At 63.5% G+C, this 111845-nt stretch carries 117 protein-coding genes and 5 pseudogenes (2 of these 122 cut by a window edge); 46 read left to right on the top strand and 76 right to left on the bottom strand.

Annotated elements, in window-relative coordinates:
• Window positions 1-4065: the 5' portion of a Ulp1 family isopeptidase gene (locus HAP48_RS28420; RefSeq protein ID WP_224496650.1), read on the bottom strand. It extends 945 nt beyond the left edge of the window; only the first 4065 of its 5010 coding nucleotides appear in the window; its start codon is at window positions 4063-4065; its stop codon lies beyond the left edge, outside the window.
• Between the two features lie 258 nt (window positions 4066-4323).
• Here HAP48_RS28420 and HAP48_RS28415 point away from each other — a divergent pair.
• Window positions 4324-4503, top strand: a pseudogene (locus tag HAP48_RS28415) (transposase); the annotation flags it as partial.
• Window positions 4504-4673: 170 nt separating this feature from the next.
• On the opposite strand, the pseudogene HAP48_RS28410 reads toward HAP48_RS28415, so the two are convergent.
• Window positions 4674-5234: pseudogene (locus tag HAP48_RS28410) on the bottom strand (transposase); the annotation flags it as partial.
• 452 nt (window positions 5235-5686) lie between these two features.
• Here HAP48_RS28410 and HAP48_RS28405 point away from each other — a divergent pair.
• Together HAP48_RS28405 and HAP48_RS28400 are read left to right on the top strand one after the other, a co-directional pair.
• A complete protein-coding gene (locus tag HAP48_RS28405; RefSeq protein ID WP_175612232.1) occupies window positions 5687-7051 on the top strand; it encodes an HlyD family secretion protein in 1365 nt (454 codons plus the stop codon).
• Window positions 7048-8994: a glycosyltransferase gene (locus HAP48_RS28400; RefSeq protein WP_166202950.1), complete on the top strand. Its 1947-nt coding sequence runs from the start codon at window positions 7048-7050 to the stop codon at window positions 8992-8994. Before HAP48_RS28405 ends, HAP48_RS28400 begins: the two co-directional genes overlap by 4 nt.
• A gap of 468 nt (window positions 8995-9462) precedes the next feature.
• Here HAP48_RS28400 and HAP48_RS28395 read toward each other — a convergent pair whose 3' ends face one another.
• Window positions 9463-9606 (bottom strand): hypothetical protein, encoded by a 144-nt coding sequence (locus HAP48_RS28395; RefSeq protein WP_224497165.1) that lies wholly within the window; start codon window positions 9604-9606, stop codon window positions 9463-9465.
• On the opposite strand from HAP48_RS28395, the pseudogene HAP48_RS28390 reads away from it, so the two are divergent.
• A pseudogene (locus tag HAP48_RS28390) lies at window positions 9605-10021 on the top strand (transposase); the annotation flags it as partial. The gene HAP48_RS28395 and the pseudogene HAP48_RS28390 overlap by 2 nt on opposite strands.
• On the opposite strand, the gene HAP48_RS28385 reads toward HAP48_RS28390, so the two are convergent.
• The 37 genes from HAP48_RS28385 to HAP48_RS28205 all read right to left on the bottom strand — a co-directional run bounded on the left by HAP48_RS28385 (window position 10020) and on the right by HAP48_RS28205 (window position 40293).
• Window positions 10020-10277 carry a hypothetical protein gene (locus HAP48_RS28385; RefSeq protein WP_224497164.1) on the bottom strand — a complete coding sequence of 86 codons (258 nt, stop codon included), beginning with the start codon at window positions 10275-10277 and terminating at the stop codon, window positions 10020-10022. The pseudogene HAP48_RS28390 and the gene HAP48_RS28385 overlap by 2 nt on opposite strands.
• Window positions 10274-10678, bottom strand: a complete 405-nt coding sequence (locus HAP48_RS28380; protein WP_029085690.1) for a helix-turn-helix domain-containing protein — start codon at window positions 10676-10678, stop codon at window positions 10274-10276. Before HAP48_RS28380 ends, HAP48_RS28385 begins: the two co-directional genes overlap by 4 nt.
• Window positions 10679-11044 carry a hypothetical protein gene (locus HAP48_RS28375; RefSeq protein ID WP_156929198.1) on the bottom strand — a complete coding sequence of 122 codons (366 nt, stop codon included), beginning with the start codon at window positions 11042-11044 and terminating at the stop codon, window positions 10679-10681.
• The gene (locus tag HAP48_RS28370) at window positions 11037-11690 is read right to left on the bottom strand and encodes a hypothetical protein (RefSeq protein ID WP_176399240.1); all 654 of its coding nucleotides are present in this window, start codon (window positions 11688-11690) and stop codon (window positions 11037-11039) included. The genes HAP48_RS28375 and HAP48_RS28370 overlap by 8 nt, the downstream gene beginning before the upstream one ends.
• Before the next feature lie 348 nt (window positions 11691-12038).
• The gene (locus tag HAP48_RS50195; protein WP_166202946.1) at window positions 12039-13937 is read right to left on the bottom strand and encodes a collagen-like domain-containing protein; all 1899 of its coding nucleotides are present in this window, start codon (window positions 13935-13937) and stop codon (window positions 12039-12041) included.
• On the bottom strand, window positions 13934-14278 hold the full coding sequence (locus HAP48_RS28360) for a hypothetical protein (protein WP_166202944.1): 345 nt from the start codon (window positions 14276-14278) through the stop codon (window positions 13934-13936). Before HAP48_RS28360 ends, HAP48_RS50195 begins: the two co-directional genes overlap by 4 nt.
• A 3-nt stretch (window positions 14279-14281) precedes the next feature.
• The gene (locus HAP48_RS28355; protein ID WP_166202942.1) at window positions 14282-14866 is read right to left on the bottom strand and encodes a DUF4376 domain-containing protein; all 585 of its coding nucleotides are present in this window, start codon (window positions 14864-14866) and stop codon (window positions 14282-14284) included.
• A gap of 12 nt (window positions 14867-14878) precedes the next feature.
• The gene (locus tag HAP48_RS28350) at window positions 14879-16174 is read right to left on the bottom strand and encodes a hypothetical protein (protein ID WP_029085685.1); all 1296 of its coding nucleotides are present in this window, start codon (window positions 16172-16174) and stop codon (window positions 14879-14881) included.
• A gap of 15 nt (window positions 16175-16189) precedes the next feature.
• Complete coding sequence (locus HAP48_RS28345; protein WP_166208386.1) at window positions 16190-16957, bottom strand: YmfQ family protein; 768 nt, start codon at window positions 16955-16957, stop codon at window positions 16190-16192.
• Window positions 16957-18069 (bottom strand): baseplate J/gp47 family protein, encoded by a 1113-nt coding sequence (locus HAP48_RS28340; RefSeq protein WP_176399239.1) that lies wholly within the window; start codon window positions 18067-18069, stop codon window positions 16957-16959. Before HAP48_RS28340 ends, HAP48_RS28345 begins: the two co-directional genes overlap by 1 nt.
• A gap of 3 nt (window positions 18070-18072) precedes the next feature.
• Complete coding sequence (locus tag HAP48_RS28335) at window positions 18073-18591, bottom strand: phage GP46 family protein (RefSeq protein WP_051346913.1); 519 nt, start codon at window positions 18589-18591, stop codon at window positions 18073-18075.
• A gap of 3 nt (window positions 18592-18594) precedes the next feature.
• A complete protein-coding gene (locus tag HAP48_RS28330) occupies window positions 18595-19359 on the bottom strand; it encodes a phage baseplate assembly protein domain-containing protein (RefSeq protein WP_029085683.1) in 765 nt (254 codons plus the stop codon).
• A gap of 11 nt (window positions 19360-19370) precedes the next feature.
• Window positions 19371-20441 carry a phage baseplate assembly protein gene (locus HAP48_RS28325; RefSeq protein ID WP_166208390.1) on the bottom strand — a complete coding sequence of 357 codons (1071 nt, stop codon included), beginning with the start codon at window positions 20439-20441 and terminating at the stop codon, window positions 19371-19373.
• Window positions 20442-20446: 5 nt separating this feature from the next.
• Window positions 20447-21115 (bottom strand): hypothetical protein, encoded by a 669-nt coding sequence (locus HAP48_RS28320; RefSeq protein WP_029085681.1) that lies wholly within the window; start codon window positions 21113-21115, stop codon window positions 20447-20449.
• On the bottom strand, window positions 21112-21663 hold the full coding sequence (locus HAP48_RS28315) for a DNA circularization N-terminal domain-containing protein (protein ID WP_166208392.1): 552 nt from the start codon (window positions 21661-21663) through the stop codon (window positions 21112-21114). The genes HAP48_RS28320 and HAP48_RS28315 overlap by 4 nt, the downstream gene beginning before the upstream one ends.
• On the bottom strand, window positions 21660-24059 hold the full coding sequence (locus HAP48_RS28310) for an N-acetylmuramoyl-L-alanine amidase (protein ID WP_166208394.1): 2400 nt from the start codon (window positions 24057-24059) through the stop codon (window positions 21660-21662). The genes HAP48_RS28315 and HAP48_RS28310 overlap by 4 nt, the downstream gene beginning before the upstream one ends.
• Before the next feature lie 163 nt (window positions 24060-24222).
• Window positions 24223-24657: a phage tail assembly protein gene (locus HAP48_RS28305; RefSeq protein ID WP_029085679.1), complete on the bottom strand. Its 435-nt coding sequence runs from the start codon at window positions 24655-24657 to the stop codon at window positions 24223-24225.
• Window positions 24654-25019 (bottom strand): phage tail tube protein, encoded by a 366-nt coding sequence (locus HAP48_RS28300; RefSeq protein ID WP_166208396.1) that lies wholly within the window; start codon window positions 25017-25019, stop codon window positions 24654-24656. The genes HAP48_RS28305 and HAP48_RS28300 overlap by 4 nt, the downstream gene beginning before the upstream one ends.
• A 32-nt stretch (window positions 25020-25051) precedes the next feature.
• Window positions 25052-26620 (bottom strand): phage tail sheath C-terminal domain-containing protein, encoded by a 1569-nt coding sequence (locus HAP48_RS28295; RefSeq protein ID WP_166208398.1) that lies wholly within the window; start codon window positions 26618-26620, stop codon window positions 25052-25054.
• Between the two features lie 25 nt (window positions 26621-26645).
• The gene (locus HAP48_RS28290; protein ID WP_166208400.1) at window positions 26646-26963 is read right to left on the bottom strand and encodes a hypothetical protein; all 318 of its coding nucleotides are present in this window, start codon (window positions 26961-26963) and stop codon (window positions 26646-26648) included.
• Window positions 26960-27604, bottom strand: coding sequence for a hypothetical protein (locus HAP48_RS28285; protein ID WP_029085677.1), 645 nt, complete (start codon window positions 27602-27604; stop codon window positions 26960-26962). The genes HAP48_RS28290 and HAP48_RS28285 overlap by 4 nt, the downstream gene beginning before the upstream one ends.
• A 1-nt stretch (window position 27605) precedes the next feature.
• Window positions 27606-27962, bottom strand: a complete 357-nt coding sequence (locus tag HAP48_RS28280; RefSeq protein WP_029085676.1) for a head-tail joining protein — start codon at window positions 27960-27962, stop codon at window positions 27606-27608.
• The gene (locus tag HAP48_RS28275) at window positions 27953-28321 is read right to left on the bottom strand and encodes a hypothetical protein (RefSeq protein ID WP_029085675.1); all 369 of its coding nucleotides are present in this window, start codon (window positions 28319-28321) and stop codon (window positions 27953-27955) included. Before HAP48_RS28275 ends, HAP48_RS28280 begins: the two co-directional genes overlap by 10 nt.
• Window positions 28314-28958 (bottom strand): phage head-tail connector protein, encoded by a 645-nt coding sequence (locus tag HAP48_RS28270; RefSeq protein ID WP_029085674.1) that lies wholly within the window; start codon window positions 28956-28958, stop codon window positions 28314-28316. The genes HAP48_RS28275 and HAP48_RS28270 overlap by 8 nt, the downstream gene beginning before the upstream one ends.
• Window positions 28958-30427: a collagen-like domain-containing protein gene (locus HAP48_RS28265; RefSeq protein WP_205751527.1), complete on the bottom strand. Its 1470-nt coding sequence runs from the start codon at window positions 30425-30427 to the stop codon at window positions 28958-28960. Before HAP48_RS28265 ends, HAP48_RS28270 begins: the two co-directional genes overlap by 1 nt.
• Window positions 30354-31685 carry a phage portal protein gene (locus HAP48_RS28260; RefSeq protein ID WP_166208402.1) on the bottom strand — a complete coding sequence of 444 codons (1332 nt, stop codon included), beginning with the start codon at window positions 31683-31685 and terminating at the stop codon, window positions 30354-30356. The genes HAP48_RS28265 and HAP48_RS28260 overlap by 74 nt, the downstream gene beginning before the upstream one ends.
• A 119-nt stretch (window positions 31686-31804) precedes the next feature.
• Entirely contained in the window at window positions 31805-32152 is a 348-nt protein-coding gene (locus HAP48_RS28255; RefSeq protein ID WP_166208404.1) for a hypothetical protein, read from the bottom strand.
• A gap of 32 nt (window positions 32153-32184) precedes the next feature.
• A complete protein-coding gene (locus tag HAP48_RS28250; protein ID WP_166208406.1) occupies window positions 32185-34284 on the bottom strand; it encodes a phage major capsid protein in 2100 nt (699 codons plus the stop codon).
• Between the two features lie 63 nt (window positions 34285-34347).
• Window positions 34348-34692, bottom strand: a complete 345-nt coding sequence (locus HAP48_RS28245) for a hypothetical protein (protein WP_166208408.1) — start codon at window positions 34690-34692, stop codon at window positions 34348-34350.
• Window positions 34693-34705: 13 nt separating this feature from the next.
• Complete coding sequence (locus HAP48_RS28240) at window positions 34706-35017, bottom strand: HNH endonuclease (RefSeq protein WP_165125125.1); 312 nt, start codon at window positions 35015-35017, stop codon at window positions 34706-34708.
• Window positions 35014-36513, bottom strand: coding sequence for a terminase large subunit (locus HAP48_RS28235; RefSeq protein ID WP_224496649.1), 1500 nt, complete (start codon window positions 36511-36513; stop codon window positions 35014-35016). The genes HAP48_RS28240 and HAP48_RS28235 overlap by 4 nt, the downstream gene beginning before the upstream one ends.
• Window positions 36514-36565: 52 nt before the next feature.
• Window positions 36566-37057: a phage terminase small subunit P27 family gene (locus tag HAP48_RS28230; RefSeq protein WP_165125129.1), complete on the bottom strand. Its 492-nt coding sequence runs from the start codon at window positions 37055-37057 to the stop codon at window positions 36566-36568.
• Window positions 36978-37805 (bottom strand): Mom family adenine methylcarbamoylation protein, encoded by an 828-nt coding sequence (locus tag HAP48_RS28225; RefSeq protein WP_175612286.1) that lies wholly within the window; start codon window positions 37803-37805, stop codon window positions 36978-36980. Before HAP48_RS28225 ends, HAP48_RS28230 begins: the two co-directional genes overlap by 80 nt.
• Complete coding sequence (locus HAP48_RS28220; protein WP_224496648.1) at window positions 37802-38557, bottom strand: ParB/Srx family N-terminal domain-containing protein; 756 nt, start codon at window positions 38555-38557, stop codon at window positions 37802-37804. The genes HAP48_RS28225 and HAP48_RS28220 overlap by 4 nt, the downstream gene beginning before the upstream one ends.
• Before the next feature lie 465 nt (window positions 38558-39022).
• The gene (locus HAP48_RS28215) at window positions 39023-39262 is read right to left on the bottom strand and encodes a hypothetical protein (protein ID WP_165125136.1); all 240 of its coding nucleotides are present in this window, start codon (window positions 39260-39262) and stop codon (window positions 39023-39025) included.
• A gap of 76 nt (window positions 39263-39338) precedes the next feature.
• The gene (locus HAP48_RS28210; protein ID WP_166208412.1) at window positions 39339-39572 is read right to left on the bottom strand and encodes a hypothetical protein; all 234 of its coding nucleotides are present in this window, start codon (window positions 39570-39572) and stop codon (window positions 39339-39341) included.
• A 115-nt stretch (window positions 39573-39687) separates the two neighbouring features.
• Complete coding sequence (locus HAP48_RS28205; protein WP_166208414.1) at window positions 39688-40293, bottom strand: hypothetical protein; 606 nt, start codon at window positions 40291-40293, stop codon at window positions 39688-39690.
• Window positions 40294-40442: 149 nt separating this feature from the next.
• Here HAP48_RS28205 and HAP48_RS28200 point away from each other — a divergent pair, with 149 nt between their 5' ends.
• Together HAP48_RS28200 and HAP48_RS28195 are read left to right on the top strand one after the other, a co-directional pair.
• A complete protein-coding gene (locus HAP48_RS28200; RefSeq protein WP_166208416.1) occupies window positions 40443-41042 on the top strand; it encodes a hypothetical protein in 600 nt (199 codons plus the stop codon).
• Window positions 41020-41394: a helix-turn-helix domain-containing protein gene (locus HAP48_RS28195; protein ID WP_166208418.1), complete on the top strand. Its 375-nt coding sequence runs from the start codon at window positions 41020-41022 to the stop codon at window positions 41392-41394. Before HAP48_RS28200 ends, HAP48_RS28195 begins: the two co-directional genes overlap by 23 nt.
• Here HAP48_RS28195 and HAP48_RS28190 read toward each other — a convergent pair.
• From HAP48_RS28190 to HAP48_RS28130, 13 genes are all read right to left on the bottom strand, one after another.
• A complete protein-coding gene (locus tag HAP48_RS28190; RefSeq protein ID WP_166208420.1) occupies window positions 41382-41597 on the bottom strand; it encodes a hypothetical protein in 216 nt (71 codons plus the stop codon). The two genes, HAP48_RS28195 and HAP48_RS28190, sit on opposite strands and share 13 nt — an antisense overlap.
• A gap of 12 nt (window positions 41598-41609) precedes the next feature.
• Window positions 41610-42110 carry a hypothetical protein gene (locus HAP48_RS28185; RefSeq protein ID WP_166208422.1) on the bottom strand — a complete coding sequence of 167 codons (501 nt, stop codon included), beginning with the start codon at window positions 42108-42110 and terminating at the stop codon, window positions 41610-41612.
• A gap of 188 nt (window positions 42111-42298) precedes the next feature.
• Window positions 42299-43540: an AAA family ATPase gene (locus HAP48_RS28180; protein ID WP_166208424.1), complete on the bottom strand. Its 1242-nt coding sequence runs from the start codon at window positions 43538-43540 to the stop codon at window positions 42299-42301.
• On the bottom strand, window positions 43527-44153 hold the full coding sequence (locus HAP48_RS28175) for a DUF7146 domain-containing protein (protein ID WP_166208426.1): 627 nt from the start codon (window positions 44151-44153) through the stop codon (window positions 43527-43529). The genes HAP48_RS28180 and HAP48_RS28175 overlap by 14 nt, the downstream gene beginning before the upstream one ends.
• 265 nt (window positions 44154-44418) lie before the next feature.
• Window positions 44419-44685, bottom strand: coding sequence for a hypothetical protein (locus HAP48_RS28170; RefSeq protein WP_234622333.1), 267 nt, complete (start codon window positions 44683-44685; stop codon window positions 44419-44421).
• Between the two features lie 259 nt (window positions 44686-44944).
• On the bottom strand, window positions 44945-45220 hold the full coding sequence (locus tag HAP48_RS28165) for a hypothetical protein (protein ID WP_234622332.1): 276 nt from the start codon (window positions 45218-45220) through the stop codon (window positions 44945-44947).
• Window positions 45217-45399: a hypothetical protein gene (locus HAP48_RS28160; RefSeq protein ID WP_165125159.1), complete on the bottom strand. Its 183-nt coding sequence runs from the start codon at window positions 45397-45399 to the stop codon at window positions 45217-45219. Before HAP48_RS28160 ends, HAP48_RS28165 begins: the two co-directional genes overlap by 4 nt.
• A 56-nt stretch (window positions 45400-45455) precedes the next feature.
• Window positions 45456-45707, bottom strand: coding sequence for a TSCPD domain-containing protein (locus HAP48_RS28155; protein WP_165125162.1), 252 nt, complete (start codon window positions 45705-45707; stop codon window positions 45456-45458).
• Window positions 45676-46170 carry a hypothetical protein gene (locus HAP48_RS28150; RefSeq protein ID WP_224496647.1) on the bottom strand — a complete coding sequence of 165 codons (495 nt, stop codon included), beginning with the start codon at window positions 46168-46170 and terminating at the stop codon, window positions 45676-45678. The genes HAP48_RS28155 and HAP48_RS28150 overlap by 32 nt, the downstream gene beginning before the upstream one ends.
• Window positions 46160-46762, bottom strand: a complete 603-nt coding sequence (locus tag HAP48_RS28145; RefSeq protein WP_165125164.1) for a hypothetical protein — start codon at window positions 46760-46762, stop codon at window positions 46160-46162. The genes HAP48_RS28150 and HAP48_RS28145 overlap by 11 nt, the downstream gene beginning before the upstream one ends.
• Window positions 46759-47340 (bottom strand): class I SAM-dependent methyltransferase, encoded by a 582-nt coding sequence (locus tag HAP48_RS28140; RefSeq protein ID WP_165125165.1) that lies wholly within the window; start codon window positions 47338-47340, stop codon window positions 46759-46761. The genes HAP48_RS28145 and HAP48_RS28140 overlap by 4 nt, the downstream gene beginning before the upstream one ends.
• Entirely contained in the window at window positions 47340-47789 is a 450-nt protein-coding gene (locus tag HAP48_RS28135) for a VRR-NUC domain-containing protein (protein WP_166208428.1), read from the bottom strand. The genes HAP48_RS28140 and HAP48_RS28135 overlap by 1 nt, the downstream gene beginning before the upstream one ends.
• A 21-nt stretch (window positions 47790-47810) precedes the next feature.
• A complete protein-coding gene (locus HAP48_RS28130; protein WP_166208430.1) occupies window positions 47811-48062 on the bottom strand; it encodes a helix-turn-helix domain-containing protein in 252 nt (83 codons plus the stop codon).
• 379 nt (window positions 48063-48441) lie between these two features.
• Between HAP48_RS28130 and HAP48_RS28125 the strand changes: the two genes are divergently transcribed.
• The 15 genes and pseudogenes from HAP48_RS28125 to HAP48_RS28055 form a co-directional block, all read left to right on the top strand.
• Window positions 48442-49227 carry a YqaJ viral recombinase family protein gene (locus HAP48_RS28125; protein ID WP_166208432.1) on the top strand — a complete coding sequence of 262 codons (786 nt, stop codon included), beginning with the start codon at window positions 48442-48444 and terminating at the stop codon, window positions 49225-49227.
• A complete protein-coding gene (locus tag HAP48_RS28120; protein WP_166208434.1) occupies window positions 49224-50060 on the top strand; it encodes an ERF family protein in 837 nt (278 codons plus the stop codon). Before HAP48_RS28125 ends, HAP48_RS28120 begins: the two co-directional genes overlap by 4 nt.
• A complete protein-coding gene (locus HAP48_RS28115) occupies window positions 50057-50491 on the top strand; it encodes a hypothetical protein (protein ID WP_165125174.1) in 435 nt (144 codons plus the stop codon). Before HAP48_RS28120 ends, HAP48_RS28115 begins: the two co-directional genes overlap by 4 nt.
• A 171-nt stretch (window positions 50492-50662) precedes the next feature.
• Window positions 50663-51010, top strand: coding sequence for a hypothetical protein (locus HAP48_RS28110; RefSeq protein ID WP_166208436.1), 348 nt, complete (start codon window positions 50663-50665; stop codon window positions 51008-51010).
• Entirely contained in the window at window positions 51007-51219 is a 213-nt protein-coding gene (locus tag HAP48_RS28105) for a hypothetical protein (RefSeq protein WP_165125179.1), read from the top strand. Before HAP48_RS28110 ends, HAP48_RS28105 begins: the two co-directional genes overlap by 4 nt.
• 12 nt (window positions 51220-51231) lie before the next feature.
• Window positions 51232-51393 (top strand): ribbon-helix-helix protein, CopG family, encoded by a 162-nt coding sequence (locus HAP48_RS28100; protein ID WP_166208438.1) that lies wholly within the window; start codon window positions 51232-51234, stop codon window positions 51391-51393.
• Window positions 51390-51980 carry a hypothetical protein gene (locus HAP48_RS28095; RefSeq protein WP_165125185.1) on the top strand — a complete coding sequence of 197 codons (591 nt, stop codon included), beginning with the start codon at window positions 51390-51392 and terminating at the stop codon, window positions 51978-51980. Before HAP48_RS28100 ends, HAP48_RS28095 begins: the two co-directional genes overlap by 4 nt.
• 39 nt (window positions 51981-52019) lie before the next feature.
• Entirely contained in the window at window positions 52020-52421 is a 402-nt protein-coding gene (locus HAP48_RS28090; RefSeq protein ID WP_166208440.1) for a hypothetical protein, read from the top strand.
• A 52-nt stretch (window positions 52422-52473) separates the two neighbouring features.
• A complete protein-coding gene (locus HAP48_RS28085; protein ID WP_165125191.1) occupies window positions 52474-53307 on the top strand; it encodes a hypothetical protein in 834 nt (277 codons plus the stop codon).
• Window positions 53304-53633 (top strand): DNA-directed RNA polymerase subunit alpha C-terminal domain-containing protein, encoded by a 330-nt coding sequence (locus tag HAP48_RS28080; protein WP_166208443.1) that lies wholly within the window; start codon window positions 53304-53306, stop codon window positions 53631-53633. Before HAP48_RS28085 ends, HAP48_RS28080 begins: the two co-directional genes overlap by 4 nt.
• Window positions 53630-54280 carry a hypothetical protein gene (locus tag HAP48_RS28075; protein ID WP_224496646.1) on the top strand — a complete coding sequence of 217 codons (651 nt, stop codon included), beginning with the start codon at window positions 53630-53632 and terminating at the stop codon, window positions 54278-54280. The genes HAP48_RS28080 and HAP48_RS28075 overlap by 4 nt, the downstream gene beginning before the upstream one ends.
• 88 nt (window positions 54281-54368) lie before the next feature.
• Window positions 54369-54614, top strand: a complete 246-nt coding sequence (locus HAP48_RS28070; RefSeq protein WP_224497086.1) for a helix-turn-helix transcriptional regulator — start codon at window positions 54369-54371, stop codon at window positions 54612-54614.
• 1593 nt (window positions 54615-56207) lie between these two features.
• Complete coding sequence (locus HAP48_RS28065) at window positions 56208-58040, top strand: alpha,alpha-trehalose-phosphate synthase (UDP-forming) (protein ID WP_224496645.1); 1833 nt, start codon at window positions 56208-56210, stop codon at window positions 58038-58040.
• A 201-nt stretch (window positions 58041-58241) separates the two neighbouring features.
• Window positions 58242-58565 (top strand): annotated as a pseudogene (locus tag HAP48_RS50535) (transposase); the annotation flags it as partial.
• Between the two features lie 679 nt (window positions 58566-59244).
• A pseudogene (locus tag HAP48_RS28055) lies at window positions 59245-59835 on the top strand (SbmA/BacA-like family transporter); the annotation flags it as partial.
• A gap of 815 nt (window positions 59836-60650) precedes the next feature.
• Here HAP48_RS28055 and HAP48_RS28050 read toward each other — a convergent pair.
• The 5 genes from HAP48_RS28050 to HAP48_RS28025 form a co-directional block, all read right to left on the bottom strand.
• Window positions 60651-62138, bottom strand: a complete 1488-nt coding sequence (locus HAP48_RS28050; protein ID WP_166208449.1) for an amidase family protein — start codon at window positions 62136-62138, stop codon at window positions 60651-60653.
• The gene (locus HAP48_RS28045) at window positions 62116-62910 is read right to left on the bottom strand and encodes a FadR/GntR family transcriptional regulator (RefSeq protein ID WP_166208452.1); all 795 of its coding nucleotides are present in this window, start codon (window positions 62908-62910) and stop codon (window positions 62116-62118) included. The genes HAP48_RS28050 and HAP48_RS28045 overlap by 23 nt, the downstream gene beginning before the upstream one ends.
• A gap of 402 nt (window positions 62911-63312) precedes the next feature.
• A complete protein-coding gene (locus HAP48_RS28035; protein WP_166208455.1) occupies window positions 63313-64239 on the bottom strand; it encodes a hypothetical protein in 927 nt (308 codons plus the stop codon).
• Between the two features lie 165 nt (window positions 64240-64404).
• Window positions 64405-65526, bottom strand: a complete 1122-nt coding sequence (locus tag HAP48_RS28030; protein ID WP_166208458.1) for an amino acid ABC transporter permease — start codon at window positions 65524-65526, stop codon at window positions 64405-64407.
• A gap of 1 nt (window position 65527) precedes the next feature.
• A complete protein-coding gene (locus tag HAP48_RS28025; RefSeq protein ID WP_166208461.1) occupies window positions 65528-66715 on the bottom strand; it encodes an amino acid ABC transporter permease in 1188 nt (395 codons plus the stop codon).
• Window positions 66716-66823: 108 nt separating this feature from the next.
• Between HAP48_RS28025 and HAP48_RS28020 the strand changes: the two genes are divergently transcribed.
• The 4 genes from HAP48_RS28020 (at window position 66824) to HAP48_RS28005 (ending at window position 70982) form a co-directional block, all read left to right on the top strand.
• Entirely contained in the window at window positions 66824-67699 is an 876-nt protein-coding gene (locus HAP48_RS28020; RefSeq protein ID WP_166208464.1) for an SIS domain-containing protein, read from the top strand.
• Between the two features lie 17 nt (window positions 67700-67716).
• Window positions 67717-69072, top strand: coding sequence for an aspartate aminotransferase family protein (locus tag HAP48_RS28015; protein ID WP_166215926.1), 1356 nt, complete (start codon window positions 67717-67719; stop codon window positions 69070-69072).
• Window positions 69073-69156: 84 nt separating this feature from the next.
• The gene (locus HAP48_RS28010; RefSeq protein ID WP_166208467.1) at window positions 69157-70167 is read left to right on the top strand and encodes an amino acid ABC transporter substrate-binding protein; all 1011 of its coding nucleotides are present in this window, start codon (window positions 69157-69159) and stop codon (window positions 70165-70167) included.
• Between the two features lie 179 nt (window positions 70168-70346).
• Entirely contained in the window at window positions 70347-70982 is a 636-nt protein-coding gene (locus HAP48_RS28005; RefSeq protein WP_166208470.1) for an aspartate/glutamate racemase family protein, read from the top strand.
• 118 nt (window positions 70983-71100) lie between these two features.
• On the opposite strand, the gene HAP48_RS28000 is transcribed toward HAP48_RS28005, so the two are convergent.
• On the bottom strand, window positions 71101-71505 hold the full coding sequence (locus HAP48_RS28000) for a DUF1330 domain-containing protein (RefSeq protein WP_210292685.1): 405 nt from the start codon (window positions 71503-71505) through the stop codon (window positions 71101-71103).
• A 123-nt stretch (window positions 71506-71628) separates the two neighbouring features.
• Here HAP48_RS28000 and HAP48_RS27995 point away from each other — a divergent pair, with 123 nt between their 5' ends.
• Window positions 71629-72627: a LysR family transcriptional regulator gene (locus HAP48_RS27995; RefSeq protein WP_166208473.1), complete on the top strand. Its 999-nt coding sequence runs from the start codon at window positions 71629-71631 to the stop codon at window positions 72625-72627.
• Window positions 72628-72709: 82 nt separating this feature from the next.
• Here HAP48_RS27995 and HAP48_RS27990 read toward each other — a convergent pair whose 3' ends face one another.
• Window positions 72710-74044: an MFS transporter gene (locus HAP48_RS27990; RefSeq protein WP_166208476.1), complete on the bottom strand. Its 1335-nt coding sequence runs from the start codon at window positions 74042-74044 to the stop codon at window positions 72710-72712.
• 307 nt (window positions 74045-74351) lie between these two features.
• Between HAP48_RS27990 and HAP48_RS27985 the strand changes: the two genes are divergently transcribed.
• Window positions 74352-75551, top strand: a complete 1200-nt coding sequence (locus HAP48_RS27985) for a multidrug effflux MFS transporter (protein WP_210292937.1) — start codon at window positions 74352-74354, stop codon at window positions 75549-75551.
• Between the two features lie 90 nt (window positions 75552-75641).
• Here the strand turns inward: HAP48_RS27985 and HAP48_RS27980 are convergent, their stop codons facing one another.
• Window positions 75642-76067 carry a DUF983 domain-containing protein gene (locus HAP48_RS27980; RefSeq protein ID WP_234622331.1) on the bottom strand — a complete coding sequence of 142 codons (426 nt, stop codon included), beginning with the start codon at window positions 76065-76067 and terminating at the stop codon, window positions 75642-75644.
• A gap of 81 nt (window positions 76068-76148) precedes the next feature.
• Between HAP48_RS27980 and HAP48_RS27975 the strand changes: the two genes are divergently transcribed.
• Both HAP48_RS27975 and HAP48_RS27970 read left to right on the top strand, forming a co-directional pair.
• The gene (locus HAP48_RS27975) at window positions 76149-77525 is read left to right on the top strand and encodes an aminotransferase-like domain-containing protein (protein WP_166208484.1); all 1377 of its coding nucleotides are present in this window, start codon (window positions 76149-76151) and stop codon (window positions 77523-77525) included.
• Window positions 77526-77690: 165 nt separating this feature from the next.
• Window positions 77691-78947, top strand: a complete 1257-nt coding sequence (locus tag HAP48_RS27970; RefSeq protein WP_166208487.1) for a serine hydrolase domain-containing protein — start codon at window positions 77691-77693, stop codon at window positions 78945-78947.
• A gap of 157 nt (window positions 78948-79104) precedes the next feature.
• Here the strand turns inward: HAP48_RS27970 and HAP48_RS27965 are convergent, their stop codons facing one another.
• Window positions 79105-79308 (bottom strand): hypothetical protein, encoded by a 204-nt coding sequence (locus HAP48_RS27965; RefSeq protein ID WP_166208490.1) that lies wholly within the window; start codon window positions 79306-79308, stop codon window positions 79105-79107.
• Between the two features lie 194 nt (window positions 79309-79502).
• Here HAP48_RS27965 and HAP48_RS27960 point away from each other — a divergent pair, with 194 nt between their 5' ends.
• Window positions 79503-80507: an NHL repeat-containing protein gene (locus HAP48_RS27960; RefSeq protein WP_166208494.1), complete on the top strand. Its 1005-nt coding sequence runs from the start codon at window positions 79503-79505 to the stop codon at window positions 80505-80507.
• Between the two features lie 134 nt (window positions 80508-80641).
• Here HAP48_RS27960 and HAP48_RS27955 read toward each other — a convergent pair whose 3' ends face one another.
• Window positions 80642-81874 carry a rhodanese-like domain-containing protein gene (locus HAP48_RS27955; protein ID WP_166208497.1) on the bottom strand — a complete coding sequence of 411 codons (1233 nt, stop codon included), beginning with the start codon at window positions 81872-81874 and terminating at the stop codon, window positions 80642-80644.
• Between the two features lie 295 nt (window positions 81875-82169).
• Here HAP48_RS27955 and glgC point away from each other — a divergent pair, with 295 nt between their 5' ends.
• Together glgC and glgA are read left to right on the top strand one after the other, a co-directional pair.
• Complete coding sequence (gene glgC / locus HAP48_RS27950; protein WP_029081462.1) at window positions 82170-83432, top strand: glucose-1-phosphate adenylyltransferase; 1263 nt, start codon at window positions 82170-82172, stop codon at window positions 83430-83432.
• Window positions 83429-84883: a glycogen synthase GlgA gene (glgA, locus tag HAP48_RS27945; protein WP_166208500.1), complete on the top strand. Its 1455-nt coding sequence runs from the start codon at window positions 83429-83431 to the stop codon at window positions 84881-84883. Before glgC ends, glgA begins: the two co-directional genes overlap by 4 nt.
• A gap of 86 nt (window positions 84884-84969) precedes the next feature.
• Here glgA and HAP48_RS27940 read toward each other — a convergent pair whose 3' ends face one another.
• From HAP48_RS27940 to HAP48_RS27925, 4 genes are all read right to left on the bottom strand, one after another.
• Window positions 84970-85302 carry a hypothetical protein gene (locus tag HAP48_RS27940; protein WP_166208503.1) on the bottom strand — a complete coding sequence of 111 codons (333 nt, stop codon included), beginning with the start codon at window positions 85300-85302 and terminating at the stop codon, window positions 84970-84972.
• Between the two features lie 131 nt (window positions 85303-85433).
• On the bottom strand, window positions 85434-86477 hold the full coding sequence (locus tag HAP48_RS27935; RefSeq protein ID WP_166208506.1) for a serine hydrolase: 1044 nt from the start codon (window positions 86475-86477) through the stop codon (window positions 85434-85436).
• 636 nt (window positions 86478-87113) lie between these two features.
• Window positions 87114-87602 carry a DUF417 family protein gene (locus HAP48_RS27930; protein WP_166208509.1) on the bottom strand — a complete coding sequence of 163 codons (489 nt, stop codon included), beginning with the start codon at window positions 87600-87602 and terminating at the stop codon, window positions 87114-87116.
• Window positions 87603-87764: 162 nt separating this feature from the next.
• Window positions 87765-88400 (bottom strand): TetR/AcrR family transcriptional regulator, encoded by a 636-nt coding sequence (locus tag HAP48_RS27925; RefSeq protein WP_166208512.1) that lies wholly within the window; start codon window positions 88398-88400, stop codon window positions 87765-87767.
• 249 nt (window positions 88401-88649) lie between these two features.
• On the opposite strand from HAP48_RS27925, the gene HAP48_RS27920 reads away from it, so the two are divergent.
• The 10 genes from HAP48_RS27920 to HAP48_RS27875 all read left to right on the top strand — a co-directional run bounded on the left by HAP48_RS27920 (window position 88650) and on the right by HAP48_RS27875 (window position 99001).
• Window positions 88650-89960: a phytoene desaturase family protein gene (locus HAP48_RS27920; protein ID WP_224496643.1), complete on the top strand. Its 1311-nt coding sequence runs from the start codon at window positions 88650-88652 to the stop codon at window positions 89958-89960.
• 5 nt (window positions 89961-89965) lie between these two features.
• A complete protein-coding gene (locus HAP48_RS27915) occupies window positions 89966-90820 on the top strand; it encodes an ABC transporter ATP-binding protein (protein ID WP_166208518.1) in 855 nt (284 codons plus the stop codon).
• Window positions 90817-91608: an ABC transporter ATP-binding protein gene (locus tag HAP48_RS27910; protein ID WP_166208521.1), complete on the top strand. Its 792-nt coding sequence runs from the start codon at window positions 90817-90819 to the stop codon at window positions 91606-91608. The genes HAP48_RS27915 and HAP48_RS27910 overlap by 4 nt, the downstream gene beginning before the upstream one ends.
• A complete protein-coding gene (locus HAP48_RS27905) occupies window positions 91608-93542 on the top strand; it encodes an AMP-dependent synthetase/ligase (RefSeq protein WP_166208525.1) in 1935 nt (644 codons plus the stop codon). Before HAP48_RS27910 ends, HAP48_RS27905 begins: the two co-directional genes overlap by 1 nt.
• Window positions 93543-94415 carry a branched-chain amino acid ABC transporter permease gene (locus tag HAP48_RS27900; RefSeq protein ID WP_166208528.1) on the top strand — a complete coding sequence of 291 codons (873 nt, stop codon included), beginning with the start codon at window positions 93543-93545 and terminating at the stop codon, window positions 94413-94415.
• Entirely contained in the window at window positions 94415-95461 is a 1047-nt protein-coding gene (locus tag HAP48_RS27895; protein ID WP_166208531.1) for a branched-chain amino acid ABC transporter permease, read from the top strand. Before HAP48_RS27900 ends, HAP48_RS27895 begins: the two co-directional genes overlap by 1 nt.
• A 32-nt stretch (window positions 95462-95493) precedes the next feature.
• Window positions 95494-96654, top strand: coding sequence for an ABC transporter substrate-binding protein (locus HAP48_RS27890; RefSeq protein ID WP_166208534.1), 1161 nt, complete (start codon window positions 95494-95496; stop codon window positions 96652-96654).
• Between the two features lie 4 nt (window positions 96655-96658).
• Window positions 96659-97402 carry an NAD(P)H-dependent oxidoreductase gene (locus tag HAP48_RS27885; protein ID WP_166208537.1) on the top strand — a complete coding sequence of 248 codons (744 nt, stop codon included), beginning with the start codon at window positions 96659-96661 and terminating at the stop codon, window positions 97400-97402.
• Window positions 97403-97712: 310 nt separating this feature from the next.
• Window positions 97713-98147, top strand: coding sequence for a hypothetical protein (locus HAP48_RS27880; RefSeq protein ID WP_166208540.1), 435 nt, complete (start codon window positions 97713-97715; stop codon window positions 98145-98147).
• Between the two features lie 35 nt (window positions 98148-98182).
• On the top strand, window positions 98183-99001 hold the full coding sequence (locus tag HAP48_RS27875) for a Crp/Fnr family transcriptional regulator (RefSeq protein ID WP_035976929.1): 819 nt from the start codon (window positions 98183-98185) through the stop codon (window positions 98999-99001).
• Window positions 99002-99079: 78 nt separating this feature from the next.
• Here the strand turns inward: HAP48_RS27875 and HAP48_RS27870 are convergent, their stop codons facing one another.
• The 9 genes from HAP48_RS27870 to HAP48_RS27830 all read right to left on the bottom strand — a co-directional run bounded on the left by HAP48_RS27870 (window position 99080) and on the right by HAP48_RS27830 (window position 108050).
• Entirely contained in the window at window positions 99080-100273 is a 1194-nt protein-coding gene (locus HAP48_RS27870) for an acyl-CoA dehydrogenase family protein (protein ID WP_210292684.1), read from the bottom strand.
• Entirely contained in the window at window positions 100270-101205 is a 936-nt protein-coding gene (locus tag HAP48_RS27865) for an alpha/beta hydrolase (RefSeq protein ID WP_166208543.1), read from the bottom strand. Before HAP48_RS27865 ends, HAP48_RS27870 begins: the two co-directional genes overlap by 4 nt.
• A 1-nt stretch (window position 101206) precedes the next feature.
• Window positions 101207-101956, bottom strand: coding sequence for an SDR family NAD(P)-dependent oxidoreductase (locus HAP48_RS27860; RefSeq protein ID WP_166208546.1), 750 nt, complete (start codon window positions 101954-101956; stop codon window positions 101207-101209).
• A gap of 1 nt (window position 101957) precedes the next feature.
• The gene (locus HAP48_RS27855) at window positions 101958-102752 is read right to left on the bottom strand and encodes an enoyl-CoA hydratase/isomerase family protein (protein WP_166208549.1); all 795 of its coding nucleotides are present in this window, start codon (window positions 102750-102752) and stop codon (window positions 101958-101960) included.
• Between the two features lie 225 nt (window positions 102753-102977).
• Window positions 102978-103475 (bottom strand): aromatic-ring-hydroxylating dioxygenase subunit beta, encoded by a 498-nt coding sequence (locus tag HAP48_RS27850; RefSeq protein ID WP_166208552.1) that lies wholly within the window; start codon window positions 103473-103475, stop codon window positions 102978-102980.
• Window positions 103475-104734, bottom strand: coding sequence for an aromatic ring-hydroxylating oxygenase subunit alpha (locus HAP48_RS27845; protein WP_166208555.1), 1260 nt, complete (start codon window positions 104732-104734; stop codon window positions 103475-103477). Before HAP48_RS27845 ends, HAP48_RS27850 begins: the two co-directional genes overlap by 1 nt.
• Window positions 104735-104920: 186 nt before the next feature.
• On the bottom strand, window positions 104921-105430 hold the full coding sequence (locus HAP48_RS27840; RefSeq protein ID WP_166208559.1) for a hypothetical protein: 510 nt from the start codon (window positions 105428-105430) through the stop codon (window positions 104921-104923).
• On the bottom strand, window positions 105427-106527 hold the full coding sequence (locus tag HAP48_RS27835) for a phosphotransferase family protein (RefSeq protein ID WP_166208562.1): 1101 nt from the start codon (window positions 106525-106527) through the stop codon (window positions 105427-105429). Before HAP48_RS27835 ends, HAP48_RS27840 begins: the two co-directional genes overlap by 4 nt.
• A complete protein-coding gene (locus tag HAP48_RS27830; protein WP_166208565.1) occupies window positions 106497-108050 on the bottom strand; it encodes an acyl-CoA synthetase in 1554 nt (517 codons plus the stop codon). The genes HAP48_RS27835 and HAP48_RS27830 overlap by 31 nt, the downstream gene beginning before the upstream one ends.
• A 202-nt stretch (window positions 108051-108252) precedes the next feature.
• Here HAP48_RS27830 and HAP48_RS27825 point away from each other — a divergent pair, with 202 nt between their 5' ends.
• The 4 genes from HAP48_RS27825 to HAP48_RS27810 all read left to right on the top strand — a co-directional run.
• Window positions 108253-109476, top strand: a complete 1224-nt coding sequence (locus tag HAP48_RS27825; RefSeq protein WP_166208568.1) for an ABC transporter substrate-binding protein — start codon at window positions 108253-108255, stop codon at window positions 109474-109476.
• 54 nt (window positions 109477-109530) lie between these two features.
• A complete protein-coding gene (locus HAP48_RS27820) occupies window positions 109531-110646 on the top strand; it encodes an Rv3169 family protein (RefSeq protein WP_166208571.1) in 1116 nt (371 codons plus the stop codon).
• A complete protein-coding gene (locus HAP48_RS27815; RefSeq protein WP_166208574.1) occupies window positions 110646-111572 on the top strand; it encodes an acyl-CoA thioesterase in 927 nt (308 codons plus the stop codon). The genes HAP48_RS27820 and HAP48_RS27815 overlap by 1 nt, the downstream gene beginning before the upstream one ends.
• Before the next feature lie 211 nt (window positions 111573-111783).
• Window positions 111784-111845, top strand: partial view of a hypothetical protein gene (locus HAP48_RS27810; RefSeq protein ID WP_166208577.1) — the beginning only. The gene runs 172 nt beyond the window's last position; the window shows 62 of its 234 coding nt (coding positions 1-62); the start codon lies at window positions 111784-111786; the stop codon falls past the right edge of the window.

Here is a 111845-nt window from a genome sequence, read left to right as displayed (position 1 = left end):
CGGAGCCCTGCTGGTTGATGGTGAGGCCGGCTCTTGCATCTGCCGCCGCGCCAGCTCCTCGCGCAACCACGCCAAAGCTTCATCATCCGAGAAGGCTGGCGCCGGAGAAAGCCCCTGCGGCGAGCCGGGCTGTCGAACGCCCTGGTGATGACCCGGTACTGGCCCGGCAAACGGCGGCGGAAAGTCAGGCGCCGGGCTCCAAGCATTGTCACGCAACTCGAACGGTGCGGGCGGATTCGGATGAACCGCTGCCTCAAGACCGCCTTCGATGTCTGAAGGAGCCCTGGCAGAGTGCGCTGACGCTGCTTCCAGGGTCGGCCACATACTCCAATCAAAGTTGAGCGGCATCTGCGGCGACCAGGTTGAGGTGGACCTGGCAGGTTCCTGCTCTCGAGCTTGGACTATCTCCTGCGCCTGCTCAGGGGGAACCCCGGACCACGGTGGGCCGTCTTCCACCATCAAACGCAGATCCTGATCGTAACCTCCCTGCGGCGCGCTGTGCGCAGGGGCGCCTCCGACGTACGTCGCGACCGCATGCGGCGCCGTGGCATCTTCGTGCCCGCTCGCCTGCATCATCGGCTGCGCCTGCCATGGCGATGCACCCTGTTGATGGGTGGGGGCCACCGACGTCAGCAGGCGACCGCCTGAATTGGCGATCTCGCTCAGCTGCCGCTCGCCGGCAAGGCCGTGCAGATTGTCTAGGGTCCTCGGCCTCTTCGCTGGCCGCAACTCAGCTGTGTCATGCTCATCGTTGATGAGGACCTCCTCGCTTGGCAGGAGGTTGCTCCTGGCAAGTGCAGCCATCGGCTCGTCCAGGAACGGCTGGCGGTGGTCGTAGCCCCAGTTCAAGGGACGAATGGTCTCTCCGGGATCCGATGACTGGTCATGGCGCGCGGCTGGCTCGAGAGATGACGACGGGCCGGGTTCGTCCATCAGCCCCAAAAGCAAATCCTGATCGTAGCCTTCTGCAGGAAGCCGCTCCTTTGGCCAACTGCCCGCGTCCTGCGACGCGCTGTGCTGCGCAGCGGCGCCGCCGACGGGCATCGGCTCCATCAGTGCCGCGTCTTCGGGATCAGGAACGGGGGAAATATGGCGCTCGAACTCCATCGCTTTAGCGCCGGCCTGCGATTTTCGGAGATCGGCCAGCGCGGCACCGATACGCCGATTACCCCCGGCGTCCTTCCTATAGCGCTTAACATCTTCATCCAACGTGTTGCCGGAAAGCCGACCAGCAATGCCCTTCTTGTTGTTTTCACGCAGGTAGTCACTGAAACTGCGTAGAGCAACTGCATACGTCTTGCTGGTCCCTGTCGCTGCTTCGTTTTTGTACTCTTCGATGAGAGCCACGTCCTGGGGGGGAGGATTTAGCTCAGCGCGGCCTGTGATCGGCCCGACTCCGCCCGTCGACTGGAAGGTCCGGAGATGGTCTATTGCCGGACGGAGTCTCCTGTTATGACCCTTTTCGATGGCCTCGCGCGCATCATCGGTCAGCGACTGGTCGTCGAGCCGAGCAGCAATCGGATCTTTGTTATTTGCGAAGAGCCAGCGGCCAAAGCTGCGAAGAGAACTTACATAGGCGTAGGCGGTTTGGTTGGCGGCGTTGCCATTGCGGAGGGCCTCCTCAAGCCCCGAAATAAGGCGAGCGTCCTCGGAATAAAGAGGCTCCATGCTCCGCCCTATCAAAACCCCAGCTGACTGAGCCGGCTGCAGCGCCGAGGCGGCCGGCATTGCTCCACCACCTCCATTTGAATTGGCGATCTCGCTCAGCTGCCGCTCGCCGGCAAGGCCGTGCAGATTGTCTAGGGTCCTCGGCCTCTTCGCTGGCCGCAACTCAGCTGTGTCATGCTCATCGTTGATGAGGACCTCCTCGCTTGGCAGGAGGTTGCTCCTGGCAAGTGCAGCCATCGGCTTGTCCAGGAACGGCTGGCGGTCGTAGCCCCAGTTCAAGGGACGAATGGTCTCTCCGGGATGATCCGATGACTGGTCATGGCGCGCGGCTGGCTCGAGAGATGACGACGGGCCGGGTTCGTCCATCAGCTCCCAAAGCAAATCCTGATCGTAGCCTTCCGGGAGGACCAATGGCCGACTGCCCGCGTCCTGCGACGCGCTGTGCTGCGCAGCGGCGTCGCCGACGCGCCACGGCTCCATCAGTACCGCGTCTTCGAGATCAGGAACGGGGGAAATATGGCGCTCGAACTCCATCGCTTTAGCGCCGGCCTGCGATTTTCGGAGATCAGCCAGTGCGGCACCGATATTCCGATTACCCCCGGCGTCCCTATAGCGCTTAACATCTTCATTCAACGTGTTGCCGGAAAGCCGAGCAGCAATGCCCTTCTTGTTGTTTTCACGCAGGTAGTCACTGAAACTGCGAAGAAAACCTGCATAAATCTTGCTGGTCCTTGTCGCTGCTTCGTTTTTGTACTCTTTGATGAGAGCCACGTCCTGGGGGTGAGGATTTAGGTCAGCGCGGCCTGTGATCGGCGCGACTCCGCCCGTCGACTGGACGGTCCGGAGATGGCCTATTGCCGGACGGAGGTTCCTGTGATGACCCTTTTCGATGGCCTCGCGCGCATCATCGGTCAGCGACTGGTCGTCGAGCCGAGCAGCAATCGGATCTTTGTTATTTGCGAAGAGCCAGCGGCTGAAGCTGCGAAGAGAATATACATAGCCGTAGGCGGTTTGGTTGGCGGCGTTGCCATTGCGGAGGGCCTCCTCAAGCCCCGAAATAAGGCGAGCGTCCTCGGAATAAAGAGGCTCCATGCTCCGCCCTATCAAAACCCCAGCTGACTGAGCCGGCTGCAGCGCCGAGGCGGCCGGCATTGCTCCACCACCTCCATTTGAATTGGCGATCTCGCTCAGCTGCCGCTCGCCGGCAAGGCCGTGCAGATTGTCTAGGGTCCTCGGCCTCTTCGCTGGCCGCAACTCAGCTGTGTCATGCTCATCGTTGATGAGGACCTCCTCGCTTGGCAGGAGGTTGCTCCTGGCAAGTGCAGCCATCGGCTCGTCCAGGAACTGCTGGCGGTCGTAGCCCCAGTTCAAGGGACGAATGGTCTCTCCGGGATGATCCGATGACTGGTCATGGCGCGCGGCTGGCTCGAGAGATGACGACGGGCCGGGTTCGTCCATCAGCTCCCAAAGCAAATCCTGATCGTAGCCTTCCGGGAGGACCAATGGCCGACTGCCCGCGTCCTGCGACGCGCTGTGCTGCGCAGCGGCGTCGCCGACGCGCCACGGCTCCATCAGTACCGCGTCTTCGAGATCAGGAACGGGGGAAATATGGCGCTCGAACTCCATCGCTTTAGCGCCGGCCTGCGATTTTCGGAGATCGGCCAGCGCGGCACCGATACGCCGATTACCCCCGGCGTCCTTCCTATAGCGCTTAACATCTTCATCCAACGTGTTGCCGGAAAGCCGAGCAGCAATGCCCTTCTTGTTGTTTTCACGCAGGTAGTCACTGAAACTGCGAAGAAAACCTGCATAAATCTTGCTGGTCCTTGTCGCTGCTTCGTTTTTGTACTCTTTGATGAGAGCCACGTCCTGAGGGTGAGGATTTAGCTCAGCGCGGCCTGTGATCGGCGCGACTTCGCCCGTCGACTGGACGGTCCGGAGATGGTCTATTGCCGGACGGAGTCTCCTGTTATGACCCTTTTCGATGGCCTCGCGCGCATCATCGGTCAGCGACTGGTCGTCGAGCCGAGCAGCAATCGGATCTTTGTTATTTTCGAAGAGCCAGCGGCCGAAGCTGCGAAGAGAACCTACATAGCTGGAGGCGGTTTTGTAGGCGGCGTTGCCATTGCGGAGGAGGACCTCCTCAAGCCCCGAAATAAGGCGAGCGTCCTCGGAATAAAGAGGCTGCTTGCTCCGCCCTATCAAAACCCCAGCTGACTGAGCCGGCTGCAGCGCAGCGGCGGCGGGCATTGCTCCACCACCTCCACTTGAATTGGCGATCTCGCTCAGTTGCCGCTCAAAGGTCGCCGCATCTGCGGACGGCGCCGCGGGTGAACTCTCTTGCGGGCCCGTGCTGTCCGATTGTTCACGCACCCACTTGATCGAGGGGAAATCCATCCCTTCTCCCTTTCAAAATATGAACCGAGCCTTCGATCTGACATGCTGGGAATCGGCAACAAACCACCCTTTACAGCCCTCGACAGGCACGCACCGTGAGCATCGGCAGCCGATGTGCTTCCAGTGCGACCAACCCTGTTAAATGGGGAAGCTGTCGAGAAACTGATGACGACAACGTGCCTCGAGCATGGTGCATGACCTGCGCGCTTCGCCGTCAACAGCCGATAGACCGAAGATTCAGAGACAAAATACTGCTTCTCAATTCCCAAAGTCCGGGAATTGGCCACTGCCGAGTTCGCGACGCTGCGTCTTCGGCTCTTGAAACTCGCTGCCCGTGTCGTCGAGACCACGAGCCGCATTCGCCTTGCGTTTGCCGCGGCATGTCCCGAAGCCGACCTGATCCGCGGCTTGCCAGGCGCGCTGCTGCCGCTCGGTCCTGGACCGGCGGGGCGTCCGCCCCCCGTTCGCCCAACCCTACACCTCAAGCGCGTTGCAAAGTACGGGTCGTCAGGCGGTGAAAAGCCGAAGGCAATCCCGCGCGCCTCGTCAGAGCAGATGTGCGGCCACATCAATCGGACTAAAAAAAGCACTCTCACGAATAGGACGGGCTAGCCCTGAAGGAGATCGAGCTTAGCGCGCCCGTACATCTGCCGTTTGACCAGCTTGAGTTTGGTGATCTGAGCTTCCACTTGGCCATTGGACCATGGTTGCGTGATAGCCGCGTGCACCGCGCCCTTATCTTTGGCGATGCCATTCGCGAACGAGCCAATGAGGCTCCGCTAGGATTCATCTATCCAAGGTTCGAGCTCGATCTCGCCCCTCTTTCTGATCATCGCGTGGAAGCGGCCAACGAGAGCGTGGGCATCGGCCAGCATAGGAACGCTTTGTTCAATAGCGGCAACCGTTACGGTCTCGGCCTTGCTTAGGTGGTCGCGCTTCGTCGTCAACAACTGCGCTATCGTCCTGGCGGCGGGGACCTTCTGCAATTGTTGACGGCTGATAGTCTCGGCGCGTCGCCGTCGCGTGGCCCATTCCGCCACCACGCGCAGCGATCCCTTAAAGCCTTGCCCTCTCAAACGGCGCCAGAGTTCGGCACCGTTGCGACAGCCGCCTGACCACTGCGCGTCCAGGAACGGCAGGTGCCCATCCAGGGTGCTTTGACGTAATCGAGAACGGCCGCTGCAAGTGGCATCGAGCGCGGCACGCTCACAGGTGTGAGGGAGACGACAAGCGCTCTGCCTGTTTGTGAATCGACGCTGAACATTGCCCCCGCACGCGCGAAGTCAATCAAGCACTTGGGACGCCGATCGGCGTCCGGACCCCACGCCGATTCACAGTGTCTTCCGTCAGCGTCGAGCCTTGCAACCGCTTTACGAGAGCGCGCGGTTTCGTCGCACCCTAAGTAGAAACTGACTGTTGCAAACGTCTAGGTTGTTTGCAACCCTCGGCTTGGGCCCCAGAAACCCAAGATAGCATCAGTGGCCATCAATGGGCCAGCGTATAACGGCCCCGTTCGGTGGGACGGTGCGCCTATGTCGAAGGGGCACCCCAAAAGCACATTGGCCGTTCAGGATTACGGTTTCTGAACCCCGCGCGCACTGACAGTTCAGGTCCGGTCATCATGAATCAGGAACAGCAGAAGCCCGTTCCCGAAGATCATACGTCCGTCAGCAAGGACGAGGAATCGGGCGCACGGGGGTTGCAGCGCGATTTGCAGGACCGCTTGCAGCCGGCGGACGACGAGCCGGTCAGCGAGCCTGTCAATGATAGCGCCCCCCATCCCGAAGCGCCTGCAGGCTCGGGCCGGTGGGTTCGGCGCCTGCTCAAGGTCGGCATTGGCCTCGCCCTCGTCGCGATCTTCGGATGGCTGCCGCTGAAAGCCGTGCTGCAGACCTCGAGCGTCGAGGCCGTGGTCAATGCCAGGATCGTAACCCTGCGCTCGCCGATCGACGGCACCGTGAGTGCGAAGCCGCAGAGCTCCACGCAGCTCAGTGTGGTCCACGAAGGCGATACGATCCTTCATGTCGTCAACGCGCGCGGCGATCGGGTGCGGCTCGACGATCTCCGGCGGCAGATGTCCCGGATGGAGAATGAGCGCCCGAGTCTCGCCGCAAAGCTTGCGGCCGCCGAGACGTCGCAACAGGACCTCGCGCGCCAGGCGGCCCAGTTCCGCGACGGCCGCATCCTCCAGCTCGAGGCGCGGATCGCCGAAATCCAGACCGCGATCGAGGCCGCGGCCGCGCGACGGGAAGAAGCGACGGCGGCGGTTGAACGCGCCTCGTCGCTGGTCAAATCGGGCAGCGTCTCGACGGTCGAAATGGCCCGGCTGACGCGCGAGCAGGCGATCGCCCATCAGACCGAGATAGGCGCGCAGCGCCGGCTCGACGCCGCCAAGGTCGAACTCACCGCGGCAAGGAACGGCACCTATCTTGGCGACAGCTACAATGACCGGCCGAGTTCCGTGCAACGCGAAGAGGAGATGCGCCAGCGCGTCAGCGATCTGCGCGCCGATCTGGTGCATTCCGATGCGGAGATCGACTGGCTCACCCACGAGATTGCCTCGGAGCAATTGCACTACATCAACCGGGCGGAAGCCGACATCAAGGCGCCGGTCGCCGGACGCATCTGGGAGATGATGACGTCGCCGGGCGAGGACGTCAGGGCCGGGCAGCCCCTGCTCAAGCTGCTCGATTGCACCGGCGCAGTGGTCACCGCCAATGTCACCGAAGGCGTCTATAACCGCCTCAGGCTTGGTGAGCGGGCGAGCTTTGAGCCGAACGACGGCAGCGCTTCGATCAAGGGTGAGATCGCCAACCTCACCGGTGCATCGGGGGCGCCCGCGAACCTTGCGATCAATCCGGATGCGCTGAACAAGGAACCGTACCGGGTGACGGTCTCGATGCCGGAGCTCGACACCACGGGCAAGGATTGCGTGGTCGGCCGAACCGGGCGGGTGGTGTTCAACACGGACGCGGCAAAGTCATGATGGCGGCATTCGCGCCCGGGCTGGTCGCCTTAGGCGCCTGCCTTGCGATCCTGCCGCTGCTCCGGCGCGAGCAGACGCTGGGGCGCGTCATGATGACCGGCATATCGTTCCTGCTGCTGTTGCACTACTTCGTCTGGCGGGTGACCCAGAGCCTGCCGCCGTTGGGGCTCACCGCCGACGCGGTGGTCGGCTATCCCTTCGTGGCGGCCGAGGCGGCCTCGATGATCGCGGTGTGCCTGTCGCTGCTGTTCCTCAGCCGCACCATCGACCGCTCGCCCGCCGTCAATGCCATCCTGCGTCAATCCAAGGCGTTGACGGATGCGCCGCGCGTCGACGTCTTCATCTGCACCTACAATGAAGAGAAGGCGATCCTCGAGCGCACCATCATCGGCGCCACCGGGCTGAACTATCCCGATTATCGCGTCTGGGTGCTCGACGACGGACGGCGGCTCTGGCTGCGCCGGCTCGCCCAGGAGCTCGGCTGCAACTATCTGACCCGTCCGGACAACCGCCATGCCAAGGCCGGCAACATCAATCATGCGCTCCAGCACGTTTCCGGGCTGCCGGACCGGCCGGAGTTCGTCTCGATCCTCGATGCGGATTTTGTCCCGATGCCGGACTTCCTAACGCGGGCGATGAGCCTGATGCAGGACGGCACCGTCGGCGTCGTGCAGACGCCGCAGCACTTCATCAATCCGGATCCGATCCAGACCAATCTCGCCGCAACCGACGTCTGGCCCGACGAACAGCGTTTCTTCTTCGACATCCTGATGCCGGCCAAGGACGCCTGGGGCACGGCATTTTGCTGCGGAACCTCATCGCTGATCCGCTTTTCCGGCCTGATGCAGATCGGCGGCTTTCCGACCGATTCGGTGACGGAGGATTATCTCGTCACGCTGCGCCTGAAGGAAAGGGGATTGCGCACGGTCTATCTCAACGAGCGCCTGACCATCGGTCTCGCGCCGGAAGGATTGAAGGAATACATCACCCAGCGCGGGCGCTGGTGTCTCGGCTTCATGCAGATCTTCAGGGGCCGCAGCGGGCCGTTCTCGCGGCAATCGAAGCTCGCCTTCATGGACCGGCTGTCGCTGGTCGACGCCTTCATGAGCTGGGCGGCGCTCTATGGCACCAAGGTTTTCGGCCTCGTCGTGCCGTGGCTCTATCTGCTGTTCGGCATCAAGGCGGTTCACGCCGATCTGTTCGAGCTTCTGAAGTACTTCATGCCGTTCTATGTCTGGCACGCCTTCACCATGGCTTGGATCTCGCGCGGTCGCTCGCTCGCGATCATGACCGACGTGTCGCAATGCATCGCAGCCCCCGCGGTCCTGAAGGCGGTCGTGATCGGCCTCGCCAAGCCGCAAGGCCACAAGTTCAAGGTGACGGCCAAGGGCGGTGACCGCGATCGCCGCTTCATCGAGTGGCCGCTGCTGCGGCTCTATGGCAGCGCCTTGCTCATCACGCTGCTGGCGATCGCCTACGCATTCATCCTCCACGTGCGCGGCGACAGCATCGCCTATGGGGGGCTGGCGCTGGCCTGGAGCCTCTATAATTGCGTCGTGCTCGCGATCGTGTGCTTCATTTGCATCGAGCAGCCGCGGCGTCGCAAGGCCGAGCGCTTCGAGCGTGACGAGCCGATCCTGATTCACGGAGGTACGGAGCCGCGGCTGGTCCGGATGGTCGACATTTCGATCTCGGGCGCGCGCTTCATCGATCCCGCCCCTCCCGCAATCGGCGCCTCGATCAAGTGCAATGTCTACGGACAGAACGTGGCCGCGCTCGTGGTCCGCCGCACCCGCGATGGCTTCGGCGTCCGCTTCGAGGACGCGGTTGCGACGCGGATCAATGTCGTGCGCGCATTCTATGCCGGCGAATATGTCCGCGCCTTCCGCAGTGTCCGCGCAGCGCCGGTCGGCAAGGCCCTGCTGATGCGGCTGTTCGGCTAGAGCGGTATGAATGAGGTGGGCCTGCAGCAGTCCCATCCGTCGTCATTCCCCGATGCGCAATTGCGCATCGAGGGCTCGCGAAAGCGAGAGCCCGGAATCCATTTTACCGCAAACTGTGCGGCCCGATGGAATCCGGGTTCGCGCTTGTGTGAATCGACGCTGAACATTGACCCCGCACGCGCGAAGTCAATCAAGCACTTGGGACGCCGATCGGCGTCCGGACCCCACGCCGATTCACATCCGACGGCACAAGCGCTACCGTCGTGCCGTTGGCGAGTTCAAAAGGGGGGCTTGACAATAAACTGCAATTAAAGGGCCGAATGACAAATGGCGGCCAACTCCTCTCAGTTCGCGTTCTATGGGCCTGTACGGCTTCGTACCCGATTCCGTGACAGCCGAGGCAAGACTCTATCGAGCTGAGCCATAGACCAGCATCTTACGCATCCCGACCTCTGCTATTTTCTATGGTCATCGAAGTGTGACCATCGATCGCGCACGGTTCGACGACGAGTGCTCGATGTTCACGCCAATGGCGCGAAACCAAATCGCAAACGCGAAGATCGCTAACAAGGCGACGGCCGCGATCGCTTCAGGGGGCGACATCCGCTTCATGGCGAGGGCCTCCGCGCGGGCAGAAAGACAGATCGATCCCGATAAGTTTACATGCCTCACCGACGGTTGCCGCCTACCGAAAAGGGTAGGCCACGCGGATGCGCAGATGTCTGCACATCCGGGCGGCCCACGTCATGAAATCAAAAAGGGGTTTGTACCGCTACTTCACCTTGCCGCCATCTCGCGCCGACGTCTGCGCAGACGCGATATCGTCTTCAAGGATAACCTGCGCACCCACAAGATCGACGGCGTTCGCCAGGCGATCGAAGCGGTCGGCGCCAAAGTGCGCTATTTGCCGGCCTACTCGCCGGACCTCAATCCGATCGAAATGGCATTCTCAAAGCTGAAGACGGCGCTGCGCAAGCGGGCCGCTCGCACCGTGACAACGCTGATGAAGTTGATCGGCAAGCTCATCAGGGCTGGATCATCCGGTGCAGCGTCCATGCTTCGCCGATGTAGACGTAGCGGACCACATCGCGCAGATCGAAGAAGACGCGCATCATCGCCGCCGCCATATCCTTGCCGAGAAAAGTCGGGTGCGGCTCGATCAGCGTCTCGCCATCGGATGTGATCGCGTGCCACATCGGCGCGATCTCGGCGCGCTTGGCGAAGTGGGCCTCGCAAAATTGCGAGGCCCGGTCGAACATTATACGCAACTCTTTTTCGCTCATGCTTCGACTCCGTAGGCGGTGCCAAGCGTGCGCGCCAAGGCGATCACGGCGCGGCGGTGCGTCTGATCGAGCCGCAGCATCGCCTCGTTGATCTCGACGCCATCCTTGGTTGCCAAGAAGCCCGCGAGCTTCGTCACCGTCGGCGGCTTTTTGCTGCCGACCAGATCGCCCATGAAGAACGACACGTCGCTTTCGAGCACGGTGGCGATCTGCTGCAGGCGTCCCGTGCTGACGCGGTTGACGCCCTTCTCGTATTTCTGGACCTGCTGAAAACTGACGCCCAGCTTATCGGCCAGCTCGGATTGGCTGATATGCAATTCCAGTCTGCGTTGCCGCAGCCGGTTGCCGATGATCTTGTCGATCCCGGTGACCGTGCGCGGGTGGGTTTTGCGTGCTGGCATCTACTTTCTCCTTGAGTGACCGTTGGTACGCTTCTTCGGTTTGGATTGCGCTTTGCGCTCTTGCCGCGCCAGCCAATCGGCGGCCACCTTGCGCTCGGACTCGACGTCGATCTCCTTTTTCTTGACGAACTCTTCCTCGTAACCGAGCGAGGTGATCACGGCGGCGATGGTCGCATGCTGCGGCGATCTCGTCGTGCCGTTGAACCAATTGTCGAGCGTCGAAGTCGAGACGCCCGAGATTTCGTGAACGATCTTCAGCTTCTTGATCAAACCCTCGTCCTGTATCAGCGTGCGCATCTTGTCGATGACCGGATTTTTGTCGATGTAGGAGTACGTCCGGTAAGTTCGCATAAACCCCCTAGCCATTGTGCGCTGCTCCCATCATCTCGATCTTATGTCCTTTCGCCGTCAGCTCGTAGCCGCTGCCGTTCTTCTTGATCAGACCGCCGCGCTTGGCGCGGTCCAGCACACCTGCAACACTCTTCGGCGACATGCCCTTCGCCGCCATGTGCTTGCGCAGATCGGCAGGCGACACCGGGCCTGCTTCAAGCGCAGCACGCAGCAAGATGTTGCCTGAGCCGGGAGAGGCGCGGCCCACAGGCCCATGCTTCACATCAGGAGCTGGCAGCGCAGGCACTGCGCCGCCGAGCTGAGCCCGCGCCTGGGCGGTGAGTTGGTGCACGCCCTTATTCGCACCAGCTTCAGCAAGGCCTTTCTTGCGCAGCTGATGCACAGCCCCGTAAGCGCGCGTCTTGTTTCCGCCGAGTGCGGCGCTGATCTCGCTGATGTGCGTCGGCCCCAACAACAACAGCTTGACGGTGAGCTCCTCAGCGCTCTCGCCGTTGCGAGCCTTCGCAGCTGCTTCCTCTAGCTGCTTCCGTCCAGCTCCTTGACCGCCGTGGCCGAGGTCGAGATGCAGGTCTACTATTCCGGGCATGTCATTTAGTTTGCGCAGCACGGGGCCGAGCGCGATCTCTTCTACTTCGAGTCTGATAGGAAACGTTTTAGGCATCGCTTTGATCACCTTTGCGTTGATCAGGTTTCAGGTCGGCGATGTGAGATTGGGGCAGAAGGGTAAAGGCAGCTTGAGATGCCGCACGAGTTTTTCCTCGCCTTTGTCGCACACACTTTTTGCCAAAGGGCGTCTCATGCTGCCCCAGCGAGAACGAGACCGACCCCCAAGGAGCTGTTAAAATAAGTGACACCGTGTCGGTTGTATAGCGGAGCAAAATATCTTCGGTCGTGGGCGAGTACAAACTGCCACCAATGCGTGATTTCAAAAACGAGCCCCCGCAGAAGCGGGGCCAAGGTTAGGGAGAATATGCGGTTTGTGACAGGCGTCATCCCGGTGCCGCAGCTCTCATGAGCTTGCTGCTTTCAGCGCGTCGATCTCCGCGCGCAACTCATCGTTCTGCGTCGATAGCCGCTGCACCGCCGACCACAGTGTCGTCAGCATGTAGCGGTCGTTGATCGCCTTGATCGACATCTCCTCTTCGCCGAGCGCTTCGGCTTCCTTGCTGTCCAGCTCCGGGATGTCGATGTGCTTGAGCGCCGCGCGCATCACACGGTCCACAACCGGGACGCCGATGTCGCGAACGGCAATCGGCACGAGCAGTTGGACATCCTGTGCATTCCAGCCGTACAGCGTTTCGTTGGCGACATCAGCGCGCCCGAAAAACATCTCGCGCGCCGCTGGGTTCGCTGGCGTGAATTCATTCACCGGCAGCGCATTGACGATGGCGAGCGCGGCAGCGGGATCAGTCTGTCTGGTGACGCTCTTGACGCGGGCATCCGATGTTTGCCAAGCGCCTGCGGCAAGGAAGGCGCCAGTGTTGCCGTAGAACGAATAAGTGGTGCCGGACAGGTTCTCGCCGCTCATGCCGTACAGGCTGGTGCCGTTCGCCCATCCGACGACCCCGGCGAAGCCCGGCCCATTGGCTCGACAGTCGGCGGCATAGCTTGCGGTTGCGCCGATGACGCTCAACGCTGTTATATTGGTGGCGTTCGGTTGGTTGATCGACAGCCCACCGGAACTTGCAAAAACCGCCCTGACGATGCCAGAGAAGCAGATGTTGATCGGGATCGTGCCAGCGCTCAGATTGATGTTGTAGCCGCTCGCATCGACGCCAAGCGTTCCGTAGGTCACGCCGCCTGTGCGGTAAAGCGTGATGGCACCGAAACCATTGTCGCCGGTCATGGCAATCGACTTCGGCTGCCACTGGCCCTGCTGCGTCAGCGTCGCGGTCGTATTCAGCGTCATCAGACCGCCAGCGGCGACCGAAGCGGGTGACGCAAAGAAATTCAGATTGCCTGTCGGTGGATCATCAATGATCGCGACACCATAACCGGCGCTCTGCGCTAACCATTGCGAGCCATCGGCGCTCACGAAGACATTGAACCCCAAGCTGGCATCAATCGACATTGAATAGCTGCCGACAGACGCGGGGTAGGCCGGTGCAGGTCGCACTGAGCCGACGCGCAGCGCGCCGGTCATTCGGTCGCCCGCCTTGATGACACGCGAGGTGTCGGATGGGTGAACGTGATCCTCGCGCGAGAAGTTACCCGAGACGCCGACAGCGCCGACGCTGGCCATGATCGGCGTAGCGGTGCCTGGACTGCCTGCACCGGGCACGCCTTGAACGCCCTGCGGGCCTTGCGGACCAACCAGCGACGTGCCTGACGGCCACGCGCCGCCAGCCTTCGGCCCATAGATGAAGTTGGTTGCGGTGTTGATGTAGAAGTTGCCGTTGACGCCGATCCCGGCAGTCGGCGCAACGGTGCCGTACAGCACGGTGTTGCCATCGACGCCCGGATTGCCCTGCGGCCCTTGCACGCCCTGCGCGCCTTGCGGGCCGGTATTGCCGATCACGCCTTGCGGGCCGGTATTGCCCTGCACGCCCTGCGGCCCCGGCGGCCCCGGCACTGTCGAGGCTGCGCCGGTCGGGCCGACAGGGCCTTCCGGGCCGACAGGGCCTTGGATGCCTTGCGCGCCCTGCGGCCCCTGCGGGCCTGTCAGGAGCACAGGCGCAGGCCAGATGCCGCCTTCCTTCGGCCCGTAGAATTGATGGGTCTCCTCGTTGTAGTAGAAGTCGCCATCGACGCCGAGCGAGCTGGTGGGATCGCTGGTGCCGCTCAGCACCGAATTGCCGCGCGCTCCAGGCGGGCCCTGATCGGGTGAGATGATGATCGCAACATCGTCCTGAATGATCTCGACCTCGCCGGTCACATCCAGCGTCTGCGTGATCGAAAAGTCGTTCATCGCGATGGTCCGGGGTTGACGGTGAGCACGCCAGACCAGAGCTGCTGCTTGACGCCGTTCAGCGTCATCACCAGCGACTGGTCATAGGGGCCGATGGTCATCTCCAGCAGCCGCTCGCGCGTGATCAGCACGGTGAAGCTGCCGCCCGGTCCATCGGCGATGTCGATCTCTCCGGTGTCGGTCGAGAGCGTTAGGAAGGCGGTCGCATCCTGCGCATGCCTGCGCGCCTTCATCACGAACGCTGCGCCGGTCAGGTCGATGGGATCACCGCTGAGCGTGCGATAGAGGAAGCTGCGGAAGAAGTCCGCATCGTTCGCAACGGTGATGTTGACCGTGGCCATCGCTCAGAATCCCTGATAGGCCGCGTCGATTGCCGCCAGCGTTGTGATGCTGCCGCCCGAGATGCCCGCGCTGGTCTGCTCAAAGGCCATGTAACACTGGTTGGTGTGCTCGGCGACCTTGGCCGACATCTGGATCATGGTCGGGGCATCGACATCGTAGAACAGCCCATCCGAGCCGAACCACTTCGTGGTGTAGGTGCTGTCGGCCAGAGCCAAGGCACGACCATCGGAGATCCGGCCGCGCGAGCGATCATCGGTCTTGACCGGGATGCCCGCCGCCGTCATGCCGCCGTTGACCTTGTTGAGGCGCGCGGTGCCGTTGTAGTTCTGCAGTTGCGCCTTGCTGTACTGGCCTGCCGCAGGCTGCGAGAAGTTCGCGCCGTCCCATAGATACAGCGGCAGGAAGTCGCTGACATAGTGGTAGATGTCGGCTTCATCCGGCACCGAAGGCGCGTCAGCCATGCCGTTGCTCGTGAGCCACGCCGCATAATCGCTGTCGCTGGTCGGCACATAGATGTTGCGCGCCGACGAAAGCACGTTGGCTGCATCGCCCGCGACGTGCCAATACCAATCTTTCGGGTTGAACATCGAAGCGCTCCCTTAATTGTACTGGCCGCCGCTTGTGAGGACGCCCGGTTGGTTGCCGGGGAAGTAGCTCGCGCCAGACCCCTGCGTGTTGATGACGCCGTTGAGGGCGGCGAAATACTTCTGGCCGGTGACGAAGCCTGCGCCGGGGAAGGTCGGTGCGCCTGGCACCGGCACCGCAATCGATCCGTTCGAACTGGCGACGGCAATCGCCGCCGTGACGTTCATTGAACCGGCGAAGTTGAACACTGAACCCTGCTGCAGGCCGATGAAGCCACTGAAGAAGGCCGCGAAGAGTTCCTGACAGGAGCTGCCCGTGTTGAAGGTGTGGCTGCCGGGATAGAGATAGCCGCCATACGCTTCGAAAATATAACCGGCAGTCGCGCCCTGCGATGCCGTGTTGATCGTGGCGATCGAGCCGCCGCTTGATGCGGCGAAATTGCACGGCGGGCCTTGGCCGGTGCCGGTCTGGGTGCAGAGATCGCGCACCACCATGTTGTTGGCGCTGGTGCAGAGGAAGGTGTGCTGGTTGTTGGCTCCCATCACGAAGGTCTGGGTTGGACCGGCACCCTTGACGATGATCGACGGGCCAATCACGTTCGGCGTCACGCACGGCTCATTGAAGGTGCCAGCCGACAGATTGATGGTCATCGTGTAGACCGAAGGCCCGTACTTGAACGTCTCCTGCATCGCGCGAACGATGGTCCTGAACGGGCCGTGCGGCGCGGCGACAACCGCCTGCGAGCCATCGTACAGCGCGTCGTCGCCGGTCACTGGGTTGACGTAAAGATTGGTGTTGGCGGCGAGGATCGGCACGAAGGCCGCAGGCGCGAACGATGCGCCGTACAGCTCGAAATTTCCGTGCGGTCCATTGTAGACAAGCAGCGCCCAGTAGCCACCCGGAAGATCACCGGCCTGCAGCGCAGGGCCGCCGCGCCGCACGATGTTCTTGCCGCTCAACCCGTTGATCGAAAGCACCGCAGGGCCGGTGTTGGTGATCGCGACCCGCACCCAGACGAACATGCCGTCGATGTACGCGGTCAGCGCCGGGGTCAGGGCAATCGAAAGAATGTTCACCGCGCCGCTGTCGATGCCTCTGATCACGCCAGCGGATTGCACCGACTTCGATGTCTGGTGCAGGTCCGCATTGTCAGGCACCAGCCCCGCATCGGTGAAGAAGTTGACCAGCTCGCGCTGCGGATACTCAATCGAAGCCGCTGGCGGGATCGAGCCCATCTGCCCGGTGGAGGGATCGCCGTTGATGTACGGGCCGTTCGGATCGCTCACGCCATATGGTGCGTTGTACTTCATTTGCTTTCCCCGCCGCTATGGCGTCCCAGCCATCGGATCGCCCGGATCGCTGAGACCGGAATAGTCGAAGATGATCTGCGTGTGCGCTGGCTTCCAACGGTTGAGCAGGCACTCAAGGTCATCGGCCAACTTGATGCGCAGATGAGGATCGGCGCCGCACTGGCTCGATGCGCAGCGAAACCAGACGAGGCCCGCCTGATGCACATGCACCGTCCAATAGAAGCGGTTGGTGTCGGGGCCGAGCCCGTAGTATGACCATTCCGACAGCTCGCCGAGCGCGACGTTCTCGCCGTCCGGATTTTTGATCGGCTGGCCCCACTCGTTGTACATCGGGTTGGAGCCGTCGCCGTGAACGCGATTGTCCCCGACGCGGTCGAGGCCGACCACGAAGGTCCGGTATTCGGTGATCGTGACCGAGTAGCCGATCTGCGCGGCGATGCCGATGAAGAACTCGCGCGACTGCGCGCCCTGCATCGTCATGCGCATGATCAGCGCCTGCTGTCGCTCCGCGATGCTTTGCGGGCTTTGATAGCAGGGATCGGGCAGGCCCCAGTTGCGCTCCCAGTCCGGCAGCAGCTCGATGGTCTGGCGCGGATCGCTCTCGCGCTCCAGCAGATCGGCGGCCCGGCCATCCACGAAGCCCCAGTAATCGCACAGGCCGGTGATCCCGCGCACCGTAGTGCTGTCAGGCGCGTGCCTCGGCCATGCTTGGCCCTGCGGCAGTAGCGCGAGATAGGCCTCGGTGTAGTCGCTGCCGCTGCGCCGGATGTGACGGTCGCTCATCAGACGTAACTGATGGTGCCGAGCACCGCCATGCTGCCGACCGATGCCATCACGTAATCGCTGGTGGAGATCAGCCGGAAGGACTGCACATGCGGGGCGTTCATGATGGCGAAACTGACCCACGCCGCGAAGATGGTTTGTCCAGGCGCGGCCTGCAGGAACAGCATGTCGCGAATGCTGGCCTCGATCTCGGCCTTGGCTTCATCGGTGTCAGGCACCAGCTCGGCGACGTTGACATCGATGAACTGCTTGATCGGCGCGAGCACGTAGCAATCCTTGACCGTGACCGGGCGCATCTTGTCGATGTAGTCGGCGGCCCGCTGGATGTCGTCGGGCTGCGGCCAGCCATCGTCATCGGGATAGAGATCGTCCATCAGGAAGCGCACGGTGATGGTGCCGACGCCTTGCTCTGGCGCGGCCCATGCGCGCGTCACGCCGGGGACCGCAAGCGCCCATTGCTCATAGTCGGCGATGCTGCCGCCCATCGGCGGGTTCTGGATGCGGTGCAGGATGCGGGATCGCAGCTGCGCATCGGTCTCGATGTCGGTGCCGCCGCTGACGTGGATGGTCGAGGCCGAGCCGACGCCATTGACGGGCGGCACGATGATCAGCGAGGAGCCATCGGGAATATTGCCGAGCGTGCCGGGATCGAGCGCGCGGATATTGGCGACGACAGGCGCGGCGACCGAGACGGTGATGTCCTCCATCGTCTCGAAAGTCACGCTCTGGTTCGGCGAGCCGGTATTGGCAGGCATGCCGAATCCGCTCTGCAGTTGCGTGAAGGCTGGCAGCACGGTGCCGTTGATGGTGCCGATGATGTTGGCGGTGCCGGTCGCCAGCGCGGGCATCTTGCGGCCCGTCGATCCATCGGAATTGACCAGCCAGATATCGCCGTGGCGGTCGAGCCACTCGGTCTCGGCGGTGTCAGGCAGCAGCTGCAGCGCGAGCCAGTCGATATACTGCAGGGTCAGATGGCAGAGCGCGCCCTGATTGTCCGACAGCACGCGCAGCACGCTGTTGCCAATATTGGCATCAGCTCCAGGCAGCGATGCATTCACGGCATCGCGCACCAGCGAGCGGACTTCTCGCAGTGTTGGTGTTGACCAAGGCATCCGCTACGGCCCCATCGCGTCCCAGAGCACCTCGTAACGCAGATCAATCGGCTGCGCGGGTCCTCGATAAACTCTCAGCAGTGCGTCGATGCGTTGCGTGTCCACGCGGTTCACCCAGACATCGAAGCTGGAGCAAACCTTGCGATCCACGAATGGCTGCATGGCGACGCGAATGTAGTTCTCGACCATCATCACGGTGGAGCCCTCGCGCGCCGATGCCGGGTTGATCTTGGCGCGGCGCAGCAGCCACAGCTTCGAGCCGATGGGCCAGCCGTTCCAGATCAGCTCGGCGTCGAGATCGCCCCACCAGCCGCAGCGATCGTTGCTGTCAGGATCGGGCAGCACATCATCAGGCGCGGCCAGCGCGTTGGTGCCGAGCGCAACGCAGACCGCTGTCGCCAACGCCTGCGAGTCGTCCAGCGTGCCATCGGGCAGCAGCAGCCAGTCCAGCGTGACGGAATATTTCGGAAAGATATTGTTCTGGACCAGCCGGATGTCGGGGACATTCGCGGCGCTGCTCATCGCTCACCCGACCTTGGCGTAGACGTTGACCGAGAGTCCTGCGTCGGTGCCGACGCGCCCGAAAGTGGCTTCGCCTTTCTTGGCCCCGAGGTAGACCTCGCCGCCGACGACATGCACATAGATTTTTCCGTCATCGAGCATCAGGTGCGCTTCCTTGCCCGCGAGGCGCGTGGCTCCAGCGGTGACATCGACAAAGCGGCTGGCCTTCTGGTTGTCCTTCTTGAGCGATTCCTGCCCGCGCTTTTGCTGGCCGCCCTGCGATCCGCCAGCGCTGCCATCGAGCGCCTGCACGCCCGCGCCACCGCTGCTCTGGCTGGAATTGCCTTCGCTGTCCTGATCGACCAGCGCCATGCGCACGGTCTTGTTCTGCGGCGCGCTCCAGAATCCACCATCCTGCGTCATGTGGAATTGCTGCTTGTCGCCGCGCCCGCGAAACATCGCGGTGTCGCCTTTGTCCAGCTTGTAGAGCCGATGCCGCCGATCATCCATCGGGCCCGATGCCGGGAAGGATCGGTTGCCGCCCATGAATCCGATGAAGGTCTCGGCGCTCGCGGTGATCTTGCCGTCCTGCCCCTTCTCGGCATCAAACACCACGCTGGTGAAACCATAATTCTGCGCGGCCTCGATCTCGGAGCGGGTCTCGTTGGCCATAAAGTTGCCGCCCATCTCCTGCATCAGCTTGGTGTCGTCCACCTTATCGACGACGCTGCGCGCCCCGCCTGCGGTATAGGCGCGGATCGAAGTATTAAGCGGCGTGGCCCGGTGCATAGTCTGCTCCTCTAGCCGGGGTTGAAGTTCGCGCGATCTCGCAGCAGCTCGGGGTTCACCAGATCGAGCGTGGTCAGCGTCCCGGTATTGTTGTCCTGGGTGAATGTGCAGTTCTGCATTTTCATATTGTTGTTCAGCATCGCCATCGGCGAGTAGACGAAGACATCATCGCCTGCGCGCCAGAGGCTGGAGCCATCGCGCAGCCAGCCTTGCACCACGATGGTTGCCTGAATCGTGGTGCCTTCATGCCAGACGCTTTCGTTCTTCGCGCGGGCCTGTATCTCGGCCTGCGTCTTCACCGGCTGCTCGGCGGCAGTGATCAGCTTGCTGAACACCGGGGATGAGCCGCCGACCTTGCCGGTCAGCTCGCTGGCGGCAGTGCCTGAATTGTCGTCGCTGGCTGGTGCCTGCCCATCGACCCGATATTCGGTATAGGTATGCTCGTGCGTGATCACGCACTGGCATGATTTGATGTTCTGGCCTTCCACCAGCTGGGCCACGACAGCCCCGGAATGATCGCCGATCAGCAGGAAGTTGCCCTGACTATCCGAGCCCATCACCACGCCGCGAGGTCGCGCGATGCGTTCAAGGAAGTCCCAGACCAGCTCGCCCTTTTCGTTCTGCAGCTTGTCGAACGGCGTCATGTCGGGCAAGCCGATCACTTTCAGCCCGACGCCATAGGAGGAGATCACCTCCTGCGCCACCTGCACGATGTTCTTCTTGTCGAAGTTGCCGGTCTTGGTATCAACGCTTGAGCGCGCCGCCCAGGCGGTGGCGCTCTTGCCGATCAGCATCACGCCGTGCGCGTGCGCGTCATAGGCGACCTGTCGCGTCTCGATGTAGCCGCTGACCGCGCGCTGCCCAGCCAGATCGATGGTGCATTGATCACCCGGCTTGAACTGCAGCTTTGCGATCAGCGGGAAGGGCCCGCCCTTCTTGTTGATGATCGGGTCGCGCTCGGCTGCAGTGAAGCGGAAATAGGTGAAGCTGTCGGCCCAGCGGTGCTGCACCCAGACCGATTCCCAGTCTTCGAACTTCTGGCCGTTGACTTCAAGAACGGCGACTTCTTGCGGTTTCGGCATGATGATCAGGCCGACAGCGCTTGGCCGCTCGGCTGGCAGAAAGCCGGATGCACGACCTTGTTCTCGGCGCGCAGCTCATCGCTGCGCGAGGCGTCGGCATAGAGTTTGTAAGCCATCACCAGACTCGGCAGCGGCTCGTAAAATCTGAAGTTGACCACGCGCGGCAGCGGTCGCGCGGTCGCTGCCAGATGCTGAGTGACGGCACCATGCAGCGCCACCAGCATCTGGAAAGTCATCTGGTCCATATCGTCGGCGGCGATCTCCTCGGCGTCCTGGAACGGCTGCTGCAGCTGCTGCTTGATCGCGGTGACATCCTGTCGGCTGACAAAGGTCATGCTGGCGATGATGCGGCACTGCGCGGCGAGGCAAAGCCGGATGCCCGCGTCCATCACCAGCGCGCCGCCCAGCGTTACCGGGGCCTCGCCCTCGATCTGCTGGCGGACATACTCCAGCTGCTGCGCCTTCGCGCCAGCCTGCCGCGCCAGCTCGAAGCATTCATCGAGCGGCGGGCCCAGCGCGTCATCGATGCAAAGTTTGTAAGCGTTTGCCCGCGTGTCGCTGATGGCGGTGCGGGCTTCTGATCCGGCGCGGCCCTGCGATGGCACGGTGCCAAGCAGATTGGTCAGCATCCGGTCAACTATCGGTGCGGCTTCATTGGCGTCGAGCCGCTTCATCGGTTGAGCCCAATCGCTGGCGGCAGCGGCAGAGCTGACAGCGAGCGCAGCACCTGAGATCGCAGCGCCTCGCTGGTCTGCACAATCGCGGTGGCAGTGGCGGCGGCTGGCGCAAAGGTCTGCGGATCGAGCCCGTACTCCATGAACGTCATGTCGATCACGCAATAGCCGCCGAAGCGCTCCTCTTCGGTCAGGCGATAGCGCGGGCAGATCACCAGCTGCGAGGCCTGCGTCGGCAGCTGCAGCGTGCCTGGACCTTCGGCCTCCAACTGCCTGACCAGCTGATCGCGCGGCTGGCGGTAGTCGCGCTGATAGAGCGAGTCGCCGCTGTCGTAGGGAAACACGATGCAGTAGCCGCGCACGTTGAACTCGCGCGCAGCTCGGCCCATGTCCTCGGCATAGGGCAGGTCCTTTTTCGGGAACTGATGCTGCACGATCCTGCGCCCGCTCTCGCGCCCGTTGGCCTCGCAATGGAAGCGAGCGCCATTGAACGAGGCGGGCATCAGGCTTTGCCGCCACAGCGCGGGCAGATCGAAAATGTTGCTCATATCGGCGGGCTCTCCATTCCCGGCCCTCGGCGCGCGGGCTCCATCTGCGTCTGGCGATTGATCTCGACATTCTTGAACAGGCCGCCGCCTTCAGCGCCGACGCTGGTGCCCTTCGGCGCGTTGACATCGACACTGATCTTGCCGGTGCCTTCGACCTTGGTGGATGCGGCCTGCGTCTTGTCGATCTGCTGGCGATCCCGAACCGCCAGCGCGGCGCGCTTCGCGGTCAAGCCTTCGTCGGCTTCCTTGTGGCCCGGATTGACTTCGCCATGTCCGAAGATCGGCGTGTTCGGATATCGCAACGCCATAAACTTCGCATAGGCCTGCGCCTGCTGCGGCGTGACATCCTTGTCGTCCTTGGCGATGATCTCCATGCCGACGACATTGCGGTTCGAGAGGCCTGCACCCTTGCCCCAGCCGGTTCTCATGTGCGACGCGCCGGGGCTGCCGGTCTGGACGATGTTGCCTTCGCGATCCATCACATACTGAACGCCGAGGCCGCGCTGGCGCAGCGTGTTCTGCACGCCCGCAACGCTGCCGCGCCCGCCAGTATGATGGGTGATGAAGGCTGCAGGATCACCGCCGCCGACTGCGCTCACTCTCGGCGGCAGATCGCCCGCTGGTGTGTCGCCAGCGCCAGCGCCGCTACCTGGGCCAGCGGTCTGCCCGTTCGGTGCTGGACCTCCCGGCAATCCCTCGCGCGGCCCGACGCCGACGCGTGCTGCACCGTGGTACGGACGCCAGCCGGTCTTCCCCACATTCGACAGCGCGTAGTCGATGGTCGCTTTCTCGTTCGCCGGATCGAGCGGATCGAGGCCGGTCTTTTTCTGAAACTCGTTGCCGAGCCCGCCGCCTGTATAGAGCTGGAATGCACCGCCGGACTTGCCGCGATCACCGAGGAAGGTCCGCAGGCCTTCCGACTTCGCCACGCGAACCGCTGTATCGGGATCGACGCCATACTTCTTTGCGGTCTCGCGGATATAGGGCTCCATCCCGCGCGGATCGTCGCCCTTGCCGAGCGAGATCGGTCCCTTGGTGTTCGGCGTGCCGCCACCGCCGCCGCCATGCGCTGGTGTCGATCCTGCGCCTGCGCCCGAGCCTGCACCGACATCGCTGCCATAGGGCGCGCTCCGGCCGAGGTCGGCATAGCCGCCGCCGCCGAAGGGGCGGCCCATGCCGCCGCCACCGCGCGGCCCAAAGGGCCCGCCGCCGCCCGGACTGTAGGCTGCAGGGATGATGCCGCCGCCGCCAGCGCCGCCACCGAATCCGGTCGGCTGGTAGCCGCCGCCGCGCAGCAGCTCGGTCAGCTGCTTGGTGGCCTCGGTGTTCTTCTCCAGCTCCTGCGGGACGCGATCTTTCCATCGATCCTCGAATGACCTTCCGCCACCGCCGCCGCCGATGCCGAACTTGTCGAACTTTTCCTGAATGCTCTCCTTGGCCTTGTCGGGCCGCAGCAGGTGCTCCTCCTGCACTTGTGTGATCTTCTTGGTGAGGGAATCGAGCGCGCCCTCGGCCAGCTTCAGCGCGGTGATCAGGTACGGGATGAAGGGCTGCTTCATCGACTCGACCAGATCGTCGTACTTCTTGGTGACCTGTCCCCACTGGTTGGCCAGCGCCACCGCGTTGGCCTGTCGCGCATCGGCGAGTTTCTGCTCCTCGGCGCTCAGCTTGGTGAGCGCGCCAGCCGCAGCCAGCTGCGCGTTGTAGCCCTGCAGCTGCCAGAAATTGTTGCGGCGGTTGGCGGCTTCCTGCTCGCTGGCTCCCGCCCTGATGGCGTTGCGATAGACCTGCTCGCCCCCCTCGCGGATGATGTTGAGCTGGGTGGTGATGTCCTTCGCATGCGTCAGGCGGTCGAGATAGGCCTGCATGTTGGCGACCGACTGCGCATCGGGCCCTGCGTTCTTCAGCAGCTCCAGCCGCAGCTGACTGCCTTGGCGCTGCAGGTCCGCGATCTTCGCCGACACCGCGCTCACCGAATTGGCGGCGGTCTCGCCCGAGATGCCGAAGGCCTTCAGCTGCTCGATGACATCCTTGTATTGCGAGGGGCTCACGCCGATCTGTTTCGCCTGCTGGTTCAGCGTCCTGATCTTCTCGGCATATTCGACCAGCGCCTTGCTCTGCCGCATGATCTCGAAGCCGAACAGCGCGAGCCCCGCGGCGCCAGCGGCCAGCCCGCCGCGTAGCATGCCGAGCCCCTTGAAGGTCTCGCCGATCTCGTTGCCGAGGCCCTTAATCGTTTGCTGCAGCTCGCCGGTTTCGCGCTTGAACTTTTCGAGATGCTGCTGACCAGCGCCGCTGCCGAGCAGCTTGACCTCTTCATTGAGTTTCGTCAGCCCAGCCGAAGCGTTGTCGGCCAGCGTAACTGTTAGGCGCAGCTCTTCCTGTTCAGTGGCCATCAGTCATCATCATCTGCTGCTGCCTGCTGCGCGCGGTCAATCTGCGCGGTGCGATGCAGGTGCAACCAGACATCGCTCAGCGGCATCGACAAAAACACTTCAGGGCTGACGTGATACCAGCGTGCCAGGCGGTAGCAGTCGAGGATGATCTCCTCCTCGCTGCCTACCAGGCCGCTGGATCGGGAAGAAAAAAACGCCGCAGCCGGTAGGCGCAGCTGTTCCAGTCGCGCGGGTCCATCTCCTCGATGAACGGCGGCAGCACTCCCGACAGCGCTGCGATCATGTAGGACATCTTGCGCTCGTCGATCAGCACATCACCGTCTTGATTGACGCGGATCGGATTGCCATAGCGGTTGATGTCACCAGCTCGCGGCTCGCGCAGCGAGATTTCCCTGACATCCTCACCGCGATTGTTGCGGATCGGCTTATAGATCAGTTTGACGATGATGGGCCACTCATCCTGCTCCAGCGGCCCCACTTCATCCGGGGACGGCTCGATCTCGGGCGGCGGCACCGCCCGCTTGGTGCCGCTCGGCGGGATGATCTCGGGCTCGGGCTTGTCGTCCACGAAGCCCTCATGTCTCGGCTTGACGTTCACAGGGCCATCTCCTCACACGTCAGGCCTTCCCAGCGCACGCGGACCTGACCATCTCGGGTGTTGTTCTCGAAGCCGCCCTTGCAGGTCGCGCTGGTGAGCACGTACTGCATGCGGTTGGCAAGCTGCGCGACCACCGTGACATCGGTCTCGGCGAGCAGCGTCTCCAGCGACAGGCCGGGGACGGTTGACAGATCGCCCTCGATGTACCGCACGCGCGGCAGCTCCTGATAGCCATGCACGCCGTCCTGTCCCGCGATCATGGTGCGCTCGACGGGCGACGGGCTGACCGTGAAGTTGCCGCGCAGCGCCAGCTGATCGCCATCGACGGTCAGGAAGGCGATGCCCGCGATTCTTTGTGCCATTGTTCAGTCTCCTCTGGAGTTGCGGGGTGAGATCAGGAAGCGCCCGACGCGGCGTTGAACGGCGGCGACGGCTGGCCGATGATCTGGCTGTCGATGCCTCGGTCGTACTGCAGCCTGAACTGCGCCAGCACCGCGAAGATGCGCAGCTGGTTGATCAGGTCAGGCGGATACAGGACGTTGACGCGGTTCGGATCGTTGGGGTCGCGCTCAACGATCAGGTGCTGCTTGAAGGCCGCGAGGTTCTCGACAAGGCCGACATACATATCCTGCTGATACTCGGAGACCAGCTCGGCCTTGATGATGCCGGGAGTGACGATGGCCTGACCTGCGCCGAACTTGGTGCCGTCATCAGCCAGCTTGTGGCGCGGGAATTTCGACGTGATGGCGTGCTTCTGATTGCGCAGCAGCTTCGCCAGTGTCGCGAGCGTCGTCACCAGCTCATAGGCATCATCGGGCTGGCCGTAGAGGTTGGTCTGATACGTGGTCTGCTCTCGCGCGATCATCGGCTGGTTGTCGGCACCGATCTTTGCGATGGCGAGGCCATTGGATGCCAGCGAGTTCAGCTCAACGAAGTCGAACCGCTCGTGGATCGGCGCGGCCTTGATCTGGTTCAGCGTCAGCGCCTGCAGCGGACGCGCCGGATCGTTGATCAGGGCTCGCTGCGCCTTCGCAGCATAGGCCGCCGCCCACTCGAATGAAGGCGAGGGCGAAGCGACTTCCAGCGCCATCACCGACTCGACGCCGCTGTTGTACTGGTCGCCGAACAGCACGAGATCGGCATAGGTGCCGCGCTTGGCCGAGAAGACATGGCCGAACAACTCGCGCTGCCAGCCCCAGCGGCCCTGATCGGTGAAACCATATTCCTGATCCCACGCGAACAGCGAGTTGCTGTCGGTGTACGGCATTGCGACATATTCGAACGGCTCTTCGCCGAGGTTGATGATCGCGTTGTCGAAGTCAGGCGCTCCGGTGCCGCCAGTCAGGAATGCGGTCGAAGGCAGATCGATGCCGAGCCCGATGGGAGTCTGCTCGCCGCCTCGGCTGCCGTAGTAGTTCAGCGAGACGCTGATGTCGTTGGCGTTGACGCTCTTGAACACCGAGGTGATGGTGACCGCGCCAGTGACGGATGCAGCAGTGACAGGAAGCGCCACGTCCGCATTGATCGCAGCGGCGATGGCGTCGGCGATCTCGGGGATGGTGTCAGTGGTCGAGACCTGCACCGGAACATGCTCGCCCGCGATGTACAGATGGATGGTGCCAGCAGCAGTCGGCACGGTGGTGATCGTGACGTCGCCAGTGGCAGCTGCCGCGCCGACCGGCTCGGCGACCGGCAAGCCCCAGACCTCGTTAGCGAAGTTGTTGGCGAAGAACGCCTTGAACATTCGCGCCAGCTCAGAGCCTTCACCGAAAGCCTGATCGGCCTGCGCCTGGCTGCCAATCGGAATCGCGATGTCCTCGGTGGCATTGCCTGCGGCGACTTTCATGCCGACCAGCAGCGCCCGCAGATTGATGGTCGGCAGGCCTGCCATCGACGGATCGACTTCGACCCAGTAGAGCGGCACCTTGATATTGGCGGGGATGTTGGCAAAGCTAATCGGCATAGCGTCCTCCTATGATCGCGCCTGGTTACGCAGCGTCGTTGCCGCCCTCGGGGCGTGCGCCGTGCTGCGGTCTGCGGCGCTCTTGCGGTTTCGATTGCTCTTGCTCGGCGGGCTCGTCGCGCGTGATCGAGCCCTCGGCCAGCCTGCGCTTGGTGAAGCGATCATTCGGCCAGACCTTGCCGCCCTCTGCAGGGAAGCCGCCGCCCTTGGGATGCTTCAGCACCGCGCGGTATTCTTCCTTGGCCGGTGAGACGCGGATGCCGGGAGCGACGGTTTCGGCGATCATCTGCACGCGCTCGTTCTGGCGCTTTCCGCGAAGCGCGACCTTGCTCATAACCCTCATTGCTTTGTCTCCCTCTTCATGGCCTTGCGAAGTTGATCGAACTGGTACTGGACGTGAATCTGCTGGCGCTGATCCATGTCGGCCTGCGAGTCACCGGGCTTGATGCCGGTGACCACATCGATGGTGTTGAGATCGTCGGTGATGATCGGCGGCCAGCCGCTGCGGAAGAAAATTGAAACGTCGTATTGCAGCTCGGCGACCGGCGTTTCGTTATTGAGGCCAGCGGCTCCGAAGACATGGCGGCGCACGCCGCGTGGCAGGCTCTCGATCATGGTGTTGTCAGGCAGGCTGCTGAGCACCACGTTCATCAGCTTCTGATCCGGCCAAAGCCGGTTCATGATCCTCCACCAAGCCGCATCGATCTGCGCCTCGGCGGCAACCTGATCGTTATTCGCGACCACCACCGAGAAGCCGATGCGCAGCGTATGGCTGAAGCGGATATGTCCCGCGTTGCCATCACCATCCGGCAGCATCTGCTCCTCGATGATGTAGACGCCCAGGTACGGCAGCAACTGATGCTGCACGCTCAGCATCTTGGTCTTGCGCGCGGTGTAGCTGGCGAAGAACGGATCGGTGCTCACCGCATCGAACAGCCCGTCGCGAATCACCAGCGAGTAGGACTGCGTGTCGGTGAGGCCCATGTCACATGATCGTTTCGAACTTTCGGATGGTCAGCATGGTCTGGCCGCCGCCATCGCTCGATGCATCGGTGATCTGGTATTCGCCGCGCGGCACGTTGTTGCAGTCCTTGGGGATCACCAGATGATCGTCCTGCTGCGGCAGCACGCTGAACTCGCTCTCGCGGATATCGAGGATCGTGCGCTGGTCGGAATAGAGTTGCCCATCGAGGCCAGCGACATCGAGGCTGTAGGTATTGAGGATGCCGCGCCGCGTGTAGTCAGGCTGCCCCGGCTGCGACTTGATCGGCTTGAACACGACAGGCACCGCCCAGAAGTCGAAGATCGGCCCCTGCAGCAGCACATCGAGATTCACGGCCATTTGGTTGCCCCAGCGAGCAGCCTTTTCATTCGCTCAACGAGCTGATCGAACAGCGAGGCCCGCAGGATCGGGCGATTGCTGCGCACCACCGGGCCCGCCTGCTTGGGCCGATGCTGCTGCGGTGCCTGATGCCGCCGCTGCCTGACATCAGTGCGCGAGCGCGGCCAGATCGAGGTGGCTGCGACAGTCTGGTCGCTGCCTGCATCGACCTGCATATTCGGATACTGGCGCTTCATGTCCTCGCGCTGCCAGTTCTCCAGCTCCTGCGGCATGCTGGTGTGCAGCTCGGTGATCTGCGCGCTGTACTTGTTCAGCTTGGCCAGCAGCTGATCGACGCCCTCGATCCTGACCTCAAACATAGAAGCGCATATATTTGTAGAGCAGCGCGTTGACGGTCTCGGCGGCATCGCCGAGCATCCCCATCACGCCGCTGGTCAGGGCCTTGTTGGTATCCATGAACTGCACGCGCGACTCGCGGTGCGTGATCGATTTGATCCCGGCGACAGCTGCACGGACCCGCTGCATGCGCGCCGCCTGGATCAGCAGCGCGGTCGCCTGCTTCAGCGCGGGTGGGGCTTCGTCGGGCAGATTGTAGCCGCCGCTATAGGTGACGGTGATCGGCTCCGACCACGCGCCATCGATCCGCATCGTGCCGGATCGGTTCTCGATCTCATAAGCGGTCGGATCGACCAGCGCACCGCGCGGCGATTCCACGGTCGTCACATCGCCATCGGCGACCGGGTAATGCGTGAGGAAAAGCCGGGGACAATCGAATGGCATCGAGTCGCCGCGCCATGTCTCGGCGACCTTCTCGAAGCCGAAGACCCGATTGCACATCGTCGCGACCACATCGCTGTAGTGCTCGATGTCCTGCTGCAGCGCGGCGTCCTCGCTGGTGTCGCTGGGATTGATGTTCAGCATTAGCTTCAGCTCGTCGAGCGTCAGCAGATCGTAGCTCTCGGCCTCGGTGATCACCTTGACCCAGATGTCGGCCATCAGCTCGCCTCGTCCTGGAATTGCACGAACAGCTCGCGCAACTGCAGCGGTGCGGCCTCGCTGGTGTCCGACAGGATCGGCGTTGCGGTGTAGGCCTCGCGGTCGATTGTCCAGCCGATGATCGAGGGCGCAGGCAGGCCGCGCTCGCCGCGCGCTCCCGCTTCGCCACGCGCACCGGGCGGGCCCTGCTTGCCGGGGCGGCCAGCGCTGGCGATCAGCTGCCAGCCTTCGCCGGGGCACGGCCCCGGATCATCGCTGCGTGCGATGAAGCTGGAGCCGCCAAGGGCTACGATGTTGAGGAACGAATAGTTCTCTCCCTCGCGGTAGGTGCCGAGAATTTTCGGCATCACTGCATCGCGTCCCTTGGCGGCGATCAGCTGCCAGTCCTCGTGCGGCGGCGCTTTCGCGGTGTCGCATCGAGCCTGATAGGTCGAGCCCTGATGCAGGACGAGATCGCCATCGTAATGGACCGAACCGTCTTCATAGGCTCGCGCCGTCTTCAACTGCCCCGGTGCGCCCTTCTCACCGGGCGGGCCCGCTTCGCCGCGCTCGCCGGTTTCGCCTTTTTCACCGGGGACACCCTGATCGCCTGCAGGGCCCGACTGGCCTTGCTCGCCCGCTTCGCCTTTTTCGCCGCGCTCGCCGGTTTCGCCCTTTTCACCGGGGACACCCTGATCGCCTGCAGGGCCCGACTGGCCTTGCTCGCCCGCTTCGCCTTTTTCGCCGCGCTCGCCGGTTTCGCCCTTTTCACCGGGGACACCCTGATCGCCTGCAGGGCCCGACTGGCCTTGCTCGCCCGCTTCGCCTTTTTCGCCGCGCTCGCCGGTTTCGCCCTTTTCACCGGGGACACCCTGATCGCCTGCAGGGCCCGGCTGGCCTTGCTCGCCCGCTTCGCCTTTTTCGCCGCGCTCGCCGGTTTCGCCCTTTTCACCGGGGACACCCTGATCGCCTGCAGGGCCCGACTGGCCTTGCTCGCCCGCTTCGCCTTTTTCGCCTTGCTTGCCATCTTGGCCTCGCTCTCCGTTGTCGCCCCGCTCCCCTTGCGGGCCCTGCTCGCCGCGCTCTCCGCGCTCGCCCATGGGCCCGATCTCTCCGCGCTCGCCAGTATCCCCGCGCTCGCCACGCTCGCCCTGAAGGCCCTGCAGGCCCTGCAGGCCCGGATCACCATCGCGGCCATCTGCGCCGTCCTTCAGCTCGGCCAGCCGGTCGCTGACCTGCTGCTGCAGGGCGGTGAGCTGCTCGCGCGCATAGGTCATCACCAGCTGGCGCAGCTCGATCACTTCGCCGCGCAGCTTCAGGATCGCGGCCTCGCTCTGCGCCTCGATCAGCTGGCGCTCGCGCTGCCATTGCTCGCGCTGCTTGTCGAGCACATCGGCCAGTGCCTCGCGCCACGCCTCAAGAAGAAAGTCGGCGGCGTCCGATCCGGTCGGCACTGGCAATGAGGCTTCGGACTTTCCGTTGGATTGCATCGCGGTCGCCCTTTTCTGGAGGCGGTGGCTTGGCATCGTCATTCGCGGCAGCAGCAGCAGCGGGCGGTGCGGCTGGTGGAGCTGGAGCTGCCGGAATCTTGTCAACGGCACTGAGCGGAACGACTTGCTGCTGCACGCGCGGCTCGTCGCCAAATTTGACGGCATCGAGGCCCTCGGTCTGACGGGCTTCATTGGGCGCATAGATGCCGCCCTGAACACCACGCGCCAGCGCTTCGATGCGGTCTTTCAACGCCGAGCGCAGCAGCGCCGCCGTATCGAACTCGACATACTCGTCGGGCTGGCCTTTGAGACCGAACAGCAGCCCGATGGATTCCTCGATGTGGTTGAGCGCGAAGCCGAGGCCGGACGCGATCCAGCTCTGCATCAGCAGCTCGGTCGATGAAAGGTTGTTGCCGCCGATGCCGAGCACCTGCAGCGGAATGCGGAAGGCGAGCGCGATGTGCTCATTCGACAGCTTCAGCATGTCGGCAGTCGCAGCATCCTTGCCGCCCTGCGCCCATGGCTGCACCTTCAGGCCTGCGGTCAGGATCGGCGTGCCGCCCTGATGCAGCCCTCGCGCCTGCTCGTTCCAGCGGTCGCGCAGCGCCTGGACCTGATCCTTGTCGAGCACCAGATCGGTCGAGAGCACCGCCGAGGGCCGCGCCTCGTTCATGTAGAACCTGAGTTGCTGCTGCGCGATGGCCGCGCCCATGCCGACATCGCTATAGGCCGCGACAATCGGCGACTCGCCGACCAGCGGAGTCGGGAAGCGCTGGCGCTGGGTGTGCAGCCGGATGTGCAGCACGTCGCGCGCTGGCACGATCAGCGCCTCTTCGCCGAGCCGCCTGCTGATGATGTCATTGCCGCCGAGCTGATAGAAAATATCGCCGGTCGTCGCCAGCCGTGGATAGGACAGGCGCGGGTTCATCAGATGCAGCTCGTTGATCTCATAGCGGTCATTGCGCAGCGCCAGCGCATAGGCATTGCCGTCGAGATAGAGCGAGCGCGTGCCGTTCAGCAGGAAGTCGCTGATCGATTGATAGTCGTTGGGATGGCGCAGGATACGGGACAGGGCCGAATTGGTGATCCGGTCCCGCCCGTTTTTCGCATTGAGCCGCCAATGATCGCCGGGGCACATCGCGACCGTTTGCGCATAGGCCGAGACGCAGGCCTCGACCATTGCCGATTGCGACGACAGCGACAGAACATCATAGCCGTTCTGCCACCAGTTGATGGAGTTGCCGACATCGGCTGGCAACCATCCTCCGGTGACAGGAAGAAACCACGGCCCCGCATGCGCTTCGCCTTCGGCTTTGGACACAAGCGCAGTGCTGCGTCCTGCCTTGATTCGCACGCGAGGCTTGGCGGCGGTCTCGGTCATTCGTGCTTCGCACCCGCCGTGTCATGTTTCCCGGCAGGTGCCGGGGCCGCTGTCCGCGTCGAGTAGTCGCCGCGCTGAGCAGGTTGCGGCGACGGCTTGGTCACGCGGGTCTGGTGATGCGGCGACGGCTGACCGGGCGGCGGCGCATTCGGATCGGGCGGCGATCCATCCGGCTCGTGCTCGTCGAGATGCTCGCCCTCTGCCGCGAGGTCATTCTCCTCCTGCGTCGGCGTCGGCTTTGCATTGGCCATCGCCTCGCGTTGCTCGGCCTGCTTCTTTTCGCGGGCCGCCTTCTCGTCAGCGAGCCGCTTCTTGGTGGCTTCGACCTTGTCGGTGTCGGTCATGTCTGAGGTCTCCTTTCGAGAGAGTGGACCGCTTACCAAGTGACGCCGCTGACGACAGCGACGACGCCGGGGCGGCGGATGGTCCAGTTGATCGGCAGGATCAGCCGCAGCGCGAGGCTGTCGGTCTGCCAGAGCGACTTGACCGGGGTTGCAGGGGTGCCAGGCGCAGCGCCACTGACGATGTCGGCGGGCGCGGTGTCTTCCAAGTGCAGCGTGGCTTGATCGCTGATCTCGAAGCGCGGGGCTTCGCCACCGACCGCAACGAAGTCTGCGGCATCGATCACGACCACCTCACCGAGCGGCACGGTGCCGGAATCGATGATCGGCCAGCCGCCGAGCTGGCCTCGGCTGACTTCCTCGCGGAACGGGAAGGCACCGACGCCCGGAGCCGCCGTCAGCGAGATGCTGTTGACCTGCTGCGGGTTCATCAGCCAAGCCGGATTGCGCACGTTGCCCTTGGTGCCAGTGAGCAAGGCACCAGTGAGCTGCTTGATGTCGCCGACCAGCGCACCGAAGCCGCCGCCTGCAGTAGGCGTCAGCGGGGTGATGCCGTTCAGGATACCGGGCGGCCGGATCAACGTCGCCGGGTTGGTGTCGAGCAGGATGCTATCGAGCGAGATCGCGGTGTCCTGCGAGATCGCATCGCGCAGCAGGCCTTCGATGGCGGGCACGGAGTGCTCATCGATCTCCTTGGTCCAAGTGGTGATGACCGCCATCTTCTTGGGCGTCAGGGTCTGCGACGTGAATGCGCCCTGACGAACCGGGATCGGCATGCCTTCGCCGACGAACGAGCCAGCGATGGTCGGCGTCAGCGAGCGGGTCGGAATGATGATCCTGCCGTTGCGGCCGAACTCCAGCGAGAGCCCGAGCGAGGACAGACGCGGGAAGACCGACTTCGGCATCAGCGTCTGCATGAAGTCGGTAACGATCTGCTGCAGCAGCTCGGCGGCCCAGCCGGTGACCGTGGTCATGGCAGGAGCCGTTGCCGCGCGGGTTGCCCAATCGAGCACGGCGCGCGTCTGCTCGTCGTCGCCGTAAATTTCGCGCATCATGGCATCGACAGGCTTGCGATGGATGTGAGCGAACAGCTGCACGGTGCCAGCGCGCACCAGCAGCTCAATCGGCTCGACCTTCTTTTTCGGAAGGTTGAACGGCCTCGCGGGCTGATGCGTCGTCGCCGCCGTTGCGCCGCGCGACAGTACGACAGTGCGGCCATCGTCGGACTGTTGGCCGAGGCTCTTCTCGGTACCGCGCAGGGCTTCGAGCGTTTTCTCTTCCCGCTCGATCTTCTCATTGAGGTCAGTGGCGATCTTCAGCTGATCGTCGCTGACATTGGTCTCGTCGGTCTTTTCCCAATGTGCAGCAAGCTGATCGCGCAGCGCGTTGACGCGCTGTTCGGCAGCGATAATCCTTTGAGCAAACGACATTGTCGTGCCCTTTCTACCAGTCGATGAATTGTCGGCTTGCCCGCCAGTGATCCCGCGCCGCTTGATGCCGTCCGTTGCGCCTTTCCCGGCGAAGACGAGATCGATTGTTGCGGGGGAAAGTTTCAGAGCCTTGGCGACCGCGAGCGCATTCGGATTCGCGGGCACCGAGACGACGCTGGTCTCGACCAGCTCGCTCTTGGTGAAGAAAACTCCGTAGTCGGATTCGGCGCGCGGCTTGCTCTCCTTCGGCCTGAAGCCGACCGAGACGGCGCGCAGGATGTCGGCCTCGATCAGCCGTCTGATCTCATCGATGCGATCCGAGGTGCCATCCGGGGCCAGCTCCAGAGTGCCGCGCAGCTGCTTGTCCACGACGCGGACATTTTTCCACTTGCCAATCGGGAAGCTGCTTTGATGGCCGAACAGCGCAATCGGATTTCTCTTGAAGTTCGACAGGTCCCAGCCGTCCGACATGATGACATCGTCCATGCGGTCGGGCGTCTCATCAGAGAGCACGAACTCGAGACCGTTGACCTTGGCGGCGGTGGTCTTGAAGCGGATGCCCTCGGCGGCGCGGTTGTCCCAGATGATCTGACAGACATCCTCGTCGCCGATCCCGTCCGAGCAGCGATCCATGAAGTCCTCATAGGACTCGTCGTCGTCGGGCTTGATGTCCTGCCGCGTCAGGTTCTGGTTGCGCTTCAGCATGACTCGGCCCTCCCGCAGGCTGCAGGTTGGTTGGATCGATGGGGTGCGAAGGATGAGGAGCGGCTAGGCCGCTGTTTCGACCGCGATGGCGAACTTGGTCTCGGTCTTCTGATCGATTGGATGGGCGCGCGTGCCCGAGCGCAGCTTCAGCCAAGCGATGGCGCGGGCCCAGTTCTCGTGGATGATGATGGTGCTGTTCGGCCTTGCGACGATGGTGATCTCCTCGCCGTTGGCACCGTAGAGATCGTTGTAAAGATTGCCGTCGCTGGAGGCCTGCAGCGTCAGATTCGCAGGCGTGAACTCCTGCGGCACGGTGATGCGGACGATCTCGCCAGCGGAGCAATCCACGCCATCGGAAAGCGCTTCGCCTTCGGCAATGGTCGGGCCGTCGATGACTTGCAGCGGCATAGCGGTCTCCTTTTCAGCGGTGGCGATTGGCGGGATGGTTCGGATCGGTCGGCCAGCCATCGGCATCGACTGCGATGTCGAAGCCGCGCGCCTCGATCTGCTGCTTGGTCGAGCTATGGCAGGGCGAGCAGAGACTCTGCAGCTCGCCCAGGCAGAACAGATTCCAGCTTCCGCGATGCGGCTTGACGTGATCGACATGCGTGGCCGCCGTGACGATGCCGTCTGCCGCGCAGAACTTGCACAGCGGATGCGCGAGCAGCTGCTGCCTGCGGCGGCGCTGCCAGAAAGCGGTGTCGTAGAAATGTTTCCAGCTCTCGCGGCTCATCCGATCAGCGCCTCGATATCGACTGGCTTGATGTTGCGATCTCTCGCGCGCAGCCCGAGCAGCATCGAGAGCGCTACCGCGCCGTCGATCCGAAACCGCGCCTTGTCCTTGTCCAGCTTGCGATTGCCAGCGGGATCGCTGGTGGCGACCGCGTTTGCCATGTTCCAGTTCAGCACCGGATTGTTCGGATGGATCAGCTGGCGCTCGATCACGGCCAGCTCCAACGCATCGATAGCGGGGCCCATATCCCTGTAGCCTTGGCCCCAAGGCACCAGCCGCAGGCCGTCGCCGCCTTTTTCGCAGTCCTCGTAAGCCTGCAGCCCGATGCGGTCGAACTCGCGCAGGATGTAATCCATGTGCCAGCGATCATAGGCCATGCCCTTGATGCGATAGCGCTGCGACATCTCAGCGATGAAGAGCGCGACCGCTTCGGGGTTGATCGTCTTGCCGGGGCTGTCATGCAGGCGGCCAGCTTCGGCCCACTCGCGGTAGCGATGCGAGCCCGAGCCGAAGTCGCGGCTTGAATGTTCGATCAGCTTGTCGCGCGGCTTCCAGAAATGTGGCTCGATGCGGCAGGGATCGCTAACCGAGCCGATCATCAGCGCGGTGAGATCGACGGTGCTCGACAGATCGAGCGAGAGATAGACTTCCTCGCCATCCTGCAGCTTGCTCTCGCCCGCGCAGGCCTTCCATTCGGCGCGGCTGATCAGCGAGGCGTGCGGCGAGACGCGCTGATTCAGGAAAAGGTTGCGAACCTTCGGCTCCTCGGCGGGCATTCTGATCGCCTTGCGGATCGATGTCGCAAGGTCCTCATAGTCGCGGAATTTGGCGAGTGCCGGATTCGCCTTGTGCCATTGCTTCTCGTCGCCCAGCTCGCACTCCTCATCGGCGGCGTAGAGATGGCAGACGATGGCCGGATCGACGCCCGAGATTCCATCGTCGATCAACTTCGACATGATGTGCTCGGGATCGTTGCTCTGCGTCGAGATCACGATGAACAGCGGCTCATCGCGAGCGCCGAAGGAAGTATCGAGCACGTCATAGAGGTCGCGGTTCTTCGCCTGGGCCAGCTCGTCATAGATCACGAGGCTCGGCAGATAGCCGTGCTTGGTGCCAGCCTCGGCAGAGATCGCGCGATAGACCGAGCCGGTGCGCCGCGCGATCATGGTCTTGGTCGAGGGCACCAGCTCGATCATCTGGCCCAGCTCGGGATCGAGATCGACCATCTGGCGCGCAAATTTGTAGACGATGGCGGCCTGATCCCGATCATTCGCGGCGGAATAAATTTCGCCGTGGACGATAGCCTCGGGGCCGACCAGATGCGCGAGCACGATGGCCGCGATCAGCGCGGTCTTGCCATTCTTGCGCGCCATCGAGAGGATCGCGCGCCGCACTACGCGCCGCAGCTTCAGCTGGGGTTCATAGACGGCGCGGATGAACAGCTTCTGGAACGGCTCCAGCTTGAAGGGCTCGCCTTGGCCCTTGCCCGAGGGCACGGTAAGTTTCTCGATAAACTTGATGACCGCCGTTGCGCGAGCCCTGTCGCGCCTAGCCTGCGATGAGTCCTGCAAATTTGCTCTGCGAATTGGTAGCCTGCGAGCCCGCGCTGATGCGGCTGCGCGCCGCTGGCGTCAGGCCGAACTCGGCGGCGAAGCGCACCACATCGCCCGCATGCTTGCGCACGATGGAGACCAGCGGATTGACGGCGGCATCGCCGTACTTGGTCTTGATGATCATGCCGTTCATCAGCGGATCATTGCTCTGCATCCGCGCCAGCGATTCCGAGGCCATCCGCCATTGCCCGAAAGCGTGGCAGTAGCAGGCGAGCGCGGGGACATCGACTTTCGTCAGCAGGCCGAGCCGATGCAGCTCGGTCGCGGTGATCCACCACTCATCGGCGGCATAGCCGGTGATGAAGGTCGGCGGCTCGGGGACATCCGGCAGCTGCTCGGGCTGCGGCTCATCGTGCAGCTTGCGCTGGCCTGGATTCCCGCGCAGCAGCTTCAGATGCGTCGGTAGCGGTCGCTTGCCGGGTTTCATTTTCCATTCCTCTCTGTCGCTGGAGCGTGGGGATCGGTGCTGCGCCGTCGCTGTGCCGGTTGGAGCCAGCCATCGCCTGCTTCCCACGCACGCCGCGATACATGGTTGCGCCGCGCGCCTCGATTGCGCTGTAGGGCAGCGGCTCGCCGACGAGGCGAGCGCGAGCCGCCGGATTGAGAAAATAGATGTAGCGCAGCGTGTGGCCTTCGAGCGTCGGGCCGGTGCCGCGCCATCGCCCGCCCGTCGCCGCCAGATGCTGCAGCTTATTGCGCCCGGTGATCTGGCTCATCTTGTGAATGATGCTGCCGTCCTCGGCGATGTGCAGGTCCTTGTTGATCTTGATCGCGGTGAGCAGGACGCCCGCCGCGCGATAGATCGTGCCGTCGCCGCATTGGCAGGCATCGGCGAAAGAGATGATCCATTCGATATGCGGGTAGTTCTTCCTGATCATGCGCAGCGCGATGCCGAGCGCGCGGCTTTCCGAATTGCGCGGCAGCGCATCGGTGAAGGCCAGCCTGTTCAATTCGAGGAAGCCGTTCCAGCCGGTGTCGCGGACCAGATGCACGATGTTCGACTTCTGCAGGCTGGGGCCGAATTGCATCGCGCCCTCCAGCATGCCGTGCAGGAAGACGCCAAGCGATAGCGTCGAGTTGCGGACTACCTTGCCGCTGTAATGCACGCGCCGGATCAGCGCATCTGCATCGCGCTTGGCGATGGGGCGGACCTCGATCTCCTTCGCGCTGGTCATTGCGCTAGGTACGCGCGGCAAATTTCCGCCAGCGCGTTGCCGTTCTGGTTCTTGTTTTCCGAGGCCTCGCTCGGCGGCCCCAGCGCCTGCGATGCGCGCTCAATCGCCGTGCTCACGGTCTGGGCCTGCTTCTCGTGCAGGATGAAGGTCATCTGCTGGAAGGGCGAGCGCTCGCCATCGGCAAGCACAGGCATGCCGCCCAGCGCCTCGACGCCCGCGCCCATCTCGCGCAGCTCGGTCTCGGAAAAGCCGGTCAGGCTATCGAGGCCCAGCCGCGCAAGGTCGTTCAGCTCGATGCGCAGCAGCGCGCGATCCCACTGGCCGTTCTCGGTCAGCTTGTTGTCGGCGATCAGATAGGCGCGCTTTTGCTCGTCCGACCAGCCGCGAGCTACCATCGTCGGCACCTGATCGATGCCCATCTGCTCGGCAGCCAGCACTCTCCCGTGGCCAGCGATGATCGTCCCGGCTTCATCGATCAGCACCGGGATGGTCCAGCCCCACTCGCTGATCGAGGCCGCGATCTGCTCGATCTGCTCCTCGGAATGCAGACGGGCGTTGCGGGCGTTCGGCACCAGCTCGCTAATCGGGCGGCGCGATACCTGATCCGCAGGCCAGTTCCGGGCTATTTCGGACCCTCCGAAATGGCTGTTTTTGCCGGGAAAAACGCCCTTTTTGCTCGACTGCTTCATTCCGGCTCCCATGGTCAAGCCACTGAAAATGCTGCGTTTTTGGCGTTGAGAAGGATCTTCCACCCGGCAACGGGGTACCGATGAAAAGGGCCGTTTTGATCAGTAAGTTAGCCGGGATCGCTTCCTGCTAACTGCGTCAGGCTCGGAGCGGTATTTTCGGAACAAGCCTTTGATCATATTGCAGATTGTGCAGGCGGAGAACTTTCGTCCTTGAGCGTTTTCTGAATGTGCAGGCGCTAAATTTGGAGCGCCGCCAGCGCTCGGACCCGTCTCGCCAACGGTTAGCGATCCTCCCCCCGGCCCGTGGCATATTATTCCCCCATGTTTTCAATTGGTTAGATCGCATTCGGGGCACGAACGACTGCGAATGCATGGTCAAATTCGGACTACCGGAAGGCCCCGACCGGGCCGAAACGGCCTGATCTGGCTCTCCTTGCGCCCCGTTCACTCGCAATAGAACTAACTTCCACGCAAATAGCGTCGCTGTATCAATGGCGTGTGGCGCCCTTAGCGGCACCCGATGGGGCTTCAGCGCGGGGCCGCCAGCTTGCTGCGGACCTCCTCGCAGCTCTCTGACACGCTGACGAACTTGCCATCGGTAAGGCCGATCATGCAGCGGACTTCGCTGGTGAAGAACTTGCTCTGCTGATCGCCTTCGCGAGCGCCGCGCAGGCTGGTCACCTGATCCGGGTTGATCTCGACCGGATACCCATCAGGGCCATGGAACGAGACGAGGCGCAGCGCGGCAACGACAACAAGCTGGATCATCTCGGTTCAGCAGCCCTTGCAAATGTCCGGTGGTGGCGGCTCAGCTGGCGGCAGCGCATCGAACCGCGACTGCTTCCTATCGGTAGGCCCAAAAGTGCGGCAGGCAATCGCCCAGGCCCAGCACGCCAGCGAGCCACGTCACGATGGCGATGATGCACAGCAGGCCAACGATGATCTGCGCCCATTTGTAGACCATCGGATCGATGCTCCAGCCGAGGAAGCCGGTGATCAGCCAGCGCATCGCATAGGCGACCACGAAGATGATCGCGAGATAGAGCAGCAGGCCCAGAAACGAGATCAGGATCGACATGCCGCGCCTCCACAAAAAAACCGGCCTCAGTGTGAAGCCGGTGAAAGCAATGTTGTGTAGCGTCTGGACACAGGGGCGAGTCACACTTCGAGCCGCACCTGCGCGCGTGAAGAGATCACTCTGGAACTGGAAAATCAATTCCCGGCAGCGGCGGGAAGATGTGATGTGGACCTGTCTGGACCTCATTGGTCAAAATCTGTCGAAAAATATTTTGTCGCAGGCGGGCTCGGGCCTCGGCATAGGACATGCCGCGCCCTTGCTGCTTGGCTTCCAGCCGCCACGCGCGATAGGCCGAATTGAACCACGCCAGCTCGCCTGCGGCTTGCGCCTGCGCGATCCGCTGCTCGATGTATGCGACCGCCGTGCGCGCCCGCGCGAGCACGGTGTCGTGCTCGGTAAGCGCAATGCCCATATGCGCGGCGACGTTCTCGACCTTGCGCTGCGCGGTCCTGGCGGTGGCTACCAGCAGGCCATCGTCGCCTCGCGAAAGGCTGGCGTTGACCTCGCGGCAGATCAGCCTCGCGTCGGTTTTATCCTTCACCCAGTACGCGCAGGTGATCTGCAATGCGAGCCATCTGCGGCGCAAGGCCAGCAGGCTGTGCAGCAGATCGCGCGAGCATGAGACGAAAGCACCTGCAGGCAGCGCGGCAACATAGATCGCGACCACACCGTAGATCGCCAGATATTCCCGCACAGCTCCTCTCGGCAGCATCAGTGCCATCGGGTGCCTCGATCTTATGCGGTTTGTGACAGAACAGCGCAGATCAAAAATATTTCATCGGGAAAAAACGGCAATGTGCACAATGTGACACCGATCACGTTCACGCATCTGAGAAATCGCCCCAATCCGCTCATCTAAGAAATTCTGTGATGACGACGCTTGAGTTCGGGGTGGAATTGTTGAGTTCGGGTGGAATTGTCAGGGTTCAGCAGCAACTTGAGTTTGCCGACTTCGAAGTGCTGCGCAACGCCGTGCAAGATGCGCCAACACCAATGGACATCGTGCAGCTTGGGCAAGGCGAGATGGCGGGGACGCTGGCTCACCTGTCGGTTGGCTCGGTCGGCATCTCGACTGGCTCCTTCACGCGCGGCGTGCGCCAGCGCGGCGTTCTCAGCACGAACCGATGGACTTTCGGCATGCTGCTCGGCAGCTCGGCCTTGCTGCAGCATTTCGAGGCGACACCGGGCGATCTCATTGTGATCGCGCCCGACCAGGAACTCTATTCGCGCTTCATCAACGGCAACCATTATGCAACGACGCTCGTCGCGCCGGACGAGCTGTTCGCGTTTCTCGCCACCCAACCCGGTGCGCAGATCACTGGCCAACATCGTGGTCGGCTGGTGCCACGCCGCGACATCCACCAGCTCCAGAATGTTGCGCTTGAAAAAATCGGCGGCGTCAACCGACAGCTTCGGCCCATGTTCAGTGAGCGCAGTGACCGCGCCCGTGCGCGACACCGTCCGCTATAGGGATGCGCGGGTGCTCGCGGCAGCAAAGCTGGTGCGGGAGGTGGACCGCTACATGATTGATGCAGGCTGCAGACCCATCCACATTTCCGAACTTTGCGCGCACTTCAGCGTGGGCCGTCGAACGCTGCATCGAGCTTTCAACGAGGTGGTTGGCATCTCGCCGATTGCTTTCATGCGCCGCAAGCGGCTCGGTGACGTGCACACTGTGCTGCTGACGGGCGGGTCTGACGCGACGATCAAGGATGTTGCAATCGAGCATGGCTTTATCGAACTCGGCAGATTTGCTGGCGCTTATCGACGGTTGTTCGGCGAGTTGCCATCGCAGACCTTGCGGCGTGCTCAACATCGCTGATACGCCCGCTTCATTTCGTAGACGACCGACACCCGCCAGCCCTTGAGCTGGCAATGCTCGCGGACCCTGCTGCGCGTCCACCTGCCGCGCTTCATGAAGTGCAGGATCGGCGCAGCCTCGACCACGATGTCATCCCAGAGCACGAGGCCAGCGACGAACTGCCTCGGCTTCGGTGCTCTGATCTGGGCGAGGACTTCGACCATGCGCGGCCCCCCTCAGAACACCGACACGCGGCAGCTGCGCAGGCCTCGCGCGATGATGTCGCAGCCCTGATCGTGGCGCTCGCGCCATGTGTCGGCATAGCCGCCGCGCTTGGCTGCGATCCATCCGCTGTCGCGGTCCAGCGAGTGCGCCAGCGCCACCGCGTTGACAGCGCGCAGGAGATGCGCCAGCGGCGCGAGGTACTCGGCGGGCCAGCAGATCGCGGCTTCCATGCGCTGCACCTCGCGGCTTGAAGGTAGCAGCCGGATTCGGTTCTGCAGCGCCTGCGTCCGCTCCAGCTCGCCCTGCGCCTGCTGCGCCAGCAGGTCGTCCCACTCGTAGCAGTAGGCTGGCCACGCCGCCGATCCGCCGCCGCCCATCGGCAGCATCGCCAAGGTCCGCATCGCGTCGCACAGTCGGCGGCCGACATGCGGGCCGTTCCATCGCGGCGGAACCTCGTCCAGCAGCTCGGGCTGGAACTCATCTTCGTTGATCCTGATCGCTGCTTGCGGCATCTCGTCCTCCTCGGTTCCATCCGCTCCAGTCGCCGCTCCAGTCGCCGGGGCGCACTTGGGGCTCCACTGCTCCAGTCGCGTAGCTAGTCAGCTCACCCCTTTAGGGGTGAGTGACTGGAGCACTGGAGCAAGTGCGCTGCTCCAGTGGTTGCTCCAGTCGTGCTCCAGTCGCATTGACTGGAGCAAAGTCACGGTTCCACATCAGAAACCTCCACGAATTTTCGGCTGCGCCGCTGCTCGTCCAGGCGCTCGACTACCGTCAGGGAACCGGACGAAACCCAGACCTTGAGCAGGCCGATGATCTTGGCCCGGTCGGTCTTGTCGGCGGTGCTGAGATCGAGCGCCTTTGCGACAGCGACGCCGACCCAATCGGTCGAGCGCGGGTTCTCGCGCCACGTCCCGCCACGGATCGCGATGGCGACCTGATCGAAGTCGCTGCCGGTCACGCCGGTGAGCGGATCGGGCCATTCCCAATGCGTGACGACGCCGACGCTGTCGCCGCCTGCGGGGCCGTTCTCCAGCCAGACGCTTGCGAGCCTGAACCAGTCCGAAGCGACCACGGGCGGCGCAAGATTCGCCTTGTCGTTGAAAGCGCGGAAGAACAGCCGATGATTCTCGACGCCAGCCTTCGCGCCGTCCTCCTCGCTCATCTGGTTGAGCGCCCGCGCCACGCGCGCCGCATCGGTGAGCGCCTTGGCTCCCCGGCTCGAATCGGTCGTCACCTCGGTGCCTGCTGGAGCCTTGCGGGTATGATGCACGAGATGGATGGCGCAGTTGGCCAGCTCGGCGACCCGGCTCCATTCCTTTGCGATCATGTCGATGGCTGAATTGTCGTTCTCGGAAACCTCATGGCAGCTGACGAACGGATCGACCTCCAGCACATCGATGCCGTGCTCCCTGAGCTGCTGCACGAGGTTCTCGATCACGGGCCGCAGGATGATCGTGCCGCCGCGACTCTCCTTGGCGATCACCAGCGCATGATCGCGGCCCGAATTGACGAACAGCCGGTCGCTGATGTCGTCCACCGTCAGATGATAATGCTTCGCCGCCGCCTGTATCTTGCGCGTGGTTTCCTCCTGCGGGTCTTCGAGATTCCACAGCCAGACCTTGAGCCTGCGCACCGGCAGCACGCCGAGCAGATCGCGGCCAGAGACCATCGCCAAGGCTTCTGCAGCGATCAGGGATGACTTGCCGATGCCGCCTGGCGCAATGGTCACGGTGAGAAATCGCCGCACCAGCAGCCTTCCGTAGAGCCATTCGCGCAGCGGGATGTTCGCAGGATCAGTCCAGATGTACGGCGCGGCAATGATGACGACGCGCTGCTGCTCGCCTTCCTCGGCGCGACCGCGCTTGCGGCGCGCATCATCGAACGGCACGATGATGTCCGCTGGCGAGAGCGTCTTGTGATCCTCATCCTCAAAGTCTGGCACAGCGAGCGCTCCAGACATCGGCTTCGTCCCAGCCCTCTCGCTTCGGTGTTTCGACTTCGACTTGCTTTCCGGCTTTCAGCCAGCGATCCATGCAAACGCCAGCGGCCTTGTGTCCGGGCCTGCACCAGATGCCGCCGATCTTCTGCAGCGGATCATGATCGGCCCAGATCACCAGCCGGTCGATGTCGCCGATCACCGGGAAGGTCTGGATCAGCGATGTCGAGCCAAGCGCCCATGTCGGCGCGTGATCCATCGCGATGCAGGCGAGCGCGGTCTCCAGCCCTTCGGCGATATGCAGCGTGCTGCCGATCTTCGGCTGCAGCTGCATCGCAGCGCCGCTGCAGGTGCCGAGCATCATGCCCTTGCCGATCTTGCGGCCTTGGCGATCCAGAAACAGCCGCTGAACTGCGGTGACCGCGCGGCTGGCGATCGAGCGCATCGCGATCACCACCGCAGGATGCTCGCCACTTTCGCGCGGGCAAGCCGGATGAAAGCGAATGTCCTCGATCTCCATCGCCACTGACCAGAGATCGCGGCTCTCGAAATAGCCTTGTGCGAGCGTGCCCCTGATCGGCTGCGCATCATCGAAAGCGCAGCGCGCCAGCATGCGCATGCGATGCTCGCGCTGATCGCTAAGCGTTTCACGTGACACTGGTTTTTGTTCTCGATGAGGTTCAGACCGATCCGATGAAGACCAAAGCCCGCGCGAGCGAAGCACAACAATTATGTCTACGGGTTCGCAGCCCGCCAAGCATCGGACCTGCACGCTCTCGTGGCCATCGAAGATGATCATGCTCGGGTTGCGATCCTCATGCGCGACGCAGCGGCACTTCCATTGCCTGCCGGATCGCACGGCCCCGAGCGCCTGGGCGAGCTGTTCAGCTGTCATGGCTCACCCCCAATTGCTTGCATGGCAGCGCGGATGAAAGCGCTCGCTGGTCGGTGATCAATGGCGTTACCGAGGGCGCGCAGCTTATCCACGCGGGCGGGAATCCCATCAGCCACGAGACGAAGTCCGGATTTAACGCGCCGCACTTTCCCGTCGATGCGACAGTGCGCGAGATCGAACTGATCACTCCCGAATTGAACACTTGCCGGGGCAATTGATCGAGCCGCTTGCGATTCCGCTCGCGCTTGATCGACATGCCCGGTGTATCCTTCCAGTCTCTGCTCGATGCCGTTGACCAGAAGGCCCACGAACCAGTATCGGTCGCGCAGCTGCTCCGCACCCGCGCATGCGGCCTCGACAGGGAGCGCCCCCACGGCGTAACCCAGCGCTTCCAGATCACCTCGCACAAGTCGGAGCCAGCGAGGAGCGGTCGCAAGTTGTTCGCCAAAGACCGTTGCAGGTCGTCGCTCGCCGATGAGCCGAGCCCAAGTCGGCCAAAGGTGCCGTGGGTCTGCCTATCCAGCCTGCTTGCCGATGAGCGAGAACGGCTGGCAGGGGCAACTTCCTGTCCAAACAGGTCGAGCGTCAGGCCATCGCGCTCCTCGCAGGGCGAGCGACCATCCGCCGATGCCTGCGAAGAAATGGCATTGGTCGAATCCGGCAAGGTCGGCAGGTCGAACATCGACAATTGATCGTGTATCGACTTCGCCGTCGGCGATGAGCCGTTCGTTGATGAGATTGCGCAGCCATCCTGCGGCATAGGCATCGATCTCGTTGTAGTAAGCAGTCACACCAGCCGTTCCTGCGCGACCTGCTTGCGATAGTCCTCGGCAATGGCGTCCATCAGCTCCAGCTCGCGATTCGCCAGCGCTTGCGCGATCTTGCCGCGCTCGACCAGCCGCAGATAAATTCGGCGGCGATATTTCAGCTCGCGTTCGGCGCATTGCAGCTTGTCGTGGGCAGTGATCATGCGTCGCCCTCCAGCTGATCGACGACCGCGCCGACGACCGATGTCGACGCGCCTTGCTATCGCGCGTGATCGCGCTCCTGATGTTGGCCAGCTCGGCCCCGTACTGCAGTGCCAAGGCTGAGCAGCACAGCGCCGTCGCGCGCTATCGCTTCGACTTGCTCGCCGGATTTGCCGCCGTTGATGAAGACCTCACCAAGCGCGCCGTCATCGTAGAAGCCGAGCGTGATGGTGTGGCTCTTGGCGAGACCGCCGAAGCTGATCTCGAAAGTCTCGCAGCTACGGCGCTGCGGCAGGATGCGGCGCTGCATGCGGCCCTCCCTTCTTGCGGACCACGCGACCGTATCGCTCCAGTGCATCGGCATGGGCCAGCTTGGCCAATGCCTCGCTGCGAAGGCGGGCGACATTGAAGGCGATATCGGCAGCAGACAGCTCTTCGAGCCTCACATAGACAGGCTCTTCATTTTTTCCCGCGGTACGCACTTTCGGGTAACGCCACTGCAGGTCTGGAAACAGCGCATGCTGACGTGATCCCTCATCGTCGTCGTCGCTCGCCTTGCCGCCGTCCTCGAAAAGATCGCGCAACACTGAGCGGGCAATCTGGCGCAGCTCCAGATGGCAACCCAGCTGCACAAGCATCGGCGCTACTTTCTTCGGATCAAGTTCAAGCATCGCCTCGGTCGCAACCCAGCTCGGGCTGATGCTAGTCTCGCTGCGGCGTTGGTCGATGATGCGGACGATAATGTTGATCAGTACTTGCGCCTCAGGTGCCATCGGTTGCTCCTATTCGTTTGAGCCACGCAGCGACGCGCGGCGCGAGGGTGTGAACATCGTCCAGCATGTCGGGCGTCATGGTTTCGAGAATGTCTTCCGGATGGCGGTGCAGCAGCCCATCGTCGCGGGCGAAATCCATCAGCCGACCCCATAACCACAGCGCTTCCTTGGCGACTGGCGTGATCTTCGGCGGCTCGGTGGCGCGGATGATGCCGTTGGTGGTCGGCATCTGCGTCTGATCGGTCAGCGCAGCCTCGAATTGCTTCTCGGGAATCGCCGCCAGCTTTTGCCAGTTGGCGGACTGCTTGTGGGTGATGCCGTTGGCTTTCAAAGAACTGCTGCCCTCGGGGTAGCGGTTCTTTTTGCTGGGCTGGCCGCCCTTCGCCTTCGGCAGCTTGCGCAGCAACTCGCCAGCTTTGCGCTCGGCGCGCAGGCGTATTTCGCAGGCCTGTCGCTCAGCCTCGGTGTTGTGCGCCTGGCGCGAATAGTGCTCTAGCGCCACCGCCCTGTCGCGGATCGCTTTGACTTCATCGACCTTGTAAGCGGCACCGATTGCGCGGCACATCGCATCGTATTTCGCCAACTGCGTCATGCTCGCCCCTCCCACGAAATGCGCGAGAGCAGCGTCGGCCCTCGATGGCGGCGATCCCAGACGATCCAGCAGAAGGCCATCGCGCTCACGGCGCGGCGGCCCTTCCAGCCAGCCCGATGCATCATCGGCAGGCGCTGGCGGAAGACGTAGACTCGCGCGGGCGGCTGCTCATCGAGACAGAACATCCGTGCTCGGCCAGCTGCGTGGCAGGGATGGCCAGCCTCAAGGAAGCCGAGCCGCATCAGCATAGCGACGTAAGGGCTCAGCTCGATGGCATGCGCGGCGAAGCGCGCTGCGATCTGGAATGGCGGATTCGTCACGATGCCGCGCGTCAGCTTCGGCATGCGCTCGCTGATCAGGAAGTCGCGGCCTCGCGCGATGTCGCTGGTCGCTACGCGATGGCCAGCTCGGCGCAGCACGCGGCTGATCGCACCGTTGCCGTCTGCGGGCTCCCAGATGCGGCGCGGCAATTTCTCGACGCTCAGCAGGGCATAAACGGCAACCGATGGGGTCTCATAGAGATCGCGCCCGCGCACAGCGCGCGGATGCGCCTTCGATTGCGTCGAGAGCGCCACCATCACTGCACCTCGAACCTCGAGCGCAAGATTCCGGCTTGCTTCAGGGTGGCGACGGCATCATCGAGCGAGCTGGTGACGAGCACCGCGAAGCCACAGGCGACGAGATGCGCCAGCACTTCACTCTGATCTTCCGACACGCGCCCCGTCTTGAAGCGCTTCAGCTCCAGCCAGAACACGTGCGCGTTGGGGCCGACGAAAATAAAATCCGGCCAGCCTGGCATCGCGCCCATGCGCTGCAGTCGCTGACCGCTCAGCGAGTATCGCCTGCCGGTGCGTGGATCAACGCGATGCTCGCGCGCTTCGCCGATCGGCAAGTGCGTGAACTTCCAATGCGGGTTAATCCAGCGCTTGCAGATGTCAGCGAGCGTAGCGTGCGTTGCGAACTCCAGCGGCGGCGGCGGCGCGATGCCTCGTTGCCTCTTGCCCTTGAACAGCGATAGTTGGCGCATGGCGGCTCCCTCCGCGCTTCATCAAGCGGCCTGTTCGTTGTTGTTTTCCGTTGTGCCGTAGAAGCCCCAGAGCGAGATCGGCGCAAAGTAGCCTTCGTCCGCGAGCGCGGCGCGCATACAAAAATAATATTTGCTCGGGAAGAGTCCGCGATACCTGCGCCAATTGCAGACAGCGGCGCACGTCTGGCCGGCGATGCGACCGACAGCCACAGGGCCGCCGAGCGCATCGACAACATCGTTGAATGACCAGAGTGGTTGTAGAGGCCGCGTCATGATGGCGGCATGCTGGGCTTCACATTATATTTCAGTCAAATGCGCGAGCCGGTCTTCATTGGCCGCACGCGAGCGCAAGGCTGAGGCCAGATAAGTTCAGCTAGGTCCACATCAGCTCAGGTCGCCGCAAACTATTTTTTTGTATGCGAAAAGTGACAGCGCCGCGCTCGAAAAGAATCGCGGCTGCCTCTTGACGCTACACATTTTTCTGCGCGAAATCACAATGCGCTGAACCTCGCTGCACGTCGATACGGGACGCCGCAGCAGGTGGGAGGACAAAAACTATAATCCAATCGCAGAGCAACAGCCTGCGGCGCACAACACGGAAGCCATCCGGCTTATAGCGTACCTCAACCTGCACTTGCGGGGAGGCGTCCCTATGTCTGAGTTCGACTACCAGATCGGCCGCTTCACTGGCACCAGCGCCAATGTGGTGATGCATGGCAGCGAAGCCGACTGGATCACGCATTATCGCATGAGGGCCGCGCTCGATTCGCCTGATCCGCCGAACTGGGCGATGCGAGCTGGCGCTCATATGGAAGCCCTCGTGCTTGACTGGCTCGAAGAACAGAGCAGCCCGATCACGCGGCGCGGCGAAGTGGTTTACCATCCCGAGATCGCGGACGTATGCGCCAAGCTGGACGGCTATCGCGCCGCCGATGACGCCATCATCGAGGTGAAGTTTCTGTCGCCGCAGCGGCACAGGGACGAGTATCTCCCCGCATACTATCCGCAGACCATGCTGCAGCGGCTCTGCACCGGGGCCAGCAAAGTCGTGCTGGTTGTCGCACAGGGCACCAACGAGCCTATCGACTTCGAGATGGCACATGATGCCGATTACGCCGTCGAGCTGATGCGGCGCGCGGGCATCTTCCTGAACTGCTTACGCACCCTGACGCCGCCTTATCCGATCCCGCCAGCGCCGCCGCCGCCCGAGCGCTGGCGCACGCTCGATATCATCGCCGAGCCGACCAACTGGAGCAGCGAGCTGCTGCTCTATCTTGCCGAATATGACAGCACGGCCGCCGCCGCCAAGCTGCACGATGAGATGGGCAAGGCCGCCCGCGATCTCGTCCCCGATGATGTCGGCAAGGTCTTCGCTGGCGACTTCCAGATCACCCGCAGCCGCAAAGGCGTGCTGTCGATCACGAGGAGAGCCGCATGAACAATCAGCTGCAAGCCACGAGGGACTATCACAGCGTGATCGAACGCGCCGCGATGGACCCGAATTTCGACGTGGACAAGCTGGAGCGCTTGGTCGCGATGCAGGAGGCCAGCCAGCAGCGAAGTGCCGATCAGCTGTTCAACGAGGCGCTGTCGAAGGCCGAAGCCGAGATGAGCGTGATCTCGACCAACGCCAACAATCCGCAAACCAAGTCGCGCTATGCCACCTTCGCGCGGCTCGATGGCGAAATTCGTCCGATCTATACCGGCCACGGCTTTGGCATCCAGTTCAACACCGAGCCGATGGGCGAGCCGAACGTGATCCGGGTCGTCGGGATGCTGTCGAACGGGATGGCCCAGCGCCGCTTCCAGGTAGACATGCCCATCGTCACGCAGGGCATTCGCGGGCAGGACATGATGACCCGCACGCACGCGACGATGTCCGCGATCTCCTACGGCAAGCGTGCACTGGAGATCATGATGTTCAATCTTGCCATCGGCGATGACGACGACGGCAACCGCGCTGGCGGCTCTTATCGCCCGCCAGCGCCAGCGCCAGCGCCGCGCTCGATGGATGAGCTGACCGATCCGCACACTGGCGAGGTCGTGGACCACGTCGATCCCTTCAGGCTGGAAATGCACGAGGGCCAGACGTGGGCCGCCTTCATCGAGCCGCTGCAGCGCTATCTCAAACACTGCAGGAGCATCGCCGAGTGGGACGAGTGGCGGCTGCTGAATCAGGACTTGCTGCTGAAGCTGAAGGAGACGAAGCCGCAGCTATTCCGCCTGTTCGAAAAGAACATCGAAGCCAAGCATGAGGAGCTGACAAAATGAGGTGGGTGCTGACGCCTGTTGGCCTTGAACCGTTCGACGCCGCAGCGCGGGAGTTTCATCGAAGCCAGACCAGCGGCGAGCCGATCACCACGCAGGTGATCGAGATCGAGGCTCTGCATGACCGGGACATGATCGAGCACCGCCGCATCATGGCCACCATCAACGATCTGGCCAAGGCGCTGCGCACCACACCAGAGCGAGTGCGCGCCGAGCTGCTGGTCGCGACCGGCAATTTCCAACTGCTCGGCGAGCTGCTGGGCCGCGAGGTGGTCGCCATCAATTCGATGTCGCGCAGGAACATGAAGGATCACGAACTGCACGAGTTCTGGGATGAGGCGAAGGAAGTGATCAACACGAAACTGCTCGCACGAATTGCCGACCCTGCCGAGAAGGATCGCTTGGCGGCAATGCTATCGCTGCAGCCTGCGTGACCGTATCACGCGCGGCTGCGGTTGGTCCGAAGGCTCGCCGTCCTAACACTGCGCCCCAGCCCTGAGAGGGCGGCGGGCCGAAGGATCGAAAACCAAAACCCAACGGAGGAGACCTCGATGACGGAGATGAATGGCGTCCAGCATGATCCCAGCGAAGAGACCGCCGAGCTGATGCTGCGCGACCTGGAGCGGCTGGCGGCACGCGCCGATGAGCCGTCGCTCCGCGTGCAGGAGCTGGTCAAGGCAAAGATACAGCCCTTCGATCAGCAATCGCACGATCAGATGATCAAGTCCGTCGATCAGCTGGCCACCGATTGGGTCAGCCAGCTTGAACATTCCCGGCAAAACAACAAGGCGGTCGAACAGCTCGTGCTCGAACGCGCGGCCAAACTCAGGCATGACATCACCGTCCTGCATGTGCTCGGCGCTGCGGCGCGGGCTGAAGCTGCGCGCGGCGACGAGGTCAATTCCAAATTGGCGCAAGAGATCGACAAGCTGGGCGAGGATCGCGCGGCATGAGGCGCGGCAGCACGATCAAGAAGAAGATGAGCGTCTGGCACTGCCTTGAGCGGCTGGCCGCCGAAAGGAATCCGCGCCTGATCGCGCTGATCGAGATCAAGGACGCGCAGCAGCTACTGAAGCTGCGCGCAGCCCTGCAGGCCTTGGCGGCCGGCAAGGCCAGCAAAGCGCAAATCGCCAACGCCAAACGGCTGCTGGCGCAACCATGAGAGGTCGAGTCCATGAGGCGGAAGATTGTCGCCGCGCTCGATGACCACGACTATGAGCAGCTGGAGCTGCTCGCGACGCTGAGCAGGATCAAGCGGCCCGAGCTGCTGCGCCGGATCATCAGGGCGTATCTCGACAAGGGCAACGCCACCCTCGCCACGGAGCGGGCCAAATGACCGAAGAGCCGCGCAAGCTGAGCCGCCACGAGACCCACGACCTCTCGATGATCATCAAGGACCGCACCAAGGTGCTGCGGGCGCATGCCGAGGAGCAGGCGGCGGCCTGCATGGCCGATTTCGAGCGGCAGATGGCGACGGTCTACACCTTCGATCAGGACGAAGTCTGGCAAAAGGCGACGCAGGAAGCGCAGCGCGTGGTGCAGGAATCGCAGGCCACCATCGCCAAGCGATGCAAGGCGCTCGGCATCCCGCCGACATTCGCGCCGTCGATCAGTGCGAGCTGGCAGGGGCGCGGCGAGAATATGCTGTCAAGCCGTCGCGCCGAGCTGCGCCGCGTGGCCAAGTCATCCATCGACGCGATGACCAAGGCGGCGATCACCAAGATTGAGAAGCAAGCGCTCGATCTGCGCACGCAGGTGATTGGCATGGGCCTGCTGTCGGCCGATGCGAAGATGTTCTTGGAGAGCCTTGCGCCCATCGAGGAATCGATGCGGCAGCTCGACTTCGGCGAGATCGAAAAGAAGCTGGAAAACGAGCAGCAGCTGCGCCTGGCGGATCGCAGACGGCTCTATGGCGGTGAGTGAAATCAGGGCTGGGACATAACCAAGGAAGGGAGAACCAGAATGACTGGAGATATTGCTAAACTCCACTCAACCCTGCCGACGACTGCTGCAGGTTGGGTCGCCCGCGCGAAGCAGCAGGCGCAACCAAAGCTGTACCATCAGCTCCTGCCGGTTTTCAGGAAGCTGGCGCTGGAGAACGAAACGTTTCTTGCGCTGATCTCAGCAGGCGATGATGAGGACTCGGTCGAGGGCCGCTGCAAGTTTGACGACTTCGAGGCATCACGCCTGTTGCGAGATGCTGTCGCAGACCAGCCCGAGATCGCATCGCGGAACATGGAGGAATATCTCAAGGCGTTCCGCAAGCTGCAGCGTGATCATCACTGCACTCGAAACGAATTGAGCGAAGAGCGCCGCCGCCTCCGCGACGAGCGGGATCAGGTACGGGCCCAAGCCGCCGAGTGACAGCAAAAGGGGCCGGGGTGATCTATACCCCGGCCAACCTTCCAGAGGGCAAATGAGCAATTCCGAGAGAGTAGTCCCGCTGCCGATCCGCGCCAAACTGATCTGCTCTGCATGTGGTGCTCCCGGCGAAGGCAGCTGCCGATGCGGGGCACCTTACGTATCGCCGGGAGACCGAGCAGAGGAAGCGGTCAAGGCTCACCCGGAAAAATCCGACCGCGCCATCGCCGCTGATCTCGGCGTCGGCACCATGACGGTCAGCAGAGCGCGTAAGAGAGCAACTGTACCAGATGGGACAGTTGGAAAGCGCACCGGCAAGGACGGCAAGGCGCGCAAAACGCCGACGAGTAAGCGGTATCACGCGCCGAAGCGGCACTATGCCGAGCCGGTCGTAATCGCGCTCGCCGATCAAGACAAGACCAGCGCCGAGATCGCCAAGCAAACCGGGATCGGCAAGCGGCAGGTGCGTCATATCATTGAGCGCGAGCAGGTGCGCCGCGAGGCGAAGGCCGAAGCGGCTGATCCCAGCGCGCTGGCAGAGCAGAAAAGGCTTGCCAGTCTCTCGCGCCAGCTGGAGGCAGACTTTGAGTGCCGCGTCACGGAGCGGTATCAGCAGCTGCTCGAAAATATCTGGCCGCGCCTGAAGGAGCGCGAGGCACTGGCTGATCGCGTCATCGTTTCTCGCAAGGGTCTGATGGATCGCCGCACCTACGTCAAGATTCTTGCGCGGCTGCATCCCGACATGGGCGGCAATGCCGAGCTGTTCGATATGTTCAAGCGCCTCGAAACGCTGCTGCTCAATGAGCAGGAGTGCCCCACCGAGCGAGTCGGGTTGCCGCGCACGGCTGCAGAGTGGGAAGAGCGCATGCGCAGCAAGATGCAGCCGTGACCGGCAACCATATGTGGATCACTGAAATGGAGGAAACCATGAGCGAGCAGAGCACCACCGCCACGCCATTGTCGGCACTCGCTGAGCGCGCCACCGCCAGCGGTGCATGGTGGAAGGAAGAAGCACTGGAGCAGCGCAACGAGCTGGAGCTGCCGACCCGCGTGCTGCACGTGCTCGATAACGCTGGCATCACGACCATCGAGCAGCTGAAGGCGGCGGGGCCGCACCGGCTGCGCAAGCTGGATGGCATCGGCAAGCTGGGATTTGAGCAGATCATCACGCTGTTGCGAGCGCTCGACCGGCAGAGCAATGGCGGTGAGCGATGAGGCGCGAGCTGAACCAGCGCATCCGGCATCTTGAGCTGCCGGATCGGATGCGGCATTTGCCGGTCAACGATCAGGGATTCCCGGTGCCGTACTTCGTGCCCTACGTCAACGGCGAGTCCGAGTTTCGCGGCTTCGATGGCGAGAAGATGGTGATCTGCGTGCGGCACAAGCGCTGCTGGCTTTGCGGCGAGCCGCTCGGTAAGTTCATGTGCTTCGTGATCGGTCCGATGTGCGCCGTCAATCGCGTCAGCGCCGAGCCGCCGAGCCATCGGGACTGCGCGCTCTATGCGGTGCGGGCCTGCCCATTCCTGACGCAGCCGAAGATGCGCCGCAACGAGAAGGACGTGCCCGAGCATCTTGAACCTGCTGGCCTGATGCTACGCAGGAATCCGGGCGTGACGCTGATCTGGACGACGCTGCGCTACACGATCTTCAAGGATGGTCACGGTGGCGCGCTGTTCAATGTCGGCGATCCCGAGCGCGTCGAGTTCTTCGCCGAGGGCCGCGCCGCGACCCGCGCCGAAGTGATCGCCAGCATCGATAGCGGCCTGCCGGTCCTGCGCGAGATGGCCGAGCGCGACGGGCCTGATGCCGTCGCCGAGCTGCAGACGATGTACGGCAAGGCAATGGAGCTGGTGCCTGCATAAGCTGATGAGTCTTTTGCAGTGAGGGAGGAAAAGCAGTCGCCTGGGGCACGTAGAGAGCGCAGAGGGAAAGGAGCGCGAGGTGCTGGAAATGGACGACGTAAAGAAGGGAGCGCGGCGGATGCTCACGATGGATCAGGTGCTGGAGCTGGTGCCGGTCGGCAAGTCAACGCTGAAGCGCATGGTCAAGAACGAGGAGTTTCCAAGCGCGCATTACATCAGCCCGAAAAAACTGGTCTGGTATGAAGATGAGATCGAGCTATGGCAGGGAAGCCTGCCAGCCGAAAGCCGCCGCAAGCGGGCCGAGCGGAGGGCCAAAGCTGGCCAGGAGGGCTAAAGCAGGATTTGCGCAGCTTGACCAACGGACGACCCTCCCCGACCAATGTCTGCACTTGGCGGAAGCGCGGACGTGCGGCCCCCAAGGAGGAAGTCCCGGTTTGACAGCGGTCCTCAGCCACAAGGCAAGCATCACGATGCGCGGTTGTATCTCGCGTCCTCGGCATGATGTTGGCCGGTCCGTGCGTGGGCTGCGGCCGTGCGGGTGCCCGGGTTACACAACACCAGCCGAGAACCGAACGCCAAGGGTCGGCAACTTGCTCGCAACCGCGAAATATATGCCTTTTCGCCCTTAGTGGTATTGCGCACCCCTAGCCGCACCGATCTCTCGATTCCGTTGGATGCCAAGCTGTTGCTGCAGAAGTTGCTAGTTAGGCAGCTTGATAATGCAGGTAATGCGGCGAGTCATGGCTCACTCTTATTCGTCTTCAGCGGCAGAACGGCATCACAGCAAATCCCCAATCAACCAAGTGAGGATACGGGGAGCAGCCTTACGGCCCGACGTGCGTCACTATTATCCCGACCAGCAGGACGGCACTTAAGACCGCAAGGCCAATACAAATGCGAGTCGGGGTTGAATAAGAACGGAAGTGTGGTTGTTCGAACATGCCACGCACCTCTTGTCCTTGACGCGAGCGGGGTTCCGCTCCTGTATTTGTGTCTCCATGCCGGCGAGTTCTTTCTTTGGGCGTCGCGGCTTCGGGATCGCGGCCTCTCACTGCGCTTTAGCTCTCCCGCGTGGCGACAAGGTCTCGTCCGAGAATGCCGACCCGTTTGTTCTGCGCGTGGCGCAACGCATTGCCCTCACATGCCGTCATCCTGCCAGCAGACCGCTCGGACATACAATCCATCATGACCCGTTGAATCTCGACTAGTGTCATACCTTCGATCTGGGCAATGCGCCTCTTAACTGCGGCGCGCAAGTTAGTAGTAGTCTTTTCAGACATCGACAGATTCCTGATGCTCCATGGGAGTTCCAGCCCGAAAGGCTAACGGCGGCTGACGTTACTGCATCAACATTGGATCGGGCTCCTACCTACTCTAGGGGGCAGCCGGCCGAACGGATCGCGGTCGGCACCAGGCGCATGCTCCTCCATCCTTCAAGCCAGAGGTCCGAAACGCCGGGCTTCGCTCGGTCGCCAGCCTGATCCGGCCGACCGGCGATTGCTGGGGCCACATGACCGGTCCCGCGTCAGTCGAGATTGGAAGCCTGCGGAAGCTTGGGGTCTGGCAGGGTGAGAAAGCCGGTGCCGCATTAGCGCAAGGAACGCTCGGGTCGAGAACGAATAGCCATGCCCCGGGCCAATGCGGCCCGCCCTATAGCCGAGCGCAATCTGGGATTTCACCGTGGGTGAACGAAAGTTTTCGGGATGGCGTAAGCCTGATGTCAGCTGGAAATGTTTAGATACACAAATACCCCAACGGCCCCGGCTCGTACCGCTCTGGGGCCGTTTTTTTTTCCTTCTACTAAAAGGGTATGGTGGTTGTCGCTGTAGCCGACGGCGGGGCTCGTCAGCTTCTCGAAAGCTGGGTTAGATATCAAAGTATTATTAGATACAAAGCACTAAGAGAGGCTACTCAACGAGGCAACGCGATGAATATCGACCCATGGCACACAGAAAGCTTTATGGAGTCTTACAGTATCCTGCTGCAGGAACAGTCGAAAGAAGTGAGCGCACAGGCCAACTCACAAGTACACTCGCCCCCGCATCAAGCGAGCTTTGAGCGGGAGCAACAAGCCGATGCAGGTCCTTCCCATGCTGTTGTCTCGGTTGACGTGGAGGATCGCCTCGATACGGTAAACCAGCAACCCGACATGAAGCTTGTTGTCGTTTCGAACCGCGTCGCGCCCTTCGACCCCAATAAGCCCCAGACCGGCGGGCTTGCCGCGGCCCTCGAGCCGGTTGTGGAACGTTCCGGCGCGGTCTGGATGGGCTCCTCGGAGAAGCGCGGCGACGGGACCGAGCAGCCCCTCCCGCTCGTGAAGACCGGTGCAGGCGATGTGGCGAGGCTCGATCTGCCCGCCGCCGACTATCCTGGCTATTATCGAGGTTTTTCGAATTCGACGTTGTGGCCGGCATTGCACTCCCTACCGGACCGGATGTCGGGCTCGGAAGAGGATTATGGCAGCTATCGAAAGATCAACGACTTTATGGCACGTGCGGCGTTCGATTTGCGGGATCGGGACGCATTCTGGGTGCATGATTATCATTTGCTTCCGCTCGGTGCCGATCTGCATAAGCTCGGCATTGAGCGGCCAACCGGCTTTTTCCTACATACGCCATGGCCGGCGCCTGACATGATAGAGCGCGTACCACACCATCGCGAACTGATGACGTCGATGCTGAAGTACGATCTGCTCGGCTTTCAGACGAACCGGGATCTGAACAATTTCCTGGCCTGTCTCCAGACCCATTTCGGCCTGGAGAGCAAGGATGGCGTCGTGACCTCCGAGCGTGGTCAGACGCGACTTCGAAAATTCCCAATCGGTATCGATCCCAAGCAGTTCGCAGGGTATCTTGCGGCAGACCTCTCGCCCGCAGAGCAAGAAAAAATCTCGTCATTATTGCAGAATTTCGAGGGAGCGAAGTTTGCGATCGGCGTAGACCGACTCGACTACACGAAAGGTATCGACAAACGGGTCGAAGCTTTCAATCAGCTTTTAGCGGCCGAGCCGCACAGCATCTCGCTGTTGCAGATAGCGCCGTCTTCACGCGCCGACGTCGAAGAGTATCAAAAATATAAAGACGACGTGGAGAGCGCGATCAACCACGTTAATGCCGAGCATGGCACAGACGAGTGGAGTCCGATCCACTACAAGAATGACTCATTCAGCCAGGCTGCACTCGCGCGCCTCTACCGCGCGGCGCATGTCGGCGTCGTGACACCGTTGCGTGATGGAATGAATCTTGTCGCTAAGGAGTATGTTGCTGCACAAGATCCGAGGGATCCCGGCGTTCTGGTACTATCGAAGTATGCGGGTGCGGCTGAAGACTTCAACGAGGACGAGGCGCTGCTGGTGGATCCGAACCGTCCAGAAGAGATCGCGGCCGCAATTTCCAAGGCGGCCCACATGCCGCTTGAGGAGCGCGTCAAGCGCTGGCGGTCGATGATGGACAAACTTGAATCCTATACCATCCACGACTGGTCGGCGGACTACGTTCGGGAACTGGACAAAGGCCGCGTCACGGTTCCGGCTGATCAGTTCCAGTATCTCGGTCTCGGCTGGACCAACGAGGCCCAAATGCCCCTGTATCAGAACTATGCCGAGGCGCTGACCGCCTACAACGAGATCGATCCCTCGGAGGCCGCCTATGCAGACGTGAGGTCGGCCTTTGAGGCGTTAGCGGCTCCACTGAAGCATACGCAGGACAGACTCTGGGATCTGCCGGCGGCGACAGCTTCGCTCGCCAGTCGTCGCGGATAAGAGCCCGGTGCCGGGAATGACTGATTGGGAGAACGCGCTTCTGTAGCAGGACAGAGGAACAAGCCAGATCTGGGGCGCTGACGCGGTTCTCGCGGGCCGCGCAGGCCCGCATGGTGATCGGGAACGTGAATAAGCTGGGCTAGGAGCTTGTCTGGATAGTCGCTGTTCAAATCTGGTCGGGTCTGAATTCAACATTGGGCGATGAGCAAGTATTTTCGGCCTTGGAACATCGATCAGACGCTGCTTCTGCCGCCGAATGTGCAGGACTTCGTGCCGAAAGGCCATGTCTCGCGGTTTATGGTTGATCTGGTGCGGGAGAGCCTCGATCTCAGGGAGATCATGGGCAGCTATGTGAGCGGGCTTGGGCAGCCGCCGTTTGATCCGCGGATGATGGTGGCGCTGCTGCTGCATAGCTATGCGAGTGGGCTGTATTCGTCGCGTCGGATTGCCAAGGCCTGCCGGGAGCGGAACGATTTTGTGATGATCGTGGCGCTGGATGCGCCGGATTTTCGGCCGATCAGCGACTTTCGCAAGCGACATTTGAAGGCGCTCGGCGCGCTATTCGTGCAGGTTCTGAAGTTGTGCGAGACGGCCGGGCTGGTCAAGCTCGGTCATGTCGCGCTGGATGGTACGAAGATCAAGGCGAACGCGTCGAAACACAAGGCGATGAGTTATGAGCGCATGAAGAAGCGCGAGGCGGAATTGAAGGCCGAGGTCGCTCGCATGCTGGCGGCCGCCGAGGCGGCGGATGCCTCGGAGGATGAGACTTTCGGCAACAGCGACGAACTGCCGGACTGGACCGTCGACAAGCAGAAACGGCTGGCGAAGATCCAGCAAGCGATGGCGGCGCTGGAAGCGGACGCCAAACTGGCGGCGGAGGAAGAGCGCCGCATCGAGGCCGAAAAGGAACAGCAGCGCCAGGCCGAAGGCCGCAAGAAGCCGGGCAAACCGGCGGCGCTGCCATCGGAGGAACCCAATCCCAAGGCGCAACGCAACTTCACCGATCCGGAAAGCCGCATCATGAAGTCGAAGGATGGCTTCGTTCAGGCCTATAATGCCCAGGCGGCCGTCGATGCACATGCCCAGATCATTGTCGCGCAAGAACTGACCCAGCACGGCAGCGATCAGGGCCAGTTGGTGCCCCTGATCGAGGCCATCGAGAGCAATCTTGGCCGCAAGCCGCGGCAGGCCTCAGCGGATTCCGCTCTTGGCCTTCCTGCCGGTTCTGATGAAGCTGTCCGGCGACATCACGGAGCTGCCGCTGGTTGGCGTCATCCCCTATCCGCTGGTGTTCGCCGCCGTGATCTGGTCGGTGCTCGGCACTGGCGTTCTCGCGCTGATCGGCATCCGCCTGCCGGCAATCGAATTTTTCAACCAGCGGGTTGAAGCGGCCTATCGCAAGGAGCTCGTGCTCGGTGAGGATGAAGCTGCCCGTGCCGATCCACCGACATTGAGCGTGCTGTTTGGTGATATCAGAAGGAACTACTTCCGGCTTTACCTGAACTTCATGTACTTCAACATCGGCCGCATCGTCTATTTGCAGACCGACGTCGTCTTTCCCTACCTCCTGCTCGCACCGACGATCATTGCCGGCAAGATCACGCTCGGTTCGATGAACCAGATTCTGAATGCGTTTTCGCAAGTGCGAACCTCGTTTCAGTATCTCGTCAGTTCGTGGAGCACGATCGTTGAACTGATTTCGATCTATCAGCGGCTGCGGGCTTTTGAGGCTAAGATCGGTGGCCAGTCCCTTCCTTCGATTGAGAGAGGGACGGAGCCCCTATCGTTGCGATGATCTCGCCTGCTGGGACGTCCGTATGAGTCCGTTCGTGGCACATAGCTGCCCCGGACGTGTGCGACGGCACGTCCGCAGTTGGCGAAAGCCGACACCGCATTCCAGGCGCATCCGTTGGCATCCAGCCCGAAAAAATTCGGTCAGATACGAAGATGAGTCGAGAGCTGGCAGGTGAACCTGCCAGCGGAGAGCCGCGCCAAGCGGAAGCGCAAGGCGGGATAGCGTGGCTCAGCTGGGGCCATATACGCTAGGCCGGGGCCGTAGGGGCTCAGGGGCCTTTATATACTAAGCCGGGGCCTATTCGGGGCCTGAGCCTGCCAGCTCAGGTCCTTCGCTTTTTCAAGGCATTGAAAAGCCAACATTATTTATTCGCAAAGGGCTCTGGACAACAGGCCCACACGACTTCGCCGTCCGCTTCATGCGCACTCGTCAGTTGCGCACTCGGCGTCCATCGCATCTCACCGCAACACCCGTGACGATGCGCAGCGCCCCTCGATCGGGTGAGACAGGCGGACCATATACCGAGTTGCACTTCTGATAAAGCGAAATATTTTTACTGCGAGGGCTTGCCACGTCGGGCAACTCAGTGGCAGGGGCGCGCCCCGCCATCCGCCGTCATTCCGGGGCGACGCGAAGCGTCGAGCCCGGAATCCATTGACCGGCATAACTTGCGGACAAATGGATTCCGGGCTCTCGCCTACGGCGAGCCCCGGAATGACGAAAGGTCGCTGATCATGCGAACGCCGCGACGAGATTTCGTCGCGGCGTGCCGTGAATCATACGATTGGATGATGCGAAGTGGCGTCGAGATCGCCTCAGCGCCGCTCCCACAATTGCCGTGCCAGAATCCCGGCCTTGCGCTCGATCGCCTCGGCGGCGTCGAGACACATGTCCTCGCGGTAGCGCGAGCCAACGATCTGGACGCCGACCGGCATTCCTTCATGCAGTCCGACGGGCACCACGGCCGCGGGCAGACCGAGCACGTTCATCGATGAAATGAAGCGGAGGTCGTTCCAGAACAGTTCCTTGACGCGCTGATCGCCGCCGAGATCGGCATTGACCTCCGGCGTCTTGCGCACTGTGGTCGGCATCAGCACCAGCGGATATTGTTCGAGGAACGTCATCCAGTTCCGGATGTGGCGCGAGCGCTCGGCGATCGCCTTCATGTAGCCGGCCTGGTCGAGCGGATTGGCCATCGCGATGAAGCCGCGAAACGACTTCTGGAAGTCGGCGCTGGTGGTCGCCAGCATCTGGTCCTGCTGCAGGACGCGGACCTCGGTCATGATCAGATCGCACCAGAGCTGCCAGACCTTGTTGAGGTCGGGGAGCTCGACCTCGCTGACCGCATAGCCGGCATCGGCCAGATGATCGGCCGCCTTGCGCTGCAGCGCGATCACGCCGCGATCGGTCGCCATGTCCTCGGGGATTTTTGCGAGCGCGACCTTGATCGGCGTCGCGGGCTTCGGCCCCGTCAGCGGCGCCGGCACGAACCAGGGATCGCGCGGATCGCGCTGCGCCATCACCTCGAGGCCGAGTCGCACGTCCGCGATATGGCGCGCCAAGGGGCCCTGCGACGACATGAACTGCGCCATCAGCGGCCGCTCCGCGGTCGCGCTCGGATTGAACGCCGGGATGCGGCCCTGGGTCGGCTTGATGGTGGCGATGCCGTTGCAGTGGGCCGGCCAGCGCAGCGAGCCGCCGATGTCATTGCCATGCGCGATGGTGCCGATGCCGGCCGCGATCGAGGCACCGGCGCCGCCCGAGGATCCGCCGCAGGTCACATCGGCGTTCCAGGGATTGCGCGTCAGGCCGTGCAACGGATTGTCGGTGAAGCCCCGCAGCGAGAATTCCGGCGTATTGGTCAGGCCGATGATCACAGCGCCGGCCTTCTTGAGATTGGCCGTCACCGGCGAGTCGCCCGGCGCGATGTTGTCCTTGAACGCCACCACGCCGTTCGAATTGGCCTGGCCCTCGACGTCGATGTTGATCTTGATCGTGACCGGTACGCCGTGCAGCGGCCCAACGGCGTTACCCTGGCGCTTGCTCGCGGCGAGCGTCGCGTCCGCGACCTTCGCCGCCGCCAGCGCCGCAGCGCCGAGGTCGACGACGACAGCGTTGAGCGCCGGGTTGGCCTCGTGCATGCGCTCGAGGTGAGCGCGGACGACCTGCTCCGAGGTCGCCTCGCCGCTCCTGATCGCGGCAGCCGTCTCCACGGCGGACCATTGCCAAATGGGTGCGTTCGTCACGTGTCGTTCCTCCGCTTGTTTCTTGATGGTTGGTTCAGTCGAGCCGCAACGGCTCATAAAAGACCGGCTGATCCGTGCGGTGGTCCTCCTTGGGGACGACCACCGCCTCGGCGCTCAACACATGCTCGAGCATCACGCGCTTCGCGCGCGCGGCGTTGCCGGAGCGGAACGCGGCCATCAGGCGCTTGTGAAACTCGATGTTCTCGCAGGTGAAGCTCGACGAGAATTCCTGCACGCCGAGCTTGCCGATCAGATGGCGGATCGCCTCATTGACGAAGCGGCACATCAGGCCGAGCAGCGGATTGGGGCAGGCTTCGATCAGGATGTCGTGGAAATCGATCTCGGCGTGGCGATGATGCTCCCAGTCGCCTTCGCCGCCGGGATGATGCTCCTGAACCGCGATCGCCTTGTCGAGCGCGGCGAAATGCGCCGGCGTGAGGTGGCCGACCACACTGAAGGCGAGCTCCGGCTCGATCAGCCGGCGGATCTGGTAGATCTGCGCGGCGCTGATCGACTGGAAATAAAAATAGTTGCTGAGCAGGCCGACGATCCGGTTGATCGACACCGGCGCCACCCGCGCGCCGCCGCCGGGCCCGGTGGTGTTCTGCACTAGCCCCTGCACCTCGAGCGACTTGAGCGCCTCGCGGATGGTCGAGCGGCTGCAGCCGAACATCTCGATCAGTTCACCCTCCTGCGGCAACCGGTCGTTGGGCTGCAACCCGGCCTGGAAAATGTGGCTGCGGATCAGGTCGGCGACGACGTCCGAGCGCTTGCGCTTGATCGAGGCGCGCCGGGAGGGGTCGAGGGAGGGTAAAGCCGATTTATCCATTTTATGATCATAAATAGGTCCGGGACGGCTTGGCAAGCCCCTGCCTCCTGGCTACGTCACCCCACAACTCGTCATGCCCGGGCTCGGCCCGGGCATGCACGTCTTGGCGACCGCAGCGGGAAAAGACGTGGAGGGCCGGGATACAGGCGAGCGGAAGCGACGCCGTCCTTCGGACGGCCATGCCCGGCCATGACGGATACGGAACGGCACGCCAACGCGCTGATGTCTTGTGCGATCGCCCTGCATACTCTGGGCGTGTCGATCAGCGCGTGCTTCTCCCGGCAGGACAGCCCGAGCGCGTCTCCCGCCTCGTTCGGTGCGCGCGGCACCGCCTGCAATCCGCCGCGCACGACTTCGGTGAGACAGGCGCCGGCATGGTTGCGGCAGGCGAGCGATGGGCCGCTATTGTGAAAACGCCCAGTAAAGGTGCTTCTCGTCTTCCGACAACAGTCTCACATGGTTGATGAAGTCCCAGACCATCTCTCCGAAGGCACTGCCGCCGCCCTGGCTTGACTTGGCGGATACCATATCGAGCTCGTGCCAGCCCCTGTACATTTCCTCGTCGATACTTTCCAGGCGGTCCTTCATGGCCTGAGCATTGAAAGCGCCGCAAGAGTCGGTGAACAGGCTTCTGACCGGATGGATTTGCCACATGCCGCGATGGCGCTCTTCGCTGCCCTGCTGCCCGTAGACACCCGACTCTCCATTGAACGGGAACGCGCCACGCGTCGCCTTGATCATCTCGCGGCGCTTGGCGTTGCCTTCCTTGATGTCGACATACACCGATATGACCATATCGTTGTAGTACCAGAGGTCCAGGCACGCCGGATATCCAGCGTTCAGGATCACTTGCACAAGCTTCTTGATGCGCTGCCCCTTGTAGCCCTTCATGCCCTGCGCAAGCGCAAACAGGCGCATCAGAAACGTCTTCGCATCGTTTGGAGTCCAGACGCAGATATCCTCGGCCTCGAAATCTATCGGATCGTGATCGGCGGGCGGGATGTAGATGATACCGGGGTTGGCCGAATTGCTGAACATCCAGTTGTTGCCGCTGGGGCTGACCTTGACGCATCCCACATAGCGTTTGAGGTACCAGTTCACGACATCGGGGTCGTCGGTCATGAAGTTGAAATAGATCAGCTCCTTGACCCCGACACTGAACTTCTCAGCGACGGTGTACCAGTCTTCCTGAGGCCGGGTATCTCCCGGTCGGACAGGGCCGTGCGGCCGGTAGGGAATGCCGCCTTGCATCAATCCCCAATTGCGCGGGACGGCCATGCCTTTTGGCGGTCGCTCGATTGGATGAGGCGAGCGTTTCGGGGGCGCCATGGCATCGATCTCCTCATGAGCTGCGTGATCGCACCACATGAGTGCAAGTTGCGGCCGTCGGGGTTCACGCACTCACGGAGATGTTTTCCACTTTCTCAAGCTTGTCCAAATGGGGCATATCAGGTTCCGCGCAAAGCGGATCGATCCATCACGGCAGGCTCCACCTCAGCCGGACGTGCGCTGCGCCTCGAGGCCGCGGCTGTAGCGCGACATCGCAAAGCAGAACACGAAGTAGATCACGCCTACGAACACATAGACCTCGACGCTGAAGGCCTGCCAGGCCGGATCGACGATCGCGGTCTTGGCGGTCGTGAGCAGGTCGAAGATGCCGATGATCAGGACGAGGCTGGTGTCCTTGAAGAAGGCGATGAAGGTGTTGACCAGCGGCGGGATGACGTGGCGGATCGCCTGCGGCAGCACGATCAGCGCGTTCTTCTCCCAGTAGGACAGGCCGAGCGCATCCGCCGCTTCATACTGCCCGCGCGGCACCGCCTGGAGGCCGCCGCGCACCACTTCGGCGAGATAGGCGCCGGCATAGAGGATGAAGGCGATCTGCGCGCGCAGCAGTTTGTCGATGTTGACGCCGTCGGGCATGAACAGCGGGAACATCACGCTCGCCATGAACAACAGGCTGATCAACGGCACGCCGCGGATCAGCTCGACATAGAGCACGCAGAGCGAACGGATCGCCGGCAGTTTTGAGCGGCGGCCGAGCGCGACGAGAATCCCGAGCGGGAAGCCGAAGGCGAGCCCGAAGGTCGCAAGGATCAGCGTCACCGGCAGCCCGCCCCAGCGGTCCTGCGTGACAAAGGTGAGACCAAGGAAGCCGCCCCACATCAGGCAGCCGATCGCGATCAGCGCCGCGGCCCACAGCAGGAACAGCTCCTTGCGCCAGAAACTGCGGCGGCTCGAGACCACGAACAGCGCGATGAAGATCACGACGACGAGTGCCGGCCGCCACTGCTCGTCGAACGGATAGGTGCCGAACAGGATGAAGCGGTATTTTTCGGGGATCACCGCCCAGCAGGCGCCGACGCCGCGCAGCGCGCGGCAGGCGCTGCTGTCGTTGCCGGGGACGATCCACACCGCGTTGGCAATGCCCCACTGCCAGAGACTGATGCAGGCCTTGCCGAGCACGAACAGCAGCAGCAAGGTCACGATACCAGACGGGATGGAGGGGAACAGATTGGCGCGCAGCCACGCGGTGGACTGACCGCCAAGCACCCGTGGCGCGGGCCGCGGGCCGATCGGAAGCGGATCCTGCGGAAGGTGGGCAACCGAGCTCATGTCAGCGCTCCACCAGCGCGATCCGCGCATTGTACCAGTTCATGAACAGGCTGATGCCGAGGCTGATGGTGAGGAACACCATCATGATCAGCGCGATCGACTCGATCGCCTGCCCGGTCTGGTTCAGCGTGGTGTTGGCGATCGAGACGATGTCCTGGTAGCCGACCGCGACCGCGAGCGAGGAATTTTTCGTCAGGTTGAGATACTGGCTGGTCATCGGCGGAATGATGACGCGCAGCGCCTGCGGCAGCACGATGTGCTGCAGCACGAAGCTTCGCTTCAGCCCGAGCGCCTTGGCGGCATCCGACTGGCCGCGCGGCACCGCCTGGATGCCGCTGCGCACGATCTCGGCGATGAAGGCCGAGGTGTAGGTGACGAGCGCGATCAGGAGCGCGAAATATTCCGGCGCGAGCGTCAGCCCGCCGACGAAATTGAAGCCGCGCAGCTCCGGCAGCGTGATGCTCCAGCTCGCGCCCAGAAGCCACGACACCAGCGCGGGCAGCGCAACGACGAGGCCAAGCGCGTAAGGCCAGGCCGGCCGCGCCTTGCCGTCGAGCATCTGCTGCGCGATCAGGCGGCGCCTGACGAGATAGAACACGATCAGGCCGGCGACGACCGCGAGGATCGTCCACAGATTGGCCTCATGCAGCGGGACGGACGGCAGAATGAGTCCGCGATTGGAGAGATAGACGCCCTCGACCGGCTTCCACGCCTGGCGCGCCGCCGGCAGGCCCTGCATCAGCACGTACCAGAACAGCAGTTGCAGCAAGAGCGGCAGGTCGCGCAGCACCTCGACATAGACGGCGGCGAACCGCGCCAGCAGCCAGTTCGACGACAGCCGCGCGATGCCGACCAGCGTGCCGATCACGGTCGCCAGCACGATGCCGATCACGGCGACGCGCAGCGTGTTGACGACGCCGACGATGAAGGCGCGCAGATAATTGTTCTTCGGCGTGTAGTCGATCCAGCTGTCGGCGATCGGCATGCCGGCCTCGCGGCCGAGGAAGGCGAAGCCGGTCGAGATCCGGCGCACCGAGAGATTATGCAGCGCGTTCGACCACAGGAAGGCGACGATGGCGACCGCGATGGCGACCACCAGGATCTGCCAGAACAGGCCGGCGACGCGGGGATCGCCGAGCGAAAACTGCCATGGACGTGTGGGAGGGCGTTTCGGCGTCGATGTCGTCACAGCACAGGATCCTCTGAGAGAAGCGATCTTCTGCCATGCGCAAGAACGATATTCGGGTTGCGCACTTCATATGTTGCACCAAATTGATATTTGTGCAACATATGTTTCATGGCCCAGGCTCAGCCGAAACCATCGCCCCTGAACGAATTGTGCAGCGCGTTGCCATCGCTGCCAATGCGGTTGCAGGAAGTCGGGCGGTTTGTCGCAGCCAACGACTACGACGCCACCACCCGCTCGATGCGCGAGCTCGCCTCCGTCGCCGGCGCCGATCCCGCCTCCTTCACCCGTCTTGCCAAGGCACTCGGCTATTCCGGCTGGGACGAATTGCGCGCCGCGCTCACCGAGGCGCGACGGCCGGCGCAGGGTTCGCCCTTTTCCGGCCGCGCCAAAAGCCGTCGTGCCGGGCCGAATGCCGATGTCCGGCTGGTGCACGACAAGCTGGAAGCGGAGGCCGCCGGCCTCGCGCGCATCTCGGCGAGTGCGATTGCGGAAGCCGCGCGCGCGCTGCATGCCGCCAACCGGATCTGGATCACGGGCTTTCGCAGCTGCCGCAGCGTTGCGGAACTCCTGACCTACCAGCTTCGCCTATTCCGTCCCGACGCCGTGCAGCTGGTCGGCGGTTCCGGCCCGTTCGATCTCGACCATGGCGCCTTCCGTGCCGACGACGCCGTGGTCGTGATCGGCTTTGCGCCCTACACGCTGGTCAGCGTCGAGACCGCGCGCGCGGCGCATCAGGCGCGCGCCACGCTGATCGCGATCGCCGACACCATCAGCGCGCCGATGGCCGAGGGCGCCGATCACCTGCTGCTGTTCGAGGCCGCCGCCTCGCCCGGCTTCTTCCCGAGCCTCACCGGCGCGATCGCGGTGGCGCAGTCGCTCGCTGCCGTCAGCTTCACGCTGGGCGGCGCGGGTGCCAAGCGCAAGCTGGAAGAGACCGAGGGCCGGCTTGCCGAAATGTCGCAATACTTTGTCGAGAAAGGATGAGTGTCATGGCAGTTCCCTTGGCCGCCCCCAAGAGCCGCGTGATGCATCGCAGCCTGCGCGAAACCCCGCCGAAAGCAATCGGCGGCGACGGCGTGTTTCTGATCGCGGAGGATGGCCGCCGTATTCTCGACTCGTCCGGCGGCGCCGCCGTCTCCTGCCTCGGCCATCAGCATCCGCGCATTCTGGCCGCGATCGCCAAGCAGGCCTCGACGCTCGCTTATGCCCATACCGGCTTCTTCTCCTCCGCGCCTGCGGAAGAACTCGCCGAGCGGCTCGTCGGACACGAGCCCGGCGGTCTCTCCTATGTCTATTTCGTCAGCGGCGGATCGGAGGCGATCGAGGCATCGATCAAGCTGGCGCGGCAATATTTCATCGAGCGCGGCGAGCCGAAGCGCGCGCGCTTCATCGCACGCCGCCAGAGCTATCACGGCAACACGCTCGGCGCGCTGTCGGCCGGCGGCAATGCCTGGCGCCGCGAGCCCTACGCGCCGCTGCTGTCGCCGTCGTTCAGCCATGTCACGCCGGCCTTCGCCTATCACGAGCAGCGCGACGATGAATCCGAGGCTGCGTTCGTCGGCCGCCTCGCCGCCGAGCTCGAAACCGAATTCCAGCGGCTCGGCCCCGACACCGTCGCGGCCTTCATCGCCGAGCCCGTGGTCGGCGCCACCGCCGGCTGCGTGCCGGCGCCCGAGGGCTACTTCAAGGCGGTGCGCGAGATCTGCAACCGTCACGGCGCGCTGTTGATCCTCGACGAGGTGATGTGCGGCATGGGCCGCACCGGCACGCTGCATGCGTGGGAGCAGGAGGGCATCGCGCCCGACATCCAGGCGGTCGCCAAGGGTCTCGGCGGCGGCTATCAGCCGATCGGCGCGATGCTTGCGAGCGGCACCATCGTCGACACCGTACGCGACGGCTCGGGCGCGTTCCAGCACGGCCACACTTATCTGGCGCATCCGCTCGCCTGCGCCGCCGCGCTCGAGGTGCAGAAGACGATCGCTGAGGAAAAGCTGCTCGATCAGGTCAAGGAGCGCGGCAGGCAGCTCGAGCAGCTCCTCGTCGAACGCTTCGGCAATCACCGCCATGTCGGCGACATCAGGGGTCGCGGCCTGTTCTGGGCGATCGAGCTGGTCGCCGACCGCGGCACAAGGCAGCCGTTCGATCCCAAGCTGAAGCTACATCAGCGGATCAAGTCCGCGGCCTTCGCCGGCGGCCTCGGCTGCTATCCCTCGGGCGGCACCGCCGACGGCCAGCGCGGCGACCACGTGCTGCTCGCCCCGCCCTATATCGCAACGCCCGGCGACATCGACATGATCGTCGAAAGGCTCGGCGCTGCGGTGGACACCGCGTTGAAGGATGTTGGTCACGGCGCATGATCCGGAAAAGTGGGCACCGGTTTTCCCGCGACAAGCGCGAAGCGTTTGCGCATGGATCATGCTCAAACAAGAGGGAGGAGTAATATGTACAGAGGATTGATCACCGCAACCGTTCTCGTCGCAAGCATCACGGGCGCAAGCGCGGCGACGCTCGACACCGTCAAGCAGCGCGGCACGCTGGTGTGCGGCGTCTCGACCGGCTTTGCCGGTTTCTCGGCGCCGGACTCGCAGGGCAACTTCAAGGGCCTCGACGTCGACTATTGCCGCGCGCTTGCCGCCGGCGTGCTCGGCGATCCCGCCAAGGTGCGCTTTGTGGCGCTGACCGCACAGAACCGCTTCACCGCGCTGCAGTCCGGCGAGATCGACGTGCTCTACCGCAACTCGACGCAGACCTATCTGCGCGGCACCACGCTTGGGCTGCGCCAGGGCCCGGTCAATTTCTACGACGGCCAGGGCTTTGTGGTGAAGAAGGATCTCGGCGTGAAGGAGGTCAAGGATCTCAAGGGCGCCACGGTCTGCGTCGCGCAGGGCACCACGCATGAGGTGACGCTCGGCGACTACGGCCGCGCCAACGGCATCGACTGGAAGCCGCTGGTGTTCGACCGCCCCGACACCATGTACCAGGCCTTCTTCGGCGGCCGCTGCGATGCCATGACCCAGGACGCCTCCGCGCTGGCCGGCGCGGTCGCAACCGCCGCACCGAAGGCCGACGATTACGTCGTGCTGCCGCAGACCATCAGCAAGGAGCCGCTCGGCCCGTTCACCCGCAACGGCGACGAGGTCTGGAGCGACATCATCACCTGGCTGCACTACGGCCTGGTCGAGGCCGAGGAGCTCGGCGTCACCCAGGCCAATGCCGACGAGATGACGAAGTCGCAGACCCCGGCGATCCAGCGCCTGCTCGGCGTCTCCGGCGATCTCGGCTCGCGGCTCGGCCTCGACAACAAATGGCTGGTCGCGGCGATCAAGGCCGGTGGCAATTACGGCGAGATTTTTGAGCGCAATGTCGGCAAGGCAAGCCCGCTGAAGCTCGAGCGCGGGCTGAACGCCACCTGGAGCAAGGGCGGGTTGATGTACGCGATCCCGTTCAAATGATGACTTTCACCTCTCCCCGCTCGCGGGGAGAGGTCGGAACGCATCGCCAGATGCGTTCCGGGTGAGAGGGAGCCTTCGCGCATCCTTCTCTCACCTGTTGCGACGAAAGAGCCCCTCACCCCTGCCCTCTCCCCGCGAAGGGCGGGGAGAGGGAGAAGAGAAAAGGCGGTAACAACCCGATGCGCATCACCCTGATTCACGCTTTGAAGCATTCGATCGTTCCGATCGAGGCGTCATTCGCAAGGCATTGGCCGGAGGCGCGGCTGATGAACCTGCTCGACGACAGCCTGTCGGCCGACCTCGCGCGCGACGGAAAGCTTAACAAGCGCATGACCGAGCGCTTCCTCACCATCGGCCGCTATGCCGTGAGCACCGGCGCCAACGGCATCCTGTTCACCTGCTCGGCGTTCGGTCCCTGCATCGAGGCGGTGGCGCGCGAGCACGCGCCGATGCCGGTCTTGAAGCCGAACGAGGCGATGATCGAGCAGGCGGTGGCGAAGGGGAAACGCATCGGCCTGCTCTCGACCTTCCCGCCGACGCTGGTGTCGATGCCGCCGGAATTTCCATCGTCGGTGACGCTGCTGCCAAAGCTCGCCGAGGGCGCGCTGGCGGCGCTCGACCGCGGCGACCGCGCCGAGCACGACCGCATCGTGGTCGAGGCGTCCAAGGATTTGCGCGACTGCGATCTGATCGCGCTCGCGCAGTACAGCATGGCACCCGCCGCCGAACGCGTCGCCGAAGCCACCGGCCGCGAGGTGCTTACGACACCCGACAGCGCGGTCAAGAAGCTGAAGGCGATGCTCGGGGTTGGCTAGGCCGGCACTCACAGCCGTTCGCCCCGTGGACCACTTGCGCGCGACATCACCAGGAATGCTGCTCCGTCCACCGCGCACGACGTTGCTTTCCTGACCCCTGTGTCCGAGACGATCAGGACTAATTGGCGACAGAGCCCTCGACAGCGAATGTGTGATACGTGGCGTATTTTTCGCCAACGGCTCGGACCTGCACGTAGGCCGGATCGTTTCGCCAAGCCCGAAGCGCCGCCATGCTTGGATACATGTAGATGACCACGCGTTTGGGTGGCTCTCCGTCAACGGCAACGACCTGCGAACCGGTCGCCGCCGCGCCTGCAGCCGCAACCAGCTTCCCGCCGTGCGCCTTGATAATCTCCCTCGCCTTGGGCAGATATTCCTTGGCATAGCCATCGGGATTGATGACGTCGATTTGCCCGATCAGATAGGCGGGTGGCCCCGGTTCGCCATGGAGTGCTTCCCTGCCTAGAGCACCCAAAGTGGCGCATGTGAGCATGACGAGACCGATCTTGCTTCGAGCATTCATGCGGACCTCCCTCGATGTCTGCCGCCGCCACGAGCAGCAGCCGACAGGACTCTCCGCCCGGACTCAAAATGTGTCCAATGCATATATTCTCTGAAAGTTCATGCCGTAATGGTATAAACGGCCATGAACCTTCGACAGGCCCTCACGTTCCTGACCGTGGCCGAGCTCGGCACCGTCTCGAAGGCTGCGTTGCGGTTGCGGGTCGCCCAGCCGGCCCTGTCCAGGCAAATCATCGGACTTGAGCAGGAGCTCGGCCTGCGGCTGTTCGATCGGGTCGGGCGCCGCCTTTTGCTGACCGGTGAAGGCGAGCAGTTGATTGCAGGCTGCCGACTGCTGCTCAGCAGCGCCAGCTCACTGAAAGAGCAGGCTCAATTGCTCCGCGAGGGAGACACGGGAGTTCTAAAGATAGCCGGGTCGCCGCAACACATCGAGAGTGTCCTATCGCAATTTCTGCACCGGTATGCGAAGCGCTATCCCCGCGTTGAAGTAAGGATCAGGGAGGGGACGGGCAACGAAATATTGACGATGCTCGAACGCGGCGAAATTCATCTCGGCCAAAACCTGCTGCACGCAGTCAAGTTGAGCGAGCAGCACTTCGGCAGCCTTCCACTTGGATCTGTAGAGCTGCTGGCTGCCTGCCATCCCTCGATGCCGCTCGGCCCACAAACGACGATTGAGGTAGCCGACCTTGCCGAGTTTCCGCTGCTGCTGATGGACAGCGGATTCGGATTTCGGCGTGCTTTCGATGCGGCAGCCCGCATGGCGGGACTGAAGCCTGCGATTGCATTCGAGAGCCGGAACCCGCACACCTTGCTCGCACTCGCCGAGGCGGGGCACGGCATAGCGATCGTTCCTTCCCAGCTGCAGTGCCAGCGCTACGAATTGAGGATTGTCGGTCTCACGCACAGGCGCCGGGTGTTGCAGGAGCCCCTGACCATCTCTTGGGACAAGCGGCGCCCCTTGCCTCGTTTCGCGACCGACTATTGTGCAATGCTCGCAGAGCATATGCGCGAGACGTTTCCGATCACGCGCCCGACGGAGCCGACCTCAGCCAACACGAAAGGGAAGCATCGGTTCCGCGCGCAGCGCGCGGCCCGCAAGATGAGAAGGCTACGTAATTGAAAGCTGCCTCGCGAAGAATTTCAGCACGAGTCAGCTTCACCGTTCGTCCACTCGGCCGTGGCCGCCCAATCCGCCGCAGTCCCTACGTCCCTGCATCGTGGACGTTCAAATCGACGCCTTGCGGATCCTTGATCGTGGACACCGTGATCAGCGAGATCAGTGCCAGCGCCGCGATGTAGACGCCGACACGCCACGATTCGCCGTAGGTGCCGATGATCCATTGCGCGATCATCGGCGCGAAGGCGCCGCCGAAGATGGCGCCGAGCGCGTAGCCGATCGAGACGCCGGAGTAGCGCACCTTGGCCGGAAACAGCTCGGCATAGAGCGCCGCCTGCGGGCCATAGGACAGGCCGAGCGCGATGGTGAGGCCGACCGCGCTGATGAAGAACAGCAGCAGGTTCTGGCTGTCGATCAGAAACCACATCGGTACTGCCCACAGCACCATCAGGGTGTAGCCGATCTGGAAGCAGCGCACGCGGCCGATTTTGTCGCCGAGGATGCCGCCGAGCAGCGTGAAGATGAACCAGCTCACCGCGGCCAGCGTGCCGATCAGCAGCAGCTGCTCCGACGGCATCTTCAGCGTGTTGGTGCCGTAGCTGATGATGAACGCGATCAGGATGTAGCCGGCCGCGTTGTTGGCCATGAAGATCAACGCGGTGCGCAGGATTTCCTTACTGTGATTGCGCATCAGCTCCTTGAGCGGCGCCGAGGATTCCCTGTGCCGGCGCTGCATCGCCTTGAACACCGGGGACTCTTCGACAGTGCGGCGGATCACGATGCCGACCACGATCAGGAGGATCGACAGCAGGAACGGAATCCGCCAGCCCCATTCGATCATCGCCTGCTTGCCGAGCGTCGCGGTCAGCACCCAGAGCACGCCGGTCGCGAGAATCATGCCGAGCGGCGTGCCGATCTGCGGGAACGAGCCGAAGAAGCTGCGCTTGTCGACGGGCGCCGATTCCACCGACATCAGCGCCGCGCCGCCCCACTCGCCGCCAGCCGAGAAACCCTGCAGGATGCGCAGGAGGATAAGGAGTGCCGGCGCCCAGGCACCGATCTGCGCATAGGTCGGCAGCAGGCCGACCAGCGCGGTCGCCGCCCCCATCAACAGCAGCGTGACGACGAGCATGTTCTTGCGCCCGAAGCGGTCGCCGAGATGGCCGCAGACGATGGCGCCGAGCGGGCGGAACAGGAATGAGAGGCCGAGCGTCGCAAACGACACGATCTGCGCCAGCAGCGGGTTGTTCGCGTTCATCGGCGCGAAGAACAGTGCGCCGAACACCAGGCCCGCCGCCTGGGCGTAGACGAAGAAGTCGTACCACTCGATCGTGGTGCCGACGAGCGTTGCCGTGAGGACCTTGCGTTCCTCGTCCGACAGTTCGGCGCCGCGCGAGCGCGCGGACAGTTCAATGGACATGTGGCCTCCCCAAACCCGTTCTTGTCCATGCGGGCGTGACCGGCCGCGACGCGCCTGCCCCGCACGGATGCTGGACCCGGGATAGCAGAGCTTCTTGCCGGGGACGAGCAAAATAGTTGCATTCGCAACGATATTCGACAACATTGCCGGTTCCCGGACCTGGCTACCTCACCCGCGATCGGCGGACAGCCATCCCGAAACGTGGATTGTGCATCGCAGCAAGGCCGCTACGATGCGAGGATTCCCAAGAGGTTGCTAAGTGTCCGATATCAATGCCGATGCCTGGGTTTCATCAGGCCACCGCCCGATGGGCTTCCCGGAATTCGTCGTCGTTATCGCCTCCATCATGGCGTTGAACCCGCTGGCGATGGACATGATGCTGCCGGCGCTGCCGAACATCCGGTCCGCGTTCCAGATCGCCGACGCCAACCGTCCGCAGATGGTGCTGTCGATCTTCCTGGTCGGCTTCGGCGTCGGCCAGTTCGTCATGGGCCCGTTGTCGGACCGCTTCGGCCGCCGCCCGGTGCTGCTCGGCGGCATGACCGTCTACACCATCGCCGGCCTGCTCGCGATCATGGCGCCCTCGTTCGAGACGCTGCTCTTGGCGCGCGCGCTGCAAGGGCTCGGCACCGCGGCAACCCGCGTGATCGCGACCTCGATCGTGCGCGACTGCTACGCCGGACGGCGCATGGCGAGCGTGATGTCGCTGGCGATGATGGTGTTCATCGCGGTCCCCGTGATCGCGCCGTCATTCGGCCAGGCGGTGATGCTGCTGACGCACTGGCGCGGCATCTTCGTGCTGTTGATGATCTATGGCGTGATCGCGCTGGCCTGGAGCGCGCTGCGGATGCCGGAGACGCTGCCGCTCGAGCTGCGCAAGTCGCTGGCGATCCCCGACGTGCTCTCTGCGTTCCGCCAGACCATTACGAACCGCACCACGCTCGGCTACGCGCTCGCCGCCGGCGGCGTGCAGGGTTCGCTGTTTGCCTTCGTGTTCTCCTCGCAGCAGATCTTCACCGAGATCTTCAAGCTCGGGCATTACTTCCCGGTCGCCTTCGCGGCTTGCGCGGTCGGCGTCGCGATCGCCGGCTTCCTCAATTCGCGCATCGTCGGCCGCATCGGCATGCGGGTGATCTCGCACGCCGCGCTGACCGGCTTTGCAGTCGTCGCCGGCGCGCTGCTGCTCGCCGTTAAGACCGATACGCTGTCGCTGCCGCTGTTCATGGTGCTGGCCGGCCTGATGATGTTTGCGTTCGGATTGATGATGGCGAACTTCACCGCGCTCGCGATGGAGCCGCAGGGCAAGATCGCCGGCACCGCCTCCTCGCTCTACGGCACGATCACCACCCTGCTCGGGATCGGCATCGGAACCACGATCGGCCAGGATTACGACGGCACCTTGCTGCCGTTCGCGACCGGCTTCTTCCTCTGCACACTGGCTGCACTCGCCGTCGTGCTGGTGACGGAAAAGGGCCGGATGTTCCGGCCGCATCATCATCCGATTTGACCTTCGTGGGGTGGGTTAGCCGAAGGCGTAACCCACCATCTTCTTCGCAAGCAGCGCGCCTTCGCTCGCTGAGCTACGGCGGACAGGTCGCTAGATCCGCCCTACAGAGCCGGCGTTGCTCCGCGCCCGCGCCGGAGCCACACGCCGCCGCGACGTCGCAAATCCCTCCATCCCGAGCTGCCACTGCAAACCGACGATCGCGCCCTTGGTCGGCTGCAGCAGCCCGAGCGCGCTGAACAGCGTAAACGGCAGCCAGATCGCGAGCTGCAGCCAGGCCGGCGGCGCGTAATTCATCTCGAGCCACAGCAGTGCCGGCACCACGACGTGGCCGACCACGACGATCACGAGATAGGCCGGGAAATCATCCGCACGCTGCGGGGTGAAGTCCTCGCCGCACACCTCGCAATGATCGGCCACCTTGAGGAAGCGGCCGAACAGATGGCCGCGCCCGCAGTTCGGGCACTTCATGGTGAAGCCGCGCCACATCGCCTTTGGCAGGGAAACCGTCTCGGTCATTGTCGTTATCCTTGACCTGATCTGATGATCCATACAATATGCATTTGAAGGCATACAATCAAAAACAAAGCGCTGGATTGCATGGATTGGATCCCTACAGTTTCGGAATGGCACGGCCCGATGTTCCTGCGCATCGTCGATGCGCTTGCCGCCGATATCGCCAGCGGCCGGCTGGTCCGCGGCCAGCGCCTACCGACCCACCGCGCGCTGGCGACTGCGCTCGATATCGATCTCACCACAGTGACGCGCGCCTATGGCGAGGCGCGGCGGCGCGGACTGCTCGACGCCCGCGTCGGCCAGGGCACCTTCGTCTCGGAGACCACCGCGCGCGCGGCATCCGACCTGCCCGCACCGGTCAATATCGACCTGTCGATGAACCTGCCGCCGCAGCCGGTCGAGGCCAATCTCGACCTGCGCATCGCGCAAGGGTTAGCGACCATCCGCTCCGAGGCCGGGTTTTCCGCCTATCTCGGCTATGCGCGTCCCGGCGGCACCACCGAGGAGCGCGACGCCGGCGCCGCGTGGTTGCAACCGCGGGTGCCGCATGCATCGGCTGAGCACATCGTGATCTATCCGGGATCGCAGGCGATCATCTTCAACGCCCTGCTGGCGCTGACGTCGCCCGGTGACATCGTGCTGACCGAGGCGTTGACGTTTCCCGGCATCAAGGCCGCGACCGCACGGCTCGATGTCCGCCTGATCGGCGTCGCGATGGACGCGGAGGGCGCGAGGCCCGACGCGCTCGACGAGGCCTGCCGCAAGCACAGACCGAAGGCAGTCTATCTGGTGCCGACGCAGCAGAACCCGACCACGGCGACAATGAGCACGGCAAGACGCAAGGCGATCGCCGACATCATCAGGAAGCGCGGCTGCATCCTGATCGAGGACGACGTCTACGGTCCGCTCGAACCGCAGATGGCGCCGATCGCTACGCTCATTCCGGAGCACACCTACTACGCCGCAAGCATCGCGAAATGCATCGCGCCCGCGTTGCGCGTCGCCTATCTGCTGGCGCCCGATGCCGCCGCCGAGCAGCGCATGCGCGCCGGCATGCAGGCCACCATGCAGATGCCGCCATCGCTGATGGTGGCGCTGGTCACACAATGGCTGCGCTCCGGCGTCGCCACTGACGTCATCCGCGCCATCCGCAACGAGGCGGCGGCGCGCCAGCAGCTTGCCGGCCGCTTCCTCAAGGGCGTCGCCTATGCGGCGCGGCCGGCGAGCCATCATCTCTGGATGCCGCTATCAAAGCATTTCGACGGCACCGACCTGCTGTCGCATCTGATGCGCAACGGCCTCGCCGTGGTCGGCGAAGATGCCTTCGCGGTGAGCGATGCGGCGCCGCGCGGCCTGCGCGTGTCGCTGGGTGCCGCGCGCAACCGCGCCGAACTGAGCCAGGCGCTGCAGGTGCTGTCGAATGCGGTGCGCACGCCGGTCGGCGCCACGCAAATCGTGTAAATTTCGATCATCGTCAGGGAATAAACTCGCCCGAAAATGATTATGATGCGCGGGAGCGCTCGTGCCAAAACGCGGGCGTTCCAGGCATCAGGCAGGGGCGGGCTTTCAATGTCGTGTGGGTATGATCGGGCAGTCCACATTGCTGTGCGGACCTTTCGTGAGGCGATGACCGCAAGCTTGTGTCTTGCAATCGGGTGTCTTGCACTTGTCACATCAGGCGCAGCGCGCGCCGCCGATGCCCCTGCCCCGTCGCCGGAGAGACTCGAACGCATCACCGCGTTCTTCAACAACGAGGTTGCGACCGGAAAAATTCCCGGCGCGGTCATCCTGATCCAGCAGCACGGCAAGCAGGTCTATCTGAAAACCTTCGGCTATCGCGACGTCACGACCAAATCGCCGATGCGGCCGGATACGATGTTCGCACTGCATTCGATGACCAAGCCGATCACCAACACCGCCGCGATGATGCTGGTCGACGAAGGCAAATTGTCGCCGCAGGACCCGTTGTCGACATACATCCCGGCGTTCGCCGACGTGAAGGTCGCCATCGAACCGGATGGCGGAAACGATCCGGCCAAGGTGGAACTGGTGCCGCCGATCCGCCCGGTCACCATCGAGGACTTGATGCGGCACACCTCGGGCATCACCTACGAATATATCGGCGCCGACTGGATCCAGAAAATCTACCACGAAGGACATCTGTTCGACGGAACATTCGACAACAAGGAATTCGCCGCGCGGCTGGCCAAGCTGCCGCTGTCGCGGCAGCCGGGCACGCTGTGGCGCTATGGCCATTCCACCGACGTGCTCGGCCGCGTCATCGAGATCGTTTCGGGCAAGACGCTCTACCAATTCGAGAAGGAGCGCATCTTCGATCCAATGAAGATGAACGACACCAGATACGTGCTCGATGCGGAAACCGAACGGACGCGGCTGGCCGAGCCGCTGCCGACGGACACCATCCTGATCGACGGCGAGCGCGATCGGCGCGCGCACCCGGAGTGGCAATCCGGCGGCGGCGGGCTGGTGTCGACCATTCTCGACTATGCGCGTTTCGCGCAAATGCTGCTCAACGGCGGCGAGCTCGACGGCAAGCGCTATCTCAGCCCCGCCGCCTTCAAGACCATGACGACGGACCATATCGGGCCGGGCTCCGGCGTCGGCCGCGACTACTGGTATTTTCCCGGCGACGGCTTCGGCTATGGCTACGGCATCGCCGTGCGCACCGATCCCGGCATCGCCAAGCCGCCGCCGCCGGGCTCGATCGGCGAATTGAAATGGGACAGCGGCAGCGGCACCTATTTCGGCGTCGATCCAAAACTCGACATGATCTACATCATGCTCGAGCAGACCCAGAACGAACGCCAGCGCATCACGCCGGCGTTCCGGAAGCTGGTCTACGACGCGTTCGCCGCCGACTGAGTTCCCATTGTTGCTCCGTCATTGCGAGGAGTGAAACGACGAAGCAATCCAACTATCCACGCGCTCGCGGAGAGATGGATTGCTTCGTGGAGCCTGTCATCGGGCGCGCGCTCGCGCGACCCGGTGGCGCGCAATGACGGGATGGGAGCCTCTCGCCTTACGACTTCCGCCGAACCGCCTCCTGCCTGCGCCGTGCTGCGGCCGCGATCAGGCTCGTGGTGCATTCGTCGCAGACGAACGCACACTCATCGGTGAACAGGCCGATCCGTGCATCGAATCCGATCACCGCATCGTCGGGGAGACCGTCGATGACGCCGTCGCAACACAAGCACCGGTGCTGCGCCGCGAACTCTCGTTCCATGACGCGCCCTCCCGTCATCGCGGCTTCCCTCTCCGCAGCTTCCCTTGCGCTATATACTATCGTATACATCGAAGGCGACAAGGCAGGCGGGTGAACAAATCCGGTCGGGAACCCTGCAACCAATAAGCATCGACCGGAGACGATCGCCAAAAAACGCCTGCCTGGTCAACCAGGCTCATTGAGGAAACGCGATCATGATAAAGAACAATGGCGACGCGGCATGCCCGCGCGCGAAGGGAAACTCGCTCAAGATCCGCCGCGCATCGCTGCTCAGCGCGACGGCCATCATCCTCGCGCTCGGCACGGCCGGCGCAGCCCGCGCCGAAACGGCTCCGGTCGGCGTGCCCGACAAGAGTTTCCCGGAGAGCGTGACCTCGACCTCCGACGGTACGCTTTATGTCGGCAGCTTCAATCAGGGCGGCGTGACGAAGATTGCGGGCGGCAAGGCCGAGCAGCTGGTCAAGCCGGGTGCCGGCGACAGCCGCTCGACGCTCGGCGTGCTCGCCGACGAGAAGAGCGGCACGCTCTATGTCTGCTCCAACGACATCTCTGGCTTCGGCGTCGCAGGTCCCAGCGAGACCAAGGGCGCCTGGCTGAAGACCTTCGACCTCAAGAGCGGTGCGCCGAAGGGCAGCTTTGCCCTGAGCGATCCGAAATCGCTTTGCAACGACATCGTGGTCGGCGCCGACGGCACCGCCTATGTCAGCGATTCCTTCACGCCGATCGTCTACAGCCTGAAGCCGGGCGGCACGGCGCTCGCGACCTTCGCCACCGACCCGCAGCTCGCGCCGGCCAAGGACGGCGTCGGGCTCGACGGCATCGCGATCGGCGCCGACGGCAACCTCTATGTCACGACCTTCATTCCGGCAAAGCTGTTCAAGATCGAGATGAAGGACGGCAAGGCGGGCGCAGTCACCGAACTGAAGCCGTCGCGGCCGCTCGACCATGCCGACGCGCTGCGTGCCCATGGTGGCGGCCTGCTGCTGATCGAAGGCAACGGCAAGCTCGACAAGGTCACGGTCAACGGCAGCGAGGCCACGATCGACACTATCAAGGACGGGCTCGCCGAGCCGGTCTCGGTGACCGCGATCGGCGGCACTGGCTGGATCGCCGAGGGCAAGCTGTCCTACATCATCGGCGACAACAAGGGGAAGGACCCCGGCCCGTTCAAGCTGACGCCGGTCGCGCTGCCGAAGTAGCACCTGCAGCCTCGTCATTGCGAGGAGCAATAGCGACGAAGCAATCCATCGTGCCGCATATGCGGTGACAATGGATTGCTTCGCTTCGCTCGCAATGACGGGGATGGGCTGCGGCGCAAGACCGCTCCCGTTTACTAGATCACATAAAACCCGTGCGTGCCGTCGCGGCGCAGCTGCTCGACCAGGCCGTACTCCCAATCGAGATAGGCCTGCATCGCCTTTTCCGCGACGTCGGTGCCTTCGTAGGGGCGGCGGTAGCGGTGCGCCGGATCGGGCCGTGGCACAACGCGCGGCGGTCCCTTTTCCAGCGGGCCGTCATAGCCGCCCTCGAGCACATAGACCTCCCAGCCCATCTGCGCGAGCCAGGACGCCGTCATGTCGGCGCGGATGCTTCTGTCGTCGCTCAGCACGATGCGCGCGCCGCGCACCGGGGCGGCCATGTCGATCTCCTGCACCAGCTGGCCGCCGGCATAATGGCGGAAGCCGGCTAGGTGACCCGCCGCGTATTCCTCGGCGTCGCGCACGTCGAAGCGATAGAGCGTGCGCTGCGCGTCCTTCTCCAGCGCGGCGAGTTCATGCGTGCCGATGTGGCGGACACCGGCGCGGTAGGCAACGTCACGCGCGTTGTCGGCGGCACCCTCGAACGGCCCGATACCGCCGCGCGTGTCGGCGCCGTGCTCGAGATCGTGCCTGGCGAGCGTCCAGCCGATCGTGCCGTTGCGCAGCGCCCGCACCTTATTGGGCAGCCCGGCATTGATCAGCGACTGCGTCCCGATGATCGAACGGGTGCGGCCGGCGCAGTTGACGATGATGGTGGTGTCGGGATCGGGCGCCGCGCCGCCGACGCGCAGCACGAGCTCCGCACCGGGCACGCTGACCGAGCCCGGGATGTTCATGGTGGCATATTCGTCGAAGCGGCGGACGTCGAGGATCGCGATGTTGGCCTTGTCAGATATCAGCGCGGCGACCTCGTCGGCGCTCAGCGACGGCGTATGCCTGCGCGACTCGACCAGCTCGCCGAACGCCTTGGCGTAGGAATTGACGTCCTCGAACACCTCGTAGCCGGCCGCCTTCCAGGCCTCGAGGCCACCCGCGAGCGTAGCGACGTTGCTGTAGCCCAACGCCCGCAACTGGTCGGCCGCGGCAGCGACCAGCCCGTCGCCGTTATCGTAGAGAACAACAGGCACGTCCTTGCGCGGCAATCGTAGCTCGGCTTCGAGCGCGATCCGGCCGGCCGCCATGTTGGCGGCGAACAGCGGATGGCCGGTGGCGAATTGCGCCTCATGTCTGACGTCGAGCAGCGCAATCTCTTGGCGGAGCAGCAGCATTGTACGGATGGTCTGGGGCGTGACGGAAGCAAGGGTCATGGAATGCTGGCCTGGGCAGGGAAATCGGCAGGCCTGCTCTAGGCCGAATTTGCGCGTCGTCAATAGGCTTAACCAAGTCGCAACCCCGCTGCCCGGGAGCCGAAATCCACGGAACGAAAACCCGCCATCCCGCTTTGCTCAACCGGGGCGCCTTGCTACGTTCCCCATCGGCCCCGTTGGCGCCCGATCAGGCCTTCCGGACAAGAGAAGGCAGCGGGGCCGCGCCTGAAGCCTTGACAGTCTCAGGCCTTGACAGCCTGAAGACTTGGCGGCCTGAAGTTCTGGGAGGATGTCCATGAGATCAGTCGGAAATGAACCATTGTCGCGTCACGCCCTCGCCTTCGTGCTGGCCGGCGGACGCGGCAGCAGATTGCTGGAGCTCACCGACCGCCGTGCCAAGCCGGCGGTGTATTTCGGCGGCAAGTCCCGCATCATCGATTTCGCGCTTTCCAATGCGGTGAATTCCGGCATCCGCCGCATCGCGGTGGCGACCCAGTACAAAGCGCACAGCCTGATCCGGCATCTGCAAGGCGGCTGGAACTTCTTCCGCCCGGAACGAAACGAGAGCTTTGATATCCTGCCCGCAAGCCAGCGCGTCTCGGAGACGATGTGGTATGTCGGCACAGCGGATGCGGTGTATCAGAACATCGACATCATCGAGGCGCACGGCACCAAGTACATCCTGGTGCTGGCCGGCGACCACGTCTACAAGATGGATTATGAGATCATGCTGAAGCAGCATGTCGAGAGCGGCGCCGACGTCACCGTCGGCTGCCTGGAAATGCCGCGGGCGGAATCCAGCGGCTTCGGTATCATGCACATCGACGAGAACGGCCTGATCCAGTCCTTCCTGGAGAAGCCGGCCGATCCGCCGCCGATGCCGGGCAAACCCGACAAGTCGCTCGCCAGCATGGGCATCTATGTGTTCAATTCGGAATTCCTGTTCGACGAATTGCGCCGCGATGCCGCCGACCCGAACTCGTCGCACGATTTCGGCAAGGACATCATCCCCTACATTGTGAAACACGGCCGCGCGATCGCGCATCAGTACAACGATTCCTGCGTCCGCTCCGGCGACGATCCTCGCGCCTATTGGCGGGATGCCGGCACCGTCGACGCCTATTGGGCCGCCAACATCGATCTCACCGACGTGGTGCCGGAGCTCGACCTCTACGATCGCGCATGGCCGATCTGGACCTATGCCGAGATCACCCCGCCCGCCAAGTTCGTGCATGACGAGGACGGACGGCGCGGCCAGGCGGTGACCTCGCTGGTCTCGGGCGCCTGCATCATCTCCGGCGCGGCGCTGCGCCGCTCGCTGCTGTTCACCGGCGTGCACGTCAATTCCTACGCCAATATCGAGAACGCCGTGATCATGCCTTACGTGAATGTCGGCCGCGGCGCACAGCTGAAGAACGTGGTGATCGATCGCGGGGTGCGGATTCCGGAGGGGCTTGTGGTCGGCGAGGATCCCGAGTTCGACGGCAAGCGCTTCCGCACCACCGAGCAGGGCGTTACCTTGATCACCCAGTCGATGATCGACAGGCTCGGGACATGACGCCCATCCGCGTCCTCGCGGTCGCCTCCGAAATCTACCCGATCGTCAAGACCGGCGGCCTCGCCGACGTGGTCGGCGCGCTGCCGGCGGCGCTCAACGAGCACGGCGTCGCGACGCGGACGCTGGTGCCCGGCTATCCCGATGTGCTCAAGGCGCTGGCCTCGGCGGAGACGCTGCTGCACTGGCCGGAATTTTATGGCGGCCCGGTCCGCGTGCTCGGTGGCACGCATGACGGCCTCGATCTCCTTGCGCTCGACGCACCGCATCTCTATGCTCGCCCCGGAAATCCCTATGTCGGTCCGGATGGACGCGACTGGCCCGACAACGGCATCCGCTTTGCGGCGCTGTCGCGGATGGCGGCCGAGATCGGCCAGGGCGCGATCGAGAGCTTCGTGCCCGACATCGTGCATGCGCATGACTGGCAGGCGGGCCTCGCGCCGGCCTATCTGCATTACGGCCGACGACCGCGGCCGGGCACGGTAATGACCGTGCACAACCTCGCCTATCAGGGACAGTTCTCGCCGGACATGCTGACGACGTTCGGCCTGCCGGGCGAGGCCTACGCGCTGGACGGCGTCGAATATTACGGCACCATCAGTCTATTGAAGGCCGGCCTGCAATTCGCCGACCGCATCACCACGGTGTCGCCGACCTATGCGCAGGAGATCCAAAGCGACGAAGGCGGCATGGGGCTCGGCGGCCTGTTGCGCGAACGCGCCGACGTGCTGAGCGGCATCCTCAACGGCATCGACATCACGGTGTGGAATCCGGCCACCGATCCGAACATTGTTGCGCGTTACTGCGCCGGGCAGCCGACGGCGCGCGCGGCCAACAAGGCGGCGCTGCAGCAGCGCTTCGGGCTCGACCCGGCGCCGGATGCGATGCTGCTCGGCGTCATCAGCCGGCTGTCCTGGCAAAAAGGTCTCGACCTGCTGCTCGAGAACATCCCGACGCTGCTCGGTGAAGGCATCCAGCTCGCGCTGCTCGGCAGCGGCGATCGCGATCTGCAGGATCGCTACGCCGCGCTGGCGCAGGAAAATCCCGGGCGGATCGGGGTCGTGATCGGCTATGACGAGACGCTGGCGCATCTGATCCAGGCCGGCGCCGATGCGCTCGCGGTGCCGTCGCGCTTCGAGCCGTGCGGCCTTACCCAGTTGTGTGCGCTGCGCTACGGCGCGGTCCCGATCGTTGCTAATGTCGGCGGCCTTGCCGACACCGTGCTCGACTTCGACGAAGCCGCGGTCACCGGCGAAGCGGCGACCGGCGTCAAGTTCGCCCCCGTGACCTCGGATGCGCTCGCGCGCGGCTTGCGCAAGGCAAACCTCTTGTTCAACGACAAGGTGACCTGGCGCCGGCTGCAGCAGGCCGGCACGGCCACCGACGTCTCCTGGCACAACCGCGCCGGCCGCTATGCTGCGCTCTATCGCGAGCTCGCCGGGGCGCGGCCATAGAGCATGATCCGGAAAAGTGTGAAGCGGTTTTCCTCGCGACAAACGCGGAGCGTTTGCGCGGAGATCATGCTCAAGACAAGGCGCGATCAGTTCAGCAGATCGCAAGCCGCGATGCGGTTAATGTCGGCCAGCCGCCGGTCGGAATTTCCCTTGAGATCGAGGCTTGCGACGAGATCGAGCAGCCGGCCATAGGCGCGGTCGGCGACATCAACCGGCAGCGGTTCCTCGTCGAAGGTTTCGACGTAATTGCCGACGAGACCGCTCAGCAGCCGGCAAACGCCGCGTTGCTCCGGGTCGTCCTTGCTCAAGGTTTCGAGTTTTTGCTGGAAGGTCCTGAAGGTTCGCAGGCCGTGCGGCTGCTGCGAAAGCCAACTATGCAGATCAGGATGTGTGTGCAGATCAGGATGCAGGTCGGTCATATCAGCCTCTTCAAATGGGAGAAGAAGCTACTGGCTTATACAACCGATCAGGATGCCGCGCCATCACAATTTCGCATGCATCCTCTGCCGCGGCCGCGCGAGCCGTGTCATCGGATTACTACGCAACGCGATTACAATCGCGCGAGTGCCGGAAGGATCTTGTAGCGCGCGATCTCGTGCGGGTAGTCGCCGCGATTGGCGAGCAGCACGATGCCGAGCCTGCGCGCGGGCACCAGGCCGACATAGGCGGAGGCATTGTTCAGCCCGCCGGGCTTGTCGATGACGGTGGCGTCATCGAGCCGCACATGCTCCCACGCCATCGCCTGCCCGAACTTCGCATCAACGCGAAAGCTCTCGCGCTCGGTCATCTGCAATGCCGCACGTAGCTCGGGATCGATGACCGCGTTGTCGAGACAGGCGCGCAGCAGGATGCCGAGATCGCGCGCCGAGGAGAACATCTGGCCGGTGCCCGGAAAGTCGTAATAGCTCTGCTGGTTGCCCGGCGGGCCGATCGGCGAGCCGTTATGGGCGTATCCCTGCACCATGCGCTGCATGATCGCGGGCGCCATCGACGCGCGGTTGTCCTCGCCGCGATCCGGAACGAAGGTCGATGTCATGCCGAGCGGCTTGAGGATGCGGCTCTCGATCAACGTCGCGATCGGCATGCGATAGCGCTGCTCCAGCACCAGCTGCAGCAGCACATAGCCGGCATGGCTGTAGATCCGCTGCTTGCCGGGCTGCTCCCCTGCAGGCGGCGTCCATGTGTTGAGCATCGCGATGAACTGATCGCGGCTGAAGCTCTCGTTCGGCCATGGCGGGTGATCGGTCGGCAGCAGCAGGCCAGACGTGTGAGTGACGAGCTCGCCGACCGTGACGCGGCTGATGTAGTCGCCGTTGAGCTCGGGGAGATACTTCGCAACGGGATCGTCCAGCCGCAGTTCGCCGCGCTCGGTGCCGAGCGCGACCAGCGTCGCCTCGAACAGCTTGCGCAGCGAGGCGAGGTTGAACAGCGTGTCCGGGGTGACCGGCCGCCTCGCCGCCGCGTCTGCGAAACCGTAATTGAAGAACGCGACCTGGCCGCCGGCATAGACCGCCGCGGCGAGACCGCCCGGATCCTCCGCGGTCGCGGTCGGCGCAAGCTCTGAAGTGACGATGTCCCTGACCTGCGCATCCATGTCGGAATCCGCGCGTGCCGTCGCAAGCACGCCAGCAGCGACGGCGAAGAGGACGGCCGCGATCCGGACGGAGAGCGATGGTCTCATAGGGAACGAAGACGTCTCATGAAGAATGAAATCGGGACGATGTTGCGATTCGACCCGCGGGCGGACCTGTTCAGCCATCGAGAGATGGCGACATCGCGATCTTAAGCGATGGAACCTGTGCGTCCGAATTCACGATTGCGCGTGTTGTACCGTGCCCCGTCGCGGGCGGGGAAGGGGCGGCCCGATTGCAGTTCCAGCGATCAGTGCCGGAAACCGCGCTCGCGACCGCCCTCCCACTCCAGCCACGGTGCGGGAACTGCAATCGAACAAAAAAATGCGGGACGTTTGAAAATGTCGGGAGCGTGCTTCGATAGCAAGATGGAACCAGCGCGTGCCGGGCCGACCGTCGATATGTCTGACTTCGTCACATTCCACTCCCAACCGGGGACCGTTTCTTACTAGCAACAATTCGTCAATCAACGGTTGCATAGGCCTATTGGATTCGAGTGACAAGACATGGCGGCCTGCGGCGAATTGTCCGGTTCCAGATGCCGTATGCGTGGGCTGCCTGATTAAGCATGGCTTAACCATTGATCGCACGGCGCGAGACTATGCGGCGCGCGATCGGACGATCGACCGCGGCAAGGACGCCAACAGCAGCACGAGGCAGACGCAGAGCAGCACGATGTCCTTGAACAGGAACTCACCGGCCAGGTTCCAGGCCATCGGGTCGGTCGACAGGCTCCATTTGACCACCCCCGGTGTCGTGAAGAAGAACGACCACGTGATGGCGAAGGTGATGACGCCCAGCAGCGAACCGATCGCGGACAGCATCGGGTTGAACGCACCGGCGGCAAGCAGCCCGGCGATACCGAATTCGGCCACGCCGAGCACATACGCCTCGCCCCGGAGGCCAAACACCGAGAGCCACGAAATGAACGGGCTGTTGCTGATGAATTGCGCGATGCCCTGGGCGGACTGCAGCGTGAACTTCTGCATGCCGAACGACACGAAGATCACCACCATGACCCAGCGCAGGATCGCAAGCAGACGATAAGACCCCTCGCCTTGTTCGGCGATGTTGAACGACAGATTCATGGAGATGTTTCTTCCCTCGCTGCGATGCCATCATCGGCCGCTGTTGCGGCGTTCGTGGCTGACTACGCAGCGCGCCACTCGCGTGTTACGCGCGGAATAGGGTCGCGCCTTCACGATGATGTGCAGACGAGGTGATGACGATCGTCGCCAGCCGCGACAAACTCACGCCCGCTGCCGCAGCGGCCGCGCGGCGTCCTTGGCCGGCACCGGCATGGTGAAACCGTACAGAAACAGGTCCACCACCATGTCGGCGAATTCGGTTGGATCGATCCCGCCCTTCGGGTCGTACCAGGTGTGGCTGAAGTTCAGGATGCCGAACAGCATCATGCTGTAGATTTTCTTGGTCCGCTTGACGATCTTGCCTTCCTTGTCGAGCTTGACCAGAAGATCCGAGACCGTGTCGACGATCTGACGCTCCAGCGCCTTGATCGCATCCTGCTCGGTCTCGCCGAGGAACGAGAGGTCGTTGAGGATCACGCGCTGCTCGTCGCTCGAGCGCGCGTTCAGCGCGACGATGGCCTGGATCGCGGCGCGGAATTGCTCCAGCGTCGCGGCCTTGCCAGCCATCGCGGTCTCGACATCCGCGATCATCTCGCGGATATGGGCATCGAGGATCGCGAGCAGGATCGCTTCCTTCGAGTCGAAATAATGGTACAGCGCTCCGCGCGACAGCTTGCAGGCATCCGCAAGGTCGGCGATCGAGGCACGCATATAGCCCTGCCGCGCGAACAGGCCGCAGGCGGTGGTGAGGATGCCCTGCTGGATCTCGTCGTAATTTTCCGAGCGCGTCCGCGCCATTACATTCTCTCTCGTGCACCATCGGCGCCGCCGGAATCGGGCGGCCGCCGTCTCTCTATACTACCGCCGCCCCGCGCGCTCCTCCCCTTGCGGGCGCCATCCACCAGAACTCTTCCATCGCTCGCGGCATCGGCGACCTGCGTCAAAAAATAATTTGAACGACCGGTCGGATTATATTATCGTGCCCGTCATCAAGCAAGCAGATTGCGCACGCCGGGACCAACCCGGCGGCATCGAGGGAGGTTGCGCGTGGATTCTCAGAAGGTCGATGCTGTCGTGATCGGAGCCGGGGCCGGCGGGCTGTGCGCCGCGGCGCGGCTTGCCCATGGCGGGCTGCATACGCTCGTCGTCGACGACAAGGACCGGCTCGGCGGACGCGCCTCGACCGAGGAGATCGACGGCTTCAAGGTCAATATCGGCGCGATCGCGATCGAGTTCGGCGGGGTGTTCGAGGAGACCTTCCACACCGTCGGCGCGCCGCTCGACATCCGCGCACCGGAGCCCGCGAGTTCGTTCTTCATCGACGGCAAGGTGATCGACGTCGGCCGCGGCGGCTGGTCGTTGCTGCTCGGGCAGCTCACCAAGCAGGCCTCGCGCATCCTGGAGAAATTCGCCGACGCCCGCTCCGGCAATCTGCCCGACGGACGGCAATCGACCGAGGACTGGCTGAAGGGCTACACCAGCAACGCCACCGTGCACGCGCTGTTCCGCAACCTCTGCGCGGCGATCTTTGCCTGCAACGCTGCCGAGCTGCCGGCCCGCGCCTTCCTGACCTATTTCACCAGCAAGGGCGCCTTCAAGAAGTTCGGCTTCTGTCCGCAGGGCACGATCGGCGTCTGGAACAGCCTCGGCACCGCCGTCAGGCGCAATGGCGACATCTGGCTCGAAACGCCGGCGACCACGATCCACACATCGAATGGCAAGGTCGAAGGCGTCACCGTGCTCAGGAATGGTGAGAAGGTACGGATCGACACCGATCTCGTCATCAGCAATGCCGGCCCCAAGGCCACCGTCGCGCTGGCCGGCAAGGAGGCTTTTCCGGCGCCTTATATCGCCAAGGTGAAGAACGACCTCCGCCCAGCCGCCAACATCGTCATCAATGTCGCGAGCCGCGAGCCGCTGCTCAACCATCCCGGCATCGTCACCTTCGGCAAGACGCGCCGGCTCTGCAACATGGCGAACCTTTCCGCCACCTGTCCGGAACTGGCTCCATCAGGCTGGCACCTCTATGTCGCCTATGCCGTGCCGGTGCCGGCGCTCGGTGATTTCGATTCCGATGCCGAGGTCGCGCTGGCGCTCGAGGATCTGCGCGAGCAGTTCGCGAATTTCGACCAGGCCAAAATCCTGTCGATCCGGGTGATGCGCGACGACTGGCCGGCGCAACGCAGCTGTGCCGGCTACGACCTGCCGCGCGAGACCGGCATCGAAGGCCTGTGGTGCGTCGGCGACGCGGTGAAACAATATGGCAATGGCGGCACCCAGGCCTGCGCCGAGACCGCCAAGATCGTCACTGATGCGATCCTCGCCGCACGGCCGCGCCGATCGGCTGGCCGGGTCTGAGCCAGATGCCGACGACCATCCCGCATCCGACGCCGCAAGCAGCGCCGCTCACTGCCCCGGCGCGGGACGGCCTGCTCGAATTCCGCAATATCCGGATCGTCTACGACAACGCGATCGAGGCGATCCGCGACGTCTCGATCGCGGTGCCCGAGGGCAATATCGTCGCCCTGCTCGGCTCCAACGGTGCCGGCAAGTCGACGCTGCTGAAGGCGATGTCCGGCATCCTCTACACCGAGGAAGGCGTGATCGAGAACGGCAGCATCCGCTTTCGCAATGACGAGGTGCATCATCTTGCGCCGGACGAGCTGGTCCGCCGCGGCATCGTGCAGGTGCCGGAGGGCCGCCGCGTGTTCGCTGCGCTGACCATCGACGAAAACCTGCAGATGGGCGGCTACACCAGGACTGGCGCCGAAGCCCGCGAGCGCCGCGACAAGGTGTTTGCGCTGTTCCCGCGGCTGCATGAGCGGCGCGACCAGATCGCCGGCTACATGTCCGGCGGTGAACAGCAGATGCTCGCGATCGGCCGCGCGCTGATGACCGATCCCGTGCTGCTGGCGCTCGACGAGCCGTCGCTCGGCCTCGCGCCCTTGATCATCGACCGCATCTATGAGGTGATCGTCCGGCTGCGCGACGAGCTGAAGATGACGGTGCTGCTGGTCGAGCAGAATGCACAGCGCGCGCTCGATATCGCCGACTACGGCTACATCCTGGAAACCGGCCGCGTTGTGCTTGACGGCACGGCGAAGCAGCTCACCGCCAATGAGGACGTCCGGGAGTTTTACCTTGGCGTCTCTTCCGCCGGCCGCAAGAGCCTGCGCGACGTCAAGCACTACAAGCGCCGCAAGCGGTGGCTGTCGTGACCGCGCTGCTCGCGATCGAGAACCTGTCAAAACGCTTCGGCGGCCTGCAGGCGGTCGCCGATGTCAGCCTTCAAGTCAACTCGGGCGAGATTTGTAGCGTGATCGGCCCGAACGGCGCCGGCAAGACCACGCTGTTCAACATGATCTCGGGCGTGCTGCGGCCGAGCACCGGCCGCATCACCTTCGATCGCCTTGACCTCTCGACCATCTCGCCGTGGAAGTTCGCGGCGGTCGGCATCGGCCGCACCTTCCAGAACCTTGCGCTGTTCAAGCACGGCACCGTGGTCGAGAACATCCTGACCGGCCGCCACACCCATCTGCGCTCGACCGTGCTCGATGCGGTGGTGTTCTTCGGCCGCACCCGCAAGGAGGAAATCGAGGCGCGGCAGCGGGTCGAGCACATCATCGAATTCCTCGAGATCGAGCATATCAGGGACGCCGTGGTCGGCACGCTGTCCTACGGCCAGCAGAAGCGCGTCGAGCTCGCCCGCGCGCTCGCCTGCGAGCCGAAACTGTTGCTGCTCGACGAGATGGTCTCCGGCATGAACCAGGAGGAGACCGAGGACATCGCGCGCTTCGTGCTCGACATCCGCGACGAGCTCGGCATCACCGTCGTGATGATCGAGCATGAGATGCGCATCGTGATGGACATCTCCGACCGCATCCACGTGCTGAATTTCGGCCGCAAGATCGCCGAAGGCACGCCCGACGAGGTTAGGCGTGATCCTGCGGTCGCGGAGGCCTATCTTGGCGGCCAGCGCACTGAGGCGATGCAGGTGGGCGCGTGATGTCGACGATGGACAGCCTGCGCACCGCCCATCCGCCGCTGCAGGTGAGCGCGCCGCGCAACCCGCCGGCAACAAGCGCCGACGCGTTCCAGGCGGCGCTTGCGGATGCCGCCATCACCATCCCGCAATTGCTGCGGCAGCGCGCAGCCATGCATGGCGAGGCGCTGGCGCTGCGCGAGAAGGATTTTGGCATCTGGAATCCCTATTCCTGGCGGCACTATTACGAGACCGCGCGCGCGGTCGCACTCGGCCTGCTGTCGCTCGGCATCAAGCCGGGCGACCGCGTCGCCATCGCCGGCGAGAACACACCGGAATGGTTTTATGCCGATCTCGGCGTCCAGATGATCGGCGCGGTCGCGGTCGGCATCTATCCGACCAATCCCTGGGTCGAGTTGCAATACATCGTCAAGCATTCGGGCGCCCGGATCATCGTCACCGGCGACCAGGAACAGACCGACAAGGTGCTCGACGCGATGGCCAACAATGGCGGCCTGCCGGATCTCGAGGCCATCGTCTGCATCGACATGAAGGGCCTGCGGCACTACCGCCAATCGGAGCTGATGGCGTTCACCGCATTGTGCGAGCGCGGCCAGGCCCATGCGCAGGAAAACCCGGAGGCCAACGCCACGGTCGATCGCCTGATCAGCCAAAGTGCGCCCGACGATGTCTGCATCCTCGTCTACACTTCGGGCACGACGGGTCCGCCCAAGGGCGCGATGCTGACCCACCGTAACCTGGTCTACGCCGCCTATGCCTACGCCAAAACCGTCGATATCGCGGACAAGCCGTTCGAGGCGGTCAGCTACCTGCCGCTCTGCCACGTCGCCGAGCGCTGCTACGGCACGGTGACGCATCTGGTGCTCGGCGGCACCGTCTCGTTTGCCGAATCGATCGACACGGTCGCGATCAACATCCGCGAGATCGCGCCGACCTTCTTCGTCGGCGTGCCCCGCATCTACGAGAAGCTGCAGCAGGGCTTTCTGTTCCGGCTCGGCGAGAGCGGCCGGCTGCGACAGAGCTTTACCAGGGCCTGCCTCGCCTGGGGCCGCACACTGTCGGATCGCCGGCAGGCCGGGAAAGACAACTGGCTCGATCGCATCGCCTACGGCCTGCTCTATCTCCTGATGTTCCGCAATCTGCAGCGCCATCTCGGCTTCGCCACCAGCCGGCACCGGCTCTGTGCCGGCGCCTCGATCTCGCCGGAAACGCTGCGCTTCTTCGACATCATCGGCCGCCCGGTGTCGCAGGGCTATGGCCTCACCGAAAGCGGCGGCGTCGCCTTCATCCAGACCGAAAGCCACCACCGGATCGGCGGCTGCGGCGTCCCCTTGCCGCAGACGGAATGGAAACTCGACAGCGACGGCGAGATCCTGTTGCACAATCCCGGCGTCTTCAAGGGCTACTTCCTCGACGAGAAGGCCTCGACGGCCTCGCTCGAGCAAGGCGGCTGGCTGCGCACCGGTGACATCATCGACATCCTCGACAACGGCGAGATCGCCGTGGTCGACCGCAAGAAGGCGATCATCATCACCGCCGGCGGCAAGAACATCGCGCCCTCGGAGATCGAGAATGCGCTGAAGGATTCCGAGTTCATCAAGGAAGCGATCGTGGTCGGCGAGGCCAAGAAGTATCTCGGCGCCATCGTCCAGGTTGATTACGACAATGTCGGCCGCTGGGCGCGCGACCGGGCGCTGGCCTACACCAACTACAAGTCGCTGTCGCAGCTGCCGGAGGTCCACGAACTGGTCGAGCGCATCGTTGGCGAGACCAACAAGCGCTTGGCCCGGGTCGAGAACGTCAGGCGCTTCGCCATCCTCGAGAAGGAGCTCGACCACGACGACGGCGAATTGACCGCCACGCAGAAGGTGCGCCGCGCCATGATCGAGAAGAAGTTCGCGCGCGAGCTCGCCATCATCTACCGGGCGGAGGGCTGAATGCAGTATCTCATCCAGCTCCTGATTTCGGGGCTCGCGATCGGCGCGATTTACGGCCTGATCGCGATGGGCTTTGCGGTGATCTACAAGTCGACCGGGCTGGTCAATTTCGCCCAGGGCGAGATGACCATGATCACGGCCTATATCGCCTGGACCATCTCGACCACGGTCAGCGGCAATGTGTTCGTGGTCGCATTGGGCGCGATCCTCGCCGCGATCCTGCTCGGCCTCATCATCGAACGCTTCGTGATGCGGCCGATGCTGGGCGAGCCAGTGTTCGCGACCGTGATGGTGACGATCGGGCTCGCGGTGATCCTGCGCTCGGCGATCAACTTCATCTGGGACGCCTATCCGCACGGGCTCGACATCGGCATGGGCCACGGCATCGTGCATCTCGGCGGGATCGGCGTGCGCACCGGCCAGCTTGCCGTCATCGCGACGCTGCTTTTGCTGCTCGCCGCGATCTGGGCCTTCTTCCGCTACAGCAAGGTCGGGGTGGCGATGCGCGCGGTCGCGGCCGACGACCGCACCGCGCTGTTGATGGGCATCAGCGCCACCCGCGTGCATGCGCTGGCCTGGGCCGCATCCTCGGTGATCGCCGGGATCGGAGGCGTGTTCTTCGCGCTGTCCTACGATCTGTCACCGGCGATGTTCCAGCTCGGGCTGAAGGCGTTTCCGGCCACGATCCTCGGCGGCCTCGACGCCGTGCTCGGCTCCGGCCTCGGCGGCCTGTTGATCGGCATCACCGAAAACCTCGCCGGCGGTTATGTCGGCTCCGGCATGAAGGAGGTCGCGGGCTTTGCCATGATCATCGTGGTGCTGATGGTCCGCCCGTTCGGCATCTTCGGCGAACGCGATATCGAGAGAGTGTGATGCGCACCGGCGATTACAAGCAGAGCTATGGCGAGCTGGTCGCGCTGATCGATTCCCCGCCGGTCTGGCTGTGGTCGGCCGTGCTGCTGCTGGCGTTGATCGCGGCGCCTCATTTGCTGAATTCCTACGCGCTCTCGTTCCTGATGATCATCCTGATCACGGTGACCGGCGCGCTCGGGCTCAACATTCTGACCGGCTACACCGGCCTGATCTCACTCGGCCATGTCGGCTTCCTAGTCACCGGCGCCTATGCCTATGCCGTGCTGGTCTCGAAGTACCACATGCCGCCGCTGGTCGGCTTCCTCGGCGCCGGCGTCGTGCCCGCGCTGGCGAGCCTGATCGTCGGCGCGCCGTCGCTGCGGCTCAAGGGGCTCTACCTCGCGATCACCACGCTGGCCTTCTCCTTCATCATCAATACCGTGATCCTGGAGATGCGCTGGCTCACCAACGGCGCCCGCGGCATCCAGGTGCAGCGGCCGGAGATCTTCGGGATCAGCTTCGACAGCGACGCCGCCTTTACCTATCTCTGCCTCGGCATCGCTGTTCTGACGCTGCTCGCGACCCTCAACATCCGCCGCAGCCGGGTCGGCCGCGCCTTTGTCGCGATCCGCGACAACGACACCGCGGCCCGCGTCATGGGCATCAATCTGCATGCCTACAAGCTGTTCGCCTTCGTCACCTCGGCCTTCATCACCGGCATCGCCGGCGCGCTCTACGGCATTTATCTCTCCTTTGTCAGCGTCGAGGGTTTTCCGTTCCTGCTCTCGATCGAGGCGCTGGCGATCCTGATCGTCGGCGGCCTCGGCTCCGCGCTCGGCGCGGTGCTCGGCACCATCCTGATCGTGCTGCTGCCGGAGGCGACAAGGCTGGTCTTCAGCCTGTTCAGCGCACAGTTGGACACCAGCTTCACGACCGGCGCGCAGGAGCTGAAGAGCATGCTCTACGGCCTCGTCATCATCCTGTTCCTGCGCTTCCAGCCCCGCGGGCTGGTCGGCGCCTGGCACGACATCAGGCGGACCTGGGTGCACTGGCCGCTGCGCTACTAACAAGAAAAGACAGACACCATGAGGAGGAGACAATGATCAAACATCTGGCGGCGGCGGCGCTGCTGCTTTCCACCGCCTGTCTTGCCATCGGCTCGGCATGCGCCGCGGACCCCGGCATCACCGACACCGAGATCCTGATCGGCGATGTCGAACCCCTGACCGGCCCGCCGGCGCTGCTCGGCGTCGCGGCCTCGATCGGCCACAAGATCGCGATCGCCGAGGCCAATGCCGCCGGCGGCATCAACGGCCGCAAGATCAAATATGTGCTGGAGGACGACGGTTACGTCACCGCGCGCACCATCCAGGGCGTCAAGAAGGTGATCGATGTCGACAAGGTGTTCGCAATACTCGGCATCTCGGGCTCGGGCCAGTCGATCGCGGTGATGCCAGTGCTGGAGAAATCCGGCATCCCGACCGTGATCGACGTCGCGCCGGTGAAATTCCTGTGGGAGCCGCCGCGCAAGAACGTGTTCGTGGTCGGCCAATCCTACGAGGAAGGCATCATCCATCTCGTCAACTTCCTCGCCGACAAGAACCCCGGCAAGAAATGGGGGCTGATCACCCAGGATGACGATTACGGCATCACCGTGCGCGACGGCTTCGATTCCGTGGTGAAGGCCAAGAAGCTGAACGTCGTCTACAGCGGCAATTACAAGAAGGGCCAGCAGGACTTCTCGTCCGACATGCTGCAGCTGAAGGATTCCGGTGCCGAGGTGTTCCTGGCCGGCGGCATCATCGCCGAGAACATCGCGATGATGAAGGAGCTGGAGAAGCTCAGCATCAAGCCGGTGACCGGCATCTTCTGGCCCGGCCGCATCGAACCGGTGCTGAAGCTGATGGGCCCGGCGGGCGACGGCATCTACGCGGTCGACTATGTCGAGCCGTTCGCGGGCACGGCCGGCAAGGCGTTCCTGGAGAAGGCCAAGCCGCTGGTCTCGGAAGCCGAGTTCAAGGGCATCAACCGCTACACCATGACCGGCTATGCCGCCGCGACAGTCCTGATCGCGGCGATCGAGCGCTGCGGCAAGCAGCCGACCTGGGCCTGCACCATCTCCGAGCTGGAGAAGACCAAGAATGTCGAGACCGGCGTGATGGCGCCGATCAGCTTTGGCCCCGGCGTCCACTTCTCCAACCAGAAGCTGCAGATCATGCAGGCCGATGCTGCAACGCTCAGCTTCAAGCCGGTGGACTAAAACGATGAAGGTCCTGATAGTCCTTGCCCATCAGGAGGCGCAGTCCTTCAACGCGGCACTGCTGGCGCGGTCGGTGGCGGAGCTGACCGCGCTTGGGCACACGGTCAGGATCTCCGATCTCTACGCCATGCGGTTCAATCCGGTGGCAACCGCCGACGATTTTGGCGAACGGCGGTTTCCCGACCGGCTGCAATATGACCGCGAGCAGAAATACAATCTGCACCAGGAGTCACTCAGCGGCGACATCACGGCCGAGATCGAGAAGCTGCTGTGGTGCGACCTCCTGATCCTGCAGTTTCCGCTGTGGTGGTTCTCCGTCCCCGCCATCATGAAGGGCTGGATCGACCGTGTGTTCGTCAACGGCGCGATCTATGGCGCCGGCCGCCGCTACGACACCGGCGGCCTGGCCGGCCGCCGCGCCATGGTCGTGACCTCGACCGCCGCCTATCCCGGAATGTGCGCGCCCGACGGACTGGTCGGCGCACTTGATGTGGTGCTATGGCCGATCCAGAACGGCACCCTGGCCTATGCCGGCTGCAAGGTGCTGCCGCCCTTCGTGTCGTATTCGGTGAACTTCGTCGACGAGGCGACGCGGCACCGCTATCTCGATGACTACGCCGCGCGGCTGCGGCAGCTCGAGGCCACCGAGCCGCTGTTCTTCCATCCGCTGCAGGACTTTGGCCCGAATTGGCGCCTCAAGCCGGGCGTGATGGCGAAGGCGGTCGGCCAGGGCAAGCCTGCCAGCTAAGCGCGTACCCCGATTCTGTGACGCGCAAAAGCGCTGCGACCTCCTCTTTCCACCCAACAGCAGCATATTGCAGCCATCAAGAGAGGGCCCGCTGGCTGACGGTGCGTCACATATATGCTTTCGAGACGGGTGTGACGGGAATACTATAGGAAAGTAATAGGCGTCGGGAGCATTGACCTGAGCTCAGGCAGGAAGCAAGTCGACGCGAGGTGCTTGACGTCCGCTTGGATAACCCGCACACCCAGACGGACCAACGAACGCCTTCAATGCCCGCGATTTTGTTTTTGCATTGCAAATCGGTCAGATAGTCATGGCCTCACGCTCGGGCACCCGGATCGCTCGAAAAGCCCGCTCCAAAGCCGAGGTGGATTTTGCCACCTGGCTTATGATGGCCAAGCTCGGCAGTTTCGATGACTTGCCGGCAAATGCGCAGGGGTTCTTGCTCAGCTATCGAGCCAGGCTCGAGCGGATGAGCGAGGCCGAGTCGAAAGTAGTGGCAATTCAAGAAGTCTACGTCAGTTATTATGGCGAGATGGGGGGCTGTGGCGCGGCGCCAGAACTGGATGCCCCCGCTAAATCCGTGGATAACGACACCGTGCAGTCCCAGAGACCGCGTAAGCCCCCGGCGGCTCGGCTGGCCGCCGGGGCTTCCGATAAGCCGGCCGCCCGGATATCCGTCCCGGCCCTGCTGATTTTCGCAGCCATGGTGGCCCTGATCGCCGCCTACACGTTTCTGGCGACTTGAGAAATCTAACATCAGCTTCGCAAAGAGATAATCCAATGGAGCTCAACAGCGCAGATCTTTCGACAATCCTGAACCGCCTGCTCGATACGGCCGCGGACAATCTCAGGGTCGCAAAGATCTTGGTTCAACTGGGTCTCGATCCCAACAACATCACCTATGATGCGCTATTCAATCGGCTGCTCGAAATTGTGCTGGCCAACATAACGCTTGCCAACATGTTTGCACTGGTCGGCGCCATCTTCTTTGTCGCTACCTTGCTGATGCAGACAATGGTGCCGCTGCGCATCGCGAATATGGCAGGCTGTTCATTCTTCGCGACCTTTGGCGCCCTCTCCGGAAACGTCGGCACTTTTCTCCTGTACCTGCTGATGGTGCCGATCAATGCCGTTCGCCTCCGTCAAATGCTCAGGCTCGTCAAGAAGGCACGTGACGCGGCGCAGGGTGACATGTCGATGGAATGGCTCAAACCGTTCATGACCGAACGCAAATATCGGCGGGGCGACAGATTATTCAAGAAGGGTGATGCGGCGACCGAAATGTTCCTCACCGTCACGGGGAGGTTTCTGGTCAAGGAGATCAACGTCGAGCTTCCGCCGGGACGTCTCATGGGAGAACTTGGCTTCCTTACGCCCAATAACCGACGGACCGGGACGGTCGAATGCATAGACGACGGACAAGTTCTCACCATCACCTATGACAGGCTGCTTGAACTCTACTTTCAGAATCCGCAATTCGGCTATTATTTCCTCATCCTGACCAGCCGGCGACTGCTGGAAAATATCGAGCGGCTCGAAAAAGCCGTAGTACAACAAAATGCCGGACCGCAGGTGACGGCTGCCAGTGATGTACCTTGAGATAGGTGCTTTCCAAGCTCCATAACGAGAGAGCGTCACATGCCGTGCGCGCATTCAGGGTACGCCTGCGCGCGCCCTTCACATCCGCTTCGCCACTTCCTCCAGCATCACCTCGGTGGCGCCGCCGCCGATGGTCAGCACGCGCGCGTCGCGCACCATGCGCTCGATCGGGGTGCCGCGCATGAAGCCTGAGCCGCCGTGCAGTTGCAGGCAGCCATGCACGACCTCGTGCAGCACCTCCGGCGACAGCGCCTTGACCATCGACACTTCGCGCAGACACTCCTGTCCGGCCGCGGCGAGCTCGGCGGCCTGATAGGCCAGCGCCCGCGCCGCCGCCGCCTTGGCGGCAAGCTGGGCGAGCTTCAATCGCACCCCTTGCTGATTCCAGAGCGGACCGCCGAACGCTTGCCGCGTCTTCACGTAGTTCGCCGTCAGCTCGATCGCCTTGGCGGATTCGCCGGCGCAGATGCCGCCGATGCAGATGCGCTCGTTCTGGAAGGTCTCCATGATGCCATAGAAGCCCTTATTCTCCTCACCGAGCAGATTCTCCGCCGGCACCCGCACGTCCTGGAACCCGAGCTCGGCGGTGTCCGAGCAGAGCCAGCCGTGCTTGTCGAGCTTGGTCGCCGTGATGCCCGGCGTGTTGCGCTCGACGATGAACAGCGAGATGCCGCGGCTGCCCTTGGCAAGCGGGTCAGTCCGCGCGGCGACAATCAGGATGTTGCCATAGACCGCGTTGGTGATGAACATCTTGGCGCCGTTGATCACCCAGCTATCGCCATCGCGACGCGCGCGCGTCTTCAGGCCGGCGACGTCGGAACCGGCGTCCGGTTCGGTCACCGCGATCGAGCAGACCGTCTCGCCGCGGATGATCGCCGGCAAATATTTCTGCTTCTGCTCCGGCGTACCGCGCAGCGAGATGTGCACCGCCGACATGTCGGTGTGCACCAAGATCGAGGAGGTGAAGCCGCCAAAGCTCGAGCGTCCCAGCTCCTCGGCGAACACCATCGAGGCCAGCGGCCCCATGTCGGTGCCGCCATATTCGGCGGCGTGGCGCATGCCGAGGAAACCGAGCGCACCCATGCGGCGATAGATCTCGCGCGGGATCTTGCCGTCGCGTTCCCACGCCTCGGCATGCGGCACCACTTCCTTCTCGACAAACCGACGCACCTGCTCGCGCAGCATGCGCAGTTCCTCGGGCAGGTTAGGCTGCTCCGAGAAATGGAACTCGGCTTCGGTGAGCTGGCGCGGGTCCGAGGTCATGACGTTCATTGTGGCGCCCTCTGATGGCCGATGTGAAGATGCTTGCGCAGAAAATTCGCAAGGGATGCAATCGCCTCTCCCGCCTGCGGAATCTCCGGGAACATCTGAAATACGTGGATCATGCCGTCCCAGACCTGCAGCTCGGTTTCGACGCCGGCGGCCTTCGCCTTTGCGGCCAGCTCCGTAGCGTCGTCGCGCACGGTCTCGCGGTCGCCGACTTGCACCAGCAGCGGCGGTAGGCCGGCGAGATCGGCGTAAAGCGGCGAGGCCAGCGGATCGCGGGGATCGCCGTCCTTGCCGAGATAGTTTTTTGCCAGCGCCAGGATCATCGCGCGCTGATGGATCGGATCGGCCTCGGCCCTGCTCTCATAGCTCGCGCCGTTCGCAGCGAGATCGGTCCAGGGCGACATCAATGCGGCCGCGGCTGGTAGCGGCAAGCCGCGGCCGCGCGCCGCCAGCATTACGGAGAGCACGAGATTGCCGCCGGCGGAGTCGCCGGCGAAGGCAATATCCGCCGGACGCAGTCCCTGATCGCGCAAATATTGATAGGCGATCAGCGCATCATCCAGCGCGGCGGGAAAGCGATGCTCCGGCGCAAGACGATAGTTGACGGCAAGTACACGGCAGCCGGATGCATCGGCGATCCGCGCGACCAGGTCGCGATGCGAGGCGACCGAGCCGATGCGGAAGCCGCCGCCGTGAAAATAGAGCACCGCCTTGTCGCGCGGCGCATCGGCCGGCACGATCCATTCGCCATCGACGCCGCCGGCAGAGACCTGCTGGCAAGTCACCGGCACCGAGCAGCCGGCGAAGGCGGCATCCCAATCGCTGCGCATCTGCGCCACGGTCGTATCGCGGCTCCAGTTGCGATAGATCGCACGCAAGCGTTCGATCGCACGATCGACCGGCGTGACTGCGATATCGTTGCTCGCGCCCGTCATCTCAGCCGCCGATGCCCATGCCGCCGGACACGCCGAGCGTCTCGCCGGTGATATAGGCGGCCTGATCGGAGGCCAGGAACAGCGCGGCGGCAGCGACCTCCTCCGGCTCGCCGAGGCGGCCGAGCAGCGTCGCGCCGGTCATCGCCTGCAAAATCTTGTCGCCGCCCTTCGCCACCGCCTGCTCCAGCATCGGCGTGCGGATCGGCCCCGGCGCGATCGCGTTCGCGGTGATGCCAAAGCGCGCATTCTCTCGCGCGATGCTCCTGGTGAAGGAGATCACGCCGCCCTTGGCCGCGGAATAGACCGCGCCGCCCTTGGAGCCGAGCCGCGCCGCCTCCGAGGTGACGTTGATGATGCGGCCGAACCGCGCCGCCTGCATCGCCGGCAGCGCAGCGTGGGTGCAGGCCAGCACCGAGGTGAGATTGACCGCAATCAGCCGCGCCCAATCCTCCGCCGTGGTGTCGGTGAAGAAAGCATGCTGATCGATGCCGGCGTTGTTGACGACGATGTCGAACGGGCCGTCCTGCGCCATCACGGCCTGCACCGCCGTTGCATCGCTGACGTCAAGTCCTGCAACGTCAGCGCCGGTCTCGCGCGCGAGCTCCGAGGCCGCAGCGACGTCGAGATCGGCGATCACGACCCTGGCGCCGGCCCCGGCAAAGCTGCGGACAATCGCCGCACCAATGCCGCGCGCGCCGCCGGAGACGAAGGCGCGGCGGCCATCGAGACGCCCGAATGGCAGGGGCGCCACCTCAGCGCCCCGTGAAGACAGGCTTGCGCCGTTCGATCACGGCGGCGAGCCCTTCGCGGGCATCGGCCATGCCCGAGAGTTCGGCAACCGTGCGCGCCTCTTCCGACAGACACTGCTCAATGCTGGTGCCGGTGCCGGCCCAAACCAGCCGCTTGGTCGCCGCCAGCGCCTTCGGCGCACCGGCCGCAAGCTCGCGCGCCAGCGCCAGCGAGGCGTCGGCAAGCTCCGCATCGGGCACGACCTTGGTGACGATACCCATCTGCAGCGCTTCCGCTGCTGATATCACCGGGTTGGTCAACAGGATCGACATCGCCCGCCGCAGGCCGACCAGCCGCGACAGCGTGACGGAGACGCCGGCATCCGGTGCCATCGCCACCCGCGTGGCGCCGGCGAGGAATTTTGCCGATTCCGCCGCGATCACGATGTCGGAAGCGCAGACCAGGCCAAAGCCGCCGCCACCCGCGGCAAAGCCCTGCACCGAGGCGATGACGGGCGCCTCGAGCCGCAGCAATCCGGTCACGGCATTCTGCAGAAACGCGGTGGCCTGCCGGATATAGTCCGGCAGCTTCTCGCCCTTGGCGGCAAAGGCGCGGACATCGCCGCCGGCGCAGAAATTCGCCCCCTCGCCGCTCAGCACCACGACGCGCAGATCCGGATGGCCGTGGCAGACCATGATAGCGTCGCACAGCGCGCTCAACAGTTCGGCGCTCATGCCATTGGCCGCATCCGGGCGGTTGAGCCGCAACCGCGCGATGCCGTCGGTGATGTCGAGCAGAACGGGGCCTTTGTCGATCATGGCGAGACCTTCCTCAGATAGAGGCGAATAGCGATGTTGCGCTCCCTCTCCCCGTTCTTACGGGGAGAGGGTTGGGGTGAGGGGCTGTCTCCGCGTACAAGGCGATGGAAGCGTTTGCGGTGGCTACCCCTCACCCGGAATGCATCTAACGATGCATTCCGACCTCTCCCCGCAAGCGGGGCGAGGTAAAGTGGAGTGCGCTGCACGGTGCGTTGCAAACTCATCTCAAACCAGGAACGAGAGCGTGTAGATCGCCTTGTCGTTGTTGACGAGGATGACCTTCTTGGCGGCCATCCGCAATTCGCCATCGACATGGCGCAGCCGGTATTCATTACGCGCCGCCCACAGCGTGTCGTCGCGCAGGCTCGATTCGAAAATGAGACTGTTGCTGGCGACCGCGATGTCGCCATCCTCCGGCTGCTGGTCCATCAACTCGATGTTGGAAATGAGCCGGCGCAGGTTCGACTGCGGCGTCTGGGTGAAGTGCTTGCCGGTCATCAGCTGGCGGACGCGCAGCGCGATCCGCGAGCGATTGTCGTAGATGATCGACATCTGCCGTTCCGGATCGATGTCGGCGCCGTTGGCCGGCACCCAATAGACGCCGTCGTCGGTCCAGAGCTTTTCCCAGGCCTCGTATCGATGCTCGTCCTGCAGCCGCGCCTCGCGATAGAGGAAGGCGGTGATCGCGCTCATCAAGGTGGCGCTGCTCTCGCGCGACAGCATCAGGCAGGCTCCATCAGCTTGCGATAATGGGTCCAGATGCCGCGTGACGGCACCTCGTCGGTGACGTGGCCGACCGTGAAGCCGTGCTCGTCCTGCCGCTGGCGCTTCTCGCCGCGGCCGAGGAAGATCCATTCCGGGTTGCGCGCCAGCACGCCGCGGTGACAGCGCTCGTACATCTCGGAGTCATCCGCGAGCAGGAAGCCGGCCGGGCCGACCGAGCCCATGGTCTGCTGACGCAGCCTTCGGTTCAGATCGGGCGCGCCCTTGAATTGCAGCGCGGTGACATGCTGCACGCTGTCGTCGACGCCAAGCGGCTGGATCACGAACATCTGGATTTCGGCGATGAACAGGTTCGGGAAGATCATCACATGCGGCGTGCCGTCGATCATGATCTCGCGCGCCGCGTTGTCGCCATAGGCGGCCTTCATCCGGGCCGTATAGTCCGGCAAGCGCTCCTCGCTGGTGCCGAACCAGCTCATCGGCGCGTCGCGCTTGCGGAACTCGGGCCGCAGGTCGATCTCGGTGTGGCCATTGCCGTAGTCGCGCGTCAACGCGGTCGAAGCGCCGCCATAGAGCTTGCCGATCATGCTGTCGGCGACGCCGAAGATCGAGGTGTGCACGAAGGCCGGGTGATAGCCGTCGCACTCGTTCTCCAGGATGAACTTCCAGTTTGCTTTCACGCGATGCTTGAGAAAGCCGGCGGTGATCTCGACCTCGCCCTCCGGCGAGGTGCGCACCAGGCGGTCGATGGTCTCGGCGGCGCCGCCGAGATGCTCCTTTAACGTCGGCCCATCGGTCGCGAACGAGCCGAACACGAAGCCGCGATAGGACTCGACCCGCGTCACCCGCCCGAGCGCGAGCTGCGACTTGTCCTGTCCTTCGTAGCCGTCCGGGAAGGCATAGCCGACAAGGCGGCCGTCATTGGCGAAGGTCCAGGAATGGAACGGACAGGTGAACGAGCGCGCATTGCCGCGCTCGAAGGAACAGACCTGGTTGCCGCGATGCGAGCAGCGATTGAGCAGCAGATTGACCTTGCCCCGCTCGTCGCGCGTCATGATCACGGATTGCGGGCCGATCGACTTGACGACGTAGTCGTTGGCGTTGGGCACCTCGCTCTCGTGGCCGACATAGACCCAGGTCCGGTACCAGATGCTCTTGAGCTCGGCCTCGAAAATCTCGGGATCGGTGTAGAGCGATCCATGGACCCGGTCGGGCCGGATCAGCCGTTCCCATGGCGAGACGCCGGTCATCATGTTCATCGCTCCGTCTCCCTCGGCCTGCCGCTTGCCGCGGATGCCTTCACCGGTCGTCAATAATAATCCGAACGACCGTTCGATCAATGAATAACACGGTCACCGCGGGCCGGCAAGCGTCTTTGCGAACGCCGCGCATCAGCAAGGCCGCGCGCAAAGATGCAATTCCCGGTCGTCGGCGGCCTGACCGCCTCAGCCCTGCGCCGCACCACCTTCGCGTTCGCTGCCAGCGATCTGCTGCAGCATCGACTTCGGCGTCGTCGCGAGCTCGATCTTGAGCTGGTCGCAGATCGCCCGCCGCAGCAGGCGTTCTATCTCGATCGCGATGTCGCGGTCCGCCGCGCGCGCGTCCTCGCCGCTGGCCCAGAGCAGAAGCTGACCGAGCCGCCGGTCGCCATCGTCGCGCAACGCCTCGATCGCGGCAGGGTCGGACGTCTCGCCCTGGATGCGGGGCGTCGCCGGAATCTCCGGATGCGTCATGCCGTCGGCCAATCGCCTGACCGCCGCGAAGGTGTCGTCCTGCAAACGCACCTGTTCCAGCAGCGGCCCGGCCTTCCAGTCGGCCGCGAGCTTGATGCCATTCAGGGCGTAGATCGCGGAGAACACCTGCCCGCGGACGAAATCATCGCTGCTGTTCGGCACCACATGGCTTTGCAGGGCATCGATGATGCCGTCGATCAGCCGCTCGAAAGATGCGCTCATGCCGCGGCCTCCAATGCGCGCTCGAACGCCCGCACGATCGAGGACATCTGGCTTGCCATCACCGCAAGCCGCATGTCGTTGAAGCGATCGACCTCGAAGGCGCGCACCGCGCACATCTGGATCGCTGCTGCCTGGTACAGCGCATAGGCCTCGTAGAATGCGAGGCTCCGGTCCGAAACCGGAATGCCGGAGGCGCGCTGATAGAGATCGATCACCTCGGCGCGCTCGAGCACGCCATAGAGCTTCCGGCTCCTGGCGTTGAAGGTCGGCATCATCGCCCAGGCCAGATCCTCATGGGGATCGCCGAGATGGGTCAGCTCCCAATCGAGAATGGAAGTGATCCGTCCACTATCCTCGATGAAATTTCCGATCCGGTAGTCGCCATGCACGATGGTGCGGCGCGGCGGCGGCGGGCAGTTGTCGTACAGCCAGCGTCCGCCCCAATCGAGCAGCGGATAATAGCGCGCCGTCGGCCGCGCGAGCGAGGCGCGCCAGCCGGCGATCGCGCGCAACTCCGCGCGTTCTCCGCCCTGCTGCAGCGATGCGAAGGGCGTTGTGCTTGCGTCGATCCGGTGCAGCGAGGCGAGGATCTCGACGAACTGCCGGGCGATCGCGCGCTTGTGGTCCGGATCGAGCTCGCTCGCCGCCCAGGGCGCGGGAACGTCGCCGTCGACATGCGTACAGATGAAGAAGGGAAAGCCGATCTCGGCGCCATCCTGCGCTGAGGACACCAGCGCCGGAACCGGAACGCCGGTGCCGGCCAGCGACTGCAGCGCAGTGACCTGCGGCAGCACCGAGTAAGGCGCAAACAACCCGTTCGGCGGACCGACGCGCAGGATCAGCTTGCGGTCTCCTTCAGCAGAGGAACGAGCCACGAAAGCATAGGTGATCCAGGAGAAGCCCGACGATTTGCGCCCGAAGCTCGTGATCTCCGTCCGCTGTCCCGATATCCGCGACAGATGCTGCGCAAGCGCCGAACGTACCGCGTCGTCATTCACCAAGACCGGACGAACCGGCTCCGGTCCGGCACCCGGCACATCGTCGGAACGTTTTGCAGCCTCCTGCATCAATTGACCGACCTCGTGTAGCCCTGCCACTTCTCCTCGCGCAGCGCCGACTTCATGATCTTGCCGGAGCCGGTCAATGGCAATGGCTCAAGACGGATGTCGACCGAGCGCGGGCATTTGTAGCCCGCGATCAGGGTGCGGCAATGCGCGATCACGGTCTCCGGATCGAGTCGCGCGCCGTCCTTCGGCACCACGATGGCGTGCACCGCCTCGCCCCATTGCGGATCAGGCACCGCGATCACGGCGCATTCCCTGACATGCTCATGCTGGAAGATGGCGTTCTCCACCTCGCCGGAATAGACGTTCTCGCCGCCGGAGACGATCATGTCCTTCAGGCGGTCGACGATATAGACAAAACCGTCCTCGTCCATCCAGGCGCCGTCGCCGGTATGCAGCCAGCCGTTGCGCAACACGCGGGCGCTTTCCTCGGGCTTGCGCCAATAGCCGAGCATCACGCCGGCACCGCGGATCGCGATCTCGCCGACCGTGCCGCGCGGCACCTCGTTGCCCGCGGCATCGACGATGCGGATTTCGACACCTGGCGCCGCCCGGCCGGCGGATTTGCGCTTTGCCGCCAGCGGCCCCTCCAGCGCGTGATATTCCCATGGCAGGATCGTCGCCAGCGCCGCGCTCTCGGTCATGCCATAGCCCTGGTGAAAGCGCCAGCTCGGGAGCGCGCGCATCAGCTTGACCAGCAGCGCATCCGGCATCGGAGAGGCGCCATATTCGCAATCCCTGATGCTGCTCAGATCATAGCTGCCGAACGATGGATGGTTGAGCATCATGTTCAGCATGGTCGGCACGAACAGGCAGTAATCGACCTTGTGCTCGGCGATCGTCTTCATCGCCAATTCAGGCTCGAATTTCGGGATCGTGACATGGGTGCCGCCCACCAGCGTCAGCGCGATCATCGGCGAGGTGCCGGCCAGATGGAACATGCCGGCCGAATGCAGGTACCTGGTGTCTTCGCGGAAACGGAGCGCATAAATCCAGACCAGCGATTCATAGATGATGTTGGCATGCGACAGCATCACGCCCTTCGGAAAGCCGGTGGTGCCGCCGGTGTAGAAGATGCCCGCAAGATCGTTGTAGGCGCCGGAGGCATCCTCGATCGGCGCGTGCGCAACGAGCTCGTCATAGCCCTGCATGCCGTCGGGGACCTGCCCTTCGTCCAGATAGATCATCGCGGTGAGTGATTTGGCGCCGCCCAGCCCAGACGCGATCTCGGCGAAGGCCTTGTCGACCAGCAGCAGTTTTGGCGTGGAGTCTTCGATCGCATAGGCATTTTCGGCGACCGCCCAGCGCGTGTTGAGCGGCACCGCGACCGCACCGGCCCAGGCGATGGCATAGAGCGCCTCGATGTAGAGATCGCTGTTGTGCGCGAGGATCGCGACGCGGTCGCCGGCCTCGATGCCGAGCAACCGCAGCCCGCCCGCGGCACAGGCGACGCGCCGGCCGATCTCCTTCCAGCTCCGCGACCGTCCGGCATGGATGGTGCCGGGCGCATCCTTGCGCAACTGCACCGCCGAGATCAGCGCCTGCGTCAGCTTCATGTTTCCTCCTCGCCGTCATGCGGCCGCGCACGCGCGCGGATGTTTCCGTCCTGCGTGAAGCCGATATGCCGCCCAGAGATTTAAGTTGATAATCCGGACAGACGGTCTATTATTGCACAGCCAGTGCGACGGGTAAAGCCTTCGAAGGCTTCCATCGCCGGATCAACCAGCCCCGCAAAAGAGGGCGTCATGGGAGGGGAAGATGCGAAAGCCAGTGGTCACGCTTGCAGTGTGGGCGTTCGCGCTCACCGGTGCGCTCGGAACGGCTGACGCCCAGAAGGCCTATGGTCCAGGGGTCAGCGACACCGAGATCATGCTCGGCGCCAATGCGCCCTACAGCGGCCCGGCGTCGATCTATGCGAGCTTCCCGAAGACCATGCTCGCCTATTTCACGATGCTGAACGAGAAGAGCGGCATCAACGGCCGCCGCATCAATTTCGTGACCCGCGACGACGCCTATAGCCCACCCAAGACCGTCGAGGTGACGCGCGCGCTGGTCGAGAACGACAAGGTGCTCGCGATCATGGCGCCGTTCGGGACGCCGACCAACGCCGCGATCCAGAAATATCTCAACAGCAACGGCGTTCCGCATCTGCTGGTGCAGAGCGGCGGCACCCGCTGGAACGATCCGAAGCAATTTCCGTGGACGACGCCCTACTCGCCGACCTATGTCAACGAATCCCGGATCATCGCGCGCTATGTGTTGCGCGAGAAGCCGGACGCGAAAATCGGCGTGCTGTTGCAGGCCGACGACATCGGCAAGGACTTTGTGCTCGGCCTGAAGGAAGGGCTCGGCGCCAAGGCTGACACCATGATCGTCAAGGAGGCGATGTATCAGTCGACCGAGCCGACGATCGACTCCCAGATCGTCAATCTGAAGGCCTCCGGCGCCGATACCATCCTGATCGCCGCGCAGAACAAATTTGCCTCGATGGCGATCCGCAAGATCCACGAGCTCGGCTGGAAGCCGCTGATCTTCCTCGGCTCGACAGCGAATTCGATCGCCGGCGTGCTGGTGCCGGCAGGGATCGAGGCCTCGACCGGCATCCTGACCACAACCTCCTACAAGACGCCGAACGATCCGGCCTGGGCCAGCGACAAGGGCATGGTCGACTATCTCGCCTTCGCCGCGAAATACATGCCGGGCATGGACCCCAACGACGTGATCGCGGTGACCGGCTACACCACGGCGCAACTCGGCGCGATCATCCTGCAGCGCTGCGGCGACAACCTCACGCGGGAGAACGTGCTGAAGCAGGCCACCAATCTGAGCGGCATCGAGCTGCCGATGCTGCTCCCGGGCATCACCATCCAGACCACGCCGCAGGATTACGCGGCGATCACCGAACGCCGCTTCGCCCGGTTCGACGGCAAGACCTGGGTGCTGTTCGGCGACATTGTGGGCGCGGGTCCGGCAAAGGACTGACCCCGCGCCGCGCATCCACCGACCGAACCGGCTCAAACACCAAGGACAAGAACAATGCTGACAGCCCAGGACGATCTCATCGGCCACCAGACGCCCGAGCCGTTTGCCAAGGCAGGCGGCGGTGACGTCAGGTTCACCGAGCGCTACTGGTACACCGCGCATCCGATCGACGGCTCCGAGCTGCTGATCGATATCGGGCTCGGCTACTACCCGAACCGCAACGTGATGGACGGTTTTGCCGGCATCACCGTCGGCCGCCGCCAGCACAATTTCCGCGCCTCGCGCCGGCTCGGGACGCGCCCGCTGGAGACCGAGGTCGGCGGGCTGAAAATCGAGATCGTCGAGGGCATGGGCCTGCACCGGGTCTCACTCGCCGACAATCCCTCCGGGATCAGCTTTCAGCTCGAGTTCAAGGCGAGCTTTCCGGCGGCGCAGGAGAAGCAGAATTTTCGCGAGCGCAACGGCGTCGTCGAGGAGGATCTCGCGCGCGTCTCCCAGTTTGGCCGCTGGCGCGGCTGGATCGTGGTCGACGGCAAGCGCACCAACATCGAACCCGAATTGTGGTGGGGCCAGCGCGACCGCTCCTGGGGCCTGCGCTCGGAGATGCGCACCGATGAGACCCGGCCGCCGGTTGCGACCCATCGCAATTTCTTCTGGACCTGGTCGATGTTCCAGTTCCCGGAGTCGGCGCTGTCGATCTTCATCAAGGAGCGCACGCCGGGCAAACCGCATTACCTCTCGGGCACCGAGTTCCGCCGGGAGGCCGACGGATCGGTGTCGCATCGCGAGGTGACCTCGGTCGAGCACAAGATCGAATGGGCCGACGATCCGCTCGGCCAGACCATCGCGGTAGCCGACTTTACCTTCGCCTTCGAGCGCGGCGAGCCGCGCCGCGTCAGGATGCACGGACTGCCGACGCGATTTTATCTCAAGGCCGGCATGTATGGCGGGCTACAAGGCTGGACCCATGGCGACGACCGCGGCGAGGACCACGCTGCGCATGACGTCTGGAATCTCGACGACGCCGCAACCCGCGCCGTCGCGCGCACGCTGTCGGACCATGTCGTCCGGCTCGAAAGCGGCAACGAGACCGGATTTGGCATCAGCGAATACGGCGTCGCCGCCGGCTATCCGCTCTATCCGGGACCGCAGAAATTCCCGGCCATGTGATGGACGGACAAGGCATCCGCGCCGCGGAGGAGAGTGAAGCCGCGTGCGATCCGTGGGACCACAAGGCGGCCGAGGCGCTGGTCTCGCTCGAGACCATCGCGCCGCTGCGCTATCGCAGCCGGTTCGGCGACGGCAATCTCAACGGCCGCTCCTATGGCGGCCAGATCCTCGGTCAGGCGATGATGGCCGGGACCCTCGGCGCGCCCGAAGATCGCCCTGCGGCGATGCTGCAGCTCGTGTTCCTGCGCGGCGCCGATCCTGGCAGGCGCATCACCTTTGACGCCGACATCCTGCAGGACGGCAAGCGGTTCTCCTCGCGCCAAATCGTCGGCACCCAGAGCCAAGGGCGGACGGTGCTGAGCGCGCAGGCCACGTTCTGCGCGCCGCAGCCGGGTCCGCGGCACGCCGTGCCGTTCGCACCATCGGAGGACCCCGAAAGCCTACCCGATCTGACCATGATCCCTGACGCGCTGATAGCGCAGCTGCGGCCGCTCGGTCCCTACTCCCCGTACATCAAGCCGAGCATGGATTTCCGGATCCCCGAGATCGAACGTCAGCTCTCGGCCGCGACGGCTGAGCCGCGCCTGCGCTTCTGGATCAGATGCAGGCAACCACTCACGACAGGTTCCCGCGCCCAGGCCGCGGTGTTCGCCTATCTCTCGGACTGGTGGCTCAACTTCTCCAGCGTCGGCGGCCATCTCCGCGACCTGCAGTCGCGCGCGCCGCTCTATCTGTCGAGCCTCAACCATTGCATCTGGTTTCATCGCGCATTTTCACCCGACGCCTGGATGCATGTCGAAACCGAGAGCCCCTGCGCCGATGGCGGCCGCGGATTGTCGATCGCGCGCGTCCATGACCGCGATGGATCGATGCTTGCGACCTCGATCCAGGAAACCCTGATGGTGCATCCGGATGGCGATGCGTAGGTCACGCCGGGACAGTTGAGCGGGCGCCGTGACCGCGGCGGGATTGCAGCCACCGCGCGTCATCGGTTCCATCGCCTGTTGAATCCCGGCAACACACGCAAACAAAATGCGCGATCGTGCAGATTGCGCGTCTTGCATCACGACTGTGCCGCATCTCTGTCAAATCCTGCCCGCAGGTGGCGCAACAAAAACACTATCGGGGAAAACTGACATGCAGCAGGCACCGTCGGGCGCACGGAGCGCGGATTCGTCTGGATATGTTCTCTACTTCCA

Source organism: Bradyrhizobium septentrionale (assembly GCF_011516645.4).
GTDB classification, from domain to species: Bacteria; Pseudomonadota; Alphaproteobacteria; order Rhizobiales; family Xanthobacteraceae; genus Bradyrhizobium; species Bradyrhizobium septentrionale.
This window is presented reverse-complemented; position numbering and strand designations above follow the sequence as displayed.

Coding starts and splice junctions, on each gene's coding strand:
- HAP48_RS28300 (WP_166208396.1), bottom strand. CDS start 25,019: ATGGCACAAAGAATCGCGGGCATCGCCTTCCTGACCGTCGATGGCGAT.
- HAP48_RS28150 (WP_224496647.1), bottom strand. CDS start 46,170: ATGGCACCTGAGGCGCAAGTACTGATCAACATTATCGTCCGCATCATC.
- HAP48_RS28085 (WP_165125191.1), top strand. CDS start 52,474: ATGAGCAATTCCGAGAGAGTAGTCCCGCTGCCGATCCGCGCCAAACTG.
- HAP48_RS27995 (WP_166208473.1), top strand. CDS start 71,629: ATGAACCTTCGACAGGCCCTCACGTTCCTGACCGTGGCCGAGCTCGGC.
- HAP48_RS28205 (WP_166208414.1), bottom strand. CDS start 40,293: ATGGCACTGATGCTGCCGAGAGGAGCTGTGCGGGAATATCTGGCGATC.
- HAP48_RS28010 (WP_166208467.1), top strand. CDS start 69,157: ATGTACAGAGGATTGATCACCGCAACCGTTCTCGTCGCAAGCATCACG.
- HAP48_RS27825 (WP_166208568.1), top strand. CDS start 108,253: ATGCGAAAGCCAGTGGTCACGCTTGCAGTGTGGGCGTTCGCGCTCACC.
- HAP48_RS28120 (WP_166208434.1), top strand. CDS start 49,224: ATGAACAATCAGCTGCAAGCCACGAGGGACTATCACAGCGTGATCGAA.
- HAP48_RS28380 (WP_029085690.1), bottom strand. CDS start 10,678: ATGCCAGCACGCAAAACCCACCCGCGCACGGTCACCGGGATCGACAAG.
- HAP48_RS28280 (WP_029085676.1), bottom strand. CDS start 27,962: ATGGCCGTGAATCTCGATGTGCTGCTGCAGGGGCCGATCTTCGACTTC.
- HAP48_RS28355 (WP_166202942.1), bottom strand. CDS start 14,866: ATGTTCAACCCGAAAGATTGGTATTGGCACGTCGCGGGCGATGCAGCC.
- HAP48_RS28035 (WP_166208455.1), bottom strand. CDS start 64,239: ATGGCGCCCCCGAAACGCTCGCCTCATCCAATCGAGCGACCGCCAAAA.
- glgA (WP_166208500.1), top strand. CDS start 83,429: ATGACGCCCATCCGCGTCCTCGCGGTCGCCTCCGAAATCTACCCGATC.
- HAP48_RS28145 (WP_165125164.1), bottom strand. CDS start 46,762: ATGACGCAGTTGGCGAAATACGATGCGATGTGCCGCGCAATCGGTGCC.
- HAP48_RS28100 (WP_166208438.1), top strand. CDS start 51,232: ATGAGGCGGAAGATTGTCGCCGCGCTCGATGACCACGACTATGAGCAG.
- HAP48_RS27885 (WP_166208537.1), top strand. CDS start 96,659: ATGAAGGTCCTGATAGTCCTTGCCCATCAGGAGGCGCAGTCCTTCAAC.
- HAP48_RS28065 (WP_224496645.1), top strand. CDS start 56,208: ATGAATATCGACCCATGGCACACAGAAAGCTTTATGGAGTCTTACAGT.
- HAP48_RS28185 (WP_166208422.1), bottom strand. CDS start 42,110: ATGCCGCAAGCAGCGATCAGGATCAACGAAGATGAGTTCCAGCCCGAG.
- HAP48_RS28225 (WP_175612286.1), bottom strand. CDS start 37,805: ATGACCAGCGCGAAGGAGATCGAGGTCCGCCCCATCGCCAAGCGCGAT.
- HAP48_RS28070 (WP_224497086.1), top strand. CDS start 54,369: ATGGACGACGTAAAGAAGGGAGCGCGGCGGATGCTCACGATGGATCAG.
- HAP48_RS28125 (WP_166208432.1), top strand. CDS start 48,442: ATGTCTGAGTTCGACTACCAGATCGGCCGCTTCACTGGCACCAGCGCC.
- HAP48_RS27880 (WP_166208540.1), top strand. CDS start 97,713: ATGGCCTCACGCTCGGGCACCCGGATCGCTCGAAAAGCCCGCTCCAAA.
- HAP48_RS28320 (WP_029085681.1), bottom strand. CDS start 21,115: ATGAAGCGGCTCGACGCCAATGAAGCCGCACCGATAGTTGACCGGATG.
- HAP48_RS27815 (WP_166208574.1), top strand. CDS start 110,646: ATGGACGGACAAGGCATCCGCGCCGCGGAGGAGAGTGAAGCCGCGTGC.
- HAP48_RS28160 (WP_165125159.1), bottom strand. CDS start 45,399: ATGATCACTGCCCACGACAAGCTGCAATGCGCCGAACGCGAGCTGAAA.
- HAP48_RS28405 (WP_175612232.1), top strand. CDS start 5,687: ATGAATCAGGAACAGCAGAAGCCCGTTCCCGAAGATCATACGTCCGTC.
- HAP48_RS27975 (WP_166208484.1), top strand. CDS start 76,149: ATGGATTGGATCCCTACAGTTTCGGAATGGCACGGCCCGATGTTCCTG.
- HAP48_RS28240 (WP_165125125.1), bottom strand. CDS start 35,017: ATGAGCCGCGAGAGCTGGAAACATTTCTACGACACCGCTTTCTGGCAG.
- HAP48_RS28105 (WP_165125179.1), top strand. CDS start 51,007: ATGAGGCGCGGCAGCACGATCAAGAAGAAGATGAGCGTCTGGCACTGC.
- HAP48_RS28350 (WP_029085685.1), bottom strand. CDS start 16,174: ATGAAGTACAACGCACCATATGGCGTGAGCGATCCGAACGGCCCGTAC.
- HAP48_RS28370 (WP_176399240.1), bottom strand. CDS start 11,690: ATGCCTAAAACGTTTCCTATCAGACTCGAAGTAGAAGAGATCGCGCTC.
- HAP48_RS28170 (WP_234622333.1), bottom strand. CDS start 44,685: ATGTCGATCAAGCGCGAGCGGAATCGCAAGCGGCTCGATCAATTGCCC.
- HAP48_RS28345 (WP_166208386.1), bottom strand. CDS start 16,957: ATGAGCGACCGTCACATCCGGCGCAGCGGCAGCGACTACACCGAGGCC.
- HAP48_RS28325 (WP_166208390.1), bottom strand. CDS start 20,441: ATGCCGAAACCGCAAGAAGTCGCCGTTCTTGAAGTCAACGGCCAGAAG.
- HAP48_RS27935 (WP_166208506.1), bottom strand. CDS start 86,477: ATGGATGCGCAGGTCAGGGACATCGTCACTTCAGAGCTTGCGCCGACC.
- HAP48_RS28020 (WP_166208464.1), top strand. CDS start 66,824: ATGGCCCAGGCTCAGCCGAAACCATCGCCCCTGAACGAATTGTGCAGC.
- HAP48_RS27990 (WP_166208476.1), bottom strand. CDS start 74,044: ATGTCCATTGAACTGTCCGCGCGCTCGCGCGGCGCCGAACTGTCGGAC.
- HAP48_RS27925 (WP_166208512.1), bottom strand. CDS start 88,400: ATGGCGCGGACGCGCTCGGAAAATTACGACGAGATCCAGCAGGGCATC.
- HAP48_RS27930 (WP_166208509.1), bottom strand. CDS start 87,602: ATGAATCTGTCGTTCAACATCGCCGAACAAGGCGAGGGGTCTTATCGT.
- HAP48_RS27845 (WP_166208555.1), bottom strand. CDS start 104,734: ATGAACATGATGACCGGCGTCTCGCCATGGGAACGGCTGATCCGGCCC.
- HAP48_RS28075 (WP_224496646.1), top strand. CDS start 53,630: ATGAGGCGCGAGCTGAACCAGCGCATCCGGCATCTTGAGCTGCCGGAT.
- HAP48_RS28140 (WP_165125165.1), bottom strand. CDS start 47,340: ATGGTGGCGCTCTCGACGCAATCGAAGGCGCATCCGCGCGCTGTGCGC.
- HAP48_RS28265 (WP_205751527.1), bottom strand. CDS start 30,427: ATGCAATCCAACGGAAAGTCCGAAGCCTCATTGCCAGTGCCGACCGGA.
- HAP48_RS27955 (WP_166208497.1), bottom strand. CDS start 81,874: ATGACCCTTGCTTCCGTCACGCCCCAGACCATCCGTACAATGCTGCTG.
- HAP48_RS27830 (WP_166208565.1), bottom strand. CDS start 108,050: ATGAAGCTGACGCAGGCGCTGATCTCGGCGGTGCAGTTGCGCAAGGAT.
- HAP48_RS28090 (WP_166208440.1), top strand. CDS start 52,020: ATGACTGGAGATATTGCTAAACTCCACTCAACCCTGCCGACGACTGCT.
- HAP48_RS28375 (WP_156929198.1), bottom strand. CDS start 11,044: ATGGCTAGGGGGTTTATGCGAACTTACCGGACGTACTCCTACATCGAC.
- HAP48_RS27865 (WP_166208543.1), bottom strand. CDS start 101,205: ATGACGGGCGCGAGCAACGATATCGCAGTCACGCCGGTCGATCGTGCG.
- HAP48_RS28050 (WP_166208449.1), bottom strand. CDS start 62,138: ATGAGCCGTTGCGGCTCGACTGAACCAACCATCAAGAAACAAGCGGAG.
- HAP48_RS27820 (WP_166208571.1), top strand. CDS start 109,531: ATGCTGACAGCCCAGGACGATCTCATCGGCCACCAGACGCCCGAGCCG.
- HAP48_RS28030 (WP_166208458.1), bottom strand. CDS start 65,526: ATGAGCTCGGTTGCCCACCTTCCGCAGGATCCGCTTCCGATCGGCCCG.
- HAP48_RS28290 (WP_166208400.1), bottom strand. CDS start 26,963: ATGAGGGTTATGAGCAAGGTCGCGCTTCGCGGAAAGCGCCAGAACGAG.
- HAP48_RS27840 (WP_166208559.1), bottom strand. CDS start 105,430: ATGAGCGCATCTTTCGAGCGGCTGATCGACGGCATCATCGATGCCCTG.
- HAP48_RS28230 (WP_165125129.1), bottom strand. CDS start 37,057: ATGAAACCCGGCAAGCGACCGCTACCGACGCATCTGAAGCTGCTGCGC.
- HAP48_RS27960 (WP_166208494.1), top strand. CDS start 79,503: ATGATAAAGAACAATGGCGACGCGGCATGCCCGCGCGCGAAGGGAAAC.
- HAP48_RS28215 (WP_165125136.1), bottom strand. CDS start 39,262: ATGATCCAGCTTGTTGTCGTTGCCGCGCTGCGCCTCGTCTCGTTCCAT.
- HAP48_RS28400 (WP_166202950.1), top strand. CDS start 7,048: ATGATGGCGGCATTCGCGCCCGGGCTGGTCGCCTTAGGCGCCTGCCTT.
- HAP48_RS28270 (WP_029085674.1), bottom strand. CDS start 28,958: ATGGCCGACATCTGGGTCAAGGTGATCACCGAGGCCGAGAGCTACGAT.
- HAP48_RS28275 (WP_029085675.1), bottom strand. CDS start 28,321: ATGTTTGAGGTCAGGATCGAGGGCGTCGATCAGCTGCTGGCCAAGCTG.
- HAP48_RS27870 (WP_210292684.1), bottom strand. CDS start 100,273: ATGAACGTCATGACCTCGGACCCGCGCCAGCTCACCGAAGCCGAGTTC.
- HAP48_RS28130 (WP_166208430.1), bottom strand. CDS start 48,062: ATGACGCGGCCTCTACAACCACTCTGGTCATTCAACGATGTTGTCGAT.
- HAP48_RS28340 (WP_176399239.1), bottom strand. CDS start 18,069: ATGCCTTGGTCAACACCAACACTGCGAGAAGTCCGCTCGCTGGTGCGC.
- HAP48_RS28115 (WP_165125174.1), top strand. CDS start 50,057: ATGAGGTGGGTGCTGACGCCTGTTGGCCTTGAACCGTTCGACGCCGCA.
- HAP48_RS27905 (WP_166208525.1), top strand. CDS start 91,608: ATGTCGACGATGGACAGCCTGCGCACCGCCCATCCGCCGCTGCAGGTG.
- HAP48_RS28210 (WP_166208412.1), bottom strand. CDS start 39,572: ATGTCGATCCTGATCTCGTTTCTGGGCCTGCTGCTCTATCTCGCGATC.
- HAP48_RS28335 (WP_051346913.1), bottom strand. CDS start 18,591: ATGAGCAGCGCCGCGAATGTCCCCGACATCCGGCTGGTCCAGAACAAT.
- HAP48_RS27940 (WP_166208503.1), bottom strand. CDS start 85,302: ATGACCGACCTGCATCCTGATCTGCACACACATCCTGATCTGCATAGT.
- HAP48_RS28360 (WP_166202944.1), bottom strand. CDS start 14,278: ATGGCCACGGTCAACATCACCGTTGCGAACGATGCGGACTTCTTCCGC.
- HAP48_RS28190 (WP_166208420.1), bottom strand. CDS start 41,597: ATGGTCGAAGTCCTCGCCCAGATCAGAGCACCGAAGCCGAGGCAGTTC.
- HAP48_RS28385 (WP_224497164.1), bottom strand. CDS start 10,277: ATGAGCGAAAAAGAGTTGCGTATAATGTTCGACCGGGCCTCGCAATTT.
- HAP48_RS28310 (WP_166208394.1), bottom strand. CDS start 24,059: ATGGCCACTGAACAGGAAGAGCTGCGCCTAACAGTTACGCTGGCCGAC.
- HAP48_RS28330 (WP_029085683.1), bottom strand. CDS start 19,359: ATGCACCGGGCCACGCCGCTTAATACTTCGATCCGCGCCTATACCGCA.
- HAP48_RS28315 (WP_166208392.1), bottom strand. CDS start 21,663: ATGAGCAACATTTTCGATCTGCCCGCGCTGTGGCGGCAAAGCCTGATG.
- HAP48_RS28110 (WP_166208436.1), top strand. CDS start 50,663: ATGCTGCGCGACCTGGAGCGGCTGGCGGCACGCGCCGATGAGCCGTCG.
- HAP48_RS27895 (WP_166208531.1), top strand. CDS start 94,415: ATGCGCACCGGCGATTACAAGCAGAGCTATGGCGAGCTGGTCGCGCTG.
- HAP48_RS27900 (WP_166208528.1), top strand. CDS start 93,543: ATGCAGTATCTCATCCAGCTCCTGATTTCGGGGCTCGCGATCGGCGCG.
- HAP48_RS27970 (WP_166208487.1), top strand. CDS start 77,691: ATGACCGCAAGCTTGTGTCTTGCAATCGGGTGTCTTGCACTTGTCACA.
- HAP48_RS27875 (WP_035976929.1), top strand. CDS start 98,183: ATGGAGCTCAACAGCGCAGATCTTTCGACAATCCTGAACCGCCTGCTC.
- HAP48_RS50195 (WP_166202946.1), bottom strand. CDS start 13,937: ATGAACGACTTTTCGATCACGCAGACGCTGGATGTGACCGGCGAGGTC.
- HAP48_RS28155 (WP_165125162.1), bottom strand. CDS start 45,707: ATGCAGCGCCGCATCCTGCCGCAGCGCCGTAGCTGCGAGACTTTCGAG.
- HAP48_RS28285 (WP_029085677.1), bottom strand. CDS start 27,604: ATGGGCCTCACCGACACGCAGTCCTACTCGCTGGTGATTCGCGACGGG.
- HAP48_RS28245 (WP_166208408.1), bottom strand. CDS start 34,692: ATGCCGCTGCAAGTCATCGACGGCCCGACCATTGCCGAAGGCGAAGCG.
- HAP48_RS28250 (WP_166208406.1), bottom strand. CDS start 34,284: ATGCTGAAGCGCAACCAGAACCTGACGCGGCAGGACATCAAGCCCGAC.
- HAP48_RS28295 (WP_166208398.1), bottom strand. CDS start 26,620: ATGCCGATTAGCTTTGCCAACATCCCCGCCAATATCAAGGTGCCGCTC.
- HAP48_RS27985 (WP_210292937.1), top strand. CDS start 74,352: ATGGGCTTCCCGGAATTCGTCGTCGTTATCGCCTCCATCATGGCGTTG.
- HAP48_RS27980 (WP_234622331.1), bottom strand. CDS start 76,067: ATGACCGAGACGGTTTCCCTGCCAAAGGCGATGTGGCGCGGCTTCACC.
- HAP48_RS28395 (WP_224497165.1), bottom strand. CDS start 9,606: ATGAAGCGGATGTCGCCCCCTGAAGCGATCGCGGCCGTCGCCTTGTTA.
- HAP48_RS28200 (WP_166208416.1), top strand. CDS start 40,443: ATGACGACGCTTGAGTTCGGGGTGGAATTGTTGAGTTCGGGTGGAATT.
- HAP48_RS27850 (WP_166208552.1), bottom strand. CDS start 103,475: ATGCTGTCGCGCGAGAGCAGCGCCACCTTGATGAGCGCGATCACCGCC.
- HAP48_RS28000 (WP_210292685.1), bottom strand. CDS start 71,505: ATGAATGCTCGAAGCAAGATCGGTCTCGTCATGCTCACATGCGCCACT.
- HAP48_RS28255 (WP_166208404.1), bottom strand. CDS start 32,152: ATGACCGACACCGACAAGGTCGAAGCCACCAAGAAGCGGCTCGCTGAC.
- glgC (WP_029081462.1), top strand. CDS start 82,170: ATGAGATCAGTCGGAAATGAACCATTGTCGCGTCACGCCCTCGCCTTC.
- HAP48_RS28005 (WP_166208470.1), top strand. CDS start 70,347: ATGCGCATCACCCTGATTCACGCTTTGAAGCATTCGATCGTTCCGATC.
- HAP48_RS28135 (WP_166208428.1), bottom strand. CDS start 47,789: ATGCGCCAACTATCGCTGTTCAAGGGCAAGAGGCAACGAGGCATCGCG.
- HAP48_RS27915 (WP_166208518.1), top strand. CDS start 89,966: ATGCCGACGACCATCCCGCATCCGACGCCGCAAGCAGCGCCGCTCACT.
- HAP48_RS28175 (WP_166208426.1), bottom strand. CDS start 44,153: ATGCGCATGCTGGCGCGCTGCGCTTTCGATGATGCGCAGCCGATCAGG.
- HAP48_RS27855 (WP_166208549.1), bottom strand. CDS start 102,752: ATGATCGACAAAGGCCCCGTTCTGCTCGACATCACCGACGGCATCGCG.
- HAP48_RS27965 (WP_166208490.1), bottom strand. CDS start 79,308: ATGGAACGAGAGTTCGCGGCGCAGCACCGGTGCTTGTGTTGCGACGGC.
- HAP48_RS28045 (WP_166208452.1), bottom strand. CDS start 62,910: ATGGATAAATCGGCTTTACCCTCCCTCGACCCCTCCCGGCGCGCCTCG.
- HAP48_RS28095 (WP_165125185.1), top strand. CDS start 51,390: ATGACCGAAGAGCCGCGCAAGCTGAGCCGCCACGAGACCCACGACCTC.
- HAP48_RS27890 (WP_166208534.1), top strand. CDS start 95,494: ATGATCAAACATCTGGCGGCGGCGGCGCTGCTGCTTTCCACCGCCTGT.